The sequence below is a fragment of the Streptosporangium sp. NPDC049248 genome, assembly GCF_040678965.1.
GTDB classification, from domain to species: domain Bacteria; phylum Actinomycetota; class Actinomycetes; order Streptosporangiales; family Streptosporangiaceae; genus Streptosporangium; species Streptosporangium fukuiense.
In genome coordinates this window covers 1-114,144 of record NZ_JBFAQY010000024.1, presented here as the reverse complement: position 1 = coordinate 114,144, position 114,144 = coordinate 1, and the positions used below count along the sequence as shown (strand labels likewise).

Sequence of the window (114,144 nt, the reverse complement as noted above, 5' to 3'; positions counted from 1 at the left end):
CACCCGGGCCGTGGAGCGGTTCAACCAGGCCAACCCCAACGGGCAGATCACCTTCACGACCATGCAGAACGACGCCTACAAAACGAAGATCAAGACGGCGATCGGGGCGGGCCAGGCGCCCACCATCATCTGGGGCTGGGGCGGCGGGACCCTGCGCACGTACGTGCAGGCCGGCCAGGTGGAGGACCTCACCTCGTGGTTCGAGCAGAACCCCGCCGTGAAGGACCGGCTGTTCGCCTCCTCCTTCGGTGCGGCCACGATCGACGGCAAGATCTACGCGATGCCGGCCGAGACCATGCAGCCCATCATCCTGTACTACAACAAGAAGGTCTTCGACCAGGTCGGTGTGAAACCGCCGGAGTCGTGGGGCGACATCATGGCCCTGGTCCCCAAGTTCAACGCCGCCGGCATCGCCCCGTTCTCCCTCGGAGGCCAGTCCCGCTGGACGAACATGATGTGGCTGGAGTTCCTCTTCGACCGCATCGGCGGCCCCGAGGTGTTCCAGGCCGTGTTCGACGGCAAGAAGGACGCCTGGTCCCACCCCGCCGCCCTCGACGCCCTGACCAAGCTGCAGGACCTCGTCAAGGCGGACGGGTTCATCAAGGGCTTCTCCTCGATCACCGCCGACTCCAACGCCGACCAGGCCCTGCTGTACACCGGCAAGGCCGCGATGATGCTGCACGGCGGCTGGACGTACGGCAGCATGTCGGCCGACGGCGGTGACTTCGTCTCCGGCGGCCACCTCGGCTACATGAACTTCCCGCCGGTCGAGGGCGGCAAGGGCGACCCCGGTAACACCGTCGGCAACCCCGGCCAGTACCTGTCGATCTCCTCCAAGGCGACCCCCGAGCAGAAGGAGATCGCCAAGAAGTTCTTCGCCACCGCCGTGCTCAACGACGAGGACGTCAAGGAGTGGGCGGGCACGGGCGCGGTGCCGATCGTCAATGGCGCCGACAGCGCGTTCGCCGGCGCCAAGGACGAGGATTTCCTGAAGTTCGTCTACGGCATCGCCAGCAACGCCAAGTCGTTCGCCCAGTCCTGGGACCAGGCTCTCAGCCCCACCGCGGCCGAGGTGCTGCTGGACAACATCGCCAAGCTGTTCCAGCTGTCGATCACGCCGGAGCAGTTCGCGTCCAACATGAACGCGGTCATCGGCAGTTGAACGCGTTGGCCGCCCCCGCTCGGAGAAGGACGTCGCCGGCCGCCACGCGAAGGAGCCGCGGCGGCGTCCTTCCGTGGCTGGCCGTTCCGGCCCTGCTGTTCTTCGTCGCCTTCGGGGTGATTCCGCTGGTCGGGGTCCTGTTCCTCAGCTTCACGTCCTGGGACGGGCTCGGCGAGATCCAGATGTCCGGGTTCACAAGCTGGCGAGCCGTGCTCGCCGACCCCGGTCTCCTGCACGCGCTGTGGGTGACGTTGCTGGTGATGGCCGTCTCCTGGGCGGTCCAGACCCCGGCCAGCATCCTGCTCGGGGTGTTCCTGGCCGGGCGGCAACGCTACCGCGCGCTGCTGGCCGTGCTGTACTTCATCCCGCTGCTGCTGAGCTCGGCCGCCATCGCGATCGCCTACAAGGCGCTGCTCGACCCGAACTTCGGGCTCGGTGCCGGGCTGAACATCGAGCTGCTCGTACAGGACTGGCTCGGCGAGCCCGTCCTCGCCTTCGGTGTCGTGATCTTCGTGGTGTCGTGGCAGTTCATCCCCTTCCACTCGCTGATCTACCAGGGCGGCGTGCGGCAGATCCCGCGCTCCATGTACGAGGCCGCCGAGATAGACGGCGCGGGCCGCGTCCGCAAGTTCTTCAGCATCACGCTGCCGCAGCTCAAGTACACGATCATCACGTCCTCCACCCTCATGGTCGTCGGGTCCCTGACCTTCTTCGACCTGATCTTCGTACTGACCGCGGGCGGGCCTGGTGACGCCACCCGGGTGCTCGCCCTGGACATGTACAAGCGCGGGTTCCAGGCCAACCTCATGGGACCGGCCAGCGCCATCGCCGTCATCCTCGTCCTGGTGGGCCTCGCCCTGGCGTTGCTCCTGCGCCGGCTCGGCGGCCGCGACGCAGGAGCCAGCCAAATGGAAGGGGCCTGACCATGGGCATGACCCAGACGACGAGGCCCGAGCGGGTCGCGGCGGCCGGAACGAAGACGCACCGGCACCGGCGCCGGGCGGGCGGCGAGCAGCGGTCGCGGGCGCTCGGCGAGCGTCCCAACTGGCTGGGCGGGGTCGCGGGCTGGCTGTGGCTGGCGATCGTGATCGTGCCGATCTACTGGATCCTCATCACCAGCTTCAAGGCACAGAGCAGCTACTACGCCACCAACCCGCTGGCGCCGCCCACCGAGCCGTCCCTCGCCAACTACCGGCTGGTCGTCGAGTCCGACTTCCCGCTGTACTTCCTCAACAGCCTCATCGTGACCGTCGGCGCGGTCGTCCCGGCGGTCACGGTCGCGTTCATGGCGGCGTACGCGATCGTCCGCGGCGGCACCCGCCGCTTCCTGCGCGGAGTGAACTCGCTCTTTCTCATGGGGCTGGCCATCCCGCTGCAGGCGACCGTCATCCCGATCTACCTGATCATCATCCGGCTGCGCCTCTACGACTCGCTGGCGGCGCTGATCCTGCCGTCCATCGCCTTCGCGATCCCGCTCTCGGTGCTGGTCCTGGCCAACTTCATCCGTGACGTGCCCAAAGAGCTGTTCGAGTCGATGCGGCTGGACGGCGCGGGCGAGATGAGGACACTCTGGCGCCTGGCCTTACCGCTCACCCTGCCGGCCGTGGTGACGGTGACGATCTACAACGCACTGACGATCTGGAACGGATTCCTGCTGCCGCTGATCCTCACCCAGAGCCCCGACAAGCGCACGCTGCCGCTCGCGCTGTGGACCTTCCAGGGACAGTACAGCGTGAACGTGCCCGCCGTACTCGCCTCCGTCGTGCTGACCACACTCCCCCTTCTGATCCTGTACGTGGTCGGCCGCCGTCAGCTGCTCAGCGGCCTGACGGCCGGTTTCAGCAAGTGACCGACGCCGCGGGCCGCCGCTCCCGCCTGGCCGCCGGGCTCACGGAGGTCCGCTCCGTCCCCGGCACGGGTCGGCCGACCCGTGCCGGGGACGGAGCGGGTTCGGGCGCCCCCTTCCCTTCCTTCGCCCGACGTCCCGTCCCGAGCCACAGGCCGGTCGCCGTGGCGGGCCGGATCTCGACGCGTCGACGTGCCGGGCAGGGCACGGATCACCGTTTGGCGTTGAAGATGATCTCCACCCGCCGGTTCTTCGCCTGGTTCTCCCGCACCGGCCGCCCCTGGACGGCGTTGGCCACTTTGGGCCGTCTCTCGCCGAAGCCCATGGCCTGGAAGGTCACCTGTGACAGCTGCCGCGCGAGGACCTGCCGCACGGCCTGCGCCCGGCGCAGGGACAGCGCGTCGTTGTAGACCTCGGTCCCCTGGTCGTCGGTGTGCCCCTCGATCCTGACCGTCCCGCCCGCGGAGTCGGTCCGGATCCGCTCGGCGACCCCCCGCAGTCGCTGTCGCGCCCGCGGCGTCAGCACGGCCCTGTCAAGTGCGAACAGCACGTCGCTGGTGAGCGCCACGGTGACCTGATCACCCTGCTTGGACTCGCTCTCGGCGCCGTCGAGCGATTCCACTTCGGCGATGACGTCCTCGACGGGGGTGACGATGTCCTCCACCCCGGCCACGGTGTCCTCCGGATCCGCCCACGCGGCCGCGGCCGGGCCCGTCGCCAGGGTGAGCGCGAGCGCGAGGACCGCGAGACGCTCAGGAGATCGGGACATCGGTGAAAACGCCCAGCACCTTGAGGTCCACATTGATCTTCGTGACGTCCGGCGGCGGGGCGGCGAACGTGGCGTGCAGCGGCAGCACCTCGCCCGGCTCGGTGAACACGTCGTAGTCGGAGCACAGGCACTTGGTCTTGGGGTACTTGCCCGTGCGCGCGACGGTGTAGCGCTTGCCGTTGACCGGGTCGACCAGGCTGATCCCCGCCACGGTCAGGCCGAGGTTGTCCGGGGTGTCCCCCATGTCGCTGTTCATCTGCCAGCGCTCGTCGCCCTTGTTGGTGACCGTCCAGGTCAGCGTGGAGAGCCGGCCCTGCCGCTTGAGGCCGGTGATCTGCACGGTCAGGTCGGCGCCACCGGCCTTGACCTCCCTGCCGGCGATCACCTCGCCCTGCTCGGCGGGCGCGACCTTCTGCTCGGCGGCCCCGGCTGCTTCGGAAGGCTCGGCGGACCCGGCGGATCCGACGGGCTCGGTGGAGCCGGTGGCCTGCTTCTCCTCGCCGCCACCGCCCTGCTGCCCGGGAAGCGTTCCGCAACCGGCCAGCACGATCGCCAGCACGGACGCGGCCACCGCCGGCGTGATTCCTCTTCTCAACGCGTTCCACCTCTAGCCGTCATGGATCGGATCGAACCCGACCTTAGGCAGGCCACCTTCAGAATCCGCATAGTGCGCTATAGGCGCAGGCCGCGGCGGCGCCGTACCTCGCCGGCGAGTTCTTCTGCCCCGGCGAGACCGTGCCGATCGCCGAGAACGTCAAACTCTCCCATAGAGCTTGTTATTGCATCAACTGCACCATCTATCTCATCAAGGTCTAAAAGGGCTGCGGCCAGGGTCAGCAGCGCCTGCGCGGCCCCCCTGCGGTCCGCGTGCTCGCGGAACGTGCCGAGCGCCCCCTCCGCGGCCCCGCGGGCGACGTCGGGCCGGCCCTCCGCCATGGCCACCCTGGCCAGGACCACCAGTCCCGCGGCCTCGGGCAGCCGATCCCCCAGCCGCCTGAGCAGGCCGAGACCGCGTTCGGCCCGCTCACGCGCCTCGGCAGGGCACCGCCGGTCCAGAAGGAGCCCGGCGAGGTCGAGCGAGACGGCCGCCTCGCCGCGCGGATCACCCAGCTCCCGATAGGCCGCGAGGCTCCTGACGAGCAGGTCCTCCGCACGCCGCAACCCGCCCAGAGCGCGCAACGCGTCGGCCCTGCCACGCTGGTCGCCCGCGGCCGAGAACGCGGTCAGGCAGGCCACAAAACACGCCTCCGCCTCCTGCCGCCGCCCCCTGGCGAGGTGGACCAGGCCGAGCCGGTGCCGGGTACGGGCCACCTCTCCGGCCTCCGCCAGCGAAAGCGCCCGCTGGAGGGCCTCGGCCGCCGCCACCAGGTGGCCCCGTGCCCGGTACAGGTCCGCCATGGAGCGCAACAGCAGCGCCTCGCCGTGGCGGTGTCCCATCCGCCTCGCGGCCCGCAGGCCGATCTCCGCGGCCATGCGCCAGTCCTCGTGGTGCGCGCCGAGCTCGAAGAAGGGTGTCAGGTAGAAGGCCAGCCGCCAGGCCGCCTCGTCCAGGCCGGTCCGCTGGAAGTCGACGACCGTCGCGACCAGGAACCCCCGCTCGGCGGCCAGCCAGCGGGCCGACTCCCTGAACTGCGTGGTCGCAAGGGCCATGACCTGCTCCGCCGTATGGACCAGGGTCTGGCCCGAGCCCGGCTCCGCGGGCAGCAGCAGTGCCCTGGCCCGCCGGGTGCGGTCCAGGATCTCCCGCCCGGCCGCGGCGAGGACCTGCCCGGAGGTGCCCTCCTCCCCATACAGGCGCTCGGCGGCATAAAGCCTGGTCAGCTCGTGCCAGCCGTACCTCTCCTGGCCGGCCGCGTCGAGCCCGCGCGCCTGCAGCAGGCCCGCCTCGGCCAGTGCCTCCAGCAGCCGGTCCGCGGGCGCGCCGAGGACCGCGGCGGCCGCCCACGGAGCGAAGTCGGGCGCGGACAGCGCACCGAGGCGGCGCAGCAGCAGGCGTTCCCGATCCGAGAGCGCGTGGTAACCGAGCGCCAGGCTGCTCCGTACGGCCAGATCGCCCGCGCTGAGCTCGTCGAGGCGGCCGCGCTCGTCCTCAAGTCGTCCCGCCAGGTGCCTCAGCGTCCAGTCCGGCCGCCGCGCCAGCCTGGACCCGGCGATCCTGAGCGCCAGCGGCAGCCCTCCGCACAGCACCGCGATCCGCGCCGCCGCCTGTGGCTCGGCCCGCACGCGCTGTTCGCCCACCACCCTGGCCAGCATCGCCACCGACTCGCCGGGATCGAACACGTCAAGCTCGCGGGCACGCGCCGCCTCCAGGCCGAGCAGCGGCGAGCGGCTGGTCACCAGCGTCAGGCAGCCGGGCCCGGTGGGCAGCAGCGGGCGCACCTGTGCCTCGTCGACCGCGTCGTCCAGCACCACCAGCAGCCGCCGCCCGCTCACCATGCTGCGGTAGAGCCGGGCCCGCTCGGCCGGCTCGGTGGGCACGGCCCCCTGCGGGCAGCCGAGCGAGCGCAGCAGGTCCTCCAGCACCGCGCCCGGCGTCCTGGCCCTGAGCGAGGCGTAAAGCCGCCCGTCGGGGAAATCGAGCGCGGCGGCCGCGTGGATCGCCATCGCGGACTTGCCCGCTCCCGCCGGGCCGTGCAGCACCAGGTGGACCGGCGCGCTACCGGCCGTGGGCACCGCCCCGCGGATCCAGTCCAGCACGCGCTCCCGCCCGGTGAAATCGACGACGTCCGGCGGCATCTCGTTCGGCACGGCTCTCGGAGACGCGTCCCTGGCCAGTACCCGCTCGTGCGCCTCCCGCAGCTCGGCACCGGGTTCCAGGCCGAGTTCGTCGATCAGCAGCCGCCGCGCCTCCTGGTAGACGCTCAGCGCCTCCGGCCTGCGTCCCGCCTGGTTGAGCGCCAGCATGAGCTGCCCCCATGCCCGCTCCCGCAGCGGGTACGCGGCCACGAGCGCGCGCAACTCCCCGGTCAGCTCCGCACCGCGGCCGAGCGCCAAATCCAGCTCGACGCGCTCTTCGAGCGCGGTGAGCCGCAACTCCTCCAGCGGCACGGCATAGGCTCGCCGCAGCGGCCCCGAGTCGATGCCGGCCAGCGCGGGTCCCCGCCAGAGCGCCAGGGCGGCACGCAACTCGTCGGCCGCCTCGGCGGTCCTGCCCGCGTCCCTGGCCCGCCTGCCCGCGCTCACCAGGCGCTCGAACCTGTGCGCGTCCACCTGGTCGGGATCGACGTCGAGAAGGTAGCCTCCGGGCACGGTCCGGATCCCGTCCACCACCTTGCGCAGCGCGCTCACGTACACCCGCAGCACCGGCTCGGCCGACGCGGGCGGCTCCTCGCCCCACACCTCGGCGATCAACCGGTCGACGGTCAGCACCTGTCCTCGCCGCAGCAGCAGCGCGGCCAGCAGCGCGCGGTGCTTGGCGGGCCCGGGCGTGAGGTCGCGGTCGCCGTCAAGGACCCGCAGCGGTCCCAGCACGCCGAACCGCATCGCTCAGCCCTTCGCCGGGCGAAGCTCGAACGAGCGGAACCTGACCTGGACGGGCTCGGCCGTGTCCGGCGCCGCGTAGACGCCGGTGTCCCCCGGGCCGTAGGGGCTCCGCGTGTCGGCGGCCTCGCCCACCGGTTCGTCGTTGAGCCACATGCTCAGGGCGACCCGGTCCCCCCGCTGCTCGCACTGGGCGACGATCCGGTCGTCGGCCGACCTCTTCACCCGTATGGGCCCGTATAGGACCGTGCTCTGCCCGCCGTGCCGTTTGGTGATCGAGGCGCTGCCCGAACCGGTGACCGCGAAGTCGTAGCGGTCACCGGTACTCGCGTCGCCGCGGCACCAGACGCCGAACTCCCCCGAGCCCCGCTCCAGCCGGATCCTGGAGCCGACCACGATGCCCTCGGCGGGCTCGCCGGAGAAGGGCGCCGACTTCCACAGTCGCCAGCCGGGGTTCACGGTCAGCAGGTAGGACTCGCCGTCCTGCTCGGCCCTGCCACCGTCGGACACGCCGACGGCCCAGGATTCGGCGAAGTCCGCGTGGTAGGGCAGCGCCGGTGTGCCGAGGCCGGCGTAGACGGCCCATCCGCCTGCCACGAGCGCCGCGAGCACGCCGGCGCCCGCGATCCACGGCCACCGCCGCACGCCCCTTCCGGGCCCTGTCTCCGCTGTGGCCGGTCCCTCGGGTGCGCCCGGCGCACCGGTGACGGCCCAGGTACGCTCGACCACCTGGCTTGCCGTCGCCGGGGTCGGCCGGCCGCCGATCAGCTCGTCCAGCAACTGCTGGGCGCTCGGCCGCCGCGCGGGATCCCTGGCCATGGCCCGCTCGACGACGGCGCGCATGCGTTCGTCGAGGCCGTCGAGATTCGGCCCCTCGTTGAGGATCCGGTAGAGGACCTCCGGTGGCGGACCGCCGCCGAACGGCAACCGTCCCGTGCCGGCGAACGCGATCACCCCGCCCCACGCGTAGACGTCGATCGCGGGCGTCAACGGCTCGCCGCGCACCTGCTCGGGGGCCATGAAGGCGGGCGTACCCATGACCGTCTGGCTGGTCAGGCTCTGGTGGTCGACGAGCTGGGCGATACCGAAGTCGATCACGCGCGGGCCGAGCGGCGACAGCAGCACGTTCGACGGCTTGAGGTCGCGATGGATCACCCCCGCCCCGTGGATGGCGTGCAGCGCCGTGGCGATCCCGACCGCGAGCGCCTCCAGGTTGGCGCCGGTCAGCGGCCCCTGCTCGCGTACCGCTCGCGCCAGATCGGGTCCCCTCACGTACTCCGTGACGAGATAGGCGGCACCTTCCTCGATTCCGGCGTCGAGCACGGGAGCGGTGCAGAACCTGGCCACGCTGCGCGCCGCCGTGACCTCGCGCTCGAAGCGCCGCCGGAAGGCCGGGTCGCCGGCCAGCTCCGGGTGGATCACCTTCACCGCGGCCAGGCCACCGGCCGGGGTGGTGGCCAGATGCACCACGCCCATACCGCCCCGGCCCAGCTCACGCCTGAGCTCGTATCCCCCGATCGCCTTCACCGGAGTCACCCTACGATCAAACGATTACATCCGGGACAAGCCCTCCCTCTCTTCGCGCCTCATCGCCGGCACCTCCGCGGACCCGGCGTACGCCCGGCACGACGGCCACGCCGGCATCGTCCGCGAACGGATCGACAAGGTGGCCGGATCGACGGGGTGGCCGGGGAGTGGGCGGGCCCGGTGGGAAACCGGGCGGGCGGCTCAACCGGGGGCGGGGGTCTCCGCCAGCGTCTCGGCGATCAGCCGGTCGAGGTTGGCCGGGCTCGCCGGACGGGCGATGGCGGCATCGGCGAAACGGGCCAGGAGCCGGGCGAAGATCTCGCGGTCCTGCTCGTCCCAGTCGGCCATCAGGCCGTCCAGGTAGGTGCGCCGGTGGCGGACCACCACCTCCAGCACACGGCGGCCCCGCTCGCTCAGCACGAGCCTGGCCCGCCTGGCGTCCACGGCCGACTCCTCGCGCTCCACGAACCCCGCACCGATCGCGTCGTTGACCAGCCTGCTGGCGGTGGAGGGATCGACGTCCAACTGCTCGGCCACGGCACCCACGGTCACCTCGGGCACGTCCAGGCTCAGCTTGTGCACGGCGTGCACGACCATGACGTTCGACATGTGCACCGGCCGCTGCGGCTCTTCTGCCCTGCGCGCTCGCAGTGGCCGCGACCAGATCCGGCGTAGCCGGAACAGGGCCACATCGATCATCGCTCCGGGCGTCCCCTCGTTCACGGCGCAACCCTAACGCCTGCGGGGGGCGAGGGGCGCCCCCCGCCAGAAGATGGTCAGCCGGCCAGCCGGACCGGGTTGACCAGATCGGCATACATCAGCAGGCCCGCCATGATGACCATCAGGAAGGCGATCGCGTACGTGAGCGGAAGCGCCTTGGCGATGTCGACGTGGCCGGGGGCAGGACGGCGGGCGACGCGAGCGAAGCCGCGCTTGAGGCCCTCCCAGAGGCCACCGGCGATGTGGCCGCCGTCCAGCGGGAGCAGCGGGATCAGGTTGAACAGGCCGATCGCCAGGTTGAAGCCCGCCAGCAGGTTGATGAAGACGACGATCTTGTTCTCCAGCGGGATCGCGGAGGCGGCGATCTCCCCGCCGATGCGGCTGACGCCGATGACGCCGATCGGGCCGTTCTTGTCACGCTCGTCACCGGAGAAGGCGGCGTTCCAGACGCCCACCATCTTCTCGGGGAACCTGAGCAGCGCGGAGGCGGTGGCCGAGGTGAGATCCCACATGTGCTCGGTCACGGCGCCGAAGCTCTGCTGCTCTATGGCGATCTTCGGGCTGACCCCGAGGTACCCGACACCCTTTTCGATCTTGCCGGGCTCGTCGAGCGACTCGCGGTCCTGGGCGATGAGGGTGGCGTTGACGGTCAGCTCCTGCCCCCCGCGCCTGATACCGATCGCGATCGGCCCCGCGCCGTGGTCGCGGATGGCCCGCGTCGCGGCGTCCCAGCTCGCGGCGGGCCTGCCCGCCACGGCCACGATGACGTCCCCCGGCCTCAGCCCCGCCACGCTGGCCGGGCTGGGCTTGTCGGCCGCGGTGCACTCCTGGTTCTTGGCATAGTCGGCCGCGCTCTTCACGCACTGCGGGATCGAGGCGATCTCGGTCTTCTGCACAGGGATGCCGAACCCCATGAGCACGACGCCGAACAGGACGAACGCCAGCACGAAGTTCATCGCCGGACCGCCGGACATGATGATGACCTTCTGCCACCAGGGCTTGCGGTAGAACACCCGGTTCTCGTCGCCCGGCTGCACGTCCTCCAGGGCCACGTCACGCGCGTTCTCGATCAGGCCCTGCCACGGCCCGGTGGAGACCGAGCGCACCTTGCCCGGGGCGTCGGTGGGCCGGGGCGGCAGCATGCCGATCATCCGGATGTAGCCGCCGAGCGGGAGCCACTTGATCCCGTACTCGGTTTCGCCCTTGCGGCGCGACCACATCGTCGGGCCGAAACCGACCATGTACTGGGTGACCTTGACGCCGAACAGCTTGGCCGGCACCAGGTGGCCGATCTCGTGCAGCCCGATCGACACCATCAGTCCCACGAGGAATACAACGACTCCGACCACGGAGAGCCAGCTCACAGGTTCATACTCCCATCGCGGTTTCACCGACAATGCCCCATAAGAGATTAGCCGAAGTATCCGGCCTTCACGGCCCCGTTCCTCGTCGGGTCACCTGCGGACACTTTGCCGATCAGCCACATTTTGTTGACATTCAGCGATCGTCCGATCACTCTTTGATGAGGTCGAGGGTGAGAGATCGGAGCGTTTTGATCGGAATTTTGGTTGCCGAACACCTACCCCTGATACGGCGCGGGCTGGTGGCCTCGCTGGAGTGCGAGAGCGACATGCGGGTGGTGGCCGACGTGGCCGACGGCGAGGACGTCGTGCCCGCCGTTCTGCGGCACGCGCCCGAGACCGCGGTCATCGACCTCGACCTGCCCGGGGCCGACGGTTTCACCACCGCCCTCCGGCTGCACGAGGAGGCTCCCCGCTGCAGTGTCCTGCTGCTCTCCCGCGCCCCGAACCCGGGTCAGGTCCGCCGCGCCTTCGCCGTCCACGCGCTCGGTTTCATGAGCCTGGAGGTCGACCCCGGGCAGCTGGCCGACGGCGTCCGCCAGGTCGCGGCCGGCCGCCGCGCGGTCGACTCCGAACTCGCGGTGGCGGCCCTGAGGTCGGCGGACAACCCCCTGACCCGCCGGGAGCTCGACGTGCTCCGACTGGTCGCGCGGGGCGCCAGGTCCGGCGAGATCGCCGACCAGCTGTTCCTCTCCGTGGGAACGGTCCGCAACCACCTGTCACGGATCATGTGCAAGACCCAGGCCCGCAACCGTCTCGACGCCGTGCGCATCGCCGACGACTCCGGGTGGCTCTGACGCCCTTCACGCCTCAGGGGCGCCAGATGAGGATGAGGGCGCAGTCGTCGTTGTGCCCCGCCGACATGGAGGTGACCAGGTTACGGGCGCCGTCGCGGAACCCGGAGGGCACCAGGCGCTCGGCCTCTCCCAGCAGGCGGTCGAGGCCCGCGTCGATGTCGCGCCCCGGCTGCTCGATCAGGCCGTCGGTGTAGAGCATGAGCGCGTCCCCCTTGCGGAGCATCCCCTGGTCCGCCTCGCAGTGCAGGTCGGGCACGACGCCGAGGACGACGCCCTTGGCCGTGGAGACCCGCCACGTCCCCGCGCCCGACTCGTACTTGACCACCGGCGGGTGACCGGCCGAGGTGATCACGTACTCGCCCGTCGCGAGGTTGAGCCGCAGGTGGACCGCGGTGACGAAGCCCTCGGCCTCACGCTGGCGGTGCAGGTAGGTGTTGCAGGCGGGCAGGAAGTCGTCGACCGAGCCGAGCAGCCCGCCGAAGGTGCCCGACAGCAGCAGTGCCCGGGTGCCCGCGTCGACGCCCTTGCCGGACACGTCGACCAGGGCGAGCTCCATCGTGTCGCCCTCGCGGATGGAGACCAGGAAGTCACCGCCGAAGGAGGATCCTCCGGCCTGCTTGAGCACCACCTTGGAGCCCCACTCCTTGGACAGCGGGGGCAGGTCGCTCTGGCTCTTGAGACGGTCGCGCAGCTCCAGCAGCATCGCGTCGCCGCGCAGGCCCTGCACGCCGAGCTTGCCCCGGGTACGGGCCATCAGCGCGGCCAGCACGGCGGTGAAGCCGAAGGTGACCAGCAGGCCGGGGCCGATGTAGTCCACCCCTCGCACCGCGGCCACGTAGATCAGCGAGGCCGCGACCGCGCACAACAGCTTGACGAGGCTGTTCAGCCGGAGCTGAAGCCCGGCCACCAGGGTGATCGGGATCATGAGCGCCGGGGAGAACCACTCCATGGAGACCCTCGCGGCCAGCACACCGATCGCCAGGGTCAGCAGGATCAGCGTGATGAGCAGGTTACGGTCGCGCGCCAGAGGGCCCCGGCGCAGCAGACGCACGATGGGGACGAGAAGCGGGATGCGGACCAGGAACGCGCGGAGCGCCGGGGGAAGCAGCGGCACCGGACGGGAACTCATGATGCGCCTGACTGTATCTGGCTATCCCCCTTTTGGGCAGCCGACTTGACCAATGCCTTGATCACTAAGCGTGGATATTAGCTGGCCGGAACTGTTTGTCCCATCTACCGTGTGAAAAATGACTCTTAGCCTGCGTCCGATCGCCGAAGCCGAGTGGTCCGGTTGGATGACCGTGGAGGAGGAGGCGTTCGGCGCTCCCATCCTCCCGCACCGAGCGGAGCTGTACCTGGGCGTCACCGAGTTCGACCGCTCGCTCGGCGTGTTCGACGGCGATCTGCTCGTCGGCTGCACGGCGGTGTGCAGTTTCACCATGACCGTACCCGGCGGCCCGATCCCGGTCGGCGGCGTCACCGCGGTCGGCGTGCTGCCCTCCCATCGTCGCCGGGGCGTCCTCTCCTCGCTGATGACCCGCCAGCTCTCCGACCTGCACGAGCGGGGTGAGGCGGTCGCCGCGCTCTACGCCTCCGAGGCCGCGATCTACGGGCGCTACGGCTACGGCAGGGCCGCGGACAGCCTGGTCTTCCGGATCCCCACGGCGAAGGCGGCCTTCACCCGGCACGCCCCCGTCGATCCGGGCCTGCGGCTGCGTATCGTCAGGCCCGCGGAGGCCAGGGCCACCTTCGAGAAGATCCACGATTCGGCGCTCGACGAGCGTCCGGGACTGTACGCCCGCACGTCCGGGCGCTGGGACTCGGTGCTGAGCGACCACGAGGCCGACCAGGGCGGCGCCGGACCGCTGCGCGCCGTGGTCGTCGAGGACGATCACGGCGCGCGGGGCTACGCGCTCTTCAGGATCAGGCCGAGCTGGACCGAGGACGACGTCTTCGACGGTGAGCTGCGGCTCAAGGAGCTGTTCGGTCTCGATCCCGCCGCCTACGCGCTGCTCTGGCGGCACCTGCTGGACCGTGATCTGGTCTCGCACGTCACCGCCCAGAACCGACCCTCGGACGACCCGCTGATCCACCTGCTGGCCGAACCCCGCATGCTCCACGCGCGCTGGCTGGACGAGCTGTGGATCCGCGTCGTGGACGTCGAGCGGGCCCTTCCGGCCCGCCGCTACTCCGCGCCCGTGGACGTGGTGATCGACGTCGAGGACGACGTCTGCCCGTGGAACGCGCGCCGCTGGCGGCTGACCGCCGACACCTCCGCCGCCCGCTGCGTGCCCTGCGACGATCCGGCCGACCTGGCAATGCCGGTCTCCGTACTGGGCGCGGCCTACCTGGGCGGGCGCCCGCTGGCGGCCCTGCTGGCGGCGGGGGTGGTACGCGAGTCGCGCGCGGGGGCCCTGCGGGAGCTGTCCACCGCGATGTCGTGGGATGCCGCCCCCTGGGGCGGGACGATCTTCTGACCAGGGCCACGACCGCCCGGCCTGATCAAGGCCGGGCCCGGACACGGCCTGCCCTGAGGGGCCGGGCGGGTTATGGTTGCGGCATGGCACTGCAGAGCTTGCAGATCAACGCGATCACCGCGATGCGGGCGCGAGACGTCTCGCGCCCGACACAGGAGCAGCAGGAGAGCGCGGACCGCCGCCCGCTGCGCGACGAGACGCCCCGCAAGGAGCCCACGCGCAGGCGGTGAGGACTACGGCAGCGGCGGAAGCTGACCGATGGTCTCGTACGAGGTGATCTGAGCGATCCGGCGGTTGTGGCGCTCGGCCCCGGAGTACGAGGTGTTGAGGAATACCTCGACGAACCGGGTCGCCTCCTCCTCCGGGTGCATCCGCGCGCCGATGCTGACGACGTTGGCGTTGTTGTGCTCGCGGGCGAGCCTGGCGGTCTCCTCGCTCCAGGCCAGCGCGGCGCGGATGCCGCGCACCTTGTTGGCCGCGATCTGCTCGCCGTTGCCCGAACCGCCGATGACGACCCCCAGGCTGCCCTGGTCGTCCACGACGCCCTGGGCCGCGCGCAGCACGAACGGCGGGTAGTCGTCCTCCGCGTCGTAGACGAAGGGACCGCAGTCCACGACATCGTGGCCGTGCTCCTTCAGCCAGGAGACGATGTGGTTTTTGAACTCATAGCCGGCATGGTCGGCACCGATGTAGACGCGCACCCACCCAGTTTCGCAGGTGTGCGCGGGCGGCTTCACCCGGCCCCGGCTAGAGTAATGGCCCCTATGCTCACCCAACCCTTACAAGAGAGAACTCCACATGCGTGACATCCGAGTGGTCGGTGACCCCGTCCTGCGCACGCCCGCCGAGCCGGTCACCGAGTTCGACCGCGACCTGCGGCGCATGATCGACGAGATGTTCGACGTGATGTACGCCGCACAGGGCGTCGGCCTGGCGGGCCCGCAGATCGGCGTGTCGAAAAGGATCTTCGTCTACGACTGCAGCAACCGCAAGGGGCACGTGATCAACCCTGAGCTGACCGTGGACGACGACTCCGAGATCCTCGACGAGGAGGGCTGCCTGTCCGTTCCCAGCCGCGAGACCGGCACCCCGCTCTACGCCAGGACGCCCCGGGCCGCCGGCGTGACGGTAAGCGGCCTGGACCGGCTGGGGCGGCCGATCCGGCTCAGGGCCCGCGGCCTGCTGGCACGCTGCTTCCAGCACGAGACCGACCATCTCGACGGCATGCTCTACGTGGACCGGCTGGCCAAGGACGCGGCCAGGAAGGTCCTGCTCCAGGCGCCCTGATCCGGCGGGCCGGCCGGGCGCGGACAGCCCGCGCCGGCGCCCTCAGAGCTGGATCGCCTTGATCTCCAGATACTCCTCAAGGCCGAACTCGCCCAGCTCGCGGCCGAGGCCCGACTGCTTGTAGCCGCCGAAGGGGGCTCGCGGATTGAACTGGCCGCCGTTGATCGCCACCTGGCCGGTGCGCAGCCGTCGTGCGACCTCGACCGCGCGCTGCTCGCCCCCCGCCCACACCGCGCCCGCCAGGCCGTACGGGGTGCCGTTGGCGATGGCGACGGCCTCGTCCTCACCCCGGGTGTAGGGGATGATCGTGAGGACCGGGCCGAAGATCTCCTCCTGCTCGATCACCATCCCCGGCTCCACCCCGGCGAACACCGTGGGCTCCACGTAGAAACCACGCTCCAGCGGCCGGTCGGTGCCTCCGGCGACCAGCCTGGCGCCCTCCTCCTGGCCCCGGTTGATGTAGCGGATCACCCGGTCACGCTGGGCCGCCGACACGAGCGGGCCGAGCCGGGTCGCCTCGTCGAAGGGATCGCCGACCGTGTACTTCCGGGCGGCCTCGACGACGAGCCGGACCACCTCGTCGTACTGGTCCCGGTGGACGATCATGCGGGTCCAGGCGGAGCAGGTCTGGCCGGAGTTGAGGAAGGCGTTGGCCACCGTCGCCTTGGCCGCCGCCGGAAGGTCCGCGTCCGGCAGGACCAGGCTGGCGGACTTGCCGCCGAGCTCCAGGGCCACCCGCTTGATCGTCTCGGCCGCGAGCGAGGCGACCCGGCGCCCGGCCCCGGTGGAACCGGTGAACGACACCATGTCCACCTCCGGGTGGGTGACCAGGGCCTCGCCCACCACCGGGCCGTGACCGCTGAGCATGTTGAAGACCCCGGCGGGCAACCCGACCTCGTCGAAGATCCCGGCGAGCGCGAAGGCCGCCAGCGGAGCCACCTCGCTGGGCTTCAGCACGACGGTGCAGCCCGCGGCGAGCGCGGCGCCCACCTTGCAGACGACCTGGTGGAGGGGGTAGTTCCAGGGGGTGATGGCGGCGACCACCCCGACCGGCTCCCTGAGGACGCGGGAGTTGCCGACCCGCCCGCCCTCGAAGTCGTAGGTCTCGGCCAGCTGGGCGTAGGAGGCCAGCACCCCGGCCGGCATCAGCGTCTGCACCCTCATCGCCACGCCGTACGGCGCGCCCATGTCCGTGGCGATGATCCTGGCCATCTGGTCGGAGCGTTCTCGGATCAGCCCGGCGGCGGCGGCGAGGATCCGGCCTCGCTCGGCGGGAGCCGTCGCCGACCAGGAGGGGAAGGCCTCGCGGGCGGCGGCCACGGCGACCTCGACGTCGGCGGGCGTCCCGGCGGGCACCCTGTCGATCAGCTCCTCGGTCGCCGGGTTGATCACGTCGATGCTCTCGCCCGACGTGGAGGGCCGCCAGGCTCCGTCCAGATAAAGGTGACGCATACCCCTCATCTTTGCGCGCGTGCCCTTGTTCCGCGAGGGCACGGCGGGTACGGCGGTCACGCGGAGATCATCGTTGTGCGGGAGCACAGTAGTGGTCCCGCCGGACGCGCCCCGCCTCCCCACCCGCCCGGCCATGCGCGGCGGGCCGGGAGGAGAGGGCCGGGCGGCGGATCAGTCGAAGATCGGACGCCTGTCCCTGGACCGCTTGAGCTCGAAGAAGCCGTCGGTGGCCGCGACCAGCCGTACCCCGTCCCAGAGCTTGCCCGCGTCCTCGCCCTTGGGCGCGGGCGAGATGACCGGGCCGAAGAAGGCGACGCCCTCGACCGAGATCACCGGGGTGCCGACCTCCTGGCCGACCCGCTCGATGCCGTCGTTGTGCGAGGCGCGGAGTGCCTCGTCGAACTCCGTCGAGTCCATCGCGTCGGCGAACGTGCGGTCGAGCCCGGCGGCCTCCAGTGCCTCCTCGACGGTCTCGCGGAGCGTGTCGAGCTCCTTGACCCTGCCCTGGTTGTGAAAGCGGGTGCCAAGCTCGGTGTAGAGGCGGCCCACCGTCTCGGAGTCGTACTTCTCCTGCACGGCGGTGACCACCCGGACCGGGCCGATGGCCTTGGCGATCATCTCGCGGTAGCTGTCGGGGACCTCCTTGTCCTCGTTCAGCACGTTGAGGCTCATGATGTGCCAGCGCGGCTCGATCGGCCGCACCTTCTCCACTTCCAGCAGCCAGCGAGAGGTCATCCACGCGAACGGGCAGAAAGGGTCAAACCAGAGGTCGACGGGGGTTCGCTCAGTCATCTTCTCGGCTTCCTGGTCGTAAGGCTTCGTCGACAGCGACAACCCGGACACCCGAGTTCCCTATTCCATGGGTGGATTAATCCCTTTACATGTGACTTTATTCTCAAATTTAATGATCAGCTCATAGGTTGTGCCGACGCCGCGCGTCGCGGACTTACGTGGCAGGATTCAGTCACCCCCTAGCAACGGAGCGGGGGAAGTTGTTAAGAGGGAGCGGTAGTGGCAGGCAATCTGACCCGTGACGAGGCGCGCGAGCGCGCACGGCTGCTCAGCGTGCAGTCCTATACGGTGGAGCTCGACCTGACCGAGGGTGAGGAGCGCTTCGAGAGCGTCACCACGGTCCGCTTCACCAGCACCCGCCCGGGTGCCGAGACGTTCGTCGACCTGGCCGGCGCGAAGGTGCGCAAGGCGGTCCTGAACGGCGTCGAGCTGGACGTGAGCGGCTATGACCCGGAGACCGGACGGCTGCCGCTGCCGGATCTGGCCGGGACCAACGAACTGCGCGTGGACGCCGACTGTTCCTACACCCGCACCGGTGAGGGCCTGCACCGCTTCGTCGACCCGGTCGACAAGAGCGTCTATCTGTACAGCCAGTTCGAGACGGCCGACGCGCACCGGATGTACGCGTGCTTCGACCAGCCCGACCTGAAGGCCACCTTCGAGCTGACCGTGCTCGCGCCGTCCCACTGGGAGGTCATCTCCAACGCGGCGCCCGACTCGGCCGAGGAACTGGCGGAACACCATGGCAGGCACGGCGCGCTCCAGGCGGCCAAGCGCTGGCACTTCCCGCCCACCCCGGTGATGTCGACCTACATCACCGCGCTGTGCGCCGGGCCCTACCACAAGGTGACCTCCGAGCACGACGGCATCCCGCTGGGCCTGTACTGCCGGGCCTCGCTCGCCGAGCACCTCGACCCGGAGAACCTCTTCGAGGTGACCAGGCAGGGCTTCGACTTCTTCCACGAGATCTTCGGCGTCCGCTACCCGTTCGGGAAGTACGACCAGCTCTTCGTCCCCGAGTTCAACGCCGGGGCGATGGAGAACGCGGGCTGCGTGACCTTCCTGGAGGACTACGTCTTCCGCTCGCGCGTCACCGACGCGATGATCGAGCGCCGCGCCGAGACGATCCTGCACGAGATGGCGCACATGTGGTTCGGTGACCTGGTCACCATGCGCTGGTGGGACGACCTGTGGCTGAACGAGTCGTTCGCCACCTACGCCTCGGTGCTCTGCCAGGCCGAGGCCACCCGCTGGGGCCAGGGCGCCTGGACCACCTTCGCCAACGTCGAGAAGTCCTGGGCCTACCGCCAGGACCAGCTGCCCTCGACCCACCCGATCGCCGCCGACATCGTCGACATGCACGCGGTCGAGGTCAACTTCGACGGGATCACGTACGCCAAGGGCGCCTCGGTCCTCAAGCAGCTCGTCGCCTACGTGGGGCTGGACAACTTCCTGGCCGGGGTACGCGACTACTTCCGCGAGCACGCCTGGGGCAACACCACGCTCGCGGACCTGCTCGGCGCGCTGGAGCGCACCTCGGGGCGCGACCTGTCCTCCTGGTCCAAGGAGTGGCTGGAGACCTCCTGGGTCAACACGCTGCGCCCGTCGTTCACCACCGACCCCGAGGGCCGCTTCATCGAGTTCGACGTGCTCCAGGAGGCCCCCGCCGACTACCCGACGCTGCGCTCGCACCGCGTGGCCATCGGCCTGTACTCCCTGCGGGACGACAGGCTGGTCCGGGTGCGGCGAGTCGAGCTGGACGTGGTCGGCGCGCGCACCGCGGTGGCCGAACTGGTCGGCGAGGTACAGCCGGACCTGATCCTGATCAACGACGACGACCTGACCTACGCCAAGGTCAGGCTCGACGAGCGGTCACTGCAGACCGTGGTGAACGGCGGCATCGGCAAGTTCACCGAGTCCCTGCCCCGTGCGCTGTGCTGGTCGGCCGCCTGGGACATGACCCGGGACGCCGAGATGTCCGCCCGCGACTACCTCGCCCTGGCCCTCTCCGGGATCCAGTCGATCACCGACATCACGGTCGCCCAGACCGTGCTCCGCCAGACCCGCCTGGCCCTCCAGCAGTACGCCGACCCCGCCTGGCGCGCCCAGGGCCTGGCCCGGCTGAACGCCGCGCTGCGCGACCTGGTCACCGGTGCCGCGCCCGGCTCCGACTACCAGCTCGCCTACCTGAACGCGCTGGCGTCCACCGCCACCTCAGCCGAGGACCTGGCGTTCCTGAAGGGGCTGCTGGACGGTGAGACCGTACTCGACGGCCTCACCGTCGACACCGACCTGCGCTGGACGCTGACCAGCGCCCTGGTCTCCGGCGGCCTGTTCGGCGAGGAGGACATCGCTCAGGAGCTGCTGCGCGACGCCACCGCGACGGGCGAGCGTTCCGCCGCGCTCTCCCGCGCCTTGATCCCGACGGCCCAGGGCAAGGCGAACGCCTGGACCGCGATCATCGAGGGCAAGCTGAGCGGCGCGCTGCTCCGCTCGACGATCGTCGGCTTCATGGACGCGCGCCATCCGGAGCTGCTGGAGCCGTACGCGGCGAAGTACTTCGAGGAGATCGGCAGGATCTGGAAGTCCTGGACCTCCGACAGCGCTCAGAACTTCGCCAACGGCTGCTACCCGGCTCTGGTCATCTCCCCCGAGACGGTCGCCAGGACCCAGGACTTCATCTCGGCCGACCAGCCGCCGCACGCCCTGCGGCGCCTGCTGCTCGAGGGCGCCGACGGTATCGGCCGCGCCCTGCGCGCCCAGGCCAAGGACGCGTCCACGGACTGACCTCGCCGCGGAGCCGGACGGACACCCCTCGCCAGGACGGGCGGGGGGTGTCCGTCCGGTGCGTCGTCACCGGCCGCTGAGGCCAAGCGGTCCTGAGCACCTTGGGGCGAACACTGGTAGAGATAGGTGTCAACCGCAAGGAACACCCCATGTCCGGCTCCGCCCGGTCATCGAGATCTCGCCGGGGGGTGCGGACCCCGGGCTCCGGCCCCGGAAAGCGAAGTCAAGAGAGGGCCCCCGTGGAATCGGCACGTGATCTGCTCATCTCCCTGGCCAGGAGGTACGCCTTTGGTGATGTCGGAGCCCTCGCCTCCGGTGTCGTGGAGAAAGCGGGTGACATCGAGGCGGCGTGCGAGTTCGGCCAGCGACTGCTCTCGCTCGACGCGGAGGACTTCGCCGCCGAGGCGCGGGCCGTACCGAGTGACCTGCGGCGGCGTGCTCGGGCCTGCACGATGCCGCAGACGCCCCGCGAGCAGCCACGCGGCGCGCTGGAGTCGCTGCGGCCCGCGTACGGGCTGCTGCTGGAGGTCATCGCGGTCAGGTGGCACCGCCGGGAACTGAGTCCCATGGTCGCCGCCATCCACATCGCCAGCGAGTATCTCCCGCTGCTCGCGTTCGAGCCGGTACTCGGCAACGCCGGTGATCCCGCGCGCTGGCCGGAGGGCCTGACCGCGCCGGACAGCAGGTTCGGGGTGATCGGCGACCGCGAGTGCGACCACACGAAGGCCGAGCAGTCGGCGGTCAACCGGACACTGCGCGTGGCGGGAGAGCCCGCCGAGGGATGGCGCGCCTACTTCGACCGCCAGCACAGCCAGGTCGCCGGGGCGCTGGCCACCTGCGTGGCCGACTGCCGCAGCCCCTGCACCGCGATGGACTGGGTGCGCGCGGACCGCCGCGACGACCTCGCCCTGCGTGCCGGTGTGGCGCTGGCCTTCGCCGAGACCCCGCTGGTGCGGCTGCGCCACGCCGCTCCGGTGGGCCACGGGTTCGGCGTGCCCTCTCCCGAGGAGGTCACCGAGGCCTGGGAGCGCAGCCGGACCATCCTGGCCAAGAACGAGGTGGGCGCCGAGGCGTCCGGTGACGACGGCTTCCCCCTGCCGGGGCTGCCGGCCCTGTTCTCCGCCGTCGCGGGCGCCCCGGTGACGCCCTCGACGCTGCTGACGGACATCAGCCGCCATCTGGTGCGGCTTCTCCAGTCCTGAGCCGGCCCTGATACGGCCCTGAGCCGACGCTGCCGGCGGGGCCGATCAGAGCAGCCGGCTGACGCACGCCGACAGCGCGCAGCAGATGACGGAGAGCAGCATCAGCCAGACGCCCCGGCGGATGTAGCGCCGCTTGGCGTCTCCGACGGCGCTGAGCCTTCTGATCTCCAGGACGAGCAGGTCGACCCTGTCGCCAGGCCTCGATCCCGGCCGTACCTCGCCGCCGAACCCTCCGGGATAGAACCGGCGTCTCTCCAGCGTCCTGCCCGCCAGCCCCGCGGTACGGCGGTAGAGGGCTCCGACGAGCATGAGGATCCCCATCAGCCAGAAGAACATGCCGGCCCACCAGAGCCATTCGATCTTGCTGGACAACTCGCCGGGCCTCCAGTACCCGTTCAACAGCCCGACGACGACGGCACCGGCTGCCGCGCCCGTCGTGACCAGCAGGATGACCGCCGTCTCGTCCTCCTCGCGGACCCTCGCCCGGACCTCGGCGAATGCCTCCTGCACGTAGCCGATGATCATGTCGGGCTCCCGCGCCGCCGGGAACCCCCTGGAAGAGCGACCCAGCAGCGCGTTCCACCTGATCCTCAGCACAAGCCGATTATCCGGGAAAATCATCTTCGCTCAGCGCGAACGGATCAGCCGCGCCGCGATGCCCGGTCGGCCAGCAGCAGGACTCCGGTGACCACCCCGCCCACCAGGTCGCCCAGGCCGAGGATCGCGGCCATCGACATCGCGGCCGCGCGGCATTCGGCGTCGGGCAGCCACGCCCTGGCCCGCGGACCCGTGACGATCTCCAGTGCCCTCCCGCCATGGTCCACGAAGACGAGCACCGCCCTGTCGGCCTCCTCTCCCAGCGCGGCGTGCAGCCGCTCCGAGAAGTGACGGCGCGGGCCGATCGCCGGCCCGAGATAGGCGGCGAAGCGCAGCCCGGTGAGCCGCTCCGCGGTGCGCAGGGCCCCGCGGACGTCGTCCCCCTCCGTCGAGGTCAGGGTCAGCATCTCGGTACCTCGCCTCCGTCGGCCCTCGCCGGGCCTCACCAGGCCGCCGACGCTCCACCGGTGTGCCGTCCCGGCTCGGCGGTCTCCGCGAGCGAGACCCAGTCTGCCTCAGGCGCCGGAGACGGGCTCGGACGCCGCTCCGTCAGCACCAGAACCGCATCGCTGACCCCGCGCTCGCTGCCGAACGGTCCCCCCAGCCAGACCGCACCCGCCGACGTGCTCCTCGCGGCCCTGTCGCGCATCCTGCCGGGCATCGTCACAAGCAGGACGATGAGCAGGAACAGGCCACCGGAGACCCCGATGAGAAAGCCCAGGACCTCGATCGCGCTGTCCATCTCTCAAAAGTAACCCCAGGTCGGCGGCCCGTCGAGGACTACCAGGTGGTGGGCCTGCGCTCACCCCAGAAACCCCCGCGAGCAGCCTCGATCTGCGACGACACGGAGATCAGGGTGCCCTCGTCGCCGAACCTGCCGGCCAGCATCACGCCGATCGGGAGGCCGTCCGCGCTCCAGTGCAGCGGCAGGTTGACCGCGGGCTGGCCGCTGACGTTGTAGATGGCGGGGAAGGCGGCGAACCGCTTCATCCGCTCGAAGGTCTCCTCGGGGCCCTCGACGTCCTCGAACCAGCCCACGGGCCTGGGCGGTTGCGTCACGGTCGGGGTGAGCACCGCGTCGTAGGGGTCGGTCGCCAGCAGGCCGAACCGGGTGGCGAGCTGCAGCGCCGACTGGGCCTGCAGGAAGTCGGGGGCCGGGGTGGCGAAGCCGCGCTCGCGCAGCCAGGCGGTCAGCGGCCGGAGCCTGTCCTGCCTGGTCAGATCGACCGGGTGCATGCACGAGAACGCGTACCAGAGCGTCACGAACTGCGGCACCGTGTCCGGCCCGAACGGCGGGGCGATGTCGACCACCTCGTGTCCGAGCGCCGCCAGCTCCGCCGAGGCGTGCTCGTAGGCGGCGAGCACCTCGGGGTCCACGACGACGCCGGGGACCAGCGGCTCGGCGTAGCGGGCGATCCGCAGGCGACCGGGGTCGCGGCCCACGTACGCGTGGAAGGAGCCGAGTTCCGGCGGCGGCGCGTGATAGAGATCGCCGGGGTTGTGGTGGGCCATCACGTCGAGCAGCGCGGCGGCGTCGGCGACGGTTCTGGTGATCGGGCCGTTGGTCGACAGGCCGGCCAGGTCGGGAACTATCGGTGCGAAGCTGATCCTGCCCCGGGAGGGCTTGATACCGAACAGCCCGCAGACCGAGGCGGGGATGCGGATCGACCCGGCGCCGTCGCTGCCCTGCGCGGCGGGGGCCAGGCCCGCGGCGACCGCCGCCGCCGCGCCGCCGCTGGACCCGCCGGCCGACCGGGAGAGATCCCACGGGGTGCGGCTGGGCGCCGAGACGGAGGTCTCGGTGTAGCACGGCAGCCCGAACTCGGGCGTCGCGGTCTTGCCGAGCATGATCGTCCCAGCGTCCCTGAGCCGCTCGACCACGCTGTCGTCCACCGGCGCGACGAAGTCCTCATAGGTGGCCGAGCCGAAGTGGATCGGCACGCCCTTGACGAGGTTGAGGTCCTTGATCGGGATCGGCACCCCGGCCAGGGGCGAGGGATCGTCTCCGGCGAGCACCCTCGCCTCGACCTTGTGCGCCTGTTCCAGGGCGAGTTCGGGGGTCACGGTTACGTACGCGCCGATCTGGGGGTCCAGGCGGGCGATCCGGTCGAGGTAGTGCTCGGTGATCTCGACGGGCGAGACCTCCCTGCGCCGCACGGCTGCCGCCTGCTGCAGAGCGTTAAGATCGTGAATGTGAGCCACGCCCCGCACAGTAGGCGCAGAACGCGCGGTTATCCAGAGTGGAAGCCCATAGATACCCGGTTCATAGCAGCGCCAAGCGGGTGACGGCGGTCACAAAAGTATGAGATACGCAATACTAGGCACCCCCCGAGGATGTCAGCTACCGTGAGTTACGTGGATTCCGGTCAGGTACCAGAAGACGGTAACACTACGTCACCGATTTGGGTCAGTGACCGACAGGCCGAGGACCGGCCGACGTCTCGACCCGCCGCACCAGCGTCTACGTACGCACCCGTCGAGCGCGCGGCGCTGCGCAGCCTGCTCGATCACCCCAAGTACCGCCACCTGCGCCGACGCGTTCTCGTCGCGGTCGGCGTGGGCGTGCTCGCAGCCATCCTGCTGGCCAGCTGGCAGCTGGGCTTCACCGCCGCCGTGGTGGCCGCGATCGTCGACACCGTGCTTCACGCCCGTTCCAACTCGTCGGTGCCCGCCTGGCGGCGCTCCTCGGTCGCGGAACGGCGGACGGAGATGCAGTTGAAACGGCTGGAGCGCGGGGGCTACCGCACCCTGCACGCCCGTGCGATCCCCGGCAGCGAGGCCCAGATCGACCACCTGGTCGTGGGTCCCACCGGCGTCTACGCGGTCGACTCCGAGAAGTGGGACAAGCGCCTGCCCGTCCGCGTCCAGTCGCACCGCAAGCTGTTCCACGGCCCGTTCAACCAGAAGCCACGTCTCGACGAGGCGCGCTGGGAGGCGTCCCAGGCCGCCGAACTGATCGGCGCGGAGCTCGGCCGTGAGGTCACGATCGTGCCGTCTCTGGCGATCTACGGCCCGGCCATCCCCTGGAAGGTCCTCAACGTCCGCGAGGTGGACGTATTCGACGGCAGTCGTGTCCGTAAATGGATCACCAAGCGGGAGCGCTCACTCACCGACGCCGAGATCGACAGGATCTACGAGGTCGCCGAGCAGGTCCTGCCCGCGCGCTACCCGGAGAACTGACCTCGCCGGCTCTCCCGCACGGTGTTCGCGAAGCGACGGTGTTCGCGGAACCTGTGGTCACGGACCCGATGTCTCATGGCATGGGCGGTCGTCTCACGCGCTGAGCGGTGGCCGTACCATTCATAGACCACGGTTTCGATGATGGGAGAAGCCTCATGCCCGCCCTCAGGTCTCGTACGGTCACTCACGGCAGGAACATGGCCGGGGCCCGGGCCCTACTCCGGGCGACGGGCGTAGCCGGCGAGGACTTCGGGAAACCGATCATCGCCGTGGCCAACAGCTTCACCCAGTTCGTCCCCGGGCACGTCCACCTGCGCGAGGTCGGCGACGTGGTGGCCGGCGCGATCCGCGAGGCGGGGGCGATCCCCCGCGAGTTCAACACGATCGCGGTCGACGACGGCATCGCGATGGGGCACGGCGGCATGCTGTACTCGCTGCCCAGCCGCGAACTGATCGCGGACGCGGTCGAGTACATGGTCAACGCGCACTGTGCCGACGCGCTGATCTGCGTCTCCAACTGCGACAAGATCACTCCGGGCATGCTGCTCGCCGCCTTCCGGCTGAACATCCCCACGGTCTTCGTCTCCGGCGGTCCGATGGAGGCGGGCAAGACCCCCAACGGGAAACTCGACCTGATCGACCCGATGATCGCCGCGGCCAACGACGCCGTCTCCGACGCGGAGCTGCTGGAGATGGAGGAGAACGCCTGCCCGACCTGCGGTTCGTGCAGTGGCATGTTCACCGCCAACTCGATGAACTGCCTCGCCGAGGCCATCGGCCTCGCGCTTCCGGGCAACGGCACGATCCTGGCCACGCACAAGGCGCGCAGGAAGCTGTTCGAGGACGCCGGACGCCGGCTCGTGGAGATCACCCGCCGCTACTACGAGCAGGACGACGAGACGGTCCTGCCACGCGCCATCGCGACCAAGGACGCGTTCGAGAACGCCATGGCGCTGGACGTGGCGATGGGCGGCTCGACCAACACGATCCTGCACATCCTCGCCGCGGCCCGCGAGGCCCAGGTCGACTTCGGGCTGAAGGAGATCAACGAGATCTCGCTGCGGGTGCCCTGCCTGTGCAAGGTCGCCCCCGCCACCGCGAAGTACCACGTCGAGGACGTCCACCGCGCCGGCGGCATCCCGGCGATCCTGGGCGAGCTCGACCGGGGCGGCCTGCTCCACCGCGACGCCTACACGGTCAACGGCGGCACCCTGGGCGACTACCTCGACTCCTGGGACCCGCAGTCGCCGCGCGCGCTGCCCGAGGCCCTTGAGCTGTGGCACGCGGGTCCCGGCAACGCCCGCACCGTGAAGCCCTTCTCCCAGGGAGCCCGCTGGGAGGAACTGGACCTCGACCGGTCCGAGGGCTGCGTGCGCGACATCGAGCACGCCTACACCCGCGACGGCGGCCTGGCCGTCCTCTACGGCAACATCGCCACCGAGGGCTGCATCGTCAAGACCGCCGGGGTCGACGAGTCGATCTGGAGGTTCGAGGGCCCCGCGGTGGTCTTCGAGTCGCAGGACGACGCGGTCGAGGGCATCCTCAACAACAAGGTCAAGGCCGGCGACGTCGTGGTGATCCGCTACGAGGGGCCGAAGGGCGGGCCCGGCATGCAGGAGATGCTCTACCCCACCTCGTTCCTCAAGGGCAAGGGGCTGGGCAAGGAGTGCGCGCTGATCACCGACGGCCGCTTCTCCGGCGGAACGAGCGGCCTGTCCATCGGTCACGCCTCCCCCGAGGCGGCCGAGGGCGGCACCATCGCGCTCGTCGAGGACGGCGACCTCGTCACGATCGACATCCCCGGCCGCTCGATCGAGCTGAAGGTCTCCGAGGAGGAACTGGCCGCCCGCCGGGAGAAGCTCCTGGCCGATCTGGGCGGCTACCGGCCGCGGACGCGCCAGCGCCCGGTGAGCGCCGCGCTGCAGGCATACGCCGCGCTCACCACCTCCGCCTCCACAGGTGCCTCGCGCGACCTGTCACAGCTGTCGCGCTGACCTGGGCTTCCTATCGGACAGAGATGCCTTACCCGATAGGAAGTTCGAAAAAATGTCAGTGCTCGGACGTATCATCTGGGTATGACTAGCGTCATGAAGCTCACCACCCCGCTGACGGCCGCCGAGATCGCCGCCCTCGCCCTGTCGATGGCACATCTGGGGTCGGGCCCGCAGGCCAACGCCGCCCGCAGCGGCCTGCGTCATGCGTTCGAGCAGATGGAGATCGACGACGACGTCGTCGCCACCACCCTGATGACCCTCACCGAGCCGATGCCCGCCCCGATCGCCGACCGCGCCCGGACGATCGCCAACGCCATCACCTCAGGCCTCGTCATCCGCCTCCACTACCGCGACGTCTCCGGGCGGATCACAGTCCGTGACGTCGACCCGGTGACCTGCATGGTCCACCGCGAATACTGGTATCTCGTCGGCATGTGCCGCATGCGTCACGGGATCCGGGCGTTCCGGTTCGACCGGATCGTCGCCACCGAACCCACCTTCGTACCGGCCCGCCCGCACCGAGCCGAGGGATTCCTGCCCTTCCAGGGCAAGCGCGCCGCGTAGCCGGTCGCGGTCAGGTCGGCTCGAGCCGCCACCCCGGCCGGTCCGGGCCGGGGTGGCGGACTCCCGATGTGGTCAGCCGCAGCAGCCGCCGCCGCAACACCCGCCGCCACCACCGGAAGGCCGGGGCGCGGCCGGGGAACTCGCGGAGCCGCCGGTCACCGCGACGGTGGACAACAGCTTGACCGTGTCGTCGTGGCCGTCGGGGCAGAGCGCCGGCTCACCGGAGCGTGCCATCGGACGGGAGATCTCAAAGGTGGACCCGCAGGCGCGGCAGCGGAAGTCGTATCGGGGCATGACCCCAAGGTTACCCGGCTCGCTCGCCGATCACCCGTGCCGCCGGTGTCCTGTCTCCTCTCGTGAGGCTTCCCCGGGCAGGCGGGAAAGGCGCGCCGAGAAAGGTCAGGCGAAGGTGATGGAGGCGTAGTCGGCCACCGGCCGGTAGCCGATCGCCCGGTAGATCGAGTTGGACGTGGGGTTGGACAGGTCCGTGAAGAGCAGCACGTCCTCGGCGCCCTCGGTGAGCACCTTGGCGCTCACGGCATGCGAGAGCGCGGTGCCGTAGCCCTTCCGCCGAAACTCCGCGGGCGTGTAGACGGGGCCGACCCGAGACATCCCGCCGATGGGCGAGGAGGCCCCGGCGAACGCGACGGGCCGCCCGCCCGCCTCCCACACGACCAGTTCCCGTCTGGCGATCCGGCTGGCCACCAGCGGGGTCAGGTCGACGGGGCCGACCGCCTCGGCCTCGGCCTGGAACTCCTCACCCCACCGGACCAGGAGATCGAGGTCGTCGGCGACGGCCACCCGCGAGGCCCCTCGCGGAGCGGGGTCCGGGCCGACCAGCGCGTCGAGCCGGTAGAGGCGTTCCGCACGACGTTTGGCCTCGGGCCGCCACCAGGAGGCGGCGAACGCCTCGGCCAGCGGGAGCGGCCCGGCCACGCCGGGGACCGCCCGTTCCTTCTCGATCAGGTCGGTGGCGAGGTCGAGCACGGTGTCGGCGGGGATGTCGGGGAGCAGAAGGGCGTGCGGAGGCGTCTGGATCGCGGTCGCCACGATCCGGCCGCCGCGCTCCAGCCTGCCCAGCAGCACGTCATCGCCCCACAGACCGCTCCGTACGGCGCGCAGGACCGTGAGAGGGACGGTGTTGCGGACCGGATCCCGCAGCAGCCACGGCTCCGCCATCCCCGCGTACACCTCGATGTCGGAGGTGAAGGTCCATGTCATGACCATGATTGTGCCCATCGGGGGTCGTCGGCGCCAACGGGCCTGCCGCCGTGATCAACGCCGTGCGGCGCGATCACAGCGGCGCCGTTCTCAGGCCGCGCTCTCCGCGAGGTAGGGCGCCCACTGGGGGTCGCCGACGATGTGCGCGCCGATCAACCGCCAGTGGACGCCGCGTGGCACCACCGGGGCGACGCTGAGCGTCCACCCCAGTTCCTCCAGCATGCGATCGGCCTTGCGGTGGTTGCACGTCGTGCACGACGCGACGCAGTTCTCCCAGGTGTGGGGGCCGCCCCGCGAGCGCGGGATGACATGGTCGATGGTCTCGGCCCGCTGGCCGCAGTAGGCGCACCGGTAGTCGTCCCGGCGCATCAACGCGGTTCGGGTCAGCGGAATCCGCGACCGGTAGGGAATCCGGACATATCTTCGAAGCCTGATCACCGAAGGAACGTCGAGCGTGCGGCTCGCCGAGCGGAACACGGCGCCCCGCCCGTCGCGGTGCACGACGTCCGCCTTCTCCCTGAGCACGAGCACGACGGCCCGGTGCAGGGACAGGGTGGTCAGGGGTTCGTAGGTGGCGTTCAAGAGCAGGACCTGGCGCATCAGCGGGCCTCTCCCGCCGCAGGACGTGTCAGTTGAGGGGGCACGCCACCGCGTGCCCCGGCTGGCGGCCCCTCCTGGGGCCCGGGCGCTTCCGTCACGAGGACCTCCGCCGGACGGCCCAGCGGATGCTCACCACGGCACCGTCCTTCACCAAGTTTGGCTTCTGCGTCGCGGTTCCCGCCACCCATAAATGACTGGAGAGAAACCTGATACGTTTTATGCCCGCATTACCAGTTCTTAACTCCTCCTGCCGCAGATCAGATACGCCCGTCGCGCAATGCCCGCGTTCTGCCCTGCCGAGGTCGTAGGGTTCCTGCCATGACGCGACAGCCATATCCTCCAGCCAGCCGTGTTGAGCTCGTCGAGGAGCTCCACGGGGTGCCTGTTTCCGACCCCTACCGCTGGCTGGAGGATTCGGATGATCCGGCGACGAAGGACTGGCTGGTGGGGCAGGAGAGGCTGCTGGAGACCGAGCTGGACATCCTCCCCGGACGCGAGGGTTTCAAGGCGCGGATCACGGAGCTGCTCAGGTCCGGTTCGGTCAGCGCGCCGACGTGGCGCGGGGAGCGGCAGTTCTTCATGAGGCGCACCCCGGGACAGGAGCACGCCGTGCTCTACACCGTCGACCCCGGCGGCACCGAGCGGGCGCTGCTCGACCCGATGGCGCTCGACTCGACCGGGCTGACCACCCTCGACTCCTGGCAGCCCGACAAGGAGGGCCGTCTGCTCGCCTACCAGGTCTCGGTGGGCGGCGACGAGGAGTCGAGCCTCTACCTGATGGACGTCGCGTTCGGCGACCGCATCGAGGGACCGATCGACCGCTGCCGCTACTCCCCCGTGGCGTGGCTGCCCGGCGGCGAGGCTTTCTACTACGTGCGCAGACTGCCCGCCACCGAGGTGCCCGAGGGGGAGGAGCAGTTCCACCGCCGGGTCTACCTGCACAGGGTCGGCACCTCCACCGAGGAGGATGTCCTGATCTTCGGTGATGGCCTGGAGAAGACCAACTACTACGGCGTGGCGGTCTCCCGCGACGGCCGGTGGCTGCAGATCTCCGCCTCCCGCGGCACCGCACCGCGCAACGACCTGTGGGTGGCCGACCTGGAGGCCTCTTCTCCCTCCTCCCCCGACCTGGTCGTCGTCCAGCAGGACGTCGACGCCCAGACGGCCCTGCACTTCGGCCGCGACGGCCGCCTGTACGTCTTCACGGACCGCGACGCCCCGCGCGCCCGTGTCTGCGTGACCGACCCGTCCGATCCTCGGTTCGAGAACTGGCGTGACCTCATCCCGCAGGACCCCGAGGCCGTGCTGACGGACTTCGCGATCCTCGACGACCTCGACCGGCCGGTCATGCTCGCCGGCTGGACCCGCCACGCGATCAGCGAGATCTCGGTGCACGACCTGGCCACCGGTGAGCGCGTCGGAGATGTGCCGACGCCCGGCCTGGGCACCATCGGCGGCATCAGCGAGCGCCCGGAGGGCGGCCACGAGGCGTGGTTCGGCTACACCGACAACACCACGCCGCCGAGCATCCAGCGCTACGACGCCCGCACCGGCGAGACGACGCTCTGGGCGGCCTCCCCCGGCGCCGTCGAGGTGCCCGCCGTCGACACCGAGCAGGTGACCTACCGCTCCGCCGACGGCAGCGAGGTCCACATGCTGGTGATCTCCCGTCCCGGCGCCGAGGGCCCGCGCCCCACGATCCTGTACGGCTACGGCGGTTTCGGGCTCTCGATGACCCCCGGCTACTCGGCGTCCATCCTGAGCTGGGTCGAGGCGGGCGGCACGTACGCCATCGCCCAGCTGCGCGGCGGCGGCGAGCAGGGCGAGGAGTGGCACCGGGCCGGGATGCTCTCCCACAAGCAGAACGTCTTCGACGACCTGCACGCGGCGGCCGAGCACCTGATCGCCACCGGCGTGACCACGTCCTCGCAACTGGCCATCTCCGGCGGCTCGAACGGCGGCCTGCTGGTAGGCGCGGCCCTGACCCAGCGCCCGGAGCTGTACGCCGCGGTGGTCTGCTCGGCTCCGCTGCTCGACATGATCCGCTACGAGCTGTTCGGCCTGGGCGCGACGTGGAACGTCGAGTACGGCTCCGCCGAGAAGCCCGACGAGTTCGCCTGGCTGCACTCCTACTCCCCCTACCACCATGTACGCGAGGGGGAGTGCTACCCGGCGACGTTGTTCACGGTCTTCCAGTCCGACACCCGGGTCCATCCGCTGCACGCCTGGAAGATGTGCGCGGCCCTGCAGCACGCCCAGGCCTGTGACCGGCCGATCCTGCTCCGCAACGAGATCGAGGCCGGCCACGGAGCCCGTTCGGTGAGCAAGACCATCGAGCTCGCCGCCGACCAGCTGACCTTCCTCGCCTACCACACCGGGCTGACCTCCTGAGCGGCGGGGAGGGCACCTCCTGGGGCACCCTCTCCCGGTACGGCCGCGACGCCGGACTGTCGTGGGCGGCGGTTATGGTCGGGGGGTGGACGACGCAGCGGTGGCCGAGGGTCTGACCTTCGTCGAAGGCGAGCCCGGCGCCTTCCTTCGGCCGTACGTCACGCATCTGTCGGCCTACACCGAGCGTCACGCCGAGCCCGTGCCCCGGCGGCAGCCGCCGTTCGCCGGCATCGTGATGATCTTCGGTTTCGGTGCGCCGCTCGCGCTGAGCGGGCCGCGGGGAGGGCGGCGGCTGGCGTCGTTCGCGGGCGGCCTGCACGACACCTACGTCGACACCACCACGGCCGGAACCGCCGAGGGGGTGCAGGTCAACCTCACACCGCTCGGGGCCAGACGGCTACTCGGCGTGCCCATGCGGGAGCTGACCAACCGGGTGGTGTCGCTGGAGGAGGTGCTCGGACCGTGGGCCACGACCACGGTCGAGCGGTTGGCACAGGCTTCCGGCCGGACCGCCCGGCTCGCGCTGCTGGACGAGGCGCTCAGTGAGCGGATCAACGAGGCGCCGGTCACCGACCGCCGCGTCGGCTGGGCGTGGGACCGCCTGGTCGCCACCCGTGGCGCGGTGTCCGTGGCCTCGATGGCCGCCGAGCTGGGGTGGAGCCACCGGCATCTGGTCTCCCGCTTCCACGACCAGGTCGGGCTGGCGCCGAAGGCCGCGGCCAGGGTGCTGCGTTTCGAGCACGCCACCGGCCGGCTGAGGTCCGGCATGTCCCTGGCCGACACCGCGGCCGCCTGCGGCTACTACGACCAGGCCCATATGAACCGCGACTTCAAAGCCATGGCCGGAGTCACCCCCCGCGAGCTGGCGGCGCCGCGCGCCCCCGGATGATCAGGTCAGATTTTTCCAAGCCCGGCCCCTCCCGCCGGTGACATCGTGGTGATCACCGAACAGGAGGAGGAAGCATGCGAACCGTTTATCCGCTGGTCCGCTACCACGACCCCGCCAAGGCCGTCGACTGGCTGGTCCGGGCATTCGGATTCGAGGTCCACGAGCTGGTCACGTCCGACGACGGAGGCGTCGGCCATGGCGAACTGCTCGTCGGCACCGGGATGGTCATGACCGGTAGGGGCGAGCCCGGCGGCCCGGGGATCTACATCGCCGTGGACGACCCCGACGCCCACCACGACAGGGCCGTCGCGGCCGGAGCCGAGGTCACCAGCGAGCCGGCCGACCAGGACTACGGCTCGCGCGACTACGCCTGCAAGGACCCGGAGGGCAACCTCTGGTATTTCGGGACGTACCGGCCCTGACTCCCGCGGCGTCCCTTCTCAGGATCCGGGGCGGGGGTGGCCGAGGACGTCGCGCGCCGCCGCCACGGCGGCCTGGCCGAAGCTGATGCCGCCGTCGTTGGGGGGTACTGCGCGGTGGGTCAGGATCCGGAAGCCTCCGAGCCCGAGGGCGCCCGCGAGACCATCAAGCAACAGGCGGTTCTGGAAGACCCCGCCGGACAGCGCGACCGTGCCGATCCCGGTGCTCTCCCGGATCCTGGCGCACGCCGCGGCGGTGACGGCGGCGAGCCCGTTGTGGAAGCGGGCGGAGACGAGCGCCGGGACCACCCCGGCGCGGGTCTCCTCGGTGACCGCACGGATGAGGTCCGCGACCTGGATCGTCACGAGCGACCCCTCGTCGAGGATCCGCGCCGGGTAGGCGCCACCCTCGGCGGGGTCGGCCCGCTGCTCCAGGGCGATCGCGGCCTGTCCCTCGTATCCGGCGGTGTCCCGGAGCCCGAGGATCGCCGCCACCGCGTCGAACAGACGGCCCGCGCTGGAGGTGAGCGGGGAGTTCGTCCCCGCTCCGGCCACGGCGAGCACCTCGTCCCAGCGTGTGCCGTGGCGGGCCCTGACCCGCAGGTCCTCGGGGAGCGCGGCACCGTACGCCGCGTCCAGGTGGGCGGCCGCCATCCGCCAGGGCTGCCTGATGGCCGCGGTGCCGCCGGGCATCGGCACCGGCGCCAGGCGGCCGGCACGGGTGAAGCCGACGAGGTCGGCCACCAGGAGCTCGCCACCCCAGATCGTGCCGTCGGTGCCGTACCCGAGACCGTCGAAGGCCACCCCGATGACCGGGCCGCTCTCGGCGTTGTCGGCCAGGCAGGAGGCGATGTGCGCGTGGTGGTGCTGCACCCCGGTCAGGTCCACCGACTCCAGATCGAGGGCGTACTTGGTGGACAGGTACTCGGGGTGGAGATCGTGTGCGACGAGGCCGGGGGTGATGCCGAGCAGGCGCCCGAGGTGTTCGATCCCCTCTGCGAAGGAGCGCAGCGTCTCGTAGTTCTCCAGGTCGCCTATGTGATGGGAGACGAAGGCGTACCCTCGCCTCGCGAGGCAGAACGTGCTCTTCAGCTCGGCACCGCAGGCGAGCACGGGCCGCCGGGCGGGCGGTGAGAGCCGCAGTGGCTCCGGGGCGTATCCCCGGGACCTGCGCAGCGGTAGCGCCCGCCCCCGCGCGACGAGGACCACGGAGTCGTCGGCCCGGATGTGGATCGGCCGGTCGTGGGTCAGGAAGGCGTCCGCGATCCCGGCCAGCCTGACGAGCGCGTCGTCGTCGCGGTGGGCGATGGGCTCGTCGGAGAGGTTCCCGCTGGTGAGCACGTACGGCCGGGTGAACTCGGCGGCGAGCAGGTGGTGGACCGGCGTGTACGGCAGCATGAGGCCGAGGGTGCGGTCGCCCGGCGCCACGGCTCCGGCCGGCGCGGCCCCCGAGCGGCGGGGCAGCAGCACGATCGGGCGCCGCGGGCCGGTGAGCAGCCGCTCGCTCTCGTCGTCCAGTTCGCAGAGCGCGTGGGCGGCGCGCAGGTCGGGAACCATGATCGCGAACGGCCTGTCCTCGCGGCGTTTGCGAGCGCGGAGGGTCCTGGCGGCCTCCTCGTCCGCCGCGTCGACCGCCAGGTGGTACCCGCCGAGCCCCTTGACCGCCAGGACGCCGCCCGCCCGCAGCACCTCCGCCGCCGCCACGATCGGATCGCCACCGCCACCGTGGGGGACGCCGTGGGGGGCGCCGCCGTCCAGCAGGCGCAGGACCGGGCCGCAGGCCGGGCAGCAGATCGGCTGGGCGTGGAACCTGCGGTCCGACGGGTCGAGGTACTCCCTCTCGCACTCCCCGCACATGGCGAATCCGGCCATCGTGGTGGCGGGCCGGTCGTAGGGGAGGTCCCGGATGATGGTGAACCTCGGCCCGCAGTTGGTGCAGTTGACGAAGGGGTGGCGGTATCGCCGGTCGGCGGGGTCGAACAGCTCGCCCAGGCAGTCATCACATGTCGCGACATCAGGTGAGATAAGAGTGACCCGCCGGTCTCCGTCCCGGCTGGCCGCGATGCGGAATCCGCGCTCTCCGCGCGCCGGTATCGAGGTGGCCGTCATGCGGTGGATCACCGCCAGCGGCGGGGCCTGACTTCGCAGGTCCTCCTGGAAGCGCGCGACGTCGCCGGGCACCCCCTCGGCCTCGATGAGAACACCGTGGCCGTCGTTGCCCACCCATCCCGACAGCTCCAGCCGCCGGGCCAGGGAGTGGACATGGGGGCGGAAGCCCACCCCCTGCACGATCCCCTCGACCCTGATCCTGACGCGGACCCGCGCCCGCCCCGTGCCCATCCCGCCATCCTTCCCGCGTCCGGCGGGAAGGCCTCGGGGCTCGCATGATCTGGACGGGAAGGTTACGTCGATGATCAGAGCTTTGCCGTTGGTTGTCGAGCCAAGGGTGTCGGCCCTGAAACGGCCAATCGTAACGTAGCGACTACCGTGAAAAATACGGAGCGTTGACATGCCTGTCACACCGAGTACCCAACCACCGCCCGCCGTCGCCCCGGTCACGGAGGCGGAGGTCATCGCGGCCTTCGCGCGACGGGAGCACGCCGGGCGCGCCCTGGCGGGAGACGTGGAGCGCATCGCGCGTGCCGCCCAGGCCATGGCCGCCAGGTTCCACCTCGGCGGCAAGCTGATCGTTTTCGGCGACGGCGGCTCGGACGCGGCACACGTCGCGGTCGAGTTCATGCACCCGGTCATCGTGGGCAAGAGGGCGCTCGCGGCGGTGGCACTGGGCAACGACGCGACAACGATCGGCCGGGACGGTGAGAACGGCGGGGGCGGCGGGGGCGGTGGGGGCGCTGCCGAGGTCTTCGCCCACCAGGTGCGCCACTGGGCGGACGCCTCCGACATGGCCCTGGGGATCTCACGTGACGACCGGTGCCCGAGCGTTCCGCGAGGCTTGCGGACCGCCGGGGAACTGGGCCTGCTGACCATCGCCCTGACCTGTGGCGAGGCCCATGGGGACGGGCACGGAGACGAGGTGGCCGACCACGTCCTGGTCGCCGCGTCCGATGACCCTGCCGTGGTCAAGGAGGTCCATGTCACCGCTTACCACCTGCTGTGGGAGCTGGTCCACGTGTTCTTCGACCGGCTCGGCCCACCCGCGCGAGGGGCGTCCCGGTGAACGGGCCGGAGGACTGCACCGCCGGTGTCTGCATCACCTGCTCCGACCAGGCGCTGCCGGTGAGGGTGGTCAGGCTGCTGGAGGGGGAGCTGGCGATCGTCGACGCCGGCGGGGTCCTCGAAGAGGTGAGCGTGGCCCTGATCGACCCGGTGGTGGGCGACACCGTCCTCGTACACGCCAGGGAGGCCATCGCCGTGATCGCGCACGGGAGCGAAGGACGGGGGGACGACGATGAGCACGCTTGACGGAACGCCCGCGGAGGGCACCCGAGGGCTGTACCCCTTCCTCGACGAGTACGAGCAACGGACACCGGACATCGCGGAGGCGGAGACCGAGGCCAGACGGTCGGCGGTGGAGAAGACCGGCGAGATCGTGCGGCTGCGCCGGCGGATGGGCGAGGAGTCGGCGGCGGAGCTGGCCGCGTGCGCCGGGCGGATGGCGGCGAGGTTCGCCTCCGGCGGCCGGCTGTTCAGCTTCGGCAACGGCGGGAGCAGCACCGACGCCCAGGAGGTCGCCACCGCCTTCCTGCACCCCCACCGCGGCCCGGCCCTGCCCGCGCTCTCCCTGACCGATGACGTCGCCGTGGTCACCGCGCTCTCCAACGACGTCGGGTTCGAGGTGGTCTTCTCCAGGCAGCTCGCGGCGCTCGGCCGGCCGGGGGACATCGCCGTCGGCCTGTCCACGAGCGGCGGCTCGGCCAACGTCGTCCGGGCGTTCGAGGAGGCGGCCCGCCGGGGCATGCTCACCGTCGGGCTGGCCGGCGGAGGGGGCGGCAGGCTGACCGAACTGTTCGAGCTGGGCGTGCTGGCCCACCTGTTCGTCGTGCCCTCCTCCTCGGTGCACCGGATCCAGGAGGCCCAGACCACCCTCTATCACGTCCTGTGGGAGCTCACCCGGCACGCGCTCGGACCGGCACCGATCCCGCGGATGCACGACCCCGGCTGAGAGCCGGCGTTCCTCTCCCCCTTCACGGTCCACGAAGACATCCACCAGGAGTGGGGAGACGTCATGGCAGCGCCGACAGACGCGGCAAGCAGCAGCTCTCCGGAGCAGCAGGAACCGACCGTCCACATACTGTGGATCAACGCCGGGCTGAGTTGCGACGGCGACTCCGTCGCGCTCACCGCGGCGACGCAGCCGAGCATCGAGGAGATCGTGCTCGGCGCGCTTCCCGGGCTTCCCAAGGTGGCCGTGCACTGGCCTCTGATCGACTTCGAGTCCGGGCCGATGCAGGGCGCGGACGTCTTCATCGAGTGGTTCTTCAAGGCCGATCGCGGCGAGCTGGATCCGTTCGTACTGGTCGTCGAGGGCTCGATCCCGAACGAGTCGATCAAGCAGGAGGGGTACTGGTGCGGTTTCGGCAACAACCCCGACACCGGCCAGCCCATGACGACCAGCGAGTGGCTGGACCGGCTCGCGCCCAAGGCGACCGCGATCGTGTGCGCGGGCACCTGCTCGGCGTACGGCGGCATCCACGCGATGGCCGGGAATCCCACCGGGGCCATGGGCGTCGCCGACTACCTGGGCTGGAACTGGAGGTCCAAGGCGGGCCTGCCTATCGTCAACGTGCCCGGCTGCCCGATCCAGCCGGACAACCTCTCCGAGACGCTCCTCTACCTGCTCTACCAGGTCGCCGGGCAGGCGCCGATGATCCCGCTGGACGAGGCGCTGCGACCGACGTGGCTGTTCGGCCAGACCGTCCACGAGGGCTGTGACCGCGGCGGCTACTACGAGCAGGGCCAGTTCGCCGTCGAGTACGGCTCGCCGAAGTGCCTGGTGAAGATCGGCTGCTGGGGGCCGGTCGTCCGGTGCAACGTCCCCAAACGCGGCTGGATGAACGGGATCGGCGGCTGCCCGAACGTGGGAGGCATCTGCATCGCCTGCACGATGCCGGGCTTCCCCGACAAGTTCATGCCGTTCATGGACGAGCCTCCCGGCGCCCTCATCTCCTCGACGGTGAGCGGCGCGTACGGGACGGTCATCCGCACCCTGCGCGGCATCACCTCCAAGACCGTCGAGAAGGAACCGAAATGGCGCCACAAGGGGCGCGAGCTGCTGACCGGCTACAAGGCGCCCTGGAGCTGACATGACGACATCGGAGCAGAACCCGGAACTCGTGGAGATGGCCTGGGACCCCATCACCAGGATCGTCGGGAGCCTCGGCATCTACTGCAAGATCGATTTCAAGAACCGGCAGGTCGCCGAGTGCTACAGCACCTCGTCGATCTTCCGCGGCTACAGCATCTTCATGAAGGGCAAGGACCCGCGCGACGCCCACTTCATCACCAGCCGCATCTGCGGGATCTGCGGCGACAACCACGCGACCTGCTCGGTCTACGCGCAGAACATGGCCTACGGGGTGCGGCCCCCGTCCCTGGGCGAGTGGATCGTCAACCTCGGCGAGGCCGCCGAGTACATGTTCGACCACAACATCTACCAGGAGAACCTGGTGGGGGTCGACTACTGCGAGAAGATGGTCCGCGAGACCAACCCCGGCGTGCTGGCGATGGCCGAGCGCACCGAGGCGCCGCACGCGGGCGACCACGGCTACCGGACGATCGCCGACATCATGCGCTCGCTGAACCCGCTGGAGGGCGAGTTCTACCGCGAGGCGCTGGCGGTGAGCCGCACCACCCGGGAGATGTTCTGCCTCATGGAGGGCAGGCACGTGCACCCCTCCACGCTCTACCCCGGCGGAGTCGGCACGGTCGCGACGGTGCAGTTGTTCACCGACTACCTGACCCGGCTGATGCGCTACGTGGAGTTCATGAAGCGGGTCGTGCCCATGCACGACGACCTGTTCGACTTCTTCTACCAGGCGCTGCCCGGCTACGAGGAGGTCGGCCGCAGGCGCGTGCTGCTGGGATGCTGGGGAAGCTTCCAGAACCCCGAGCACTGCGACTTCACCTACCGCAACATGAGCGACTGGGGTCGCGAGATGTTCGTCACGCCGGGGGTGATCGTCGACGGCAGGCTGGTCACCAACGACCTGGTCGACATCAACCTCGGCATCCGGATCCTGCTGGGCAGCTCCTACTACGACGACTGGCAGGGACAGGAGCCGTTCGTCACCCACGACCCGCTGGGCAACCCGGTCGACATCCGGCACCCGTGGAACCAGCACACCATTCCGCACCCGCAGAAACGCGACTTCAGCGACAAGTACAGCTGGGTCATGTCGCCCCGCTGGTTCGACGGGGAGAACACGCTCGCGCTCGACACCGGCGGCGGGCCCATCGCCAGGCTCTGGTCGACGGCGCTGTCCGGGAAGGTCGACATCGGCTACGTCAGGTCCACCGGCCACAGCGTGCAGATCAACCTGCCGCGGACCGCGCTGAAACCGGAGAAGACGTTCGAGTGGAAGATCCCCGAGTACAAAGGCCAGCCGCTGTCCAACGCTCTGGAGCGCAACCGGGCCCGCACCTACTTCCAGGCCTACGCGGCGGCGTGCGCGCTGCACTTCGTCGAGCAGGGCCTGGCCGAGGTCCGCGCGGGCCACACCCAGACCTGGGCGCCGTTCACCGTCCCCGAGGAGACGATCAGCTGCGGGTTCACCGAGGCCGTACGGGGGGTGCTCTCCCACCACATGGTGATCAGGGACGGGAAGATCGCCAACTACCATCCGTATCCGCCGACCCCCTGGAACGCCAGCGTCCGCGACGTGCACGGCACACCGGGCCCCTACGAGGACGCGGTGCAGAACACACCGATCTTCGAGGAGAACCCGCCCGCGGACTTCAAGGGCATCGACATCATGCGCGCCGTGCGGAGCTTCGACCCGTGCCTGCCGTGCGGGGTGCACATGTACCTCGGCGGCGGCGAGGAGCTCCGCAGGCTGCACACCCCGCACGCCTTCGACGCCAGGTGACCCAGCGGCCGCCGGGGAGCCGACCGCTTCCCGGCACCGGAAAGGAGGCTTGGCGGATGCCGCAGGCCCATGACATCCGGGTGACCGGCGATCGCGTCGAGGCGCTGATCGCCGACCTCGGCACGCTGAGCGACGCCGTGACCCGCGCCAAGGCCGAGGACCTGGTACGGGCCCTCGTCGAGCTGTACGGCGCCGGTCTGGAGCGCGTCGTCGAGATCGTCACCGAGACCGAGGCGGCCGAGGTGCTGCGCCGCCTGGTCGGCGACCCGCTCGTGTCCGGCCTGCTGGTGCTGCACGACCTGCACCCGCTGAGCACGGTCGAGCGCGTTCGCGAGGCGCTGGACGGCGTACGGCCCTATCTGGGGTCGCACGAGGGCGGCGTGGAGCTGCTCGGCGTGGGCGAGGACGGGATCGTGCGACTCCGTCTGGAGGGCACCTGCCACGGCTGCCCGTCCTCGCGGCTCACCGTGACCGACGCCATCGAGCGGGCCATCGGCCAGGCCGCTCCCGAGGTGTCCGGGGTGGAGGTCGAGGGGGTGACCGACGACCGCTCGGAGCTGTTGCAGATCCAGCGCCGAGCGCCCGGCCCGTGCCCGGTGCCGGAGCGGACGCCCGCGCCGGAACCGGTGTCGGGACCGGTGCCGTGACGGCCACCGGGCTGCGCAGGTTCCGCGAGCCGCCCGGAAGGGGCGGTCCGCCGGTGACGCTCTGCGAGCTGTGCGCGGAGCCTGCCAGCGAGGACCACGGCCACGTCGTGAACGTCGAGACCCGGGGACTGCTGTGCGCCTGCCGGGCCTGCCACCTGCTGTTCACTCGTGGCACGGGGGGCCGGGCACGCTACCGGGCCGTGCCTCGACGCTACCTTCACGACCCGCGGTTCCCGCTGAGCCCGGCCGACTGGGACGAGATGCAGATCCCGGTCCGCACGGCGTTCTTCTTCCACAACTCCGTGCTGGGCAGGACGGTCGCCTTCTACCCGAGCCCGGCGGGCGCCACCGAGTCGCTGCTGCCGCTGGAGACGTGGGAGCGCGTTCTGACGGCCAACCCGGCGATGGCCGACGTCCAGCCCGACGTGGAGGCGCTCCTGGTGGACCGCCGCCCCGACGGCGGCTTCGCCTGCCACCTGGTGCCGATCGACACCTGCTACGAGCTGGTCGGCCTGGTGCGGCTGCACTGGAAGGGCTTCGACGGCGGCCAGGAGGCACGGGAGGCCATGGAGGGCTTCTTCGCCGACCTGCGCGGCCGCGGTCGCACCGTGCCGGGCGCCTCTCGGACAAGGGGCTGTGACGGCCGTGGCTGAGCGCGCGTTCGACTGCGTGGGCGTCCGGGCGGAGGCGTACGCCGCCTTCCCGACGCTCGTCTTCCGGCTGCGCGTCACCGACCCCTCCCCCGACGGGGTGCACAGCATCGCGCTCCGCTGCCAGATCCGGGTGGAACCGCAGCTGAGACGGTACGGCGACACCGAGGCGGAGCTGCTCGGCGACCTGTTCGGCGACCCGTCCCGGTGGGGCGACACGCTGAAGCCCCTGCAGTTCGCCAACGTCTCGGTCATGGTCCCGGCGTTCACCGGAAGTACCGAGGTCGACCTGCCGGTGCCCTGCGGCTACGACCTGGAGGTGGCCGCGGGCAGGTACTTCGCCGCGCTGGACGAGGGCGAGATCCCGATGCTCATGCTCTTCAGCGGGACGGTGTTCGCCAGGGTGCCGGGCGGCTTCTCGGTGAGCCAGGTGCCCTGGCACCACGAGGCCCGCTGCCGGCTGCCGGTGGCGGTGTGGCGGGAGCTCATGGACCGCTACTTCCCGGATTCCGGGTGGCTGCGGCTGCGGCGCGACACGCTTCGGGAACTCGGCCGCTTCAAGTCCGCCCGCGCCCTGACCAGCTGGGACGAGACCCTGGAACTACTGCTCAAGGAGGCGCGGCGATGAGCGTACCGATGGACATCGCCCGGCGGGTGGCGGACGCGGTGCTGTACGAGGGCTACCTGCTCTATCCCTACCGTGCCTCGGCGGCCAAGAACCAGGTGCGCTGGCAGTTCGGGGTGCTCGTCCCGCCGGGATTCACCGCGACCGCCGAGCACCCGGCCAGCGTGACCGAATGCCTCCTGGAGGGGGCCACGTACGCCGTGGCGCACCTGAGCCTGCGTTTCCTGCACCTCAGGACGCGCGACGTCGAGCGCGCCGAGGACGACGGCTACTGGCCGGTCCAGCAGCTGCGGAACGGCCAGCGGACCTACCTCAGCTTCGACGAGGCGACCGAGCGGGAGGTGGAGACGGTACTCCCCGTCGCGGGCCTGCTCGACGCCCCCGAGCGGGTGATCGAGGTACGGATTCCCGGGGACCGCGTGATCGAGCCGATCGTGGCGCCGTCCGGGGAGGTCGTGGGACGCGTCGTCTCCGAACACCTGCCGCTCCACGCCGAGCTCAGGGTCTCCGCCGAACTGGTGCCCGGCCCCTACGAACTGGTCAAGCTGCGCGCCCGGGTGGCGAACACCGACGACTGGAAACCGCTGGGCGCGCCGCGCGAGCAGGCGCTGCGGCATTCGCTGATCTCGGCGCACCTGCTCATCGCGGTGACCGCCGGGGCCTTCGTCTCCCTGCTCGACCCGCCGGAATGGGCGCGGCCGGCCGTGGAGACCTGCCGCAACGAGCACACCTGGCCCGTACTCGTGGGCGAGCCCGGCCACCGGGACGTGATGCTCTCCTCGCCGATCATCCTCTACGACCACCCGGACATCGCTCCGGAGAGCCCCGGCACCCTGTTCGACTCCACGGAGATCGACGAGATGCTCCACCTCCGCACGCTCACCCTCACCGACGAGGAGACGCGGGAGGCCCGGGCGACCGATCCCCGGGTGGCCGAGCTCATCGACATGGTCAGCGGCATGCCGCCCGAGCTGGTGGAGCGGCTGCACGGCGCGATCCGCTCGGTGGACGCGACCACGGACCAGCGGTCCTCCGAACCTCCGTGGCAGGAGGGGGACCCCCGGAGTCGGCCGGAGGTTCTCACCCCCTGGTGGGACCCCGCGGGCGATGCCACGGTCTCGCCGGAGACCGACAGCGTGACGGTCTGCGGGGTGGCCGTCTCCAGGGGCAGCAGGGTCCGGCTGGTTCCCGGCAGGCGGCGCGCCGACGCCCACGACATGTTCCTGGCCGGCAGGACCGCACGCGTCGAGGCGGTGCTCCTCGATCTCGACGGCGCTCACCACCTGGCCGTCACCCTCGACGAGGACCCGGGCGCCGACCTGCACCGATCGCACGGCCGGTTCCTCTACTTCGCCCCCGACGAGGTCGAGCCGCTCCCGGACGACTCACCCACCGGCGGACCGGCCCCGGGCGGCTCCGCCTCGGAGGGATCGCTCGGCGAGGAGGCCGGCGCATGAGGATCCTGGTGGCCGGTGTGGGGAACGTCTTCCTCGGCGACGACGGTTTCGGGGTCGCGGTGGCCAGGCGCCTGGCAGACACCGACCTGCCGGAAGAGGTCGAGCTGCGGGACTTCGGCATCCGGGGCATCCACCTGGCCTACGAGCTGACCGGCGGTGGGTACGACAGCACGATCCTCATCGACGCGGTATCCCGCGACGGCCCGCCCGGCACCCTGTACGTCCTCGAACCGACGGCGGGCGAGACGCCGGGCTCCTTCGCCGACGCGCACTCGATGACACCCGAGACCGTGCTGTCGCTGGTGAACACGCTCGGTGGCGGGGCAGGCCGCGTCCTGCTCGTCGGCTGCCAGCCCGCCGACACCTCACCGGGCATGGAGCTCAGCGCGCCGGTCGCGGACGCCGTCGGCAGAGCGGCGGACCTGGTCGTCGAACTGGCCGGGCAACAGATCGCGATGGCACTCGCCGCCGCGGGACACGAGGAGGAACGAACATGCTGAGACGCCTTCTGGCCGGGTCGGCGCTGGCGGGAGCGGCCGTACTGCTCTACCTGGCATTTCCCGATATCAAGCGCTATCTGAGGATGCGCAACATGTGACACATCCAGCCCCTGGGACATCGAGCTCGAACGAGAGGAAACAGCCGTGCACGAATTCGGAATCGCCGAGGCGATCCTCGCCGCCGTGGAGAAACGGGCGGACGGCAGGAGGGTGCGGCGGGCGCGAGTGCACGCGGGCGCCCTGCTCCGGGTCACCGAACCGGTGATCAACCAGGCGTTCTCCGCGGTCGCCGACGGGTCCGTGGCCGAGGGCGCCAGAGTGGACCTGGTCATCGTCCCGGTGCGGATGACCTGCCGCTCCTGCGGGAGCACGTCCACCTCCGTCGACCCCTTCGCCGTCTGCGCGGGGTGCGGCGGCACCGATATCGACACCGAGGGCGGCGACGACCTCGTCCTCGAATCCATCCAGATGGCGGAGGCCGCTCATGTGCCTGGGAATTCCCGGGGAGATCGTGGAGATCCTGTCCGACCGTCCTGACCTGGCCATGGTCGACGTCGGCGGCGTCAAGCGCGCCATCAACATCGGCCTGCTGGAGGGCGAGTTCGTGGCACCCGGCGACTGGATCCTCATCCACGTCGGGTTCGCGCTGTCGAAGATCGACGAGGTGGAGGCCAGGGCCGCGCTCGACTTCCTGGAGAGCATCGGCCAGGCGTACGAGGACGAGATCGAGGCCCTCCGAGAATCCATGATCGAAGAGGAGTGAGAGTCGATGCGTTTCGTCGACGAGTACCGCGACGCGGAGAAGGCCCGGATGCTCGCCGCGCGGATCGCCGCACTCTGCGAGCCGGGCCGCGACTACAAGTTCATGGAGGTGTGCGGCGGGCACACCCACACGATCTACAAGCACGGCCTGGAGGACTACCTGCCCGAGGCCGTCACACTGGTGCACGGCCCAGGCTGCCCGGTCTGCGTCATCCCGATGGGACGGATGGACGACGCCATCCACATCGCCGGGCAGCCAGATGTGATCATGACGTCGTTCGGCGACATGATGCGGGTACCCGGCGGGAACGGCTCCTTCCTCGACGCCAAGGCGCGGGGTGCCGACATCCGGCTGGTCTATTCCCCGCTGGACGCGCTGAAGATCGCCCGGCAGAACCCCGCCAAGCGGGTGGTCTTCATGGCCATCGGGTTCGAGACCACGGCGCCCTCGACGGCGATGACCGTCCTGCGCGCCGAGGCCGAGGGGGTCGAGAACTTCTCGATCTTCTGCAACCACGTGACGATCATCCCCGCGATCAAGGCGATCCTGGACTCCCCCGACCTGCGTCTGGACGGGTTCATCGGCCCCGGCCACGTCTCCACCGTGATCGGCTGCCGGCCGTACGAGTTCATCTCGCGTGGCTACGGCAAGCCCCTGGTGGTGGCCGGTTTCGAGCCGCTGGACCTGTTGCACACGGTCTACCGCCTCCTCGCGCAACTGGCCGAGGGGCGCTCCGAGGTGGAGAACCAGTACGCCCGGGTGGTCCCGTGGGACGGGAACCCCAAGGCTCTGCACGTCATCAACCAGGTGATGGAGCTGCGACCGTACTTTGAGTGGCGCGGGCTGGGGTTCATCTCCCACTCGGCCCTCAGGGTCGCCGAACGGTACGCCGCCTTCGACGCCGAGCGGATCTTCCAGATCCCCGGCGGGCGGGTGGCCGACCCGAAGGCGTGCCAGTGCGGCGAGGTGCTCAAGGGAGTGCTCAAACCCTGGGAGTGCAAGGTGTTCGGCACCGCGTGCACACCGGAGACACCGATCGGCACCTGCATGGTCTCGTCCGAGGGCGCCTGCGCGGCGTACTACAACTTCGGCCGGTTCTCGCGCGAGCGCGTCAGGGAGGCGACCCGGAGGTGAACGAAGGGGAGGGTTACGCCGTGCCGGGCGAGGGGCCCGGTGGGAAGCAACAGGTCCTGGACCGGACGACCGGGGCGGACGGCCCGGACACGGCTGACCGGGAGCGGCAGGTCCTGGACCGGATCGAGCGGGTGCGGCGCCGCAAGGCGCGCGTACGCGAGGAGCGCATCACCCTGGCGCACGGCGCCGGTGGCAAGGCCACACACACCCTGATCGAGGCGGTGTTCCTGGAATCGTTCCGCAACCCGATGCTGGAGCCCCTGGAGGACGGCGCGGTCGCCGACGGGCTCGCCTTCACCACCGACTCGTTCGTGGTGACACCGCTGTTCTTCCCCGGGGGCGACATCGGCGACCTCGCGGTGAACGGCACGGTCAACGACCTGGCCATGTGCGGGGCCCGCCCCCGCTACCTGTCGGCCGGATTCATCCTGGAAGAAGGCTTCCCCGTCGCCGACCTGCGGCGCATCGCCGCCTCGATGGCCCAGGCGGCGCGGACGGCGGGCGTGTGGATCGTCACCGGCGACACCAAGGTCGTGCAGCGGGGCAAGGCCGACGGCTGCTACGTGACCACCTCCGGCGTCGGGACGCTGGAGCGGCCCGTCCGGCTGAGCGCCGCCGCCGCGCGGCCGGGTGACGCGGTCCTCGTGTCCGGGCCGATCGGCGAGCACGGGATCACCGTCATGCTGGCCCGGGGAGAGCTCGACATCGAAGCCGACCTGCGCTCCGACACCGCACCGCTCAACGCCCTCACCGACCTGTTGCTGGACGCCTGCGAGGACGGCGCGGTGCGCTGCCTGCGCGACGCGACCCGCGGCGGGGTGGCGACGATCGTCAACGAGATAGCCGGTGCCTCACAGGTCGCCGTCGTGCTCGACGAGGACGCCGTGCCGGTCCGCCCGGCGGTGCGGGGGGCGTGCGAGTTGCTGGGGATCGACCCGCTCTATGTCGCCTGCGAGGGCCGGATGGTCGCGGTGGTGGCCGGGGAGTTCGCCGACGCGGCACTGGCCGCCCTCCGCTCCCACCCGCTCGGCTCCGAGGCGGCGATCATCGGGCGGATCAACGACGACCCGCCGGGGCTGGTCCTGCTGAGGACCTCCTTCGGGGGGACTCGCATCGTCGACCTGCTGGTCGGCGACCCGCTACCGAGAATCTGCTGAGAACAAGCGAATCCATGAGGTTTCACGACATGAGCAAGAAACACAAATCCGAACACCCGGGCAGGCCCGGCAAGGACGCCCCGAGCGAGCGGGATCGCTCCTCCGGCGTGAGCCACGCGAGCGAGGAGGTGGTGCGGTCCGGCAACCTGGCCTTCGGACACCCGCCGGACGACAAGGGCCCCGCGCGTGTGATCTCCGACGTGGAGCGCAAGGGCGTCCCCGCCACCGACACCAAGGCCCGATCCGCCCGCGGGGTCGGCATCAGTGAGCACCGCGGTGCCGAGAAGATCGCCCACAAAGGCGAAAAAGGCCGCAAGAAGCTCGAAACCGACGATAAGGGACGCCCCTACGGTGTCTCCCGTCCCGAGGACATCACCGGGGTCAACCCCCAGAAAACCATAACCAGGGACAATCCCTGAGCCGTGACCGCTCCGCTCCCGAGGTGACCGTTTCACCCCCGGAACCACCCGCCGGGCAGGCCCGGCACTCCCCTCGCCCAGGTGGGTGACGTGCGTGCTCTGGCCGGGCCGGCCGTTCCGGCCCCGGTCAGGGCTCGCGGTCATCGCGCCGGTGGTACCTCGTCAGCTTGGTCTGCTCTTGGGTGTCAGGTTCGGCACGCCGTCGTGGACTTGGGGAGACCGAGCGACTCCGGACGAGCCGGCCGCAGGGGCCTGTTCCGCGAACTCCGTGTCAACCTGCCTGCCAGGCGGGCTACCCGTCGGGTTTGCGGCGGCGCCACCGCGCGCACGCCTCCGCCCAGGAGGCGTCCCACGCCGCGTACCGCCCTCTGTCGAGCAACCATCTGAACACCCGAAAGGCCGACGTCAGCGTGACCGCCGACCCCGCGACGACCAGGAAGGCCGCGGTCGCGCTGCCCGCCAGCGTCCCCGTATGGCTCGCCGGTGGCCTGGTCAGCTCGCCGCGGCCGTCGATCCACACCCGCACGGCCGTACCCGCCCTGGTGCCCGCGGGCACGGCCACCTGGCCCGTCTTCTGCTCCCCGGACGGAGCCCTCCACCGCGCCGGAGCGTGCGATTCCGGCTTTACGCCGTTCTGCCCGCCCCCGGCGGGAACGGTGTCCGGCGCGTCCCGTACCAGGGTCGCCGTCACCGGCCGGCAGCTGCCAGGAGCGGCTCGCTCGGCCCGCAGGCCCCTCTCGTAGACCAGCCGCCCCACGACGACGGCAGGCCAGACGCTGAGCAGCAACAGAACCAGTGTGACGAGCACACCTGCCGCCTCCAGCCGATCGGAGCGACGACGCAGCGGATTCCGCCCCAGCCAGTATCGGCGCACGCGAAGGATCACCCACTGACTCGTGAGCCTCATCATGCACCTCCCCCTCCCCATCACCCTGCGGCGGCGGTGACGGTTCACAACAGGGGCGTATGACCCAGCCTCAGTGGGGCCTTGGACCCCTTTCCCATGGGGCGCGACGCGACCCACGGCCTCTCGCTCGACCGGCTCCCCCGTGAACTGCCCGTATTCGGGATCGAGGGCACCGGCCTCGCTTTCGAGGCCCCTGTCACACCACCGGTCCAGGCCGCGATCCCCGAGCCTCCACGCGCCGGAATCACCGGTTGAATCGGTGGTCGCGGTCCAGCCGGTCCGGGAGCCCCTGTTCGGAGCCGATGACGCGGCGCGCGCGGTCGGCATCGGCTCGCTCCGTCTCGTCCAGCGACAGTTCGACGGCGGCCAGCGCCTCCTCCAGCAGCGGGAGGAGGCGATCTTTGAGGGCGCGGATCCTGCGGTTCGTCGAGGCTGTTTCGGCCGCCACGATCCGTGCGGCCTCCGCGGCGATCGCGTGTTCCAGCCCGGCGCGCAAGGCGGTGCGGTAGGCGTGCCTGGCGGGAACGAGAGCCGTGGTGATCGGGAGGGGCGCCGCGGCGTCGAATCCGGGGATCGCGCAGGAGACCCGGGCCGGATAGCTCGTCCCCACGGCGTCGGCCCAGTAGACGTGCACGTCGGTGAGGCGGTCGTCGGCCGACAGGCGCACGGCCCGTTGGCCGCCGAGCCGGGTCACGCGGAGGAGCCATTCGTCGGCGGCCCGGCAGGCGACGTACCACTCGGCCTGGGTCCGTGCCGCGTTCCGGGAGAGCCGGTCCTGTTCCCGGCGCAGTATCCGCAGTTTCCTGTCGAGTACGTCGAGTCCGTGCCGGACCGCGGTCAGGCGGCGGCGGAGCCACATCCGCCCCGCACGGCCAGGTGGGATCCGTAGCCTCATGGCTCTCCCCGGTATCCGGCTTCCAGTGCTTCCTCGCCGAGCATCGGCAGTTCGCTCCGCGGCAGCGTGGAGACCACGTCCCAGGCCCGGTCGAAGGTCTCCTCCAGAGTGCGGGCCTCGTCGGGCCTCTGGGCCAGCAGGCGTGTTCGGAAGGCCTCCGCCATGGCCAGGTAACGGCGGTCGATCGGGCTCAGCGCGCTCTCCCCCACCAGGTCGGCGAGTTCGCCGGCCTGACGGGCGCGGGACAGTCCTGCCTGGATCTGCGCGGCCAGGTCCAGATGCTCGGGCCTGGTCCGCCCCGCGCCGACTCCCGCGCGCATCATGCGGGAGAGGGACGACAGCGGGTCGATGTGCGGGTACGAGGTGACCTCGCGGGCCAGCAGGATCTGGCCTTCGGTGATGTATCCGGTGAGATCGGGCACGGGATGGGTGATGTCCCCGGCGGGCATGCTCAGCACGGGCAGCACGGTGATGGAGCCGGATCGTCCCCGGATGCGGCCGCACCGTTCGTAGATGGAGGCCAGGTCGCTGTAGAGGTAACCGGGGTAGGCCCGGCGGGCCGGAATCTCGCCACGGGCCGCGGAGACCTCGCGCAGCGCCTCGCAGTAGTTCGTCATGTCGGCCAGTACGACGAGAACGTGACGCCGCAGGACGAACGCCAGATGCTCGGCGACGGTCAGCGCTATTCGCGGCGTGAGCAGCCGCTCGATCACGGGGTCGTCGGCGAGGTTGAGCAGTAGCGTCAGTTCCGCGGCCGACGAACGTCTCTCCAGGATGTCGCGCACAGTCGCCGCGTCACCGTGGGTCAGTCCCATGGCGGCGAAGACGACGTTGAACGGCGCGCCACCGGTGTGGGCCTGGGCGGCCACCTGAGCGGCGAGTTCCAGGTGGGGCAGGCCGCTTTCGGCGAAGATGGCGATCTTCTGGCCGCGGACCAGGGTGGTCAGTGCGTCAATGGCGGAGACTCCGGTGATCACGGGTTCGGCGGGAGGTTCTCGCACGGTGGGATTCATCGGGAAGCCGGCCACCGGGGCGCTGTCGTCACCGAAGATCGGCGGGCCGCCGTCCAGCGGCCGGCCGCGCCCGTTGCAGACGCGTCCCTGCCATCCGGCCCCCACCGGGACGCGCAGCGGGCTTCCGGTGAAGGTGACCCGTGTCGCCTCGGTCCTGAGTCCTCCGGTGCCCTCCAGGACCTGGACGACGGCGATGTCCCGGTCGACGTCCAGGACGAGGCCGTGCCTGCGCTCGCCGGACTCCAGCACGATCGTGGCGTACTCGTCCCAGCCGACGTTCCGGGTGCCCTGAACGACGATGAGCGGTCCGCGCAGCTCTGCCACGCCGGTGTATTCGACGGGAGCCCAAACCGTCACCGCAGCGTCTCCAGATCGTCCAGCACGGTGTCGCGCCGTGCCGGGACTTCTTCCCGCGGTGCCTCCTTCGCCCGCAGGATGGGAGAGAAGTCGCGATCCTCGACCGAGGCGACGGGCACTCCGTGCTCGACCAGGTCCTGGCAGCGCGCCAGGATCGTCAGGAGCGCGTCGGCGATGAGGGCGGTCCGTTCGGGCGGGCAGTACGCGTCCAGCGCGCTCAGCGAGCTCTGCCGCAGGAAGCCCTCCCGCAGCAGGCGCCCGGCCAGCAGGCCGATGCGCTCCCGGGCGGGCAGAGCGCCTGCCCCGACCAACTCGGCCAGCGCGGTCAGCCGGTCGGCCTCGGCCAGCAGGCCGCCCACGCGCGCGCGGCGGGCCGCGTTCTCGGGATCGCCACGGGTCAGGGCATCGGCGTCGCGAGAGAAGGAGTCGCGCCAGGAGATCGCCGGGTAGTGTCGCGCGTAGGCGAGGTCGCGGTCCAGGGCCCACAACGTTCGCACGAACCGCTCCGTCTGTGTTGTGACGGGTTCGGTCAGATCTCCGCCCGGGGGCGAGACGGCTCCGACGATCGTCACCGATCCGGTGGCCCCGCCCAGCGTGATGACCCGTCCGGCTCGCTCGTAGAACGCGGCGAGAGCGGAGGCGAGATCCGCCGGGTACCCCTCCTCGGCCGGAAGGATTCCGCTGCGGGAGGCGAATTCCCGGCGTGCCTCGGCCCAGCGCGAGGTCGAGTCGGCGATGACCACCGCCGCGTAACCCATGTCGCGGAAATGCTCGGCGACCGTGACTCCCGTGTAGATGCTGGCCTCGCGCGCCATCATCGGCATGTTGGAGGTGTTGGCGATCACGACGGTCCGGTCGGAGAGCCGCCCGCCGGTACGTGGGTCCGGCAGCTCGGCCAGCTCGACGACGACATCCGCCATCTCGTTGCCGCGCTCCCCGCAGCCGATGTAGATCACCACGTCGGCGTCACACCACTTGGCGATCTGCTGAAGGAGCACGGTCTTGCCCGTGCCGAACCCGCCGGGCACGGCCGCGGTGCCCCCGAGGCACACGGGCAGAAGCAGGTCGATGACCCGCTGCCCGGTAGTGAGCGGCACCGTCCCCTCCAGCCGCGACAGGTACGGCAGGGCGCGGCGCACCGGCCGGCGGCGGGTCAGCCGGACCTCGGTTCCGCCGACGACCGCGATCACGGCGTCGGCAGGATGGTGGCCGGCCTGCCGGATGGCGGAGACCTCGCCTCCCGGCGACAGGACCAGATAGGCCGGCGAGCCCGCGTCTTCGACGCGCCCGATGGCCGTGCCCGGCGCCGCTGTTCGCCCCTGCTCGACCAGCGGCGTGAACCGCCACGAGCGGGTGGCGGACGCGGGCCCCTGGCTGAACCCGGCCGCGGCCGGGTTCAGCCAGGGGCCCGCGTCGGTGAGAGGCCGGAGCAGACCGTCGTACACCCCGCCCAGCAGGTGAGGCCCCAGCAGAGCCGAGAGGGGAGATCCGCCGCGGTCGGCGGGATCGCCTGGGGCCAGCCCACCGGTGTACTCGTACGCCTGCACTGTGGCGCGGCCGTCCCTCAGCGTGACGATCTCGCCCGGCAGCCTGTGCGGTCCGAGCAGGACCAGCTCGAACATGGCCGCGCCGGTGAGGTCCTCGACTTCGACCAAGGGGCCGTTGACCCGGCTCACGGTGCCCACAGCCGCTCCACCTCCGCTCCGAGTGCGTCAACGGCTCGTGCGGCCAGCGCGCTGAGCGTGCAGTCGACGCGTCGGCCGCGTCCCTCTGCCAGCACGCCGCCGTCAGGCTGCTCTTTCACCACCATGTCCGGCCCTCCGGCGCTGCGGGTCAGCGCGCTCAGCCGGTCGAGCAGCCCGGGGTAACAGGGGTCGTCGCGCAGTGCCCTGACCGCGGCGGCCGACCGTGCGCACAGTTCGTCCAGGGCCTCCCGCTGAGCGGCGAGTTCCGTGTTGCGGGCTCGGCGCTCGGCGTGCACCCGTTCGGTGACCGCATCCGCCCTGGCCTTGGCGGCTCCGTCGGCGCGGGCGTCGGCGAGGATGCTCCGGGCCTCCCGGCGGGCGGCCGCGACCAGTTCGGCGGCCTCCTCCTCGGCCCCGGCCGTGATCTCCGCGGTGTCGATCTCGACCTGCCTGGACAGGGCTTCGGCCAGCGGTGCCAGGGCGTCCCGCATGGTCGTCACGGCGGCATCACCACCGTCAACCTCGCTGTGGCCTGCTCGCCGACGGCCTCGGCCGCCTTCGGGGTGAGGATCACCACGGCGACGTCGTCGCCGAGACAGGTCCATGCCGCACGGGCGGCATCGGGTGTGTCGGCCGGCAGGACGACCACTCCGGCAAGCCGGAAACCCGTCACGCGGACGGTCTCACCGATGACGGCGACGGTCGCCATGGCCGGTCAAGCCCGTCCGATGAGGATGATGCCGATGACGAGCCCGTATATGGCGATCCCTTCGGCCAGGCCGACGATGACGATGGCACGCCCGAACAGTTCGGGCCGCTCGCTCATCGCGGCGAGCGCCGCGGCTCCGGTGTAGGCGACGGCTATGCCCGCGCCGATCGCCGAACCGGCGACCGCGATGGCCGCGCCGAGCAGGGCCGCCCAGTTGCCGCCGGCGGCGGCGTTGACCGTCGCCGTCCCTTGGGCGGAGCCCGCGGTCGCCGCGCAGACAAGCAGGATGACCGAGGCGAGCGCGATGGCCGCGTTGAACGTGTGCAGCCCTCGCCTCAGCCAGACGGACATGGCGTGACCTCCTTGGACGTCGGCGGCAGGTGCCAGGGGCGGAAGGGCCGTCCCTCGGTTTGGAAGACCTTGGAGAACAGTTCGTAGTATTCGAGCCGCAGCGCCTGGACTCCGGCCACGAGCCCTTCGATCGTCAGCGCCAGCGCGTTGCCGAGCAGGAAAAGCGCCGCCGCGGCGGCGGGGGCGGCCGCCCACAGCCCGGTGGTGGCGCCCCAGACGATCGATCCGATGGCGGTGTGGGTGAGGCCGAAGGCGGCGAGCCGGGCGAAGGAGGCGACATTCGCGCACAACCGGACGACCGCGTCGAAGAGCTGGATCGTCGCCTGGGCGGTTCCGCTCGCACCGCCTCCCGCCTCGGCGTAGAACCCGGTGAAAGCCAGGGCCAGTCCCACTGCGGCGATCACGCCACCGGTGACGGTCAGCCAGCCGAGCTTCGCGTACCACCCGAGCAAGGCGAGCCCCAGCCCGAAGAACAGCGCCGAACCTGCGACCCCGGCCGGGGAGTACAGGGTGGCCGGCCAGCCGCCCTCCCGCCACCGGTTCACGACGCCCAGCAGGTAGGCGGCCGCGAGCAGCAACGCGCCACCACCGAGAGCCGCGGCGAGGAGGGTGAGCGGGTCGGCCAGCGGCCGCACCCAGAGCACGGGGACGACGCCCGTGGGGCCGAAGAACTCGCCGTAGAGCAGGCCGAAGAGCATGCTCGCCAGCCCGGCGCCGACGAAGAACGGCCACGCCCGATGAAAACGGGACAGCCATCGCGGACGTTTGCCATAAAGCCCGATCGCCGCGACGAGCAGCAACAGCCCGTGCCCGACGTCGCCGAACATCATGCCGAACATCAGTACGTACGCGCCGACGGCCAGGGGTGTCGGGTCGACGTCGGCGTACGGCGTCGACCCGTAGGTGGTGACGAGCGGGGCCAGGTTGCCGCGCAGTCCCTCGGAACGCAGCAGGGACGGGGCCTCCCTGCCCCGGGGACGGGCGAGCGGCACCACGGCCCCGCCCTCGGGCGCCACCCGGCCCGACAGTTCGGAGACGACTTTGGCGGGCGCCCAGCCCACGAGCGCCGCCACCTCACCGCGGACGACAGCGGTCTTCGAGACCGTCGGCAGCGGCGCGTCAGGCGGCGTGGACAGCTCCACGACCCCCGCCTGCCCCACGATCCTCAGCACGTCGTCCAGCGAACGGGCGGGGGCGACGATCGCCACCCGCTCCATCCGGACGGGCCGCAGCGCCTCTCGCCAGTTCATGGCCCCGGTTCCCGGCGGGTCCGGTCGCGTGAGCGCATCACCGTCACGACCGCGCGGCCAGTTCCAGGGCGGCGCGCATCCGCCGGGCGTCCGCCGCCAGGACGGCGACCGAGCCGAGGACCGGGCCCGCCGTGAAGCCCGCCCCGGTCAGGAGGTCGCGCCCTTCGTCTTCCACCCGCTGCCACCAGCGCTCCTCGCCTCGCGACAGCTCACGCGGATCCTCGATCTCCTGCAGCACCCAGCGCGCCGCCCTGGGAAGCCGCTCGGCCATCTCGCGTATCGAGGGCGCGTCCAGCGCGCCGTCCCCGACGAGTACCCGGCAGCGCCCCCGCGCTCGTTCGGCCAGCCTGGCGCCTTCCGCCAGGTGCGTACGGGCGAGCAGCAGGGCCGTCGCCCCCAAAGCCCACGACCTGGCCCGCGGAACGGTCTCGACCACCCCTTGGGCCCAGGCCAGGCGCATGTCCAGTTGGATCTCGCGGGGGTCGGCACCGCCCGGATCTCCCCACGGGGAGGTGGCCAGCGCCGCCCGTACCTCGGCAAGGGATCCGCACAGCCGCAGCCTCTGCCACTCGGTGCCCAGCGAGCCCAGGACGAACTCGGGTTCTGCCTCACCTCCCGCGAACCGGCAGATCAGCTCGTCCACGTTGGCGAGCTCGAACCAGCGGGCCAGCACGCGGATCATCTGCCCTCCCTCCCGAGGCAGCCAGCCGGCCAGCACGCGCAGATGCCACAGCAGGGTGGCCAGGACCGCCCACTGGGCCTCCGCCAGAGTCTGCCCACGCCGCACGTCATGCCCGTACGGCGTGTCACCCAGCAGAGCCACCGCCTCGTGTACGGACCCGCATGTCGCGATGCGCCGCGCACCCGCGCTTCCCGCCCTCCGCCGGACGAGAGCTCTGGCGCGTGTCGCCCCAGCGGCCCACGAAGCGGTCATGACCGCTCATCGGCCAGGGACCTGACCATGTCGGTCACCCGGGCCACCATCTCCGGCATCCGAGCGGCCGAGCGCCTGCGGACCCCCTCGGCGGCGGCCACGGCCTCACGCAGGAGCTCCTCAGTCGCCTGATCGCGGTCCTGACGGGCAAGGGCCGACAGCCGTGCACGCTCCGCGTCCGCCTCCGCGTGGGCCGAGGCGACGATGGCCGCGGCCTGATCGTGGGCGTGCGCCCGCATGTGGTCGGCACGGCGTTGGGCGTGCTCCCGCTCGTTCGCGCACGCGGCCTGGATGTCGGCGAGTGCCGAAAAGATCGGCGCCAGTTCGTCGGCCTGGTCGGCCACCTGGTCGGCGGGGACGCCCGCCGGGGCCGCCGCCCCGGGCACGCCGGAGGGGCGGAACCGTGCCAGGAAATCGCCCAGCCGGACCATCGCTCACCTCCCCGCGCCCCGTCACCTTGGGTAATGCCCGCGACGGAACCAAAAGTCGGTCAACGGACGGCCGAATGTCTGCCAGGCTGTGGAGCCGGCGAAGGGTCGCCGGCGGAGCCCGAACCGGCGGTTCAACGCCGCGGCGGCCCGTTTATCCTCATTCGGCTGTGCCGGCCCGCTGGTCGACATGGCCCAGCGGACGGCCTGACCACCGGTCAGCCGGTCAGCGCAGCCGCCGCAGTAGCGGCGAGGGCGGCTTCTCGGCGGGCGCCAACCGGATTCGGGCGTCCACGGTGGCTGTGCCTCCTGATGTGACCACGACCGGATTGAGGTCCAGTTCGGCCACCTGCGGCAGATCCTCGAGCAGCCTGCCGATCCGTACGACTTGATCGGCCAGTGCGGGGACATCGACGGGTGGCGAACCGCGGTAGCCGTACAGCACCGGAGCGCAGCGCAGCTCGTTGATCATGTCGATGGCATCGATGACGGGCGGTACCCGGAAGACGCGGTCGGCCAGCAGATCGGCCATCACCCCGCCCATGCCGACCATGACCAGCGGCCCGAACATCGAGTAGTTCACGCCGCCCACAATGATCTCCACGCCTCCGGACAGCATTCGCTGGACGATCGCACCGGTCATCTCCGCGCCTATCTGTGCTGACATATCGTGATATGCCCGCCGTACCTCGTCTGGGGTCCGGAGGTTGAGCCGGACCCCGCCGACCTCGCTCTTGTGCACGGGACCTGTGGCCTTGAGCACGACGGGCAGCCCGATGCGGGAGGCCGCCGCGACGGCGGTCTCAGGACCGTCCACGTCAACGGACTTCACCGGCGTCGCGCCGTAGCAGCCGAGCAGCCGGGCGGCATCGGCGGGTGCCAGCCAGCCACCATCCGGGCGCGCCTCCAACTCCGCGTGAACGATCTCCCGGGCGGTCTTCTCGTCAGCCGGAGGAGGTACCGGAACAAGTTCGACGGGGCGGCTGCGCCATTCGGCGTAGCGCACCACGTGGGCCAGAGCCTGGACGGCCTGCTCGGGGAAGGCGTAGCCGGGCACGCGGCCGTCGATCAGGTCGTCGTGGCCGACGACGCAGGCCAGCATGGTCTTGGTCGCTGTCTTGGCCGCTGTCTTGGCCGCGTCGGCGATGGCCCGGCAGGTCGCGTCCAGGCCATCGCCGAATGGCGGGGTATAGACGACGAGGACCACGTCGACGTCGGGTGAGGCGGCCAGGGCCTCGATCGCGGCGCCGATCTCGGCGGCTGTGGCATCGGCGGTCAGGTCGACCGGGTTGCCCAGCGCGGCGGCGGCACGGGCGTCCAGCAGCCCGGGTGGCAGTTCGGGAACGACGAGGCCGTGGACTTCGCAGGCGTCGGCGGCCATCGCCTGCGGCCCGCCCGAGTTGCCCACGATGGCCACCCGGCGACCGCGCGGCAGCGGCTGGGCGGCCAGCAGCTTGGCGGTGTCGATAAGCTCGGGGACGCTGTCGAGCCGGATCACGCCGGCGGCCCGAGTGAGCGCGTCCACCGCCACGTCCGGGGTGGCCGCGGCGGCGGTGTGCGAGCGCACCGCCCGGCCTCCGGCCTTGCCGCGGCCGCTCTTGACCAGCAGCACCGGCTTGCGCTTGCCGACCCGGCGGGTGATGCGCGCGAACCTGCGCGGGTTGCCGAACGACTCCAGATACAGCGCGATCACACCGGTGTCGTCGTCGTCCTCCCAGTACTCCAGCAGGTCGTTGCCGCTGACGTCGGCCTTGTTGCCGACCGACACGAACGACGACACGTCCAGCCGATCCAGCAACGCCGCGCCCACGGCACCGGACTGCGACATCAACGCCACACGGCCCCGGACGGGCCGGTGCGGCAGGAAACTGGCGTTCAGCCGGGCTCCGGTGTTCACCACGCCCAGGCAGTTCGGGCCGATGAGCCGCATCCCAGCCGTACGGCACACCCGCAGTAGTTCCGACTCTGCCGCACGCTGTCCGGCCTCGGCGAACCCCGACGTCAGCACCACCAGCCCGGCCACCCCCGCCGCCGCGCAGTCGCGCGCCACCTGGAGCACATGTCGGGCAGGCACCGCCACCACCGCCAGATCCACGCCGCCGGGCACCTTGGGGTGGCAGGTCAGCCCGGCGATCTCGCTCGCGTTGGGGTTGACGGGATAGATCGGCCCGCGGAAACCGCCGTCGATGAGGTTGCGCAGCACCTTGTGCCCGACAGCGTGTTCGTCGCGGCCCGCGCCGATCACCGCCACCGCGCGGGGCGCCAGCACTCGTGCGAGGGACGCCCGCCCCGCCTCGTGGTCACGAACCTCGATGGCCGCCATCAGCCTGGGAGTGGACTCGGCGGCGATGCTGACGTGCACCGTGTCGCCATCAAAGCGCTGCTCCACCTTCAGGCCCAGGTCGCGCAGCACCCGGATCATCGGCCGATTCTCGGCCAGCACGTCGGCCACCAGTTCGCGTACGCCGTGCTCGGCGGCGTCCACGGCGATGTGCTCCAGCAGCAGCGTGCCCAGGCCATGCCCGTGCACGGCGTCGTCCAGAAGGATGCCCAGGTCGGCGCGGCCGTCCTCGATGGGGATGTACTCGGCTACCGCGACCAGCCGGCCGTGCAGGCCCGCCACCAGCGCGCGTCCGTCGTACCTGTCACCGGTGATGCGTTCGATGTAGGTGTGCGCGGTGTTGCGGCCGCTGGTGAAGAAACGCAGGTATGCCGAGCGCTCCGACGAGCGGTTCACCAGCTCGTGCAGTTCCTCGCGATCGGCGGGACGGAGCGGGCGCACGTGGGCGATGCCGCCGTCGCGCAGCAGCACGTCGTATCCGTCAGGCATGCCGGTCTTCCGTTCAGATGCAGGGCAGCCGCGTGGACCGAGTTCGGTCCTCCGGACCCTACGTTTCCGCACCGCCGGGCGCGCCCGGCAGTGCCGGACGGCCCTTCGGCCAAGGCCGAAGGTCCCTGACGCCGCGTGCTTCGGAGGGTCATCGTGAGCGAGCCGGAGATCAGGGCCCCGGCGGGCTCCCCGTCCTGTTCTTCGGCGGGTGTCCCGGGCCGGCAGTTCGTCGGCGCGACCTTGGCCGGTCTCCGGCTCGAAACGGCTGGCCGAGGGCACTGCCGAACCGCATCGGACGTACGGGCGGATTCCCGGCGCAGGACACTAGCGGGGGAAGACGATCGTCTTGTGACCGTCGAGCAGGACACGCTGCTCGGTGTGCCAGCGGACGGCGCGGGCCAGGGCCTGGCACTCGACGTCACGGCCGATGGCGGCGAGGTCGTCCGCGGAGTGGGTGTGGTTGACCCGGGCGACCTCCTGCTCGATGATCGGCCCCTCGTCGAGGTCGGCGGTCACGTAGTGCGCGGTCGCGCCGATCAGCTTCACGCCGCGGGAGTGCGCCTGGTGGTAGGGCTTGGCGCCCTTGAACGACGGCAGGAACGAGTGGTGGATATTGATCACGTTGCCCGCGAGCTTGACACAGAGATCCTCGGAGAGCACCTGCATGTAGCGGGCGAGCACCACCAGGTCGGCCCGGTAGTGGTCGACGAGGGTCAGCACCTCCGCCTCCTGCCTGGCCTTGGTCTCGGGAGTGACCGGCAGGTGGTGGTAGTCGATGCCGTACGACTGGGTCAGCGGCCGCAGGTCCGGATGGTTGGAGACGACCGCGACGATCTCGATGTCGAGCAGGCCCGAGCGCGTCCGGTAGAGCAGGTCGTTCAGGCAGTGGCCGAACTTGCTGACCATCACCAGCACCCGCGGCTTGACGGACGCCTCCCGCAGCTTGAAATCCATGCCGAACTCGGGGGCGAGCGCCGCGAAGGCCTCGCGCAGTTCCCCGTCGGGCAGCGGAGAGGCGAACTGCACCCGCATGAAGAACCGCTCGGTCACGGCGTCACCGAACTGCTGGCTCTCGATGATGTTGCAGCCCCGTCCGGCCAGGAGACCGGAGACCGCCGCCACCACGCCAGGACGGTCCGGGCAGGACAGCGTCAACACAAACTCGGCCCTGGAACTCATGCCTTCACCCTTGAGCTGGAGAGGTCGGATCGTAAGGTGCTTCCACCTGACCTGGGCAGACTACAGCGGATCCGGCGCCACACCCAGTCGGTCGGCATCCGGCGGAGAGCCGTCCGGGCCCTGATCCGGCGGTGATAGCGTCCCTGAGCCATGAACACCCCTCAGCCGAACGACCGGCCCGCCGCCCGGGTGATCTGTGTGGACTCCTTCGGCCGGGTGCTTCTCATGCACTGGCGTGACACCGTCAGCGGCCGGAGCGTGTGGGAGCCACCGGGCGGCGGCATAGACCCTGGCGAGACCCCCCTTGACGCGGCACGGCGGGAGCTGACGGAGGAGACGGGCCTGCCCGGCGCGGCGGTCATGGACCGCTGGGTGCCGGTACGCCGTGACTTCCACTGGCTCGGCGTCCACTACGTCAAGACCGAACGGTTCTACCTGGCCAGGTTCGAGGACACTCCCACGGTGGGCCCGGGGTCGTTCAGCGTCGAAGAGCACACCACCCACCTGGGCTCCGGCTGGTTCTCGACGGAGGAGATGGCCGACCTCCCCGACCACCTGGAGCCCCCGGACCTGCCGGAGGTCGTCTCCCGCGTCACCCGGCTGGGGTGAGCCGGTCATCGAGCACGGCCCTCGATCTCGAAGATCGAGGGCCGCGGTCGTCAGGGAACGATTCTTCCGGCCGGTGAGAATCTCAGCCCTTGTGGATGGCGCCGGCAATGCCACCGAGCCTGGACACGCCAAATTTGTGAACAATGATCTTTTTCATCGCACTCACCCGAGGACGGCGATAGCCACGAAGAACAAGTATTCGGATATTTTCGAAATTGGCAATGCCAAATAGCAAAGTGGTCTAAATTCGAGTTACTGCATTAGAGGGGACATAGCGACCATTAGCTCTTTTTCTCCATAAACCACCACAGATCCCCCTCGTTCTTCCCTGCGGATCTCGCGCCACCCGAACTTGCGATAGAGCTCCATCGCCGCCGGCTGGCTCAGGGTGGTATCCCCACGGAGTCTTACGTAGCCGAGTTCAATCGCCCGCGCCTCCAGCGCGACGACCATCTGGGCACCGAATCCACGACGCTGGAACTCCGGATGAACCCGCATGCGGCACATCTCGGCGGTCTGATCGTCCACGCGACGGAGCCCGCCCATCGTGACAATACGTCCGTCGGGCGTCTCACCCACGAGGAACTCTCCCCGGTCGGCGAGATAGATCTCGTGGATCCTGGGGAAGTCGTCCTCGTAGTAGACGCCGTCCCCCGGCGCGAGACCGACCTGGGCCAGGCATATCTGGTGGAGCGCCCAGACGGATTCGATGTCGGACCAGCGATAACGCCGAAGCGTCGGCCTCAACTGCCACCCCCGTCGGCCACCGCGTCATCCGTCCACGCGCTGCGGCCGCGCAGCGATTCCAGGTAGACCTTGAGCTTGGGATGCCCCGGAGCCTTCACCTCGGCCTGCCTGCCCACCTCGTGGGCACGCTGCATGAGGATGTCGGGCCGGCACGCCTCGTCGAGACCCGAGATCGTACTCTGGGCGATCTCCAGCGCCTCGTCCACATCGCCCTCAAGGATCTTGCACTGGGCACGGTCGAACTTGATGAAGGTCGGGTCGAGCCAGTCGGTCGGGCCGTACTTGGTGAGCGCCTGTTCCAGGATGAGGTCGGCCTCCATCGCCTGCCCGAGCTTGACCAGCGCGTCTCCCTGGTGAAAGTAGAGCTGGCGCTCGGTGTAGCCGAAGGTCGCGTCATCCTGGTCCGCGGCGGTCATCTGGGAGAAGGCCGCCCTGGCCCGGGACAGCGCCCGCTTCGCCTGGTCGACCACGTCCTTCTTGCCCGCGCCCGACATCATCGCCAGCGCACGGGCCTCGACCACCGGGGCCATGGCCTGGGCCGCACAGGGCGTCTGCCCGGCCAGGTCCCGGCTCTTCTTCGCGAGGTTGAGCGCCTCACGCGGGTCACCGTAGTAGAGCGGGACCAGCGCCTCCCTGGCCGTGACCCACGCCCGCAACGCGCGGTCGCCGGTCTCGTCCGCGGCGGTCCTGCCGGTCCTGAAGAAGGATCGGGCGAGCCTGTGGTCGCCGAGATTGACCATGATCATGCCGCTCAGGCCGGCCAGCTGGGCCGCCATGCGGCACAACCGTTCCTGCAGGTCGACCGGCTGGCGCCGTTCCATGGCCTTGCGCACCGCGCTGAACTCCAGCATCACGTCGCACAGCAGCCTGAGCGGGGGGGTGTTCATGTACTGGCGGCCGAAGCCGATGGTGGATTCCTCCCACTGGTCGAGCATCGCGGGCGAGACGGTGGCCGAGACCAGTGTGTCGTCCATCCTCCTGCGGATGCTCTCCACCGATCCAAGCACCTGTCCGTCCAGCACGATGCCGCTACCTGCCAGGAGCTGTAAGAGTGTCCTCCGTAACACGTTCTCGTCCTCCTCGCCCCCGTCCGCGGAAGGGTCCAAGCCGATCGGCTGGATCAGCATCTCGCGCGGATCAGGGGATGTGTCGGGTCTTCCGTCCTGGAGATCACCTCGGACGACACCGGGCATCCTGTGGCCGTGGCCGCAGATGCACGGGCCGTCGTACCCGAGGGAGGCCGGCTCGACTCGGTAGGCGGAGCACAGGTAGTGCAGGTACTCGGGACCGGGCCGCTTCAGCCCGCTCTCGTACGCGGACAGGAGCGTCTCACCGATGCCGGGGGCCGACTTGCCATCGCGTTCGAACAGCGCCCGTATCTGTTCGATGACGTCCGCGAGGGCGACGCCGTGCGCCAGCCTGTGACCTTTGACCCGTGTAGTCCCGAATTGCGAATTGCATTTCTCGTAGATTTCCTCGGCTATCTGCGCCGAGGACTTCCCGGCGGCCAGGCCACGGGCCCGGACCTGCCGTGCTAGTTCTGTCTCCCTGTGCTGTCTGCCGGACATACCGGCCCCTCTCTCGTGGCCAGCTGGGCTGGCTGGCACACTTAGTCCCGACCGGTCCTCTCTCCCTTGACACACTGTGATCTTTTCGTCGCACTGTGCCTACCGAGAATGATGGACCACGTTTGACTCATCCGGAACGCGCTAATAAAGCCACCGGCTAAGAATCGTCCTCCGGCGGACTGTTTCTTTCAACCTACTTGGCACAACGCCCACCCTGAACTGGGTTTTCCCTGAATTGACCCACGGGGCCGCGGTGAGTCATCTTTGGCGGGCAGCACCGAAGGCGTGATCGAGCGAACACGATTCGGTGCCGGCGAACCGAAACCACGAGGAGGGGCGAGGTGGGTGAAGACGATTTCCGACACCTGGAACGACTGGTGACGGAGCTTGACTGCCGCGGGCTGCACGCCCGTGTGGTGCGGACCCACTCGGGCCGTGCGTTCGTGCGTGTGATCAACCCGAAGGCGACCAGCCTCGCGGAGAACGTCACCTGCCGAGCACAGGCCACCCCCAACCACCGGGATTGGTACTACTGGTGGTCCTGGGGTGAACGGATGCACACGGTGGAAGACCCAGCCGGTGCCGCGACCAAGGTCGCACGCGTACTCGCCGCGGTAGGGGAATGAGGTGAGCGGTGCGGAGGGCTTCACCCGCCCGACGCGCCGTACCTACCACGGCCCGGCGGAGCCGACGGGATGACCGGTGCGGAGCGTCCTCGGACGCTGGTCACCCCGTCGGCTCCGGATCCCCGGACCGGCCCGCTTTCCATCAGGGATCGCCGACCGGACCGGCGCGAACTCCCGCGGAGGCTCTCCCGAGCCGAAGCCCACGAACTGCCGTAAGGCAAAGGCCGCCGCCTGGTCTCTCGTCCGGGCGGTGAGTAGGAGGGATCCCCCTCGGAAACGGCACGGGACACGCTTCCGGGTGCGTGTCCCGTCCGGGCCGCCCGTCACCGGGGCATCCGGGTCCGCCTCCGCGGCCCCAGATCCGGATGTCCCCGTCTTCCCCGGCGTGATGTGACGGAGGCCGGTTCGATCGGCAATATGGGTAGGTCGCATGACTCGCCCATCTGACTCGTCGATCCGATCCGAGAGGGATCCACTCCGTGTTCCTGCTTTCCCCCACGCCCGTCCCCAGCCCCACCCCCAGCTTGACTCCCAGCGTGACCCCGAGCGTCACCTCGACCCCCGACCCTGGAGTCGTGGTCGAGGAGCTGCTCGACATGAGCGCGGGTCTGACAAAGGGCTGCGGGGACGGTGGCGGGATGATCTGCGACTTCGTGCAGATGATCGTCCCGGTGAGCTGGGCGGCTCCCGCCATCGCGGGCATGATCGCCATCGCGCTGGTCGTGGTCATCGCGCTGGCTCTGCGCAACGTGGCGCACCGGCTGATCAGCCGGGTGGTGCGGAAGGCCTCCTCCGAGCGCACGTCCCTGGCGGGGCGGCTACGCGGCAGGGAGGCGGTGACCCCGGAGGGCCTCGACGCGATCGTGGCCGAGCGGCGCAGGCAGCGGGCCGAGACCATCGGTTCCGTGCTCAAGCCGGTCGCCTCGATCATCATCCTGGGCACCGCCGCGCTGACCGTCCTGGAGCGGCTCTCCGTCCCCATCGCCCCCCTGCTGACCAGCGTGGGCATTCTGGGCGTGGCGGTCGGCTTCGGCGCCCAGGAACTCGTCAAGGACTTCATCGCGGGCATGTTCATGCTCCTGGAGGACCAGTACGGCGTGGGCGACGTGATCGACACGGGCACCGCGATCGGCACCGTGGAGGCCGTCACCCTGCGCATCACCCGCCTGCGCGACAGCGACGGCCGGGTCTGGTACATCCGTAACGGCACCATCACCCGCGTCGGCAACGAGTCCCAGGGCTGGTCTCGCGCCACCGTCGACGTGCCCGTGGCCTACGCCTCCGACATCCCCGCGGTCCGCGACCTGCTCAAGCAGGTCGCGGACGAGATATGGAACGACCTCGCCTTCCGCGACTCCATCATCGTCGAGGAGCCGCAGGTCTGGGGCATCGAGCAGATCTCCGACACCGCCGTCATCTTCAGGATCAGCGTCAAGACCATCCCCTCCCGGCAGGCCGAGGTCGCCCGCGAGCTCCGCGTCCGGGTCAAGTCCGCCCTCGACCGAGCCGAAATCCCGATCGCCGGCTGACGTCAATTAGGCTGGAGGCGTGTCCGTTACCCCCGGGGAATCCCAGTCCTTCTACGACGCCGTCGGCGGCGAAGAGACCTTCAGGCGTCTCGTGCACCACTTCTACCAAGGAGTGGCGGCCGATCCGGTGCTACGGCCGCTTTATCCCGAAGATGATCTCGACGGGGCCGAAGAGCGGCTGCGTCTGTTCCTCATCCAGTACTGGGGCGGCCCCAGCACCTACAGCGCGCAGCGGGGCCACCCGCGCCTGCGGATGCGGCACAACCCGTTCGTCATCCGCTCGGTCGAGCACGACGCCTGGCTCAGGCACATGCATGACGCGGTGCTCTCCCTGAAGCTCCCCGAGGACCTGGAGAAACGTCTCTGGGACTATCTCGTGTACGCGGCGAGCAGCATGATCAACGCCCCTGACGCATAAACTTCGTCAAGCGGGGGCAGTCCAAAGCACATGGAATCCCCCTGGTGGCGTGATGCCGTCGTCTACGAGATCTACGTTCGCAGCTTCGCCGACGCCTCCGGAGACGGCGTCGGCGATCTGCCCGGCATCCGGCAGCGCCTGCCGTACCTTGCGGAACTCGGTGTGGACGCGATATGGCTGACTCCCTTCTACCGCTCCCCCATGGCCGACGGTGGCTACGATGTGGCCGACTATCGTGACGTCGACCCCCTTTTCGGCACGCTCGCCGATTTCGACGAGCTCGTCGCCGAGGCGCATCGGCTCGGTCTCCGGGTGATCGTGGACATCGTCCCGAACCACAGCTCCTCGGCTCACGAGTGGTTCCAGGCCGCGCTGCGCGGTGAGGGACGCGATCGCTACATCTTCCGTGACGGCGGTGATCTGCCTCCCAACAACTGGCAGTCGACCTTCAGCGGCCCGGCCTGGACCAGGACCCCCGACGGGCAGTGGTATCTGCATCTCTTCGCTGCGGAACAACCTGACTTCAACTGGCGCAACCCCGAGGTGCACACCGAGTTCCTCGACGTGCTGCGGTTCTGGCTCGACCGAGGGGTGGACGGGTTCAGGATCGACGTGGCGATGGGCCTGTACAAGGCCGAGGACCTGCCGGACACCCCGCCGCAGGATCAGGCGTTCAAGGCCGAGTCGCCGATCTGGGGACGGCCCGAGGTACACGAGGTCTACCGCGCCTGGCGCAAGGTGCTCGACTCCTACGACGGCGAGCGGGTGGCGGTCGGCGAGGTCTGGACCGACTCCGTCGAGGATCTCGCGCTCTACCTCCGCCCCGACGAGCTCCACCAGAGCTTCAATTTCGCCTGGCTGGAGGCCCCCTGGTCCGGACCCGCGTTCAAGAAGATCATCGATGACACACTGGCCGCGGTGACCGCTCCCACCTGGGTGCTCTCCAACCACGACGTGATCCGCCATGTGACCCGGTACGGCGACGGCCTGACCAACTCCACCATGGGCCTGGCCCGCGCCCGTGCGGCGCTGCTCGCCATGCTCGCCCTACCGGGCTCCGCATATCTCTACCAGGGGGAGGAGCTGGGCCTCCCCGAGGTGAGGAATCTTCCCCCGGAGGCCCGTCAGGACCCCATCTTCGCCCGTTCCAAGGGAGAGCTGCCCGGCCGTGACGGCTGCCGGGTCCCCATCCCCTGGTCCGGCATGGCCGAACCGTACGGCTTCTCGCCCGATGGAGCGCGGCCCTGGCTGCCCCAACCCGTCGAGTGGGCCGCGCTCTCCGCCGAGCGCCAGTCGAGCGATCCCGGCTCGACGCTGAACTTCTACCAGGAGGTCCTGCGGGTCCGCCGCGACCTCCGCGGCACGCTGCCCGAAGAGATCACCTGGCAGGAGAGCCCCGAGGACGCCCTCATCTTCAGCCGGGGTTCCCTGATCTGCGTCATCAACTGTGGTTCCCAGCCGGTGCGACTGCCGCCGCACGACCGCGTCCTGATCGGCAGCGCCCCGGTGGAGGGCCACCTGCTCCTGCCGGACAGCGCGGTCTGGCTGTACGCCCCCGAGGTCTGACGGCTCACGGCAGGCGGCGGACGTCCGCGGGTACGGCCCGTCCGCCACCTGCCGAGTCGAGGCCGGGGAAGGCCTCAGTCCATCGCGAACCTGCGCAGGTAGGCGATCTCGTCCTGGCTCAGCCGCCGCGGGGAGGCACTCCCCACGTCGTAGGCCACGATCACCGAGCGGGCCTTGACGAACACTTCGTCATCGTCGCGGATCTCGTACGCGAGGGTGAACCGTACCGGACGGATCTCCGTCACCCATGACTCCACCCGGACCGGGTCGGGTCTGAAGGTGAGGGGACGCCGGTAGTCGATCTCATGCCGGGCGATCACCAGTCCGGCGAAAGGGGCGTTTCCCTCGCGTTGGGGATCGACGTGGAACATCCCCAGCCGCGCGTCCTCCAGATAGTCGAGGAACCGCACGTTGTTGACGTGACCCAGCGAGTCGATGTCGGCGAACCTGACAGCCCTGGGGAACACATGTCGGTGGCCATGGCCGACCTCGTCCGCGACGCTCTGTCCAAACACACCCAGAACCGTAGCGAGCCCCCGCTGCCCGTCGTACGGCGGGGCACCGGAGGCTCGCGCGGTCGCGACCGGGAGAGCACCTGGCACGACCCGTGCCAGGTGCTCCTGCCCGCGGGCGGAGAGCGGGGTCAGTCGCGGGTGAGCTTGCGGTAGGTGACGCGATGCGGCCGGGCCGCGTCGGCCCCCAGACGCTCGATCTTGTTCTTCTCGTAGTCGGCGAAGTTGCCCTCGAACCAGAACCAGTTCGAACCCTCTTCCCAGGCCAGGATGTGGGTCGCGATGCGGTCCAGGAACCACCGGTCGTGCGAGGTGATGACCGCGCAGCCGGGGAACTCCAGCAGCGCGTTCTCCAGGCTGGAGAGCGTCTCGGTGTCGAGGTCGTTGGTGGGCTCGTCGAGCAGGAGCACGTTGCCGCCCTGCTTGAGGGTGAGCGCCAGGTTGAGCCGGTTGCGCTCGCCACCGGACAGGATGCCCGCCTTCTTCTGCTGGTCCGGCCCCTTGAACCCGAACGCGGCGATGTAGGCGCGCGACGGCATCTCGACCTGGCCGACCTTGATGTAGTCGAGCCCGTCGGAGACGACCTCCCAGACGTTCTTCGCCGGGTCGATCCCGCCCCGGCTCTGGTCGGCGTAGGAGATCTTGACGGTGTCACCGACGACGATCTCGCCACTGTCCGGCGTCTCGCCGCCGGTGATCATCCGGAACAGGGTGGTCTTGCCGACACCGTTCGGACCGATGACGCCGACGATGCCGTTGCGCGGCAGGTCGAAGGAGAGGCTCTCCATCAGGACGCGCTCCTCGAAGCCCTTGGTGAGCTTCTCGGCCCGGATGACCGTGGTGCCCAGACGCGGGCCCGGCGGGATCTGGATCTCCTCGAAGTCGAGCTTGCGGTGCTTGTCGGCCTCGGCGGCCATCTCCTCGTAGCGCTGCAGGCGCGCCCGGCTCTTGGTCTGGCGGGCCCTGGCGTTGGAGCGGACCCACTCCAGCTCCTCCTCCAGGCGCTTCTTGCGCTTGGCGTCCTTCTGGCCTTCGAGCTTGAGCCGCGCGGCCTTGGCCTCCAGGTAGGTGGAGTAGTTGCCCTCATAGGGGTGGCAACGGCCGCGGTCGAGCTCCAGGATCCAGTTGGCCACGTTGTCCAGGAAGTAGCGGTCGTGGGTGACGGCCAGCACGGTGCCCGGGTACTTCTCCAGGTGGGACTCCAGCCACTGGACGCTCTCCGCGTCGAGGTGGTTGGTGGGCTCGTCGAGCAGGAGCAGATCGGGCTGCTCCAGGAGCAGCTTGCAGAGGGCGACCCGGCGGCGCTCTCCACCGGAGAGCTGGGTCACCTCTGCGTCCGGCGGGGGGCAGCGGAGGGCGTCCATCGCCTGCTCCAGCTGGCTGTCGAGATCCCAGCCGTTGCGGTGGTCCAGGGCGTCCTGGAGCTTGCCCATCTCGTCGAGCAGCTCGTCGCTGTAGTCGGTGGCCATCAGCTCGGCGATCTCGTTGAAGCGGTCGAGCATCGCCTTGGTCTCGGCGACGCCCTCTTCGACGTTGCCGAGAACGGTCTTGGATTCGTTGAGGGGGGGCTCCTGCTGGAGCATGCCGACGGTGAAGCCGGGCATGAGCCGGGCGTCGCCGTTGGACGGCTGCTCCAGGCCCGCCATCATCTTCAGCAGCGTCGACTTTCCGGTGCCGTTGGGACCCAGGACACCGATCTTGGCTCCCGGCAGGAACGACAACGTCACGTCGTCGAGGACGACCTTGTCGCCGTGCGCCTTGCGCACGCGCTGCAGTGTGTAGATGTACTCCGGCATGCCATTAGTTTAGGGCCTGGAAAGTTCAGCAGTGCTTGCGAGGAACCTCGGGCCCTCAGGCCAAGCAGACCAAGTCCGCCAAGCGCCTGCCGAAGGGCCGCAGGCGCAAGGAGTCCCGGTTCGCCCGGGACGTCGACCGCGGCTCGGGACATCGCCTCACCCGGTGTCACAGGCTGGGCGGTGAGTCACACTGCCTGACGCGGACCAAGCCGTCGAAGCCACCGACGGCGAGGAGCTGCGAGCTCAGTCCTCAGGGCTGAGAAGCCGACCTGGGGGCGGCCTCGGATCCGGGCCTGCGGGCCGGAGGCACGATGGTGGCCGACAGGCAGATCTGGTCGCGGCCGAGTTCCTTGGCGCGGTAGAGGGCGAGGTCGGCCGCGGCGAGCAGTTCGATCAGGTCGTCCCCGTGCACGCTCATGATCGCGACACCGACCGAGATGGTCACGGTGATCATGTTGTCGTCGGCCGGGAGCGCCATCCGTCCCACCCGGGAGCGCAGCCGCTCGGCGACCCTGCGGGCCTCTGTCACGTCGGCCCTGGGCAGCAGGACGACGAACTCCTCACCGCCGAACCGGCCCACCACGTCGTAGTCGCGAAGCTGGCTGCGGATGGTGTCGGCCACCCCGATGAGGACCTGGTCTCCGATCAGGTGACCGTAGGTGTCGTTGACCCTCTTGAAATGGTCGATGTCGACGATCAGCAGCGCGAGCGTCTCCCCGGTGCGACGCGCCCTGACGATCTCGGTGTCGGCCTCCCGCTGCCAGGCCGCGGCGTTCAGCAGGCCGGTCTTGAGGTCGGTGCGGGCCGCGGCCTGAAGCTGGGCGTGCAGCAGGCTGCGCTGGAGCAGCACCACCGGGGGCAGCGCCAGGACCAGCAGAGCCGGATTGAGCCCGCAGGTGATGGAGATGATGACGCCGAGGCAGAGTTCGACGACGTCGAGGAGCAGGTTCTCCCGGTTCCACAGGACCTCCCGCCAGCGGCTGTCGGGATCGGCGGTGTGCGCCGCGATGGCGATCAGCGCGGTGTTGATCACCGTGAACAGGACCGCGCAGCCGACGGCCACCAGGATCGGCCCTCCGTCGCCCCTGGTCAGCGCGTTCAGGTCACCGACCGCGGCATGGAAGAGCAGGGAGGCCGCACATCCGGCCAGGCCGATCGCCGCCGAGCTGAAGACCCGCCGGTAGACGACCGTCGCGCGCACCCGTCTCTGCAGCAGGAACTGGAGCGGAATGGGCGCCAGGAGCGCGTAGAGCGGCGGGAGCAGCAGCGCGGCGGGCAGCCACCAGGCGGAGAGCAGGTCCCGGTGCACGCCGGCCGGCATGCCCAGCCTCCGGGTCGCCTCGATGCACACGGCTCCACACGCCATCAGCGCGGTGAAGGTCAGCGCATCGGACCAGCGGAAGACCCCGGATGCCAGGAAGAACACGATCGCGGCGAGATCCAGCGCTACTATCCCGCAGAGGTAGCCGACCAGCGGGCGGCGCTGTCCAAGCAGGGGCCAGCGATCGGCCAAGGGTGTCATGCCGTCGCGCGGTTTGACCGAGGTGTGGCTAGGAGCCGCCATGTCGTCCCCCTCTCCGACTAACGATGTGTAACACAATAGTTGCGGAGTGTGCGACGCGCGATGGGAACCGCTACCTTTGACGGAGTGGGCCAGCCCACCGGTTGACCTACGTTTTGGAAACCGCTCCCTCGCGAGCGGGCCGTGCGGGAAAGGAGCAAGCCATGCTGCGGGGCGTGACCTGGACCTGAATCAGGTGTCCTGGGCATCTGACACGGGCAAGACCATCGGCTGGTTATCTCGGCGTCGCCGCGCTTCCGTGGTGAGACACCGACCGCGTCCGGCCGGTGCCTCCTCACTCCGCCCGAACCAGACCCTCCTACCGTGTGAGGTCCTGCACTTCCGTCAGGCATCCTGTTCCCGCGAAGTCCGCGCTTCACCGGACGCCTGCCCCTCATCTCCCGTCCGAAATCCTCTCTGCCGATCTTCTGTTCCAAGTCTTCTGCTCGAATCCGCCCCATCCCGCCGTCCGCGTTCTTCCCCTGCGCGGATCAGCGCCCATTCCCCTGTCCGAATTCGACTCCCCGTCCACCTCGAACGATTCCTTCGCCCCTCCGGTTCCGGCCGGCCGATCGGGTTGGGAGGCCCGCGGCCCGGGCCTCCCAACGGGAGGCGGCTCAGGCCGCCACACGCTCCCGCGTCGGCCAGGGTGCCTCATCGCTCACATCTGGGTGGATCTTCACCGTGCCCGGCACGGCCCCGGCCGTCTCCTCCCCGGTGACCCCCGCGGCCGGGTCGTCGGCCCCCACCACCCCCACCCGCCTCGTCGTGCCCTTCGCCGCCTTCCTTCTCCTGGTCACGGCCTCTCCCGCCGCCGGCTCCTCCCCGGCGGAGCCGTGATCCACCGCATGCGAGGCGGCCTCTCCGCGGGTCGCACCTCCCTCGGCAGGCCCGCCCGGCGTGGCCCGCTCGTCGTCGAGCCCGGCCCGCGGCGGGGGCAGGGCGCCGGGTGCCTCCGCCTCGACGGGAACGCCGCCGCTCATCGCCCAGTCGGACGTCTCGCGATCGAGCTCGATCCGCTCCGCGCTGCCCAGGGCCGCGACCGGACCGCCGCGCTGTGGCTTGCTGAAGCTGCCGAGCCCCCAGCGCAGGTCGTGCCCGAGCGAGTTGGCCTCCACCTCGGGCATGAACCGGCGCTCACCCTCGTGGGTGAACTCGCGGATCCGCAGCCGTCCCTGAACGACGACGGGCTGGCCCAGCTGAACCGACTGGGCGACGTTGTCGGCGAGCCCGCGGAAGCAGCGGACGCCGAAGTAGGTCGTCTCACCGTTGCGCCACTGCTGGTTCTCCCGATCGAAGTAACGACTGGTCGAGGCGATCTTGAGCGAGGTGACCCGGGAGCCGTCGGGGAAGGTGTGCTGGCGTGGCGTGGCCGCGACGTTACCGGTCAACGTGACGTAGATGTCGTTCATCGTGCCTCCCATGAGCGCCGGCTGAGTGCCGGCGGCGTGAAAGACACGATGGTCCGAGCCATACCCCTCGCGAGTTGCCGAATCGCGTTCTGGGGACAACCGCCGGACACTCGACCGGGTTGTGGACAACCCTGGGAATCAGTCCCGCAGGCTCCGCATGGCCGAGTAGAACTCGTTGTAGCGGGTCAGCTCGCGCTCCACCGGCTCGATCACCATGCTCTCCGCGAGCCCGGCGACCCTGCGGCGCATCTCGCGTTCCAGCGCGTCACGCTCGTTGCCCGCGCCGAGCACGATGAAGTTACGGCTGGCCACCGCGGTGAGCAACCCGAGCCCTAGCACCGAGAGCATCATCAGCCCCACCCACGGCAGCGAGGCGGCGTCGCCGAACACCTCCAGCCCCACCGGCGGCTTCCCCGTGCCGAACACTCCGTAGACCAGGGCCGTACCGACCCAGGCGAGGCCCGCGACGAAGAGCAGGACCAGCAGGTACTGCCAGGCGAGAAGCAGCCGCCACCAGCCGGGGACCCGGTCCAGGCGCGGTGCGACCTCCGAGAGCTCCTCCGACAGCACCTGGGGCAGCTGCGCCGAGCGGGAGCGCGCGGCATCCCTGATCCCGCTCTGCCACGCCTCGTGCATGCCGGAGGTCAGGCCGTCGGCCAGGGCGTGCACGGCGGTGTCCACCTCGGCCGGCTGCGCGCTGACCGAGCCACCGGTCAGGCTGCGGATCTCGTCTCGCAGGTCGCCCAGGCGCAGGCTGTTCAACGGATCAGGGCGGAGCTTGGCCGCCCAGCGGGTGTAGGGCCAGCCGACCCACTCACCGGACCTGGCGGCGTAGACGTTCTCCATCGCCTCGCCGACGGCGGGAACTCCGGCCGCGTCGCAGAGGGCGTCGGTGAGGCCGATCCGGCGGGCGTCGTCAATGGAGGAGGGCGGCGCCGGGGTGCCGTCGGCGGGCATGACCTTCGCCAGGCGGAGCGTCAGCCGGTCGAGGTCGGCCTCCAGGCGCTGGGTGGCGGCCCTGCGCCTGGACACGGTCTCGGCGAGGACCGCCTTGAGGTCGTCCACGCCCGTACCCGTGATCGCCGAGGTGGTGACGACCACGGGGTGCTCGACCCCCTCGCGGTGGAGAAGGTCCTCCAGGTCCGCGACGCACTCGGCCAGTTCCTCCTCGTCGAGCCGGTCGGACTGGTTGAGCACGAAGACCGTCACCGCCTCGTGCCCGGCCAGGTCGGTCACGTAACGCCGGTGCGTGGAGGCGTCGGCGTACTTCTGCGGGTCGAGCACCCACACGACGAGGTCCGCGACCTGGATCAGCCGGTCGGCCTCACTGTCGGTCAGCGCCCGGATGGAGTCGTGGTCGGGCAGGTCGAGCAGGATCAGCCCGTGCAGCCGGCTCTCCCCGCGGTCCAGGGCACTGGCCCGCGCGAAGCGGTGACGCCACTGGATCTGCAGCCAGTCGAGCAGCGGGCCTGCGCCGTCCAGGCCCCAGACGCAGGCGTGGGTACGGGCGGTGGTCGGGCGGCGCACTCCCGTCGGCGACAGCTCCAGGCCGGAGATCGAGTTGAACAGCGTCGACTTGCCGCTGCCCGTGCCTCCCGCGAGCGCGACCACCGTGTGGTCGGAGGAGAGCTTGAGCCTGTCACCGGCACGCAGCAGCAGCTGCCCCGACTCGGTGAGGAGCTTGGGCTCGACCCTGCCCGGCCCCAGCTCCACGATCCGAGCCAGCGCGGCGAGCCGGCTGCCGAGACCTTGGCGTGACTGGGTGGTGCCAACACTCATCGGGCGACCTCAAGGTTGTACGTTGCCTGGTAAAGGCGGGTGGCGGCGGATTCATCCGGTATGCCGGCGCCATCGAGGGCCTGGATGTAACGCGCCGTCTCGTCGTCGAAGAGCATGCCGATCCGGGCGCGGAGATCGCTCCGGGCCTTCACCCCGATGTTGCGCAGCGACTCCGCGCCGAGCAGCGCGTGTACCAGCCGTTGCGGCAGCGCACCGGTGCCGTTCCGCGCCTCCGAGGCGCCGTAACCGAGCAGCCCGATGGTCAGGATCAGCGACAGGGACTCGACGTCGAACGAGATCACCCTGGCCACCGATCGCTTGGTCACCCCCTCGGTGCGGATCAGCTCGGTGATGTGCTCCTGCCAGGCCGCGATGGTCCGGCCGGCCCTGCGCGGGAGGTCGTCGGACGCCTGGCCGAGCTCGGCGGCCGCCAGGATCTCCTGCGCGCCCGGACGGTTCAACCAACGCGAGGCGGCCTCCTCCGCGGCCCGTTGCGCCGCCGAGACGACCACCGACTCCAACCCCGTCCGCAGCGCGGATCTCAGCGCGCTGAGCCGCTCGGGTGCCTGATGGCTCGCCTTGCCCGCGAGGCGGCCGGGCTTGCGCAACTGAAGGGTACGCATGAGATCACCGGAACCGGCGAAGTCCTGCCAGCGGGCGAGGACCTCACCTCGGAGCAGCGAACCGTCGCCGGTGCTCTCGTCGACCTCGACCAGTGCCTGGGCGTAGGCGCTCTCCACGTCGGCGCGGAGATCTCTGCGGAAGGCGACCTGGATCTCCAGCTGCTTGGCCAGGGCGGGCACCCGGGTGCGGAAGCTGTTCAGCACCCCGTCCAGGGTGGCCCGCACGGCCTGCTCACGACGCCGCTCGTCGACCGACAGCTCGGTCAGCCACAAACGCAGCTCGCTCACCTCGTGGTCGGGGAGCATGCCGTCGGTGACCTTGCCCTCGTTGACGACGAACCGGTCGACCTCGCCGAGACCGTACTCGGTGAGCATCCTGACGAAGTGCTTGGTGATCACTTCTCTGGACTTGGCCGGCACCCTGGAGAGCACGATGGCCAGCTTGGCTCCACGCTCCTTGGCCAGGCGGAGCAGCCGCCAGGCCGGGGCGTCGGCGTAGCGGGCGGCGGTGGTGACGAAGATCCACAGATCGGCCGCGTCGAGCATGCGGTGCGCGATCTCGTGGTGCTCCTCGACCACCGAGTCGATGTCGGGGGTGTCGAGCAGTGCCACACCGGGAGGTAGGCGCTCGGTGGAGACGAGCACGAGGCCGCCGGAGGCCGCCCCGGGGTCGGGCTCGCTGAGCCGCCGGAGGCTACCGAGCAGGTCGCCCTCGGCGAACCACTCGTGATCGTCGGGGTGGCAGGCCAGGACAGGCGTCCCGGTCGTCGGACGGCGCACACCGGTCGCGCTGACCTTGGCGTTGGCCAGCGTGTTGAGGAGCGTGGACTTGCCCGCGCCGGTGGAGCCCGCGACCACGACGAGGGCGGGCGCGGTGCTCGTGTGGACCCGGGGGATCACGTAGTCGTCGAGCTGGGCCAGGATCTCGCTCTGGACCCGCCTGGCCTCCTCGGCCCCGGGGATGTCCAGGCCGAAACCGAGGTCGGTGACGCCGGCGCGTACGGCGGTGAGCGCGCTGCTCAGGGCCTTGGAGACGGCCTCGGGAAGCGGCGTCTCCCGCACCCGGCCGCCCGGCGACCCCGCGTCCTCCTTGCCTCCGGCCTTCTCGTCCCCGTCGTTCCCGTCGGCCTCGCCATCGCCCTGGGCCTCCGCACCGCTCTCACCCTCCTGCGGAGCCTGCTCATCGATCTCGGCGGGCTCGGCGTCGCGCTGACCCCCGTCGCCGGCCAGGACCCGCGCTCCGGCATCGCCACCGTCTTCGGCCCCGTCCTCGGCCCCGTCGGCGTCAGGCGTCCCGGCGTCGTTCTCCGCTTCGTTTTCCGGCTCCTCGTCATCCGCGAGGAGGACGACGACCTCGTCCGGCTCCTCCTGCTTCTCCTGGGGTCTGTTCCCCCGAAGGGGCGGAGCGGCGGCCTCGGCCCGGGGGGAAGAGCCGTCGCTCGCCGTACGGGAGGGGGCCGCGGCACCTTCCCCGGGACCGTCGGTGCGGGGAGCGCTCGGGGGAACGGGGGCGCCCGGGCGGAAGAGCGCACCGGGAGCGGCCTGGGGAGCAGGTGCGCCGGGAGGAGAAGGTGTGACGGGGCCGCCGCCGGCACGGGGAGCGCTCGGGAAAGCGGGCCCCGGACGGAAGGTCGCACCGCGAGAAGCTCCCGCGACTTCCCCCTGGGAGGCGGGGGCGCCCGGTCTCGGGGGGACAGCGGGAGGAGCGGTGGCAGGGCCGCCACCGCGCGAAGCTCCGGGGGAAGGAGGGGCCCCCTGCCCCGGGTCCGCCCCCGGCGGGGCGGGAGCGCCTCCACGGGGAGCACCCGGCGAGGCTGGAGCACCACCACGAGGGGCCTTCTGAAGGGCGGGGGCACCGCCGCGGGAAGCGGCCGGCGGGGCGCCCGCACCGGGGGAGGCCGGCGCGGGACCGCCGCGAGAGGCACCCGGGGGGCGGCTGCCCGGGGCGCCGGCGGCGGGCCTGCCCACCTCCCGGGAAGTGGTGATGGCGGCGATCGTGGCCTGCGCGGCGGCCGCGGCGGCGTGGAAGGCCGCCATCGCCTCCTCCGAGGCGGGGGGTGCGGCTGGACCCGCCGCCCCGCCCGGTGCGGCCGGACCGGCTCTCCTGCCCGGAGGCGCGGCGGGACCGGCCGCACCGGCGGCGGGCTGGGCGCGAGCGCGGACGGAGGCGGCGTCATCGTCTGGGCGGATGGCGCCGAAAGTCACCGTCTGCTCGCCGGGAGATTCCTGGTCATCCGACGGGGGGCCGTCGGGTGGCTCCTGGGGGATGCCGACGAGGCGAGGGTTACGGCCACCACCCGATTGGGGGGGCCTGTTGGAAGCCGATTTCACGGTACTCGCTCCGCTCGAACCATCTCGACCTCCTGGCCGACCTTCACGACATCACCGACGATCACGATCGCAGGGGGCCGAATCTCAGCCGCGCTTACGCGCTCCGCCACAGTGGAGAGCGTGGCGTAAAGAGCGCGCTGGGTCGGAAGGGTACCGTCCTGTACCACCATTACGGGAGTTTCCGGCGAACGTCCGTTATAGAGCAATGTTTCGGCGATCACTCCGATCCGTTCGACCGCCATCATAAGCACCAGCGTGCCGCCGGATCTGGCCAGATTGGGCCAGTCGACCGTGGATCTCTCGTCGCCCGGCGGGACGTGTACGGAGACCACGTGAAATTCCTGGCTGACGCCGCGATGCGTCACGGGCACGTTGGCGGCGGCCGGCGCCGCGACCGGGCTGGTGATGCCGGGGACCACGACCACCGGGATGCCCTCGCGGGCGCAGGCGAGCAACTCCTCGCCGCCGCGGCCGAAGACGAACGGGTCGCCTCCCTTGAGCCGGACCACGAACTTGCCCTGTCTGGCGTGCTCGATCAGCAGCTCGTTGATCCTCTCCTGGGCCATGTAACGACCGTAGGGGATCTTCGCGGCGTCGATCAGCTCGACGTCCGGGGAGAGCTCGTCGAGCAGGGCCTGCGGGGCGAGCCGGTCGGCGACGACCACGTCGGCCTGGGCCAGCAACTGCCGTCCACGGACCGTGATCAGGCCGGGGTCGCCGGGGCCACCGCCGACCAGGGCGACGCCCACGGGCTTGGTGCGGTTACGCCGGGCGTCGACCGTACCGTCCCTGAGGGCTCCCACGACGGCGTCCCTGATCCCGGCGGCACGCCGGGGATCGCCTCCGGCGGTGATCGCCACACTGATCTCGTCCACCTTGCCGCTGGCGGGGGTCCAGGCCGCGGAGGCGTCCTTGTCGTCGGCGCGCACGCACCAGATCCGCTTCGCCTCGGCCTCCTCGGCCACGGCGGCGTTCACCTCGGGGTTGTCCGTGCAGGCCTGCACCAGCCAGGCCCCGTCGACGTCGCCGGCCTGGTAGCGCCTGGCCTCCCAGGTCACCCGGCCTGTCGCGATGAAATCGTCGAGGGCGTGCGTGACGCTCGTCGAGACGATGGTGACCAGTGCGCCCGCGTCGAGCAGCGCCGGCACACGCCGCTGGGCGACGCGCCCGCCGCCCACGACGAGCACCCGCCGCCCGGAGAGGCGCAAGCCGAGCAGGTAGGGCGACATGGTGACCGATCTCCCGTTCACGAGGAATTGCGAATCATGACGTGCTTAGGAGGTAAACCTACCGGCTAACGGGGCTCTCTTTGCTGCACCTGTGTTAACAGATGTCAAGAAAGGGCTGACTGTTGTCAACCGGCCGGCTTAAGACTTCCGCAGGTCAGGCTTCCTTGTCCGTCACACCGGCGGAATCGAAGGTCGCGACTTCGTGCATCACCCTGGCCGCGGCGCAGACGAGCGGGTGGGCGAGCAGGCCACCGGTGCCCTCGCCGAGCCGGAGTTCCAGCTCCACCAGGGGACGCAGGCCCAGGTGATCCAGGGCCGCGGCGTGACCGGGTTCGGCCGAGCGGTGCCCGGCCACGCAGTGGTCGACGACGTCGGGCGCCAGTGCCGCCGCCGCCAGTGCCGCCGCTCCCGCGATGACACCATCCAGGATGACCGGCACCCGCAGAGCGGCCCCGGCGAGGACGAATCCGGCGATCGCCGCGTGTTCCAGGCCGCCGACCGCGGCCAGCGTCTCCAGGGCGGACACCGGGGAGGCGGCGCCCGGCCCCCGCTCCAGACCGTTCACCCGGAGTGCCTCGCGGACCACCTCGATCTTGCGTTCCAGGGTCTCGCCGTCGATGCCGGTTCCCCTGCCGGTCACGGCCGCCGCTTCGTGTCCGGTGAACGCGCAGATCAACGCGGCCGAGGCGGTGGTGTTGGCGATGCCCATGTCCCCGGTGATCAGGCAGCGGGCGCCTCCGTCGACGAGACCGCGGGCATGGGCGATCCCGGCCTCCAGGGCCGCGACCGCCTGCTCGGGGGTCATCGCCGGTCCGCGGGACAGGTCGGCCGTACCGTACGCGATCTTACTGATCGTCAGTCCCGGCGCCGGGTCGAGGTCGGCGGCCACGCCGACGTCGACGACCGTCACCGAGGCTCCCACCTGGGCGGCGAAGGCGTTGGCCACGGCACCGCCCGCGAGGAAGTTGCCGACCATCTGCAGGGTGACCTCCTGCGGCCACGGGGTCACGCCCCTGGCGTGGACACCGTGGTCGGCGGCGAAGATCGCCAGAGCCGCGGGAACCGGGAGTGGCGGCGGGCTGACCGCCGCGGCCCCGGCCAGCCGTATCGCCACCTCCTCCAGCGCGCCGAGCGCGCCCCTGGGCTTGGTCAGGCGGTCCTGGTGGGCTCGGGCCTCGGCGACGGCCGCCGGATCGGCGGGACGGATCGCCGCGATGGTCTCCTGGAGGATGGTCATGCGCTCCAGTCTCCTCCAGAAACCAGCATTCGAAAAAACGCCGGAAACCGCATCGCCGGATCACCAGGCGATGCCGCTGAGCGCCTCCTCGTAGCGCTCGATGACCACGTCGGCCAGACCCTCGCAGTCGCCGATGACGTCGGCGCAGCGAACGTCCAGGTTGGAGTGGCCGGCGGCGTAGGCCATGGCCTGAGCCCAGACGCGGTCGAGCAGGCCGCCGGCGAAGAGCAGGTAGGGCACGACGATCACACGCTTGGCGCCGAGGCGGCGGCAGCGCTCGATGCCGCCGGGGACGCCGGGCGGGGTGAGGGAGACGAACGCCGTCTCCACGGTCATGTACTCATGGGCGTGGGTCTCCCAGAAGAGCCGGGAGACCCGGTGCACGTCGGCGTTGGACTCGGGACTGGTGGAGCCGTCGCCGACCAGGACGACGGCGGTCTCGCCGATCTCGATGTGCTCGGGTTCGTCGTCGAGCGGCCCGGCGGCGGCGGGGACCAGCCGGAGGCTGGCGACCTCGGCGGCGGCGTCGGCCAGACGCTCGGCGAGCAGCGCGAGGACGCGGGGGTCGGAGCCCAGGGGACGGCCGTAGTCGCAGGTGAGCATGGGATGTCTCTCCCGCTCGCGGGCCATCGCGGAGGGGATGTCCGTGCCGAGCCAGGTACCGCCGGTGAGGCTCATGGGCTGGGCCACCATCCGGTGATGCCCGCGCGCGACCAGCGACGCGACGGAGTCGCTGAGGCGCGGCCTGGCCTTGGCGATGTAGCCGCCGGAGACGTCCGCCGCCGTCTGGTCCAGTCGGCAGCGGAGCCGATGGATGAACCTGCCGAACTCAACGGATCCGTTGTCGTCGTGCGAGCCCTGCCCGATGAGCAGCAGCGGCGGTTTCATGGAAACAGGACTCCAATGACCTTGACCTGGGGTTACGCAGTAACGACTCGCGACAATATCCGATAATGACACCACGTGGGCAGGTAACGGATCGGTAAATTCCGCCTTTTCTTCTGCGAACGTGATGGACGGTGGAGATCGGATCGGTTCCGGCGGGCGACAGCCGTCCGCCGGCCGAGCCTGTGGATCACACGCCCTGGCACGCTAGCCGGGCATGCCGGAGACGTCCAGCACGGCCACATCCGTGTTTCGCGCCCGACGCGCCTTCCCCGCCGGGTCAGCGGACGACGACGACCTCCAGCGTGCGCGGGCCGTGCACGCCCTCCACCCGGTTCAGCTCGATGTCGCTGGTCGCGGAGGGACCGCTGATCCAGGTCAGCGGCCTGGAGGGGTCGAGCCTGCCGACCGCCTCGGGAACGCCGGCCACGATCTGCCCGGCGCGCACGACGCACAGGTGATAGTCCGGTACCAGGGTCAACGCCCGGCGCCCCTGCCCGGGGCCGGCGTCCAGCACGATCGTGCCGGTCTCCGCGATCGCCACGGCGCACCCGGTGACGACACCGTCCACCCCGTCCAGCTCGGCCGCGCTCAGCGGCGGATCATCGGTGACCGGTTCTCCGGGAACCCACTCGGATGGCAGCCCTTCGGGGACGACCAACCGGGTGGCGCTCCGGCGGGCCAGCGCCGCCGCGATCGTCGCGGCCGCCTCTCCCTCGTCCACCACGTGCACGACCGCCCGGTAGTCGGCCACCCGCTCGGCGAGCAGTTCCACCAGGCCCGTCGCGCGGGCCGGGTCCGGTGAGGTGCGGTAGGCGCGGGTTATCTCGACCTCGCCGGCCCCGGCCACCGCGGAGCGGATCCGCGACAGGATCAGCTCCCTGCTGCCCGCAGCGGTCATTGAACGCCTCCGTCCGTACGGTCCCACCAGTCACGGAATGACTCGGGAGGAATATCGGGAATGTCACGCGTGTCGGTCCAGGCCGACAGCGGGCCCGGCAGGCGTCCGGGGACGAACCTGCGCAGGCGGCCGCCGAGCCGCTGAGCACGTGCCAGCCGCGCGGGGCGGTCGAACACCCACCCGGCGGCACGCATGCCCAGGCGCTCGACGCGCGCGTGGCGGACCTTGCCGCGCAGGTGGACCAGGACCTCGGGAATGTCGATCGCGACCGGGCAGGCGTCGAAGCAGGCGCCGCAGAGGGTCGAGGCGTACGGCAGCGACGCGTCCAGCTTCGAGGCGGTGCCGCGTAGCTGCGGGGTGAGGATCGCACCGATCGGTCCCGGATAGACCGAGCCGTACGCGTGGCCTCCGGCCCGCTCGTAGACCGGGCAGACGTTCAGGCAGGCCGAGCAGCGGATGCAGCGCAGCGCCTGACGGCCGATCTCGTCCGCCAGCACGTTCGTCCGGCCGTTGTCGAGCAGTACCAGGTGGAACTCCTGTCCCTCGACCGCACCGGTCCAGGTGGAGGTGTAGGGGTTCATCCGCTCGCCGGTGGAGCTCCTGGGCAGCAGCTGGAGGAAGACCTCCAGGTCCTGCCAGCCGGGCAGCAGCTTCTCGATGCCGACCACGCTGATCAGCGTCTCGGGCAGGGTGAGGCACATCCGCCCGTTGCCCTCGGACTCCAGCACCACCAGCGTGCCGGTCTCGGCGATCATGAAGTTGGCGCCGGAGATCGCGACCCTGGTGGAAAGGAAGCGCTCGCGCAGGTGGAGCCGGGCGGCCTCGGCGAGGGCCCGGGGGTCGTCCGTCAGGTCCTCCGGCGCGGCGCGCCCCCAGTCGGCCATCCTCTCCCGGAAGATCTCGCGGATCTCCGCGCGGTTGCGGTGGATCGCCGGGACCAGGATGTGCGAGGGCCAGTCGTCGCCGAGCTGGACGATCAGCTCGGCCAGGTCGGTCTCGTAGGCGGTGATGCCCTCCAGTTCGAGTGCCTCGTTGAGGCCGATCTCCTGGGTCGCCATCGACTTGACCTTGACCACACTGGTCTCGCCGGTGGCCTTGACCAGGTCGGCGACGATCCGGTTGGCCTCCTTGGCGTCGGCCGCCCAGTGAACGTGGCCGCCCGCCGCGGTGACCGCCTCCTCCATGCGCACCAGGTAGTGCTCCAGATTGCGCAGGGTGTGGTCCTTGATCTCCTTGCCCGCCCGGCGGAGCTCGGCCCAGTCGGGCAGCTCACCGACCATGGCGGCCCGCTTGCCGCGGATCGTGTGGGTGGCCTTGCGGAGGTTGTACCTGAGCTGCGAGTCCCGCACGGCGACCGCGGCGTTCGCGGGGAAGGCCGGCATGCCGAGGAACGTGGCGCTCCCGCTCATCCGCGCACCGCCCTGTCGTCGCCGCTCTCCGTGGCGGCGAGGATCTCGGCGAGGTGCATGATCCGTACACCGGCGCGCTGGCGTGCCAGGGCACCACCGATGTGCATCAGGCAGGAGTTGTCGGCCGCGCACAGCACCTCGGCACCGGTGGTCACGACATTGTGCACCTTGTCCGCGCACATGGCGGCGGAGATCGCCGGGTTCTTCAGCGCGAAGGTGCCGCCGAAGCCGCAGCACTCGTCCGCTCCGCGGAGCGGGACCAGCTCCAGGCCCCTGACCTGCTCGAGCAGGCGGGTGGGCCGGTCCTGCAGGCGGAGGCCGCGCAGCGAGTGGCAGGTCGGGTGGTAGGTCACCCGGTGCGGGAAGTAGGCGCCGACGTCGGTGACGCCGAGGACGTCGACGAGGAACTCCGAGAGCTCGTAGACCTTCGGCACCGTCTCGGCCACCTCCGCGGCGAACGGGCCGGGCGGGGGCCTCTCCCCCGCGGGGGCTCCGGCGGGGGTGCGGGCCAGACGCGGATACTGCTCGCGGACCATCGCGGCGCACGACCCGGACGGCGCGACGACCGCGTCGTACTCGGCGAAGACGTCCACGAAGTGCCGCGCGAGCCGCCTGCCCTCCTCGGGGTACCCCGTGTTGACGTGCATCTGGCCACAGCAGGTCTGCGCCCGCGGGAACTCGACGTCACATCCGAGGCGGCGCAGCAGCGTGACGACCGCCCGCCCGGTGCCGGGAAAGAGCGTGTCGTTCACGCAGGTGATGAACAGGGCGACGCGCACGGTACTCCTTACGCTTTATGGTCAGACCATAGTATGGTCTGACCATATTCCCTCACAAGAGGAGGCCCCCTTGGGCGGTTGGCAACCGGTCCGGCGCACCCGGGCGTTCGAGGACGTGATCGCCCAGATCGAGCGGCGCATCGCGGACGACGGGCTCACGGTCGGCGACCGCCTGCCCGGCGAGCGGCAACTGGCCGAGCAACTGCGGGTGAGCCGGTCGTCCGTACGCGAGGCGATGCGGGTTCTGGAGACGCTGGGCGTGGTGTCGTCGCAGGTCGGGCGGGGACCGGACGCGGGGGCCTGCCTCATCTCCAGACCCGCGGACGCCCTGAGCGACCTGCTCAGACTCCATCTCGGGCTGTCGAACCTGTCGCTGGCGGAGGTCGTCGACGCCCGGCTGATGATCGAACAGTGGTCCGCCGCGCATGCCGCGGCACAGGGGGCGGACCTGTCGGCCATGACCGCCGCGCTGGAGAGGATGGACGCCTCGACGACCGCGGAGGAGTTCGTCGAGCACGACACGGCCTTCCACGTGGCCATCGCCGAGGCGTCGGGCAACAGGCTGACCACCGCCATGATGCTCTCGCTGCGTGACTCGCTCCGCCGCTACGCGGTCGGCGCGGTCGAGCGTCTGGGCGACACGTCAGGGCTGATGGCCGATCATCATCGGATCCACCGGGCCATCGTCGCCGGGGACGCGGCGGGGGCCGCCGCCGCCGTCGAGGCCCACCTGCTGCGGGCCTACCCCGGCATCTCACGGTCCCCACGGGCCGAGGAAGAGGGGCCGGACGGGCAGCACGGGCGGCTTGACCGAGTCGGCTGACCTGCAGGTGGCGCCCGAGCAGGAGACCAGTGCGTCGAGCTGCTGGTTGAACCGGGCGATCACAGAGAGCGGGGTCTCGGCCGCGATGTTGCGGAGTTGGTAGGGATCCGCGACGAGGTCGTAGAGCTGGTACTCGCCGGTCGAGTAGCGGACGAAGGTGTGCCAGGCGGTCCGCATGCCCTGGTAGGCCGGGACCGGGGTCTGGCGGGCCGAGCCCGGATCCGTCGGGCGGTTGAACTCCAGCAGCACGTTCTGGCGCCACGAGGGCGGCGTGCGGCCCCGCAGGAGCGGCAGCAGGGAGCGGCCCTCGACGAAGTCGGGGAGCGTGACACCGGCCAGCTGGGCGAACGTCGGGGCCAGGTCGACCGTGGAGGCCATGTCGCCGACGACGTGGCCCGCCGGTACACCGGGGCCGCGGACCAGGAGCGGCACCTTGATGGACTCGTCGAAGGGGGTGGTCTTGCCCTGGGCGAGCCGGTGCTGGCCCTGGTGGAACCCGTTATCGGAGGCGAAAAAGATATACGTTCCATCCAGCTTGCCGGAGACCCTGAGGGACTCGATCAGGGCGCCCACCATGTCGTCCACGCCGAGCATGGCCCGGAGCCGGTCGCGGTAGTGCCGGTCGATCTTCTGGACCTTCCTGGCGTCGAACTGCGGGAGCGACCTGAGCCAGAGCGGCTCGGCGCTGACATCCGGCTGGTTGAAGGACGGGGTGCGCGGAGCCACCGCCCCGGCGAAGGCGGCCTCGTGCCGGGGGGCGTAGTTGGCGGGATTGTGCGGGGCGATCGGGGCGAGGTAGAGGAAGAACGGGTCGTCGCCCGGCTGGGAGACGAACGCCCCCGCCTTCGCACTGAGCACGTCGGCCAGGTAGTCCTCCGGCGCGAAGCCGTAGGCCCGCAACGCGCCGTTCTCGTTGAGCGTGTAGCCGTACTCCTCGTAGAGCCTGCGCACCGGCACGTCCCACTCGTCCCAGCCGGGTGGCACGTAGGTGGCGGCGGTGGCGCCGCCGGGGTAGTGGTTGAGGTACTTGCCCATCAGGCCGGTGCGGTAGCCGGCCGACTTCATCCAGGTCCCGAGCGTGGAACGTTCCAGACCGGTCGTGTGGTACTTGGTGAAACCGCCCTCGGGGGCGGTGTTGGTCAGCACTCCGTGGCTGTGCACGTACTGGGAGCGCATGATCGACGCGCGTGACGGGCAGCACCAGGAGTTCGGCACGAAGAACCTGTCAAAGCTGGTGCCGCTCCTGGCAAGGAGGTTTGAGATGTTGGGAAATTTCTGGAGATCCCCCGCATCCAGGTCGTCAACGAGGACCAGCACGATGTTGGGCCGCTCCGCCGCGTGCGCCACGGCCGGGATCGCTCCCGTGACGGCGAGGGCAAGCAGGAAGATCAGGGAGAGGAGCTTGCGAGCTGCATAGAGCACAGATGGACGCTTCCCGGGAGACCGAATTTCGACACCTCACACTCGACCGACCAATGTAGAACGTGTTCTAATTGCGGAGCGTGTCCGGCCTTACGTTGCGAGGAGACCCGGTGAGTACCGATCTGAAACTCGGCCTGAACCTCGGCTACTGGCAGCGCGACGCCGACGACGCCACCGAACTCGTCCAGGCCGCGGAACGGCTGGGGTACGAGTCCGTCTGGACCGCGGAAGCCTACGGTAGCGACGCCTTCACCCCGCTGGCCTGGTACGGCGCGCGGACGTCCCGCATCAAACTGGGCACATCGGTGGTGCAGATCTCCGCCAGGACCCCGGCGGCGACCGCGATGACCGCGATGACCCTCGATCACCTCACCGGCGGGCGGCTGCTGCTCGGCATCGGCGCGTCCGGCCCCCAGGTGGTCGAGGGCTGGTACGGCCGGCCGTTCCCCAAGCCGCTGGCCCGCACCCGCGAGTACGTCGAGATCATGCGCAAGGTCTGGCGCCGTGAGGAGCCGGTGACCAGCGACGGCGAGCACTATCCCCTGCCCTACCCTGGCGGCGCGAACCTCGGCAAGCCGCTGAAGCTGATCACCCACCCGCTCCGCGGTGAGATCCCCCTCTATCTCGGCGCGGAGGGCCCGAAGAACGTCGCGCTCGCCGCCGAGATCGCCGACGGCTGGCTGCCGCTCTTCGTGTTCCCCGAGAAGATCGAGCGGATGTACGGCCCCTCGCTCGCCGGCGCCGGGCCTGACTTCGACATCGCCGCCATGGTCATGACACTGATCACCGACGATGTCAGGGCGGCGCTGGACGGGGTGAAGATGATGCTGACCCTCTACATCGGCGGCATGGGCGCCAAGAGCCGCAACTTCCACGCCGACATCATCGGCAGGATGGGCTACGCCGAGGCCGCCGAGGAGATCCAGGCGCTCTACCTGGCCGGACGCAGGGACGAGGCGTTCAACGCGATCCCCGACGAACTGGCCGACGGCATCTCCCTGGTCGGCCCGGTGGGCCGCATCCGCGAACGCCTGGAGCTGTGGCGCAAGAGCCCGGTGAGCAACCTCCTGGTGATGGGCCCCCGCGACGAGGCCTCCCTGCGGACGATCAGGGACCTGGTCCTGGGCTGACGTACTGGGCCGGGTCCGCCCCGCCCCCGCGGGAGTGACGGACGCGCCGGATCCGGCGGGTGCCCCGCCGCCCCCTCCCGGACGACGGGGCGAAAGATCACTTCCTGGCGCCGAGTTCCCCGACCCAGCCGGAGCTCTCGTAGGCGACCTTGAAGCCCTTGCGGGCGGGGACGAACACGGAGTTGGCGGTGCCCGCCTGGGGCTTCTCGTCCGGGCCGTCGTAGCGGAAGGCCAGCAGGCGCGCCCCCGACTCGTCGATGACCAGGGTGTGGTGGCCGTTGGCGGTGGTGACCGCGGTGCCCTTGCGACCGAGCGGGTCAAGGACGTCCTGCTTCAGCACGAGTCCTGGCTGGTCGGCCAGGATGCGCAGCATCGAGGCACGGGTGGCCGCGCTCGTCGGCATGGAGAGCAGGTGGCGCGCGCCCTCGAAGACGAAGTCCGCGAACGGCCCCTCGCGATGCGCCGAGCGGAGCCAGCGCTCAAGTCCCTCGACGTCGCCGGGCAGCTTCTGCTCCTCCCCCACGGTCAGTGTCTTGGCGCCGAGCCCTATTTGCAGGATCATGGCGAAGTCACTGGTCTCAGGGGAGGACCACAGGGACGGAGATCCCTTGGCCTTCCACGCCGCCTCGTCGGAGGGGGTCTCGAAGGTGATCTTGACGTCTTGACTGGACGAGCTCCGCCCCTTCCGGCCGTCGGACCAGATCTCGTCGGTGTGGGCGACGACCGCGCCGGCCCCGACCGGCTCGAAGGTCCTGGTGCGCTCGAACCAGTACCGGCCCTTCGGGGCGACCTCGCGCGCCGCCGTCTCCGCGCCGGCCAGCAGGAACGACCGGGCGTCAAGCGTGACCACCGGTGCGCCGGGCGTGGAGGCGGAGCTGGAGAGCGGGGGGACGAGCTCGGCGGTCCGGCCGCCGCCCGGTCCCCGCAACCCGATCGTCCCCGTCACGACGGCCGGCGCCGTCACCGCCGCGGCCAGCCCGACGAGGGCGCCGACCAGTGCGACCTTCGGGGTGAGACGGAACCCCGGACGGAAGGTGGGACGGAACAGGGAGCGGGGCCGGGGCCTGGCCTCCGCGAAGGCGCGGGCGAGGTCCGCCTCGCGGCGGCGCCGGTGGGCGTCCTCGGTGAGGGCGTCCGGGCGTAGCGCGCGGACCCGCTCGTCAACGTCGTTCATCTGATACCTCCAGTTGGGAGACCCCGGGCCTGGAACCCAAGGTGGGGCGCGGCGCGGTGCCGCAGGGGATCGGTGAGGTTAGATCGAGCGCCTGGGACAGGCGGCGGCGGGCGCGGTACAGGCGGACCGTGAACGCGCGGGCCGAGCATCCGGCGAGCCTGGCGGCATCGGCCGGGGCGAGGCCGTACCAGCTGGCCAGGACCACGGCCTCGACGTCCTGCTCGGACAGGCCGGCCAGCGCCGCCAGCGCGACCTCGCGCTCGGCGACCTGGTCGGCCACGTCGCCCGCCGGGGCCAGTTCGGCCAGCCTTTCGGCCAGCGCCCGCTTCCGCAGCCCGGAACGCCGCTGCGCGCGCAGCAGGTTGCGGGCGGTGCCGAGCAACCATGGCAGCGGAGACTCGGGCAGGCGTTCCAGCTGCCGCCAGGCGATCAGGAACGTCTCGCTCGCGACGTCCTCGGCCTCCTGCCGTTCGGCACGGAGCAGCGCGTAGCCGAGCACGCTGCGGTAGTGCCGGTCGTACAGCGCGGTGAATCGCGCTTCTGGATCATCCACACCCAGTAGTGCCTTTCCGTGCGCCCCGATCACCGGCGGGGCGAAAAAACATCCGGCTCGTCCGCCGAACATCCTGCGCCGGAAGCCGGGCCCGCCCGCCACCGGCCAGGTTTGTCAGTGAATGCCGGACCGTTGCCCGGCACCGGGCTGGCAGAATCCATCGGGTGACGATTCGGGTGCTCATCGCTGACGACCAGGAACTGGTGCGGACCGGGTTCCAGATGATTCTGGACGCCCAGCAGGACATGGAGGTCCTGGCGACGGCCGCCAACGGAGCCGAGGCCGTCGAGCTGGCCCGGAGGCTGCGGCCCGACGTCTGCCTGCTGGACATCCGGATGCCCAAGCTGGACGGCCTGGAGGCCACCCGTCTCCTGGCCGGGCCGGGGGTGCCCGAACCGATGAAGGTGGTCATCGTCACGACCTTCGACCTGGACGAGTACGTCTATGGAGCGCTGCGCGCCGGGGCGACCGGTTTCCTGCTCAAGGACAGCGGGCCGACCCTGCTCATCGAGGCGATCCGGGCCGCGGCGGCGGGGGACGCGCTGGTGTCGCCCTCGGTGACCGTACGCCTGCTCGAACACCTGGCCCACCCGCGGGCCGGTGCCCTCCGGCCGCCCCGCGAGCCGCTCACCGAGCGCGAGCTGGACGTCGTACGCCTGGTGGCCAGGGGACGGACCAACCAGGAGGTCGCCGCCGAGCTGTTCGTCTCGCTGTCGACGGTGAAGACGCACCTGGGAAGCATCCAGGCGAAGCTCGGCGCCAGGAACCGGGTGGAGATCGCCGCGTGGGCCTGGGAATCGGGCACCGTGAGCTGAGCGAGCCGAGTTGGCCGAGTGGACAGCCGAGTGGACAGAGTGGTCCGAGTGGGCTGATTAGCGAAAGGGCTGACGGGATAGAAAAAGGGCAGGTCCTCAGCGCATGGCGGGGGGAGATATACATGCGCTCTATCCCATCTCTACAGAAAAGGTCGGCTTCGGCCGTCTACTTCACCCTCACCGCCCTGGTGATCGCGACCGCCGCCCTGGCGGTGTTCGAACAGGCCCGCGGCCGACGCCTCGTCCTGGAGATCTCGAAACTCGGCGGCGACCCCCACGCCCCCGGTGCCGACGCGATCTTCGGCGCGGTGACGGTCTTCGCCATCCTGATCATTTTCTTCGCCGCGGCCACGATCGCCGCCGTCGTCGCGTACCTGAACTGGCTGCTCCGTGCCCAGCAGTGCGCCGACCGGCCCGCGGTGGTCACCGTCCTGGCGAGCTGGTTCGTGCCGGTGGTCAACCTCGTCGCGCCCGCCGTGCTGGTCGACCGGCTGTGGCGGGCCTCCCGTCCGCCGGCCGACCGCCGCCCGCGCTGGCGGGCGCTGCTCGCCGCCTGGTGGCTGAGCTGGCTGGTCGCGCTCACAGTGATGCTGGTACGGCTCTGGCCGGGCGTGTCCCATCCGAGCACCGGCCTGACCGGTTTCGGCCCGCCCGAGCTGACCGCCGTCACGGTCGCCGCGCTGCTCTGCGCGGCGACGGTCCGGCAGATCACCGGGATCCAGACCGCGGGTGCCAGGCACCGGCGCCGGATCCCGGCGAACCGTCCGGAGCGTGCCGGACGCCGGGGCGGGGTGGGATCCTGGGGCGTGGCCGCGCCCTGGGGCGTGGAGTCAGTCCCAGGCCCTGATCAGCAGCCAGCCCTCGCCCGCGGTGTCGAACCGGAGCTCGTAGGTGCCGAGCCGGCCATCGGTGGCGGCCTCGGCCCGCCAGAACCGGCGCTCGCCCGGATCGCTGTCGGAGACCTTCCACCACTCGCGCGCGACAACCCAGTGGTCGAGGATCCGGTGAACCGTGTAAAGCTGGTCGCGCCAGGCGAACCGGACGGGCCGTCCCTCGCGGGTCCACACCTCGACAGGGTCACCGTAGAGTCGGTTCAAGACGCCTCTTCTCCCCGGGGCTTCGGATGAGTGCCCGGGGGAAGGCGGGCCTGTAGTATCGAACATACGTTCTCATCGAGCCGGGCGCAAGTCGCCCATCTGCCGTACCAGCGGGTTGGCGTCCACCGAGTTGCGGATGCTGAAGGTCACGCTGCCCGCGCGGTAGCGGTCGTCGGACCACTCGACGGGCCGGCCCTCGTGGGTGGTGGTGACCCGGCGCTGACGCAGCAGCGGGCTGCCCCTGCGCACGGCCAGCAGCCTGGAGTCCTGCACGCCGGCCGCCACCGCGTCGATGAGGTGCTCGCCGTAGGCGAAGACGAGGCCGACGCTGTCGTAGAGGGCCTGGGTGATCGACTCGCAACCGGGTTCGATGCGCTCGACGGCCGGGGCGATCCACCCGGCGTAGGTGGTGCGCTCCAGCATCACCGGCTCGCCCTCCAGGGAACGCAGCCGCAGCACCGACAGCACCGGTTCGCCCGGTTGGATCGCCAGCCGTGCCGCCTCGGTGGCGCCGGCGCCCCTGCGACACTGGCGCAGCACCTGCCCGCTGACCCGGTAGCCCATCGCCCGCGCCCACTGGGCGAAACTGTGCAGCTCGGCGAAGCTCTGGCTGCGCTCGCGGCCGAGCACGATACGCCTGGCCCCCTGCCGGGAACCGACCAGCCCCTCGGTGGCGAGCACCGCGACGGCCTGGCGGATCGTACCCCGGGAGGCCGCGAAGCCGGTGGCCAACTCGGCCTCCGAGGGCAGCTGGGCCCCCACGGCGTACTCGCCTCGCATGATCGCATCGCGCAGCCTCTCCGCGATGCCCAGGTAACGGGGGGTCACGCCCGGCTCCTTTCTCCCGCGCCCCCGAACGACGGGATTCCTTCTCGCGTCCCCTTCAGGACACCCGCGAACGCCCGGTGACCGCCCAACCTCTCCTCGCCTCCCAGAACCGTCCTCGCGTCCGGCCCCGCTCCCACCACTGTTCCCACCACTGTTCCCACCACGGTTCCCACCCCTGTTCCCGACGACGGGCGCGAGGGCGCGCTCCTTCGCTGCGCGCACCGACCGGCGAGACCGACCTCCACCCTAAACACCCCTGAATCACCCACATAGCTGCGATTTTCGCATTTCACCCACGTACTCCATGCGTTCATCAAACAGCAACGTAGTCACGGCATACGAGGTCTAGCTTGTTTGTACAAGTTCGTCTACTTTCGTGAAATATTGCGCGACACCCCCTTGGGAGACACAGTGATCGCATCCCGAGTTCGCCTTGCCGGTCTGGCCGCTTTCCTCCTGGTGGGAGCCACCGCGTGCGGGGCCGCCCCCGGCACGTCGACCCCGTCGGGAGCCGCCTCCGACGGAGGCTCCGCGGCCGGTGTGGACGCCAGAACCGCCACCTCCGCGGCCGACTTCGGCGGGCTGGACAAGCTCGTCGAGGCCGCCAAGAAGGAAGGCAAACTCCACGTCATCGCCCTGCCGCCGGACTGGGCCAACTACGGAAAGATCATCGAGGCGTTCAAGGCGAAGTACGGCATCGAGATCGAGAGCGAGACGCCCGACGCGGCCAGCGCCGACGAGATCAACGCGGTGAAGACCCGCAAGGGCCAGGACCGCGCCCCCGACGTTCTCGACATCGGCCAGTCCTTCGCGATCAGCGGCGCCGCCGAAGGCCTGTTCGCGCCGTACAAGGTCCAGACCTGGGACAAGATCCCCGAGAACCAGAAGGAGCCCTCCGGCCTCTGGTTCAACGACTACGGCGGCTACATCTCCATCGGCTGCGACGCCAAGAAGATCGACAAGTGCCCGGAGACCTACGCCGACCTGCTCAAGCCCGAGTACAAGGGCAAGGTCGCCCTGAACGGCAACCCCACCAAGTCCGGCTCGGCGTTCGCGGGCGTGTACGCGGCGGCCCTCGCGAACGGCGGCTCCTTCGACGACATCCAGCCCGGCCTGGACTTCTTCAAGAAGCTCAAGGAGAGCGGGAACTTCAACCCGGTGGAGACCACCCCGGCCACCATCGAGAAGGGCGAGACCCAGATCAGCATCGACTGGGACTACAACAACGCCGCCTACGCCCCCAAGATGGCCGAGAAGGGCATCGACTGGAAGACCGTCATCCCCGGCGACGGCAAGTACTTCCAGCTGTACGCCCAGGCCATCAACAAGGACGCCCCGCACCCGGCCGCCGCGCGCCTGTGGCAGGAGTTCCTCTACAGCACCGAGGGTCAGAACCTCTACCTCGGGGGCTTCGCCCGCCCGGTCCTGCTGCCCGCCATGCAGGCCGACGGTTCGGTCGACAAGGCCGCCGAGGCCAACCTCCCGCCGGTCGACGGTGAGCCCACCTTCCCGACGGAGGCGCAGGTCAACAAGGCCAAGGAGGTCCTGGCGAACGGCTGGGGCGCCGCGGTCTCGGGATGACGGCCCCCGCGGTCACGGCCGCCGCCCCGCGCGGCGGCCACGGCCGATCCAAGAACTGGCTGGGCGCCCTGCCGCTGCTGGTCGTGGTGACCGTGGCGTTCGGCATCCCGGCGGTCACCCTGCTCGTCGGGGCGTTCACCGTCAGGGACCCGGCGACCAGGGTGTCGTCCATCGGCACCGCCAACCTGTCCAGGAGCCTGCAGGGCGCCTACCTCAACGCCCTGCTCAGTAGCGTGCGGCTGTCGGCGGTGGTGGCGGTGGCCGCCGCGATCCTCGGGACGTTCCTGGCCCAGGCCGTGATCACCTCTCGCTTCACGGCGCTGCGCGAGGCGGTGCTGACCTTCTCCGGCGTGCTGGCCAACTTCGGCGGCGTGCCGCTGGCCTTCATCTGGATCGCCACCCTGGGCAACTCGGGGGTGCTCACCACCGCGCTGGGCCTCGGCCCCGGCACGCTGTACAACTTCTGGGGCCTGGCCCTGGTCTACCTGTACTTCTCGGTGCCGCTGATGGTACTCGTGGTGACCCCGGCGCTGGACGGCCTGCGCCCGCAGTGGCGGGAGGCGGCGCAGAACAGCGGCGCCACCACCTGGCAGTTCTGGCGCCACGTCGGCATCCCGGTGCTGACCCCCGCGCTGCTCGGCGGCGTCGTCCTGCTGTTCGGCGGCGCGTTCGCCGCCTACGCCACCGCCGCCGCCATGGTCGGCAGCACGGTCCCGCTGGTCACCCTGCAGATCGCCGACGCGCTCACCGGTGACGTCCTCATCGGCTACGAGAACATCGCGCTCGCCCTGAGCCTCGACATGATCGTCATCGCGCTGCTGGTGATGGCGGTCTACCTGCCGCTGCAGAGGAGGAGTTCCCGATGGTTGCGGTAGCCGCCCTGCCCGACGTCACTCCCGGCGGTCCGGCCCCCGCCGCCCGCCCCGGGCAGCGACGGGCCTGGCGGGGGATCGTGCTGGTCGTCGCGGCGCTCTACTTCGTCGTGCCGATGGCCGTGTCGTTCTGGTTCACCGTCTACTCCGAGGGACAGGGCTTCTCGCTCGCCGCCTACGGGCGGATCCTGTCGGCGCCCGGCTTCCTGTCCAGCCTGCTGCTCTCCCTCGGGCTGGCCGCCGCCACCATCGTCGTGGTGCTGCTGCTGACCCTTCCGGCGATGCTGGCCGTACGGCTCGGCGCGTCGAGGCTGGGACCGGTGCTGGAGCTGATCGCCACCCTCCCGCTGGTCGTGCCGCCGATCACCTACGTGGTCGGCATCAGCACCGCGCTGCGCGGCGGCATCGACGCGCTGGCCGCCACGCCGCTCTGGGCGACGCTGATCGCCGTCCAGGACGAGCGGTTCCCGATCGTCCTGGTGCTGGCGTACGTGGTGCTGACGCTGCCGTTCGCCTACCGGTCGCTGGACGCCGGGCTGCGCGCGATCGACGTGCGGACCCTGGTGGAGGCGGCCCGCAACCTGGGCGCCTCGTGGCCGTACGTGCTGTTCCGGGTGATCATCCCCAACATCCGCTCCGCCATCGCCAGCGCCTCGTTCCTCACCCTCGCGCTGGTGCTCGGCGAGTACACGGTCGCCGCCCTGCTCGGTTACCAGACCTTCCCGGTCTGGATCGTCACCATCTCCGGGAACGACGGGCAGCTCTCCGTGGCACTGTCGATCATCAGCCTGCTCCTCATCTGGCTACTGCTGCTCACCCTCTCGGGTGCGGGAAGGAAACGTTCGTGACCGTCGAGTTCCGAGGACTGCGCCGCGCGTTCGGCCGTACGGTCGCGCTGGACGGCCTGGACCTCACCGTGCAGCAGGGCGAGCTGATGGCCCTGCTCGGCCCGTCGGGCTGCGGGAAGACCACGGCGCTGCGCTGCGTCGCCGGGTTCGAGCACCCCGACGCCGGGGCGGTGCTGGTGGACGGCAAGGACATCACCCGGGTCCCCGCCAACCGGCGGGACGCGGGCATGGTCTTCCAGTCCTACAGCCTGTTCCCCAACCTCAACGCCAGGGACAACGTGGCCTTCGGGCTCCAGGTCCGCAAGGTGCCCACCGCCAGGCGGCACGCGCGGGCGGCCGAGTTGCTGGAGCTGGTCGGCCTGCCGGCGCACGCCCAGCGCTACCCGCACGAGCTCTCCGGCGGCCAGCAGCAGCGCGTCGCCCTGGCCAGGGCGCTGGCGCTGGAGCCGCGCGTGCTGCTGCTCGACGAGCCGCTGTCCGCGCTGGACGCCAAGGTCCGGATCACGCTCCGCGAGGAGATCCGCCGACTCCAGCTCGAACTGGGCATCACCACCATCTTCGTCACCCACGACCAGGAGGAGGCCCTGTCGGTCGCCGACCGGGTCGCGGTGCTGCGCGCCGGGCGGCTGGAGCAGTGCGGTCCCCCGGCCGAGGTCTACGACCGGCCCGCCACCCCGTTCGTCGCGGAGTTCGTCGGCACGATGAACCACGTCCCCGGCCACCTGTCCGGCCAGGAGGTCACGGTCCTGGGCCGGCTCATGCCGGTGGACGGCCCGCTGCCCTCCGCCTCCGACGTCGACGTGCTGGTCCGCCCCGAGGCGGTGCTGGTCACGCCCTCCTCCGAGGGGGACGCCACGATCGTGGCCTCGTCCTTCCGCGGCTCGGTCGCGCGGCTGCGGGTGCGGCTGGGCGAGCTGGAGATCCTCAGCGACGTACCGGGACACGACGCGGTGCGGCTGGCGCCGGGCACCCGGGTGGACGTCGCCCTCGTGCAGCGGCCCGTCCTCGTCGCGGCGCGCACCGCCCCCGCCCCCACTCTCCCGGAGTCGTCCGAGGCGTCGGAGGATCCCGCGGGTGTCGGGTGAGCTCCGCGCCGTCCTGTTCGACATGGACGGCACGCTCGTGGACACCGAGGGAATGTGGTGGCAGGCGTGCGCGGCGGTCGCCGCGGAGTCGGGTCTGGAACTGACCGAGGCCGACGTCGGCCACGTGCTCGGCCGCCCGGTCGAGTACGTGGCCGCCCACCTGGTACGGCGCGCGTCGTCCGCCGCTCCCGACGTATCCGCGCTTCTCGGTGGAGCCGACGCCGTCGAACGGGTGGGGGCGCGGCTCACCGACGCCTTCGCCGAGCGGATCGCGGGCGGGGTGACACCGCTGCCCGGCGCGATCCGGCTGCTGGACGACCTGGGCGCGGGCGGCGTGCCCGCGGCGCTGGTCAGCGCCTCCCCCCGGCGCATCGTGGACATGGTGCTCCAGACCGTCGGAGCCGAGCGGTTCACCCTGGTCGTGGCCGCCGAGGACACCGCGCGCGGCAAACCGCTGCCGGACCCCTACCTGCGGGCGGCCGCCGAACTGGGCGTCGATCCCGGCGAGTGCGTGGCGGTGGAGGACAGCCCGACCGGGCTCGCGGCGGCCCGCGCGGCCGGATGCCGGGTGGTGTCGGTCGCGGGCGGCATGGCGCGGGAGGGCGTGCTGGCCGTGGACGGCCTGGAAAAAGTGGACCTTCCGCTGTTGCGACAGCTGGCGAGCGGCCAGAGATCGATAGGCTGAACCACTCATGTGATGGCGTATGCGGTTAGGTACAAAGGTGAACAACCTCAGTCCCGACGAACCACTACAGATAGGCCGATACCGCTTGCTCAGCAGGCTGGGCCGAGGCGGGATGGGCACGGTCTATCTCGGCGAGGCCGCCGACGGGCAACAGGTCGCCATCAAGGTCATCAACTCGGAGTACAGCCAGCACGAGCGGTTTCGGATGCGCTTCCGCAGGGAGGCCGACGCCGCACAGCGGGTCCGCAGGTTCTGCACGGCCGCGGTCATCGAGGCGGCGCTCGACGGCGACCAGCTCTACGTCGTCACCGAGTACGTCACCGGCCCCAACCTGGAGGAGGCGGTGGAGTCCGGCGGGCCGCTGCACGGCTCCAGCCTGGACGCGCTGGCCGTCGGGGTGGCGACCGCGCTGACCGCCATCCACGCCGCCGGGGTGGTGCACCGCGACCTCAAGCCCTCCAACGTGCTGCTCTCCCCGGTCGGTCCCCGCGTGATCGACTTCGGCATCGCCCGCGCGCTGGACACGCTCAGCGGGATGACCGGGACCGGTGAGATCCTCGGCACCCCCCGCTACATGGCGCCCGAGGTGCTCCGCGGCGAGCCGGTCTCGCCCGCCTGCGACGTGTTCTCGTGGGGCTGCCTGATGGCCTTCGCCGCGAGCGGGCGAGCTCCGTTCGGCGGCGAGGCACTGCCCGCGGTGCTGTACCAGGTGCTCAACACCGAACCCACCCTGGAGGGCATGGAGCCCGCGCTGCGCGAGCTGGTCGGCTACGCCCTGGCCAAGGACCCTCGGCACCGGCCCACCTCCCAGCAGCTCCTCGACCACCTGGTGGGCCGCTCCGCCGCGCCCGAGCAGACCGCCCACTCGGTTCAGGCCTCCTGGCAGGGGCAGCCGACAGTGCCCGCGAACGCCCCGGGGAGCGACGACCTCCGGTGGACTCCCACCTCGATGTCCTCCCAGCCCGGCTGGGCGATCTCCGGCAACCCGCAGACGGGCCCCGGTCACACCCTCCTGAGCCCGCAGGGCGATCCCGGGGTCTCCACGCGCGAGCAGTCGACCAGGCGCCGCAGGCTGGTCATCGGAGCGGCCGCGGCGGCCCTGGTGGTGGCCGGCGCGTTCGGCCTGAGCCTGGCCCTCTCCCCCGGCGGCCCCCCGGAGAACCTCGCCCTGCTCTACCAGGACGACTTCACCCAGAGCGGCACCGGCTGGAGCGGCGGCAACTACGACCCGCTCACCAGCAGCTACGGCTACGCCCCTGACGGCTACTACGCAATCGACGTCAGTGGCTACTCCCCCATCAAGCGGGAACAGGCCCCGATCCCCTTCGTGCCCGCGCCTCCCGCCACTCCCAACCCCACGGCCAGCCCCACGCCGGTCACGCCGAGCCGGATCCTGCTCGGCACCGACATCACGATCCGCTCCGGCAGCATCGGCACGGGCGAGTACGGGCTGTTCTGCCGGGGCGAGGACGACAACAAGGCGACCCGGTACGAGTTCCTGCTCGACACCGCCGGGAACGCCCGCATCCGCAAGACCGTCAAGAGCGCCGGGGGCGAGCTCACCAAACCCGTCAAGGTCGACCTGCCCAAGGGAAAGGCCACCCGCCTTCAAGCCGAGTGCACCGGGGTCGACGGGGGCGTGCAGCTCAACATGTGGGTCAACGGCGATCGGACGCAGTCCTTCCTCGACACCAACCCGCTGCCCAACGGCCTGGTGGGGGTGATCGCCCGGGTCGGCGAGAACAGCGACGCCGTGCTCAAGACCGCGTTCGACAACTTCACACTGCACGGCCCCGCCGCGACCGGGCAGCCCTGAGTGATCCGCCCGGTGCCGGGGACGATCGGGACACCGATCGAGACACCGGTCGGGAAACTGACAGATCGAAGGAGTTCAGCACGATGCGCGCCATAGTCGTCTCCGCCACCGGCGGCCCCGAGGTTCTCGACTACGTCGACGACCATCCGGATCCCGAGGTGAACCCCGGGGAGGTACTGGTCGACGTCGCCGCCTCCGGCGTGAACTTCATCGACATCTACCACCGGATGGGGCGTTACCCGCTCTCCCTGCCCTTCATCCCCGGCGAGGAGGGCGCGGGCACCGTCGTCGCGGTCGGCGAGGACGTCCACGACGTCGCCGTCGGCGACACCGTCGCCTGGGCGTCCGTGCCGCGCAGCTACGCCTCCAGGGTCGCGGTACCCGCTTCCAAGCTGCTCCCGGTTCCCGAGGGGGTCGCCCCGGAGGCCGCGGCGGCCATCACGCTCCAGGGGCTGACCGCGCACTACCTGACCCACTCCACCTACGAGGTGAAGGCCGGTGACGACGTGCTGGTGCACGCCGCCGCCGGTGGCATGGGCCTATTGCTCACCCAGATCGCCAAGCTGCGCGGCGCCCGGGTGATCGGCACGGTCTCCACCGAGGAGAAGGAGACCTTGGCCCGCCAGGCGGGCGCCGACGAGGTGCTCCGCTACCGGAACTTCGCCGACGCGGTCCGCAAGCTGACCGGATCCGGCGTGCACGTCGTCTACGACGGCGTGGGCGCGGCCACCTTCGACGAGAGCATCGCCTCGCTGCGCCCGCGCGGCATGATGGCACTGTACGGCCAGGCCAGCGGCCCGGTCCCGCCCGTCGACCCGCAGATCCTCGCCAGGAACGGCTCCCTGTTCCTGACCCGCCCCAGCCTGAACGCCTACATCGCCACCCGCGACGAGCTCGTCTGGCGGGCCTCCGAGATCTACGGCTGGGTGGCCGACGGGCGGATCCGGGTGCACATCTCCAACCGCTACCCGCTGGCGGAGGCCGCCCGCGCCCACTCGGACCTCGAATCCCGCCGTACGACCGGCAAGGTGCTGCTGATCCCCTGAGCGCCCTCCGCCCGATGCCGGGCGTGCGGGAGCGCCGCGCGGCACCGACCGGGGATGCGACTCCTGGGCCCGTCACCCCGCCCTTCGGTGACGGGCCACCGGGGCTCCGCGTACGGCGGAGTGGTCAGCTCAGCGGCTGGGCGGGCCAGTCCAGCAGCCGGGCGCCCAGGACCGCCGTCTCCAGGGTGAAACGCTGGGTGGGGTCGTCCGGCGAGAACCCGGTGAGGCGGCGGATCCGCTCCAGCCGGTAGGTCACCGCCCGGGTGCTGACGCCGAGCCTGCGCGCGGCGGCGGTCTGGTTGCCCTGGGAGGCGAAGACCGCCTCCAGCGTGGCGAGCAGCGGCTCGGGACCGCCCCGCGCCTCGAGCAGCGGGCTGAGCACCGTCGTCACCAGGTCCTCGATGGCCGCCCGGTCCCGCAGCAGCACCGGGAAGACCAGCAGGTCGGCGGCTTTCAGCACGGGGGCGCGCAACCCCAGCCGGTCGCCGAGCTCGATGGCGTTGGCGCCCTCGCGATAGGAGGCGACCACCCCGCCGGGACCCCGGTGTGCCCTGCCCAGCCCGACCCGCCAGCCGGGCGCGAACAGCCGGCGGACGTGGTGGGTGAACTCGCCGGTCGCGGCGGCGAGTCCGCCCGGCGCCACACAGACGAGCGTCCCGTCCCGGACCGCGACCAGCACGTTTTGCGAGCCGAACCGGGCGATCAGCGCGTCCTCGATCCGCCGGGCCGTCCCCTCGGCGATCCCGCCGCCCGCATCGGCGGCGGCGCGGGCGACGGCGACCGCGTAGGTCTCGGCCAGGCGGAGGCCGAAGTGCTCGGCCCGCTCGGCGAGCCGGTGGACGCGCCCCTGGAGCAGGTCGTCGACGAACTCCCTGCGCGCTGCCTCCTCCTGACGCAACGCGGAGCGCTGGGCGTCCTCGTACCCCTCCATCAGCGCGGAGACCGTACGCCGCAGGGCCGAAAGCGGGGCGGGGGTCACGGACTCGGCCATGGCCAGCGCCGCCTCGACCAGGGCCCGGACGGGCACACCCCGCTCCGCGGCCAGCACACCGGCGGCGCGGCAGTCGTCTAGCTCGGCTCTGCCCGGCGGCCTGCCGGTGGCGGCCGCCTCCCTCAACGTCCGGAGATGGCCGCCGAGCAGCTCGTCCATCAGACTCCCACGTCACGCCTGTCGAAGGCCGGTATCGCGGTCAGGACCAGCGCGACGATCGCCCCTGCCAGCACGAGATACTCCCACGCGGGAAACCCCTGCTGGATCGGCCGTCCGTCGAGGTAGTAGTGGAACGGCGAGATCCAGCGCAGCCAGGACACCCCGTCCACGTCCCTGCCCATCGTCTCGACCACGTAGCCGGCCACCGCGACCACCCCGACCACCGCCAGGGCGACCCCCCTGCGTCCCGTCACCGCGCCGACGGTCAGGCAGAGCGTGCCGAAGAAGAGGGCGAGCAGGAAGACGCCGGTGTGACCGGCCAGGATCCTGTCGGCCGGAACGTCCATGCCGACGGCCGAGGCCAGGCCGAGCACGACGAGGAAGGTGACCGCCGCCATGCCGAACAGGGCAAGGGCGAGGGCGGCGAAGCGCTCCAGGACCAGCCGCCCGCGGGTGATCGGGAGGGTGAGGACCAGCTCCAGGGTGCCCGTCTCCTCGGGCTGGGCGATCGCCCGGTTGCCGATCACCGCGGCGCACATGATGAACAGCATCGGCCCGAACAGCTGGTAGACCAGTGTCTGCAGGTAGCCGGGACCGCTGGTGAAGCCGTCCTCCAGACCACCCATGAGGTCGCGCATCGCCCCCGGGAACTTGGTCAGCGCCACCTGCCCGTAGAGTTCGGGGTTGCTCACGATGGTCGGGTAGTACGCCAGGTAGAGCCCGAAGAACGCGCTGATCCCGATCGTCCAGCCGAGCAGCGCCCGCCGGTAGTCACGCAGGCTCTTCGACACCAGCGCGGGCATGACGCGCCTCCTCTTCGCTGTAGTAGGTCAGGAAGATCTCTTCGAGGTCGGGCTCGGCGCTGACCATGTGCACCACGGTGAACCTCGCCGCCGCCTTGACCAGCGCGTCCGGGCGGCCGTCGACGGTGCAGCGCACCCCGGCGCCCTCCACCCGCAGGTCCCGCACGCCCGGCAGGTTCTCGAACGCCTCCCGGGGCACCGGCGCGTCGAAGTGGAACTCCACCCGGCGCACCGCCTTCCCACGGAGCGCGGAGACGTCCTCCACCGCGACCAGCCTGCCGGCCCGTACGATGCCGACCCGGTCGGAGACGTGCTCGACCTCGGCCAGCACGTGCGAGGACATCAGCACGGTACGGCCGGAGGCGCGGACCTCGCGGATCATCGCCAGGAACTCCTGCTGCACCAGCGGGTCCAGGCCGCTGGTCGGCTCGTCGAGGATCAGGAACTCCGGCTCGTGCATGAACGCCTGGATGAGCCCGACCTTCTGCTTGTTGCCCTTGGAGAGCCTGCCCATCGGCACCGCCAGGTCGGCCTCCAGCCGCTCGGCCAGTTCCGTGATCCGCCCCCTGGGCACGCCGCCGCGTACCTTGCCGAGAAAGGCGAGGTAGTCTCCCGCCCGTTCCCTGCCCTCCAGGGCCAGTTCGCCGGGCAGGTAACCGATCCGGCTCCGCACGCCCGCCTCGCGGGGATCGCCGCCGAGGACCGTCATCCGGCCCCTGGTGGGGCGGATCACGTCCAGGAGCAGCCGGATCGTGGTCGTCTTTCCCGCGCCGTTCGGGCCGAGGTACCCGAACACCTCTCCGGGCCGGATCTCCAGGTCGAGATCCTCAAGTCCCCGGCGCCCGCCGTAGAACTTGGTGAGCCCCTCGGTCTCCACCACCGCTGTCATGCACCCGATCGTGCCCGCCCGCCGGCGCGGGGGCCATGGCCGGATCCCGACAGTTGGCCGCCTTTTCCTTGCCCGAATCCGGACCCCGCCCCGCCCGGCCCCTCCGTCGTGCCACCGGGCCGCACCCCGCGAGGGCCGTACCGATCCCCGGCGCGGTCTATCGTGAGGTCGTTGACGAATCGCGCGGCGTCGGGCCGCCTGGCAACCTACGGAGGACCGATGAGCGTGGACACCGCCTTCGTCCTCGGTGGCGGGGGTGTCCTCGGCGCGCACGAGGTGGGCATGCTGCGGGCGCTCGACGAGGCGGGTATCAAGCCAGATGTGATCGTCGGCACGTCCGTGGGCGCGCTGAACGGCGTCGTGCTCGCCGCCTCCCCCGGTGACGCGGTCGCGCGCCTGACCACACTGTGGGGCTCGAACGTGGTCCGTACCGCGTTCGCGGGGTCGTGGGTGACCCGGCTGTCCACCCTCGCCAGGACCGGCACCCACCTGCACTCCGGCCAGCCGCTGCGCGACCTGCTGACCCGGACGCTCTCCGTCTCGCGGATCGAGGACCTGACGGTGCCGTTCCAGTGCGTTGCCGCCTCGGTCGAGCGCGCCACCGCGCACTGGTTCACCGAGGGGCCCCTGGTCGAGGCGGTGCTGGCCTCCTGCGCCGTCCCCGGGCTGCTGCCCCCGGTCCCCATCGGCGGCGAGCACTTCCTCGACGGCGGGCTGGTGCACAGCATCCCGGTCGGCCGCGCGGTCACGCTGGGCGCCCGCCGGGTGTACGTGCTGCACGTGGGCAGGATCGAGCGTCCCCTGCTGGTGCCGAGGCGCCCGTGGGAGGTCGGGATGACCGCCTTCGAGATCGCCAGGCGGCACCGCTTCGCCGAGGAGATGGCCACCCTGCCGGGCGACATCGAGGTCCATGTCATGCCGTCGGGTGGCGAGGCACGCCCGGGAATGGATCTGGCCCAGCTGCGTTATCGGGATATATCGCATATATCTGGATACATAGAACGGGCGTACCAGGCATCGTCCAGCTACCTGGCCCGTAACCCGTCCACCTGAGAGTTCCCCACTCCGAGGCCCCAGGCGGCCGCGCACACCGGCGCCCTCGGGGTACCCCCGGAGGTCGTCAACCCGTCAGAGCCATACACCCGCACCGCACATCACCCCCAGGCAGGAGCCGCTCATGCTGCCTCCTCGCATCATCCGCCGTCTGATCCTGGCCCCGCTCGTCATCGTGCTCACCGTGGTCGCGGTGATCACGCTCCCGCTCTGGCTGCTGGTGGTGGCCGCGGCCTCGCTGCACCTGCCGCCCCCGCAGCGGCGTGGCACCCGGCTGGTCTGGTTCGCGGTGGCGTGGCTGGCACTGGAGTCGATGGCGCTATTCGCCTGCCTGGGCCTCTGGGTGGCGAGCGGGTTCGGCGGATGGCTCCACCGCGACGAGCACCAGGAGCGGCACTACGCGCTGATCCGGTGGTTCCTGTCCAAGGTGTACGGGGTGGCCGTGCGGATCTTCCGGCTGAGCGTCGAGATCGACGAGCCGACACCCACCTCCGACGAACTCTCCCGGCGCCTCACCCGCCCCGTCATCGTGCTGTCCCGCCACGCAGGCCCCGGCGACTCGTTCCTGCTCGTCCACCACCTTCTCGCCCGGTACGGCAGGCGCCCGAGGATCGTGATGAAGGCCGCCCTGCAGCTCGACCCCTCACTGGACGTGGTGATCAACCGCCTTCCCAACGCCTTCGTCCCGCGCAAGACCTCCGAGAGCGGCGTTCTCGGCGAGATCCGCCGCCTGGCCTCGGGCATGGACGCCGACGACGCCCTGGTGATCTTCCCGGAGGGCGGCAACTTCACTCCCAGGCGTCGTTGGCGGGCCATCCTCCGGCTGGAGCGCAAGGGCCTGTCCGAGGAGGCCGCGCGGGCCCGCGGGCTGGAGCACCTGATGGCGCCCCGCCCCAACGGGGCCATCGCCGCCATCGAGGCCTGCCCCGAGGCGGACGTGATCTTCGTCGCGCATACCGGCCTCGACGATCTGGTCACCCTCGGAGACGTCTGGCACCGCCTCCCGATGAGTGCCGAGATCAAGGCCAAGTGGTGGCGGGTCCAGGCCGCCGAGGTGCCGCGCGACCGGGAGAGCCAGATCCGGTGGCTCTTCGACCAGTGGGAGGAGATCGACGCCTGGATCACCGCCAACCAGCCCACTTCCATCCCCGCGTCCTGACTACAGGCGCCTGAGCTTCGCCGTCGGATCGAGCAGGTCCGCGTTGCGGAGCTCCTGCCGCTCATCGATCATGACGATCAGGCCGGGCTTCCCCGCCAGCGGCGCGACATCGATCGCATCGGGCAACCCTCTCAGGTTGACCTGCCTCAGCTTCTCCAGCGGCTCCAGTGGGGAGAGATCACGAATCTTCTCGCATCCCCTGATGCTGATCTTCCAGAGTTCCCGCAGTCCGGACAGCGGTGCGAGATCGGCAAGGTTGACGCACTCGGTGAGCGAGACGCTTTCGAGAGCGAGCGACGCGAGCGGGGTTATGTCGTCGAGCCACGGAACGTGGCGGAGCGCGATCCTCCTGACGTTCGGGCAGTTGCCGACGAGTCCGGCGATCCCGTCGAGTGACGGCTCGGTGAGTCCGAGTGTCACCAGGTTGGGAAGCGTGCCGAACACGGCCGGTTCCGAAAGTTTGCGGCAGTTGAGGAGATGCAGCGTCCCCAGCCCGGACAGCTGCGCCAGCGGCGTGAAGTCGGTGACATCGTCGAGCCGGTCGAGACTGAGTTCTTCGACCATGTGGAAACGATCGACGAACCCGATACCGGGCACTGGGTCGTGGTGGAGCACGGAGGCACTCCGCAGGGCGGGCGGCATGGGGGGCCATGGGGAGTCGACCGGATTCCTCTTCAACCGCACCCAGAGTCTCTTCAGATCCGGGTGGCGGTCCAGCACGTCCAGCGCCCCTGGCCCGGCCAGCCGGAACACGCTCAGGCTTTGCAACGGACGGATGTCCCTGAGAAATTCGAGATCCTCACCGTCGTGGTCGACCCGCAGGCTGTTCACATTGCACAGATGCCGCAGGTGGGGAAATATCCTCGGATTCTCCGCGCTCATATATCCGGCGCCGTACGCACCGACCGCGAGTGGAGAGTCGGCCATCACCCGCCGGGCGTATTCCTCCGGGTCGAAATAGTCCCATGCCGTGGTCAGCTCGTACTGCACGTCCAGGCGGGAATCACCGGAGTATCGGGAAAGCCGTTCCAGCGCCTCCGGGCCGTTGATCAACCAGCAGACTCGCACCGTCGCCGCCGCCTGCGACACGGAAAGCCCGGTGATGTCCTCGGGAAGGCGTCGAAGTACCTCATCACCCGCCGAGGCGAGAGTTCCGGCCTCACCCGCGTTCCGCGGGGGGATCACCGCCGCGAAGCAGTCCTCGACCTCCTCCGCCAGGCCCCGGGGCAGCTCCTGGATCGTCTCCAGGCAGCCGACCACGAGCAGGCGTAGCCGCCGCGCATACCTCCCGCCCTCGGCGACCCGGCTGAGCAGCCCTCGCAGAAGTTCCTGACGCAGTGGCGCATTGGCATGTCCGGCGGCCATGACCACGGTCTCGCGCCACTGGTCGAGGTGCGCCCGCTCGATCAGCGGCTCCACGTCGGCACCATCGGCCGCCTGCTTGGCAGCGAGATACTCCTGTACGGTGCGGTGTACGAAATCGATCCGGCCGGGGACCGGCTCCCTGAGGACACCGCTGCGCTGAAGCAGATGCTCCAGCACGGCCTCGGCGGTGCAGTTCACCCGGGGCATGGTCAGGATCTTCTCCTCGACCCGCTTCAGAGCCGTCGCCCTGGACAGCTCGGAGCGGCCCCACACCTCGAGTTGCCATGCCAGGTCCTGCAGAATCCGCACCTTCTGCTCCGGCTCCAGAACGACCTCGGGAACGATCCCCCGCTCGGCGTCCCGGCGCTGGAGCAGCAGTTCCAGCGCCGCGGCGTACAGTCCCATCCGGTTGCGCGGCAACTGCTTGCCTCGGTCCAGGTTCAGAGCGCACAGCATCGCGGCGAGCAGGGGCGTGGAGGCGAGCGTCTGGAGATGCGGACTGCTCTCGAACCTGGCCAGCAGCGCGCCCTCGTACTCGTCCAGCTTCTCGACCCCGAACGGCAGGTTCCTGGAACCCCGCATGGCGGAATGCCACTGCCGTACGAGCTCGCGCAGGTGGGCCGGGGTCATCGGCTCCAACGTCACCGAGGAGAAGCCCTCCTCGTTCAGCCATCGCGCGTCGGCCGCCGCCGGGCGGGAGGTCACGATGACCCGGATCCGCGGGTAGGCCGTGAGGAGACCTTTCAGCCACTGCCGGACAGCCGGGCGGTGCCGCGGGCTCAACTCGTCCACACCGTCCACCATCAGCAGTGCCCGTCCCGAGCCGAGGACCCGGTGCGCCCAGCCCTCGGGCATCAACCCGGCGACCGGCCTCGCCACATCGGCGACGAAATCCTCGGGGGCGGGAAGACCGCCGGTTCCATGGCTGCGGAGCTTGATCACGAATGGGACGGAGCCGTTCCACCCGGCCAGGTCCCCGGTGAAACCGCCACGGGCCGCGGTCACCGCGAGCCAGCGAAGCAGCGTGCTCTTGCCCGACCCCGCGCCCCCTCTGAGCAGGACACGCTGAAGGTGGCCGAGTGCGCTCTCCACCCGCGAGGCGACAGGCTGGTGGTGAGCCGCCCCCTCTGTCAGTTCGGCGAAACGGATGCGTTTGGGGCCTTCGCTCCGGTCGAGATCGTCAGGGCAGGCGTTGAGGCTGATGTACGCGACACTCAGCGTGGCACGGGGGCGGTAGCTCTCCACCCGGACGCCGAACAACTCGACCTCGTCGAGGGTCGTGCTGATGTGCTCCAGATAGCGGCGCAGGAACTCCGCGTCATCCTGGGTGCCGGAGGGCTCATCGAGGGAACGGGCCGGCAGACGGGCCAGCACCGAGGAAACCTGCTGACCGAGGGTGGCAAGACGGTCCTCGACGGACGAAACACGGCCGAGAAGCTCGGTTCCGGCCCGGGGTAGATACTGCGGCAACTGCTGGACGATCCGGACCAGGCAGTCGAGACACTCGTCCAGCAGCACATCGAACAGGCGTGCACCCGCCTCGCCCAACTGCGGTGCCGGGTCCGGCAACCCGGCCCGAACGGACTTGGCGAGTTTGACCGGATCCATGTCCACCGACAGAAGCGCCCGGTCGGAGAGATCGGCGGCCTGGACCGCCGCGATCACCTCGTACAGGACAGCCGCCCGATCGTTCTCGGCGAGCCCCGCGTACTCCAGTTCCAGGAGCACCGTCAGCCGTCTCTCCACCCCGTCGGCGACCGCCTCCAACTGCCGTTCGAGACTGCGCCGCAGAAACCGGTCCGGGAACCCACTTCGAATAAGCGCGGTCAGATCCGCGTTCCGTTCGACCTTGGCTGTCCTGGCGGCGAACCCCTCGCGCATGGCACGCCCCACCACGGCCTTTCCCGCGGCGGCAGCGACGGCTTCGAGTCCTGACATCCTGCTCCTCGGTACGAGGTGGGGTTGTCCTCCAAGGATCACCGAAAAGCGGCGAGACGTTGACAAGAACCATCGAAAATGACGGAAAGCCCCGGACAGGCCGACCGATTCACCACTCCTGGGAGAGACCCGACATCCGGCGGAGGTACTCGTCCTCGTCGATCTCACCGGCCGCGTAACGACGCCTGAGGATCTCGCGGGGGCTGTCGACGACGGGTTCGGGAGCCGAGAAGGAGCGGATCATCCGGGCCACGCCGAGAACCACCATGGCGATCACGACGATGACAACGAACAACACGATGATGCGGACCATCACCGACCTCCCAGACTTCCCCCATCGGATCTGGCAGGGGAAATACCGATTTTACTAGGCCATGGCCCCCTTCTCCCCTGCCGCGCCGGAAAAGAATGCGGACGCCCCCTCGCCGGTCCGCCCCGCCACCGGTCAGCCGGCGGAGGAGCCGCCCCGGGAGAGGTAGGGGGCCTCGTGCCGGGTGGCGCCGGGCGGAAGCGACGGCAGGCCCGAAGGCGCCCCGCCCTCCATCAGCCTGAGCAGTGCCCCGGTGTCGACGTTCCGCTCGACCAGGTCGCCGAGCGCGTCCAGTCGCTCCTCACGCAGGGCGGCGAACGACACGTCGGGGGCCGGGGTGAAGTCGCGGCCGGAGACGGCGGCCACCTCGGCCAGGAAGGCCCGGCGGAAGTCGTCGTTCTCCAGGGCGCCGTGCCAGGTGGTGCCCCACACCGAGCCGTACCGGCAGCCGTCCAGGAAGGGCTCGCCGCCGTCGACCGTCACGACGCCGTGGTGGATCTCATACGCCTCGACCCGGCAGCCGTAGGCGGCGCCCACCGGGCGGCCCAGTGTCTTGTCCTCGGCGAACTCCACCGAGGCGGGCAGCAGCCCCAGCCCCTCGACGAGGCCGGCCCCCGACTCGACGTCGTCACGGATGGTCCTGGCGAGCATCTGGTAGCCGCCGCAGATGCCCAGCACGGCCCGTCCCCGCAGGGCCTCGGCCAGGCCGGTGGCGCGGAGCCAGGCCAGGTCGGAGACCGTGGCCCGGGAGCCGGGCAGCACCACCAGATCGGCGTCGTCCAGCTCGCCCGGCGAGGTCACGTAGCGGACCGTCACCCCGGGCTCGGAGGCCAGCGCGTCCACGTCCGTGAAGTTGGAGATCCTCGGCAGCCGTACCACCGCCACCCGCAGACTCTGCCCGCCGTACGGGGCGCGCGTCCCGGGCGCGGGCCGGTTGTCCAGGGCCAGGGAGTCCTCGACGTCCATCCAGAGGCCGTCCAGCCAGGGCAGCACCCCGTACACCTCGCGGCCGGTCAGCTCCCTGATCATGTCCAGGCCCGGTTCGAGGAGCTCGGGCGCCCCCCGGAACTTGTTGATCATGAACCCGGCGATCAGCGCCTGGTCGGCGGGCTCCAGCAGCGCCACGGTCCCGTACAGCGAGGCGAAGACCCCGCCCCTGTCGATGTCACCGACCACGACGACCGGCAGGTTAGCGGCACGGGCCAGCCCCATGTTGGCGATGTCGCCCGCCCGCAGATTGATCTCCGCCGGGCTGCCCGCCCCCTCGCAGACCACCACGTCGTAGCAGGCCCGCAGCCGCTCCAGCGCGTCCACCGCGACCTGACGGAGCCGCTCCTTGACGTCCCAGTACTCCATCGCGTCGACCTCGGCCATCGGCCTGCCCATCACCACGACCTGGCTGCGCCGGTCGCTGCCCGGCTTGAGCAGGATCGGGTTCATGTCCGCGCTGGGCTCCAGCCCGCACGCGGCTGCCTGCACCGCCTGGGCCCGGCCGATCTCGGCGCCGTCGGCGGTGACGAAGGAGTTCAACGACATGTTCTGCGCCTTGTACGGTGCGACCCGCACCCCCTGGCGGGCCAGCCAGCGGCAGATCCCGGCGGTGACGACGCTCTTGCCCGCGTCGGAGGTGGTCCCGGCGACCAGCAGCGCCCCCTTCACCCCTTCCTCCCGCGCGATCCGCGCACGGCGGCCAGGACGGCGAGCCCCGCCGCGGCCAGCCCGACCGCCCGCGCCAGCCGTACGGACCGGCGGATGTCGGCGACCGAGGGCTCGGGTCCCTCGCCCATCTTCGGCCGGTGCTCCACCCGGGTGCCGTACACGTTCACCCCGCCGAGCGTGCGGTCCAGCGCGCCCGCGAACGCCGCCTCGCAGCGGCCCGCGTTGGGGCTGGGGTGACGGTGGCCGTCCCCGCGCAGCACCGCCGCCGCCCGCCGCGTCGAACCGCCCACCAGGGGGGCGCCGAGCGCGGCGAGCAGCCCGGTGATCCTGGCGGGTACGAAGTTGGCCACGTCGTCGAGGCGGGCCGCGGCCCAGCCGAAGCGCTCGTAGCGCTCGTTGCGGTGGCCGACCATCGCGTCCAGCGTGTTGACCGCCCGGTAGGTGAGCAGGCCGGGCACCCCGGCGACCGCCCCCCAGAACAGCGGCGCCACCACCGCGTCGGAGGTGTTCTCCGCGATCGACTCCACGGTGGCCCTCGCCAGCTCCGGCACCGCCAACCCGGAAGGATCCCGCCCGCACAGATGAGGCAGCCTCTCCCGGGCCCCGGCCAGGTCACCGCCCTCCAGGAGTTCGGCCATCGCGGCCCCCTCGCGGCCCAGCGTGGTACCGCCGAGGACGGCCCAGGTCGCCGCCGCGCTCAGCGCGGCCCGCACCATGGGATCACCCGGCCGGGTCGCGGCGTGGCCGAGCAACGCCACCGGAACCACGCACAGTGCGACGTGCAGCACGCCCCTTGCCCGGCCGTCCCCGTACACCCGCTTCTCCACCTCGGCGGCGGCGGTGCCGAACAGCGCGACCGGGTGCCCGCGCCGGGGATCGGCGAGCACGGCGTCGATCACGACCCCGGCGAGCATCCCCACCCCTTCGGCCACTCCAGGTCTCTTTAGTCCCACTTTGGCGATTAGTCGACTAAATGAGATGTTCATGGAGTTCATCTTGGTGGGTCTCCAGCCACACCCGGGCCCGCCGGATGCGCACCCCCGCCCCACCGGCCCACATCCGGGCCCATCCACCGCTCCCGGCCTCGGCCCTGGCACGCATCACCTGGTACGAGCGGTCGAAGCGGAGCCGGGCCAGATCCAGCAGGCGTCTGCGGTCGCGAGGCGCCAGGCCGTACGCGTCGCAGAACAGGCGGAGCCGGGGCCCGACCTCAAGGCGGCGCTGGAGCGGCTCCAGATCGACGGGGTCGGCGATCGGCGCCCAGTGCCGCAGCGTGGTCACCACATCGAAGAGCCGGGTCGTCGGCCGGGCCATGTCGAAGTCGATCAACGCGACCGGCAGCCCGTCGCGGAAGATCACGTTGTCCAGATTGACGTCACAGTGCCCGATCAGCTTCGGGGCCGCGTCGTCGTTGGACCCGCCCTCCCAGACGGCCCCCGGCGGCGGGACGAACCCCTCGGCCGCGTCGTGGAAGCCACGCAGCAGCCGCGCCAGCGCGGCCAGCGACTCCGCACCGAGCGCGTACCCGGGCAACGGCCTGGCCGCGGAGCCGCCCTCGACGTAGCTCAGCACCTCCCGGCCCCGCTCGTCCACACCCAACGCCCGGGGCGCCCCCTCGAACCCGGAACGCTCCAGGTGCCGCAGGAGCGCGTGCACCGAAGCGGTGGAGGCCCGGCTGGGCCGGCGGACGGTGTCCCCGACCCGCACCACCCCGTCGGTGACATCACCGCCCAGAAGGGGAATCTCCTGTTGGGTCGTGACGGCGAACATGCCACCCGAGCGTAGACCGCTCCGCCTCCCCGCGGGGACGATTCGGGCAGACATCTCCCTGCCGGATGGAACATCCGGAAGTCATCCGCCCATCGGACATCCGCCGCCGCGCCCGGCAGGAGAGTGGCAGGTCACCGGGGAGGTTCCCGGCCCGTCCAGCCCGGTTCCCCCGCCCCGAACAGCCGGAATCCGGCCACCGTCCACCCGGGTCGGGGCGCCCGGACGGCGGTTCCCCCCGAGGGCGCGGGGCGCCGCGGAGTGATCCTCGCGACACAGCCCCAAAACCGATACATGAGCACTCCCCGGATCATGCACAATTGAGCGGGAGCACCCTTAGCTCAGCTGGATAGAGCACCGGACTTCTAATCCGACGGTCGCAGGTTCGAATCCTGCAGGGTGCGCTGCCGAGACCAGGTCATCTAGCCGTTGACCTGGTCTTTTGCTTGCCGGAGGTACGCGCCCCTCAGGCAGCCGGAAGCAGCCGTATGCCGCTGAGTGGATCATACGCGGAATGCCCGAGGCCCCGTTTTCCCAGGTGGGACCGGTGGCTCCGGAGACTCGCGGAAGGATTCCGAGCCCTCCGGGGCACGTCGCGGGGTGGTTCGTGATGTCGAGGTGTGGCACGATGCGCTTCATGACGACCCGAAAGGCCGATGCCGCGTAGACGGCCGCGCATCCTCCGCGCGCAAGTGTGGGCGAATCGCCGACGCCATCACCCAGCTCCCCAGATTCCCGGCGTCTCCAGCCGGACCCGTGCGGCCATCGCACGAATCGAATTCCACCCCCTATGGCCCGGATCCGTCGCTGAGGCCTTCGCCGAATACGAGCGGTTCCTCCGGCAGCCCGGCCGCCACCTCTACCTGCCCGAAGCGAACTGTCCTTGCTGCGACCCGGCAGAGGCCCGGAACACGCTGGAATACACCTTGCGACGCCTTCGATCTTCAGCCAAGGCAGAGCTTTCACAACTCGTGACGCGGCTGGACGAGGAGTTCTACCGCCGGACCATCCCAGACCCTTGGGCGCGTTACTACCCATGGCGCTTCGGCGGATGGTGGCATCACCGCATTCACGAATAATGATCACCTTCCGACATAGCGAAGGGCCCCGGTGTGAGCCGGGACCCTTCGTCGTCATGGTGTTCTTACGATGCCTCACACAGTGAGCGCAGCCAGGATGCGCTGGTTGGCCACCTCGCGCTGGCCGTCGATGCACTTGGCGTAGACCTTGAGCAACACGTCCACCCCGTGCTCCGCTCTCTCCGCCGCCTCCGGTGCGTGCACCCCGGTATTCAGCCAGAGGGAGACCGCCCCGCCGCCTACAGGTTCATCCGGCCAGTGGCCCAACGTTTCGCGGCTCTTCCGGCACCTGCGACCTGGCGTCGGCCGCTCGCTCCCTACGTGCTCGACCTCATCGAGGCCCACAGCACAGTGACCACAGAGATCCCCGTTGCGGAGAAAAACAGGATCACAGGGAGAAACCCGAGGACATCCACGCCCCAGCCGAACGACCCGATAACCGACCTGAGAGTCCCGGAAATCGCGAACAGCCCCATCAGGGCAACAAAAAGCCGGAGTGCCGAGGAGATCATCAGACGTTTACGCGCTCCATCGGCTGCTTCCCCGGCAAGGGCTTGGGATAGTCCTGCCTGCGTGCTTTGACCAGCCCCCGCACACCGACTCCCAGGTAGGGCGCCACGGCAAGAACACCGATGACGATGAACACCCAGTCAAGTAGTTCGCGTACGGTGCCACCCGCCCAGAAGGTCAACGTGAGGACCTTGACCACCAATGCCGGCACCATCAGGACGAGTGCCAACTTAGACCACACCGGCATCTTGGACACGCAGTGATTATGGAGCCGGCAAGCCCTCAGGAGAAGTCCAATGGCCCCACCTCTCCAGCTCGGTTCCGCCTATGTCCGGTGGCGAGTCGCCTCGCCGGACACCTTAGATCAGATCGCTCGCAACGCCCTGGCCCTTCAGCTTGGCGACCGGCCACTGGCCGAGGATATTTACGCCGATATCAAAGAGCAGATCATTCGCTCTGGCGAGCGCTGACATGACCTGGACGTCTCCGTGTCTCTATCTCCCCGGGAAAGCGGCTTGCCGTCTGGTCCCGATGCGATGTTCGCGGTCACCGTCCGCCGGGAGTACCGCGTCACGAGTCCAAGCCCGGCCATGCGCTTCGCCTGCGTCTCCAGCCGTGAGAACTACTGACGAAGAAAGTTGGGCGTCACGGGTTGCTCGGGGGTGCTTGTCCGCACTGTTTGCCCAGGTGACAGCCTGGAGGTATGAGGTACTCAGACAG

107 protein-coding genes, 1 tRNA gene and 1 pseudogene (1 of these 109 only partly in view) are annotated in these 114,144 nt (G+C 70.5%); 50 read left to right on the top strand and 59 right to left on the bottom strand.

Translation table 11 applies throughout. The features are described 5' to 3' along the window. The 3 genes in view from AB0K21_RS33165 to AB0K21_RS33155 are tightly spaced (at most 8 nt apart) and all read left to right on the top strand, a layout consistent with a single transcriptional unit that may run on beyond the window. Window positions 1-1,162, top strand: partial view of an extracellular solute-binding protein gene (locus AB0K21_RS33165; RefSeq protein WP_364155582.1) — the 3' portion only. 194 nt of this gene lie to the left of the window's left edge; the window shows 1,162 of its 1,356 coding nt (coding positions 195-1,356); the start codon falls outside the window, past its left edge; its stop codon occupies window positions 1,160-1,162. Continuing rightward, window positions 1,159-2,085 (top strand): sugar ABC transporter permease, encoded by a 927-nt coding sequence (locus tag AB0K21_RS33160; protein WP_343983344.1) that lies wholly within the window; start codon window positions 1,159-1,161, stop codon window positions 2,083-2,085. The genes AB0K21_RS33165 and AB0K21_RS33160 overlap by 4 nt, the downstream gene beginning before the upstream one ends. Before the next feature lie 8 nt (window positions 2,086-2,093). Beyond that, entirely contained in the window at window positions 2,094-3,011 is a 918-nt protein-coding gene (locus AB0K21_RS33155) for a carbohydrate ABC transporter permease (RefSeq protein ID WP_364155580.1), read from the top strand. 208 nt (window positions 3,012-3,219) lie between these two features. Here AB0K21_RS33155 and AB0K21_RS33150 read toward each other — a convergent pair whose 3' ends face one another. From AB0K21_RS33150 to AB0K21_RS33125, 6 genes are all read right to left on the bottom strand, one after another. Continuing rightward, window positions 3,220-3,777 carry an OmpA family protein gene (locus AB0K21_RS33150; protein ID WP_364155578.1) on the bottom strand — a complete coding sequence of 186 codons (558 nt, stop codon included), beginning with the start codon at window positions 3,775-3,777 and terminating at the stop codon, window positions 3,220-3,222. Continuing rightward, window positions 3,761-4,372 carry a hypothetical protein gene (locus AB0K21_RS33145; protein ID WP_364155576.1) on the bottom strand — a complete coding sequence of 204 codons (612 nt, stop codon included), beginning with the start codon at window positions 4,370-4,372 and terminating at the stop codon, window positions 3,761-3,763. The genes AB0K21_RS33150 and AB0K21_RS33145 overlap by 17 nt, the downstream gene beginning before the upstream one ends. A gap of 77 nt (window positions 4,373-4,449) precedes the next feature. After that, on the bottom strand, window positions 4,450-7,260 hold the full coding sequence (locus AB0K21_RS33140; protein WP_364155574.1) for a BTAD domain-containing putative transcriptional regulator: 2,811 nt from the start codon (window positions 7,258-7,260) through the stop codon (window positions 4,450-4,452). Between the two features lie 3 nt (window positions 7,261-7,263). Beyond that, window positions 7,264-8,784 (bottom strand): serine/threonine-protein kinase, encoded by a 1,521-nt coding sequence (locus tag AB0K21_RS33135; RefSeq protein WP_343983360.1) that lies wholly within the window; start codon window positions 8,782-8,784, stop codon window positions 7,264-7,266. A gap of 201 nt (window positions 8,785-8,985) precedes the next feature. Then, window positions 8,986-9,507: a MarR family winged helix-turn-helix transcriptional regulator gene (locus AB0K21_RS33130; protein WP_343983363.1), complete on the bottom strand. Its 522-nt coding sequence runs from the start codon at window positions 9,505-9,507 to the stop codon at window positions 8,986-8,988. A 53-nt stretch (window positions 9,508-9,560) separates the two neighbouring features. Beyond that, window positions 9,561-10,868: a M50 family metallopeptidase gene (locus tag AB0K21_RS33125; protein WP_364155571.1), complete on the bottom strand. Its 1,308-nt coding sequence runs from the start codon at window positions 10,866-10,868 to the stop codon at window positions 9,561-9,563. Window positions 10,869-11,068: 200 nt separating this feature from the next. On the opposite strand from AB0K21_RS33125, the gene AB0K21_RS33120 reads away from it, so the two are divergent. Beyond that, the gene (locus tag AB0K21_RS33120; RefSeq protein WP_364155569.1) at window positions 11,069-11,662 is read left to right on the top strand and encodes a response regulator transcription factor; all 594 of its coding nucleotides are present in this window, start codon (window positions 11,069-11,071) and stop codon (window positions 11,660-11,662) included. Window positions 11,663-11,675: 13 nt separating this feature from the next. On the opposite strand, the gene AB0K21_RS33115 is transcribed toward AB0K21_RS33120, so the two are convergent. Further along, window positions 11,676-12,791 carry a PP2C family protein-serine/threonine phosphatase gene (locus tag AB0K21_RS33115; RefSeq protein WP_343983372.1) on the bottom strand — a complete coding sequence of 372 codons (1,116 nt, stop codon included), beginning with the start codon at window positions 12,789-12,791 and terminating at the stop codon, window positions 11,676-11,678. Window positions 12,792-12,909: 118 nt separating this feature from the next. Between AB0K21_RS33115 and AB0K21_RS33110 the strand changes: the two genes are divergently transcribed. Continuing rightward, window positions 12,910-14,139, top strand: coding sequence for a GNAT family N-acetyltransferase (locus AB0K21_RS33110; RefSeq protein WP_343983375.1), 1,230 nt, complete (start codon window positions 12,910-12,912; stop codon window positions 14,137-14,139). A gap of 83 nt (window positions 14,140-14,222) precedes the next feature. Beyond that, window positions 14,223-14,369 carry a hypothetical protein gene (locus AB0K21_RS33105; RefSeq protein ID WP_343983377.1) on the top strand — a complete coding sequence of 49 codons (147 nt, stop codon included), beginning with the start codon at window positions 14,223-14,225 and terminating at the stop codon, window positions 14,367-14,369. Window positions 14,370-14,372: 3 nt separating this feature from the next. On the opposite strand, the gene AB0K21_RS33100 is transcribed toward AB0K21_RS33105, so the two are convergent. Continuing rightward, entirely contained in the window at window positions 14,373-14,840 is a 468-nt protein-coding gene (locus AB0K21_RS33100) for a ribose-5-phosphate isomerase (protein ID WP_343983380.1), read from the bottom strand. Window positions 14,841-14,937: 97 nt separating this feature from the next. On the opposite strand from AB0K21_RS33100, the gene def reads away from it, so the two are divergent. Beyond that, window positions 14,938-15,426 carry a peptide deformylase gene (gene def, locus AB0K21_RS33095; protein ID WP_364155566.1) on the top strand — a complete coding sequence of 163 codons (489 nt, stop codon included), beginning with the start codon at window positions 14,938-14,940 and terminating at the stop codon, window positions 15,424-15,426. A 42-nt stretch (window positions 15,427-15,468) separates the two neighbouring features. Here def and AB0K21_RS33090 read toward each other — a convergent pair whose 3' ends face one another. Further along, window positions 15,469-16,878 (bottom strand): aldehyde dehydrogenase family protein, encoded by a 1,410-nt coding sequence (locus AB0K21_RS33090; protein ID WP_343983386.1) that lies wholly within the window; start codon window positions 16,876-16,878, stop codon window positions 15,469-15,471. A gap of 171 nt (window positions 16,879-17,049) precedes the next feature. Beyond that, window positions 17,050-17,670, bottom strand: a complete 621-nt coding sequence (locus AB0K21_RS33085) for a disulfide bond formation protein DsbA (RefSeq protein ID WP_343983389.1) — start codon at window positions 17,668-17,670, stop codon at window positions 17,050-17,052. A gap of 219 nt (window positions 17,671-17,889) precedes the next feature. Between AB0K21_RS33085 and pepN the strand changes: the two genes are divergently transcribed. Further along, entirely contained in the window at window positions 17,890-20,457 is a 2,568-nt protein-coding gene (pepN, locus tag AB0K21_RS33080) for an aminopeptidase N (protein ID WP_343983392.1), read from the top strand. Between the two features lie 239 nt (window positions 20,458-20,696). Beyond that, window positions 20,697-21,659 carry a hypothetical protein gene (locus tag AB0K21_RS33075; RefSeq protein WP_343983395.1) on the top strand — a complete coding sequence of 321 codons (963 nt, stop codon included), beginning with the start codon at window positions 20,697-20,699 and terminating at the stop codon, window positions 21,657-21,659. 45 nt (window positions 21,660-21,704) lie between these two features. On the opposite strand, the gene AB0K21_RS33070 is transcribed toward AB0K21_RS33075, so the two are convergent. The 4 genes from AB0K21_RS33070 to AB0K21_RS33055 are packed head-to-tail and all read right to left on the bottom strand — an operon-like array spanning window position 21,705 to window position 24,458. After that, a complete protein-coding gene (locus tag AB0K21_RS33070) occupies window positions 21,705-22,256 on the bottom strand; it encodes a hypothetical protein (RefSeq protein ID WP_343983398.1) in 552 nt (183 codons plus the stop codon). 44 nt (window positions 22,257-22,300) lie between these two features. Beyond that, window positions 22,301-22,663 (bottom strand): DUF5130 family protein, encoded by a 363-nt coding sequence (locus AB0K21_RS33065; RefSeq protein ID WP_343983401.1) that lies wholly within the window; start codon window positions 22,661-22,663, stop codon window positions 22,301-22,303. A 35-nt stretch (window positions 22,664-22,698) separates the two neighbouring features. Continuing rightward, window positions 22,699-22,998 carry a hypothetical protein gene (locus AB0K21_RS33060; protein ID WP_343983404.1) on the bottom strand — a complete coding sequence of 100 codons (300 nt, stop codon included), beginning with the start codon at window positions 22,996-22,998 and terminating at the stop codon, window positions 22,699-22,701. Window positions 22,999-23,036: 38 nt separating this feature from the next. Beyond that, window positions 23,037-24,458 (bottom strand): amidase, encoded by a 1,422-nt coding sequence (locus tag AB0K21_RS33055; protein WP_364155562.1) that lies wholly within the window; start codon window positions 24,456-24,458, stop codon window positions 23,037-23,039. Between the two features lie 354 nt (window positions 24,459-24,812). Here AB0K21_RS33055 and AB0K21_RS33050 point away from each other — a divergent pair, with 354 nt between their 5' ends. From AB0K21_RS33050 to AB0K21_RS33040, 3 genes are all read left to right on the top strand, one after another. After that, complete coding sequence (locus AB0K21_RS33050; protein ID WP_343983410.1) at window positions 24,813-25,436, top strand: nuclease-related domain-containing protein; 624 nt, start codon at window positions 24,813-24,815, stop codon at window positions 25,434-25,436. A 155-nt stretch (window positions 25,437-25,591) separates the two neighbouring features. Then, window positions 25,592-27,430 carry a dihydroxy-acid dehydratase gene (ilvD, locus tag AB0K21_RS33045; RefSeq protein ID WP_343983413.1) on the top strand — a complete coding sequence of 613 codons (1,839 nt, stop codon included), beginning with the start codon at window positions 25,592-25,594 and terminating at the stop codon, window positions 27,428-27,430. A gap of 81 nt (window positions 27,431-27,511) precedes the next feature. Then, window positions 27,512-27,994 carry a WYL domain-containing protein gene (locus AB0K21_RS33040; protein ID WP_343983416.1) on the top strand — a complete coding sequence of 161 codons (483 nt, stop codon included), beginning with the start codon at window positions 27,512-27,514 and terminating at the stop codon, window positions 27,992-27,994. Between the two features lie 72 nt (window positions 27,995-28,066). On the opposite strand, the gene AB0K21_RS33035 is transcribed toward AB0K21_RS33040, so the two are convergent. From AB0K21_RS33035 to AB0K21_RS33025, 3 genes are all read right to left on the bottom strand, one after another. After that, window positions 28,067-28,288, bottom strand: coding sequence for a zinc ribbon domain-containing protein (locus AB0K21_RS33035; RefSeq protein WP_343983419.1), 222 nt, complete (start codon window positions 28,286-28,288; stop codon window positions 28,067-28,069). A 105-nt stretch (window positions 28,289-28,393) separates the two neighbouring features. Beyond that, complete coding sequence (locus AB0K21_RS33030; RefSeq protein WP_364155559.1) at window positions 28,394-29,215, bottom strand: GNAT family N-acetyltransferase; 822 nt, start codon at window positions 29,213-29,215, stop codon at window positions 28,394-28,396. 90 nt (window positions 29,216-29,305) lie between these two features. Continuing rightward, window positions 29,306-29,815 (bottom strand): HNH endonuclease, encoded by a 510-nt coding sequence (locus AB0K21_RS33025; RefSeq protein WP_030917850.1) that lies wholly within the window; start codon window positions 29,813-29,815, stop codon window positions 29,306-29,308. Window positions 29,816-30,133: 318 nt separating this feature from the next. Between AB0K21_RS33025 and AB0K21_RS33020 the strand changes: the two genes are divergently transcribed. From AB0K21_RS33020 to AB0K21_RS33010, 3 genes are all read left to right on the top strand, one after another. Further along, on the top strand, window positions 30,134-32,206 hold the full coding sequence (locus AB0K21_RS33020; protein ID WP_343983426.1) for a prolyl oligopeptidase family serine peptidase: 2,073 nt from the start codon (window positions 30,134-30,136) through the stop codon (window positions 32,204-32,206). 85 nt (window positions 32,207-32,291) lie between these two features. Further along, window positions 32,292-33,095, top strand: a complete 804-nt coding sequence (locus AB0K21_RS33015; protein ID WP_343983429.1) for a helix-turn-helix domain-containing protein — start codon at window positions 32,292-32,294, stop codon at window positions 33,093-33,095. Between the two features lie 74 nt (window positions 33,096-33,169). Then, window positions 33,170-33,517, top strand: a complete 348-nt coding sequence (locus AB0K21_RS33010) for a VOC family protein (protein ID WP_343983433.1) — start codon at window positions 33,170-33,172, stop codon at window positions 33,515-33,517. 18 nt (window positions 33,518-33,535) lie between these two features. On the opposite strand, the gene hypF is transcribed toward AB0K21_RS33010, so the two are convergent. Next, window positions 33,536-35,854, bottom strand: coding sequence for a carbamoyltransferase HypF (gene hypF / locus AB0K21_RS33005; protein WP_343983436.1), 2,319 nt, complete (start codon window positions 35,852-35,854; stop codon window positions 33,536-33,538). Between the two features lie 169 nt (window positions 35,855-36,023). On the opposite strand from hypF, the gene AB0K21_RS33000 reads away from it, so the two are divergent. From AB0K21_RS33000 to AB0K21_RS32930, 15 genes are all read left to right on the top strand, one after another. After that, a complete protein-coding gene (locus AB0K21_RS33000; RefSeq protein ID WP_364155556.1) occupies window positions 36,024-36,692 on the top strand; it encodes a phosphoheptose isomerase in 669 nt (222 codons plus the stop codon). Next, window positions 36,689-36,937 (top strand): HypC/HybG/HupF family hydrogenase formation chaperone, encoded by a 249-nt coding sequence (locus tag AB0K21_RS32995; protein WP_343983442.1) that lies wholly within the window; start codon window positions 36,689-36,691, stop codon window positions 36,935-36,937. The genes AB0K21_RS33000 and AB0K21_RS32995 overlap by 4 nt, the downstream gene beginning before the upstream one ends. Beyond that, window positions 36,924-37,637 (top strand): SIS domain-containing protein, encoded by a 714-nt coding sequence (locus AB0K21_RS32990; RefSeq protein WP_364155554.1) that lies wholly within the window; start codon window positions 36,924-36,926, stop codon window positions 37,635-37,637. The genes AB0K21_RS32995 and AB0K21_RS32990 overlap by 14 nt, the downstream gene beginning before the upstream one ends. A gap of 63 nt (window positions 37,638-37,700) precedes the next feature. Beyond that, window positions 37,701-38,777, top strand: coding sequence for a hydrogenase expression protein HypE (locus AB0K21_RS32985; RefSeq protein WP_343983449.1), 1,077 nt, complete (start codon window positions 37,701-37,703; stop codon window positions 38,775-38,777). 1 nt (window position 38,778) lies between these two features. Next, entirely contained in the window at window positions 38,779-40,560 is a 1,782-nt protein-coding gene (locus AB0K21_RS32980) for a nickel-dependent hydrogenase large subunit (RefSeq protein WP_343983453.1), read from the top strand. Between the two features lie 56 nt (window positions 40,561-40,616). Then, on the top strand, window positions 40,617-41,207 hold the full coding sequence (locus tag AB0K21_RS32975; protein WP_364155552.1) for a NifU family protein: 591 nt from the start codon (window positions 40,617-40,619) through the stop codon (window positions 41,205-41,207). Beyond that, window positions 41,204-41,860 carry a DUF5947 family protein gene (locus AB0K21_RS32970; protein ID WP_364155550.1) on the top strand — a complete coding sequence of 219 codons (657 nt, stop codon included), beginning with the start codon at window positions 41,204-41,206 and terminating at the stop codon, window positions 41,858-41,860. Before AB0K21_RS32975 ends, AB0K21_RS32970 begins: the two co-directional genes overlap by 4 nt. Further along, a complete protein-coding gene (locus AB0K21_RS32965) occupies window positions 41,853-42,485 on the top strand; it encodes a DUF6084 family protein (protein ID WP_343983462.1) in 633 nt (210 codons plus the stop codon). Before AB0K21_RS32970 ends, AB0K21_RS32965 begins: the two co-directional genes overlap by 8 nt. Continuing rightward, a complete protein-coding gene (locus AB0K21_RS32960) occupies window positions 42,482-43,939 on the top strand; it encodes a hypothetical protein (protein WP_343983465.1) in 1,458 nt (485 codons plus the stop codon). The genes AB0K21_RS32965 and AB0K21_RS32960 overlap by 4 nt, the downstream gene beginning before the upstream one ends. Beyond that, window positions 43,936-44,439 carry a hydrogenase maturation protease gene (locus AB0K21_RS32955; RefSeq protein WP_343983467.1) on the top strand — a complete coding sequence of 168 codons (504 nt, stop codon included), beginning with the start codon at window positions 43,936-43,938 and terminating at the stop codon, window positions 44,437-44,439. Before AB0K21_RS32960 ends, AB0K21_RS32955 begins: the two co-directional genes overlap by 4 nt. A gap of 144 nt (window positions 44,440-44,583) precedes the next feature. Then, the gene (locus tag AB0K21_RS32950; protein ID WP_343983469.1) at window positions 44,584-44,976 is read left to right on the top strand and encodes a hydrogenase maturation nickel metallochaperone HypA; all 393 of its coding nucleotides are present in this window, start codon (window positions 44,584-44,586) and stop codon (window positions 44,974-44,976) included. Next, window positions 44,951-45,202 carry a HypC/HybG/HupF family hydrogenase formation chaperone gene (locus AB0K21_RS32945; RefSeq protein ID WP_343983472.1) on the top strand — a complete coding sequence of 84 codons (252 nt, stop codon included), beginning with the start codon at window positions 44,951-44,953 and terminating at the stop codon, window positions 45,200-45,202. Before AB0K21_RS32950 ends, AB0K21_RS32945 begins: the two co-directional genes overlap by 26 nt. Window positions 45,203-45,208: 6 nt before the next feature. Continuing rightward, on the top strand, window positions 45,209-46,336 hold the full coding sequence (hypD, locus tag AB0K21_RS32940) for a hydrogenase formation protein HypD (protein ID WP_343983475.1): 1,128 nt from the start codon (window positions 45,209-45,211) through the stop codon (window positions 46,334-46,336). Next, window positions 46,333-47,493, top strand: a complete 1,161-nt coding sequence (gene hypE, locus AB0K21_RS32935; RefSeq protein ID WP_364155546.1) for a hydrogenase expression/formation protein HypE — start codon at window positions 46,333-46,335, stop codon at window positions 47,491-47,493. Before hypD ends, hypE begins: the two co-directional genes overlap by 4 nt. A 29-nt stretch (window positions 47,494-47,522) precedes the next feature. Further along, on the top strand, window positions 47,523-47,912 hold the full coding sequence (locus AB0K21_RS32930; protein ID WP_343983481.1) for a hypothetical protein: 390 nt from the start codon (window positions 47,523-47,525) through the stop codon (window positions 47,910-47,912). 292 nt (window positions 47,913-48,204) lie between these two features. Here the strand turns inward: AB0K21_RS32930 and AB0K21_RS32925 are convergent, their stop codons facing one another. The 12 genes from AB0K21_RS32925 to purU all read right to left on the bottom strand — a co-directional run bounded on the left by AB0K21_RS32925 (window position 48,205) and on the right by purU (window position 60,450). Then, window positions 48,205-48,819: a hypothetical protein gene (locus AB0K21_RS32925; RefSeq protein ID WP_343983485.1), complete on the bottom strand. Its 615-nt coding sequence runs from the start codon at window positions 48,817-48,819 to the stop codon at window positions 48,205-48,207. A gap of 244 nt (window positions 48,820-49,063) precedes the next feature. Continuing rightward, the gene (locus AB0K21_RS32920; RefSeq protein ID WP_364155544.1) at window positions 49,064-49,714 is read right to left on the bottom strand and encodes a V-type ATP synthase subunit D; all 651 of its coding nucleotides are present in this window, start codon (window positions 49,712-49,714) and stop codon (window positions 49,064-49,066) included. Continuing rightward, entirely contained in the window at window positions 49,711-51,084 is a 1,374-nt protein-coding gene (locus AB0K21_RS32915; RefSeq protein WP_343983491.1) for a V-type ATP synthase subunit B, read from the bottom strand. The genes AB0K21_RS32920 and AB0K21_RS32915 overlap by 4 nt, the downstream gene beginning before the upstream one ends. Beyond that, window positions 51,081-52,769 carry a V-type ATP synthase subunit A gene (locus AB0K21_RS32910; protein ID WP_364155541.1) on the bottom strand — a complete coding sequence of 563 codons (1,689 nt, stop codon included), beginning with the start codon at window positions 52,767-52,769 and terminating at the stop codon, window positions 51,081-51,083. The genes AB0K21_RS32915 and AB0K21_RS32910 overlap by 4 nt, the downstream gene beginning before the upstream one ends. Continuing rightward, the gene (locus tag AB0K21_RS32905; protein ID WP_364155604.1) at window positions 52,757-53,260 is read right to left on the bottom strand and encodes a V-type ATP synthase subunit E family protein; all 504 of its coding nucleotides are present in this window, start codon (window positions 53,258-53,260) and stop codon (window positions 52,757-52,759) included. Before AB0K21_RS32905 ends, AB0K21_RS32910 begins: the two co-directional genes overlap by 13 nt. 5 nt (window positions 53,261-53,265) lie before the next feature. After that, entirely contained in the window at window positions 53,266-53,478 is a 213-nt protein-coding gene (locus AB0K21_RS32900) for a V-type ATP synthase subunit F (RefSeq protein WP_364155539.1), read from the bottom strand. A gap of 6 nt (window positions 53,479-53,484) precedes the next feature. Next, a complete protein-coding gene (locus AB0K21_RS32895) occupies window positions 53,485-53,829 on the bottom strand; it encodes an ATP synthase subunit C (protein ID WP_364155537.1) in 345 nt (114 codons plus the stop codon). Further along, window positions 53,814-55,079, bottom strand: coding sequence for a V-type ATPase 116kDa subunit family protein (locus tag AB0K21_RS32890; protein WP_364155535.1), 1,266 nt, complete (start codon window positions 55,077-55,079; stop codon window positions 53,814-53,816). The genes AB0K21_RS32895 and AB0K21_RS32890 overlap by 16 nt, the downstream gene beginning before the upstream one ends. A 43-nt stretch (window positions 55,080-55,122) precedes the next feature. Continuing rightward, on the bottom strand, window positions 55,123-56,013 hold the full coding sequence (locus tag AB0K21_RS32885; RefSeq protein ID WP_364155533.1) for a hypothetical protein: 891 nt from the start codon (window positions 56,011-56,013) through the stop codon (window positions 55,123-55,125). After that, entirely contained in the window at window positions 56,010-56,444 is a 435-nt protein-coding gene (locus AB0K21_RS32880) for a hypothetical protein (RefSeq protein WP_343983510.1), read from the bottom strand. The genes AB0K21_RS32885 and AB0K21_RS32880 overlap by 4 nt, the downstream gene beginning before the upstream one ends. 223 nt (window positions 56,445-56,667) lie before the next feature. Next, complete coding sequence (locus AB0K21_RS32875) at window positions 56,668-59,271, bottom strand: GNAT family N-acetyltransferase (RefSeq protein WP_364155531.1); 2,604 nt, start codon at window positions 59,269-59,271, stop codon at window positions 56,668-56,670. 324 nt (window positions 59,272-59,595) lie between these two features. Next, on the bottom strand, window positions 59,596-60,450 hold the full coding sequence (gene purU, locus AB0K21_RS32870) for a formyltetrahydrofolate deformylase (protein ID WP_343983517.1): 855 nt from the start codon (window positions 60,448-60,450) through the stop codon (window positions 59,596-59,598). A gap of 150 nt (window positions 60,451-60,600) precedes the next feature. Here purU and AB0K21_RS32865 point away from each other — a divergent pair, with 150 nt between their 5' ends. Beyond that, window positions 60,601-61,059: an NUDIX domain-containing protein gene (locus tag AB0K21_RS32865; RefSeq protein ID WP_364155529.1), complete on the top strand. Its 459-nt coding sequence runs from the start codon at window positions 60,601-60,603 to the stop codon at window positions 61,057-61,059. Between the two features lie 252 nt (window positions 61,060-61,311). Here the strand turns inward: AB0K21_RS32865 and AB0K21_RS32860 are convergent, their stop codons facing one another. Beyond that, window positions 61,312-61,806, bottom strand: coding sequence for a GNAT family N-acetyltransferase (locus AB0K21_RS32860; protein ID WP_343983524.1), 495 nt, complete (start codon window positions 61,804-61,806; stop codon window positions 61,312-61,314). Beyond that, window positions 61,803-63,374: an XRE family transcriptional regulator gene (locus AB0K21_RS32855; protein WP_343983527.1), complete on the bottom strand. Its 1,572-nt coding sequence runs from the start codon at window positions 63,372-63,374 to the stop codon at window positions 61,803-61,805. The genes AB0K21_RS32860 and AB0K21_RS32855 overlap by 4 nt, the downstream gene beginning before the upstream one ends. Before the next feature lie 341 nt (window positions 63,375-63,715). Between AB0K21_RS32855 and AB0K21_RS32850 the strand changes: the two genes are divergently transcribed. The 4 genes from AB0K21_RS32850 (at window position 63,716) to AB0K21_RS32835 (ending at window position 67,513) form a co-directional block, all read left to right on the top strand. Continuing rightward, window positions 63,716-64,000, top strand: coding sequence for a hypothetical protein (locus tag AB0K21_RS32850; protein ID WP_343983530.1), 285 nt, complete (start codon window positions 63,716-63,718; stop codon window positions 63,998-64,000). A gap of 479 nt (window positions 64,001-64,479) precedes the next feature. Then, the gene (locus tag AB0K21_RS32845) at window positions 64,480-65,529 is read left to right on the top strand and encodes a mechanosensitive ion channel family protein (protein ID WP_364155526.1); all 1,050 of its coding nucleotides are present in this window, start codon (window positions 64,480-64,482) and stop codon (window positions 65,527-65,529) included. A gap of 19 nt (window positions 65,530-65,548) precedes the next feature. Continuing rightward, the gene (locus AB0K21_RS32840; RefSeq protein ID WP_030917961.1) at window positions 65,549-65,947 is read left to right on the top strand and encodes a globin; all 399 of its coding nucleotides are present in this window, start codon (window positions 65,549-65,551) and stop codon (window positions 65,945-65,947) included. 30 nt (window positions 65,948-65,977) lie between these two features. Beyond that, entirely contained in the window at window positions 65,978-67,513 is a 1,536-nt protein-coding gene (locus AB0K21_RS32835; RefSeq protein ID WP_364155524.1) for a glycoside hydrolase family 13 protein, read from the top strand. A gap of 74 nt (window positions 67,514-67,587) precedes the next feature. Here the strand turns inward: AB0K21_RS32835 and AB0K21_RS32830 are convergent, their stop codons facing one another. From AB0K21_RS32830 to AB0K21_RS32775, 12 genes are all read right to left on the bottom strand, one after another. Beyond that, complete coding sequence (locus tag AB0K21_RS32830) at window positions 67,588-68,028, bottom strand: thioesterase family protein (RefSeq protein WP_343983542.1); 441 nt, start codon at window positions 68,026-68,028, stop codon at window positions 67,588-67,590. Window positions 68,029-68,156: 128 nt separating this feature from the next. Further along, complete coding sequence (gene ettA / locus AB0K21_RS32825; protein ID WP_343983545.1) at window positions 68,157-69,821, bottom strand: energy-dependent translational throttle protein EttA; 1,665 nt, start codon at window positions 69,819-69,821, stop codon at window positions 68,157-68,159. 250 nt (window positions 69,822-70,071) lie between these two features. Continuing rightward, window positions 70,072-71,385, bottom strand: coding sequence for a GGDEF domain-containing protein (locus tag AB0K21_RS32820; protein ID WP_364155521.1), 1,314 nt, complete (start codon window positions 71,383-71,385; stop codon window positions 70,072-70,074). 614 nt (window positions 71,386-71,999) lie between these two features. Beyond that, a complete protein-coding gene (ssb, locus tag AB0K21_RS32815) occupies window positions 72,000-72,794 on the bottom strand; it encodes a single-stranded DNA-binding protein (RefSeq protein ID WP_343983551.1) in 795 nt (264 codons plus the stop codon). Window positions 72,795-72,932: 138 nt separating this feature from the next. Further along, complete coding sequence (locus tag AB0K21_RS32810) at window positions 72,933-74,573, bottom strand: GTP-binding protein (protein ID WP_364155519.1); 1,641 nt, start codon at window positions 74,571-74,573, stop codon at window positions 72,933-72,935. Further along, window positions 74,570-77,233 (bottom strand): GTPase, encoded by a 2,664-nt coding sequence (locus AB0K21_RS32805; RefSeq protein WP_364155517.1) that lies wholly within the window; start codon window positions 77,231-77,233, stop codon window positions 74,570-74,572. The genes AB0K21_RS32810 and AB0K21_RS32805 overlap by 4 nt, the downstream gene beginning before the upstream one ends. Before the next feature lie 290 nt (window positions 77,234-77,523). Continuing rightward, window positions 77,524-78,756 carry a uroporphyrinogen-III C-methyltransferase gene (gene cobA / locus AB0K21_RS32800; RefSeq protein ID WP_343966931.1) on the bottom strand — a complete coding sequence of 411 codons (1,233 nt, stop codon included), beginning with the start codon at window positions 78,754-78,756 and terminating at the stop codon, window positions 77,524-77,526. 154 nt (window positions 78,757-78,910) lie between these two features. After that, the gene (cobT, locus tag AB0K21_RS32795) at window positions 78,911-79,993 is read right to left on the bottom strand and encodes a nicotinate-nucleotide--dimethylbenzimidazole phosphoribosyltransferase (RefSeq protein WP_343966767.1); all 1,083 of its coding nucleotides are present in this window, start codon (window positions 79,991-79,993) and stop codon (window positions 78,911-78,913) included. Between the two features lie 60 nt (window positions 79,994-80,053). Continuing rightward, entirely contained in the window at window positions 80,054-80,881 is an 828-nt protein-coding gene (locus tag AB0K21_RS32790; RefSeq protein ID WP_343966769.1) for a sirohydrochlorin chelatase, read from the bottom strand. Window positions 80,882-81,158: 277 nt separating this feature from the next. Further along, window positions 81,159-81,779 carry an LUD domain-containing protein gene (locus AB0K21_RS32785; RefSeq protein WP_343966771.1) on the bottom strand — a complete coding sequence of 207 codons (621 nt, stop codon included), beginning with the start codon at window positions 81,777-81,779 and terminating at the stop codon, window positions 81,159-81,161. After that, on the bottom strand, window positions 81,776-83,188 hold the full coding sequence (locus AB0K21_RS32780) for a lactate utilization protein B (RefSeq protein WP_343966774.1): 1,413 nt from the start codon (window positions 83,186-83,188) through the stop codon (window positions 81,776-81,778). The genes AB0K21_RS32785 and AB0K21_RS32780 overlap by 4 nt, the downstream gene beginning before the upstream one ends. Beyond that, on the bottom strand, window positions 83,185-83,967 hold the full coding sequence (locus tag AB0K21_RS32775; RefSeq protein WP_343966776.1) for a (Fe-S)-binding protein: 783 nt from the start codon (window positions 83,965-83,967) through the stop codon (window positions 83,185-83,187). The genes AB0K21_RS32780 and AB0K21_RS32775 overlap by 4 nt, the downstream gene beginning before the upstream one ends. 70 nt (window positions 83,968-84,037) lie before the next feature. On the opposite strand from AB0K21_RS32775, the gene AB0K21_RS32770 reads away from it, so the two are divergent. Next, a complete protein-coding gene (locus AB0K21_RS32770; protein WP_343966778.1) occupies window positions 84,038-84,790 on the top strand; it encodes an FCD domain-containing protein in 753 nt (250 codons plus the stop codon). On the opposite strand, the gene AB0K21_RS32765 is transcribed toward AB0K21_RS32770, so the two are convergent. Next, window positions 84,722-86,212 carry a sulfatase gene (locus AB0K21_RS32765; RefSeq protein WP_343966780.1) on the bottom strand — a complete coding sequence of 497 codons (1,491 nt, stop codon included), beginning with the start codon at window positions 86,210-86,212 and terminating at the stop codon, window positions 84,722-84,724. The two genes, AB0K21_RS32770 and AB0K21_RS32765, sit on opposite strands and share 69 nt — an antisense overlap. Window positions 86,213-86,322: 110 nt before the next feature. Here AB0K21_RS32765 and AB0K21_RS32760 point away from each other — a divergent pair, with 110 nt between their 5' ends. Then, the gene (locus tag AB0K21_RS32760; RefSeq protein WP_343966782.1) at window positions 86,323-87,342 is read left to right on the top strand and encodes an LLM class F420-dependent oxidoreductase; all 1,020 of its coding nucleotides are present in this window, start codon (window positions 86,323-86,325) and stop codon (window positions 87,340-87,342) included. A gap of 97 nt (window positions 87,343-87,439) precedes the next feature. Here AB0K21_RS32760 and AB0K21_RS32755 read toward each other — a convergent pair whose 3' ends face one another. Beyond that, complete coding sequence (locus AB0K21_RS32755; protein WP_343966784.1) at window positions 87,440-88,516, bottom strand: hypothetical protein; 1,077 nt, start codon at window positions 88,514-88,516, stop codon at window positions 87,440-87,442. Then, window positions 88,503-89,069, bottom strand: a complete 567-nt coding sequence (locus AB0K21_RS32750; RefSeq protein ID WP_364155512.1) for a sigma-70 family RNA polymerase sigma factor — start codon at window positions 89,067-89,069, stop codon at window positions 88,503-88,505. Before AB0K21_RS32750 ends, AB0K21_RS32755 begins: the two co-directional genes overlap by 14 nt. A 164-nt stretch (window positions 89,070-89,233) precedes the next feature. On the opposite strand from AB0K21_RS32750, the gene AB0K21_RS32745 reads away from it, so the two are divergent. Further along, window positions 89,234-89,884, top strand: coding sequence for a response regulator transcription factor (locus AB0K21_RS32745; RefSeq protein WP_343966788.1), 651 nt, complete (start codon window positions 89,234-89,236; stop codon window positions 89,882-89,884). A 122-nt stretch (window positions 89,885-90,006) separates the two neighbouring features. Beyond that, window positions 90,007-90,477: pseudogene (locus tag AB0K21_RS32740) on the top strand (DUF4328 domain-containing protein); the annotation flags it as partial. Window positions 90,478-90,714: 237 nt separating this feature from the next. On the opposite strand, the gene AB0K21_RS32735 reads toward AB0K21_RS32740, so the two are convergent. Together AB0K21_RS32735 and AB0K21_RS32730 are read right to left on the bottom strand one after the other, a co-directional pair. Continuing rightward, entirely contained in the window at window positions 90,715-91,047 is a 333-nt protein-coding gene (locus tag AB0K21_RS32735) for a DUF6504 family protein (protein ID WP_343966933.1), read from the bottom strand. 6 nt (window positions 91,048-91,053) lie between these two features. Next, window positions 91,054-91,809 (bottom strand): GntR family transcriptional regulator, encoded by a 756-nt coding sequence (locus AB0K21_RS32730; RefSeq protein ID WP_364155510.1) that lies wholly within the window; start codon window positions 91,807-91,809, stop codon window positions 91,054-91,056. A 411-nt stretch (window positions 91,810-92,220) separates the two neighbouring features. On the opposite strand from AB0K21_RS32730, the gene AB0K21_RS32725 reads away from it, so the two are divergent. From AB0K21_RS32725 to AB0K21_RS32695, 7 genes are all read left to right on the top strand, one after another. Further along, window positions 92,221-93,390, top strand: a complete 1,170-nt coding sequence (locus AB0K21_RS32725; protein WP_343966792.1) for an extracellular solute-binding protein — start codon at window positions 92,221-92,223, stop codon at window positions 93,388-93,390. Beyond that, the gene (locus tag AB0K21_RS32720) at window positions 93,387-94,265 is read left to right on the top strand and encodes an ABC transporter permease subunit (RefSeq protein WP_343966794.1); all 879 of its coding nucleotides are present in this window, start codon (window positions 93,387-93,389) and stop codon (window positions 94,263-94,265) included. Before AB0K21_RS32725 ends, AB0K21_RS32720 begins: the two co-directional genes overlap by 4 nt. Beyond that, window positions 94,253-95,110, top strand: a complete 858-nt coding sequence (locus tag AB0K21_RS32715; RefSeq protein ID WP_364155507.1) for an ABC transporter permease subunit — start codon at window positions 94,253-94,255, stop codon at window positions 95,108-95,110. The genes AB0K21_RS32720 and AB0K21_RS32715 overlap by 13 nt, the downstream gene beginning before the upstream one ends. Further along, window positions 95,107-96,195 (top strand): ABC transporter ATP-binding protein, encoded by a 1,089-nt coding sequence (locus tag AB0K21_RS32710; RefSeq protein WP_343966798.1) that lies wholly within the window; start codon window positions 95,107-95,109, stop codon window positions 96,193-96,195. The genes AB0K21_RS32715 and AB0K21_RS32710 overlap by 4 nt, the downstream gene beginning before the upstream one ends. Further along, on the top strand, window positions 96,185-96,880 hold the full coding sequence (locus AB0K21_RS32705) for an HAD family phosphatase (protein WP_364155505.1): 696 nt from the start codon (window positions 96,185-96,187) through the stop codon (window positions 96,878-96,880). Before AB0K21_RS32710 ends, AB0K21_RS32705 begins: the two co-directional genes overlap by 11 nt. A gap of 37 nt (window positions 96,881-96,917) precedes the next feature. Next, window positions 96,918-98,696, top strand: coding sequence for a serine/threonine-protein kinase (locus AB0K21_RS32700; protein ID WP_343966802.1), 1,779 nt, complete (start codon window positions 96,918-96,920; stop codon window positions 98,694-98,696). Window positions 98,697-98,779: 83 nt separating this feature from the next. Continuing rightward, window positions 98,780-99,742, top strand: coding sequence for a quinone oxidoreductase (locus AB0K21_RS32695; RefSeq protein ID WP_343966804.1), 963 nt, complete (start codon window positions 98,780-98,782; stop codon window positions 99,740-99,742). A gap of 124 nt (window positions 99,743-99,866) precedes the next feature. Here AB0K21_RS32695 and AB0K21_RS32690 read toward each other — a convergent pair whose 3' ends face one another. Genes AB0K21_RS32690 through AB0K21_RS32680 form a run of 3 tightly spaced genes read right to left on the bottom strand, consistent with a single transcriptional unit; the run spans window position 99,867 to window position 102,584 of the window. After that, a complete protein-coding gene (locus AB0K21_RS32690; RefSeq protein WP_364155502.1) occupies window positions 99,867-100,892 on the bottom strand; it encodes a helix-turn-helix domain-containing protein in 1,026 nt (341 codons plus the stop codon). Then, entirely contained in the window at window positions 100,892-101,695 is an 804-nt protein-coding gene (locus tag AB0K21_RS32685) for an ABC transporter permease subunit (RefSeq protein ID WP_343966808.1), read from the bottom strand. Before AB0K21_RS32685 ends, AB0K21_RS32690 begins: the two co-directional genes overlap by 1 nt. Continuing rightward, entirely contained in the window at window positions 101,664-102,584 is a 921-nt protein-coding gene (locus tag AB0K21_RS32680; RefSeq protein ID WP_343966809.1) for an ABC transporter ATP-binding protein, read from the bottom strand. Before AB0K21_RS32680 ends, AB0K21_RS32685 begins: the two co-directional genes overlap by 32 nt. Window positions 102,585-102,803: 219 nt before the next feature. Here AB0K21_RS32680 and AB0K21_RS32675 point away from each other — a divergent pair, with 219 nt between their 5' ends. Together AB0K21_RS32675 and AB0K21_RS32670 are read left to right on the top strand one after the other, a co-directional pair. After that, window positions 102,804-103,637 carry a patatin-like phospholipase family protein gene (locus tag AB0K21_RS32675; protein WP_343966812.1) on the top strand — a complete coding sequence of 278 codons (834 nt, stop codon included), beginning with the start codon at window positions 102,804-102,806 and terminating at the stop codon, window positions 103,635-103,637. A gap of 124 nt (window positions 103,638-103,761) precedes the next feature. Further along, window positions 103,762-104,796 (top strand): 1-acyl-sn-glycerol-3-phosphate acyltransferase, encoded by a 1,035-nt coding sequence (locus AB0K21_RS32670; protein ID WP_343966814.1) that lies wholly within the window; start codon window positions 103,762-103,764, stop codon window positions 104,794-104,796. Here the strand turns inward: AB0K21_RS32670 and AB0K21_RS32665 are convergent, their stop codons facing one another. The 5 genes from AB0K21_RS32665 to AB0K21_RS32645 form a co-directional block, all read right to left on the bottom strand. Further along, entirely contained in the window at window positions 104,797-108,099 is a 3,303-nt protein-coding gene (locus tag AB0K21_RS32665; RefSeq protein WP_343966816.1) for an NACHT domain-containing protein, read from the bottom strand. 109 nt (window positions 108,100-108,208) lie between these two features. Further along, complete coding sequence (locus AB0K21_RS32660; protein ID WP_343966820.1) at window positions 108,209-108,412, bottom strand: SHOCT domain-containing protein; 204 nt, start codon at window positions 108,410-108,412, stop codon at window positions 108,209-108,211. A 132-nt stretch (window positions 108,413-108,544) separates the two neighbouring features. Further along, window positions 108,545-110,068, bottom strand: coding sequence for a cobyric acid synthase (locus AB0K21_RS32655; RefSeq protein ID WP_343966822.1), 1,524 nt, complete (start codon window positions 110,066-110,068; stop codon window positions 108,545-108,547). After that, window positions 110,065-110,988: a cobalamin biosynthesis protein gene (locus AB0K21_RS32650; protein WP_343966935.1), complete on the bottom strand. Its 924-nt coding sequence runs from the start codon at window positions 110,986-110,988 to the stop codon at window positions 110,065-110,067. The genes AB0K21_RS32655 and AB0K21_RS32650 overlap by 4 nt, the downstream gene beginning before the upstream one ends. Before the next feature lie 49 nt (window positions 110,989-111,037). Further along, window positions 111,038-111,838 (bottom strand): aminoglycoside phosphotransferase family protein, encoded by an 801-nt coding sequence (locus tag AB0K21_RS32645; protein ID WP_343966824.1) that lies wholly within the window; start codon window positions 111,836-111,838, stop codon window positions 111,038-111,040. A 327-nt stretch (window positions 111,839-112,165) separates the two neighbouring features. On the opposite strand from AB0K21_RS32645, the gene AB0K21_RS32640 reads away from it, so the two are divergent. Then, window positions 112,166-112,239: transfer RNA gene (locus AB0K21_RS32640), tRNA-Arg, on the top strand. Between the two features lie 750 nt (window positions 112,240-112,989). Here the strand turns inward: AB0K21_RS32640 and AB0K21_RS32635 are convergent. After that, on the bottom strand, window positions 112,990-113,118 hold the full coding sequence (locus AB0K21_RS32635; RefSeq protein ID WP_343966826.1) for a hypothetical protein: 129 nt from the start codon (window positions 113,116-113,118) through the stop codon (window positions 112,990-112,992). 307 nt (window positions 113,119-113,425) lie between these two features. Then, the gene (locus tag AB0K21_RS32630; RefSeq protein ID WP_343966828.1) at window positions 113,426-113,680 is read right to left on the bottom strand and encodes a hypothetical protein; all 255 of its coding nucleotides are present in this window, start codon (window positions 113,678-113,680) and stop codon (window positions 113,426-113,428) included. A gap of 40 nt (window positions 113,681-113,720) precedes the next feature. On the opposite strand from AB0K21_RS32630, the gene AB0K21_RS32625 reads away from it, so the two are divergent. Next, window positions 113,721-113,894, top strand: a complete 174-nt coding sequence (locus AB0K21_RS32625; RefSeq protein ID WP_343966830.1) for a hypothetical protein — start codon at window positions 113,721-113,723, stop codon at window positions 113,892-113,894. Window positions 113,895-114,144 lie beyond the last annotated feature (250 nt).

Coding starts and splice junctions, on each gene's coding strand:
- AB0K21_RS32885 (WP_364155533.1), bottom strand. CDS start 56,013: ATGACCGCTTCGTGGGCCGCTGGGGCGACACGCGCCAGAGCTCTCGTC.
- AB0K21_RS32985 (WP_343983449.1), top strand. CDS start 37,701: ATGGCAGCGCCGACAGACGCGGCAAGCAGCAGCTCTCCGGAGCAGCAG.
- AB0K21_RS33110 (WP_343983375.1), top strand. CDS start 12,910: ATGACTCTTAGCCTGCGTCCGATCGCCGAAGCCGAGTGGTCCGGTTGG.
- AB0K21_RS32715 (WP_364155507.1), top strand. CDS start 94,253: ATGGTTGCGGTAGCCGCCCTGCCCGACGTCACTCCCGGCGGTCCGGCC.
- AB0K21_RS33000 (WP_364155556.1), top strand. CDS start 36,024: ATGCCTGTCACACCGAGTACCCAACCACCGCCCGCCGTCGCCCCGGTC.
- AB0K21_RS32805 (WP_364155517.1), bottom strand. CDS start 77,233: ATGGCGGCCTTCCACGCCGCCGCGGCCGCCGCGCAGGCCACGATCGCC.
- AB0K21_RS33020 (WP_343983426.1), top strand. CDS start 30,134: ATGACGCGACAGCCATATCCTCCAGCCAGCCGTGTTGAGCTCGTCGAG.
- AB0K21_RS32665 (WP_343966816.1), bottom strand. CDS start 108,099: ATGTCAGGACTCGAAGCCGTCGCTGCCGCCGCGGGAAAGGCCGTGGTG.
- AB0K21_RS32835 (WP_364155524.1), top strand. CDS start 65,978: ATGGAATCCCCCTGGTGGCGTGATGCCGTCGTCTACGAGATCTACGTT.
- AB0K21_RS33115 (WP_343983372.1), bottom strand. CDS start 12,791: ATGAGTTCCCGTCCGGTGCCGCTGCTTCCCCCGGCGCTCCGCGCGTTC.
- AB0K21_RS32855 (WP_343983527.1), bottom strand. CDS start 63,374: ATGTCCGGCAGACAGCACAGGGAGACAGAACTAGCACGGCAGGTCCGG.
- AB0K21_RS32980 (WP_343983453.1), top strand. CDS start 38,779: ATGACGACATCGGAGCAGAACCCGGAACTCGTGGAGATGGCCTGGGAC.
- AB0K21_RS33150 (WP_364155578.1), bottom strand. CDS start 3,777: ATGTCCCGATCTCCTGAGCGTCTCGCGGTCCTCGCGCTCGCGCTCACC.
- AB0K21_RS33090 (WP_343983386.1), bottom strand. CDS start 16,878: ATGCGTCACCTTTATCTGGACGGAGCCTGGCGGCCCTCCACGTCGGGC.
- AB0K21_RS32695 (WP_343966804.1), top strand. CDS start 98,780: ATGCGCGCCATAGTCGTCTCCGCCACCGGCGGCCCCGAGGTTCTCGAC.
- AB0K21_RS32955 (WP_343983467.1), top strand. CDS start 43,936: ATGAGGATCCTGGTGGCCGGTGTGGGGAACGTCTTCCTCGGCGACGAC.
- AB0K21_RS33085 (WP_343983389.1), bottom strand. CDS start 17,670: ATGACTGAGCGAACCCCCGTCGACCTCTGGTTTGACCCTTTCTGCCCG.
- cobA (WP_343966931.1), bottom strand. CDS start 78,756: ATGTCGCCCTACCTGCTCGGCTTGCGCCTCTCCGGGCGGCGGGTGCTC.
- AB0K21_RS33035 (WP_343983419.1), bottom strand. CDS start 28,288: ATGCCCCGATACGACTTCCGCTGCCGCGCCTGCGGGTCCACCTTTGAG.
- AB0K21_RS32625 (WP_343966830.1), top strand. CDS start 113,721: ATGGCCCCACCTCTCCAGCTCGGTTCCGCCTATGTCCGGTGGCGAGTC.
- AB0K21_RS32890 (WP_364155535.1), bottom strand. CDS start 55,079: ATGAACTGGCGAGAGGCGCTGCGGCCCGTCCGGATGGAGCGGGTGGCG.
- AB0K21_RS32990 (WP_364155554.1), top strand. CDS start 36,924: ATGAGCACGCTTGACGGAACGCCCGCGGAGGGCACCCGAGGGCTGTAC.
- hypF (WP_343983436.1), bottom strand. CDS start 35,854: ATGGGCACGGGGCGGGCGCGGGTCCGCGTCAGGATCAGGGTCGAGGGG.
- ssb (WP_343983551.1), bottom strand. CDS start 72,794: ATGAACGACATCTACGTCACGTTGACCGGTAACGTCGCGGCCACGCCA.
- AB0K21_RS32780 (WP_343966774.1), bottom strand. CDS start 83,188: ATGAGCGGGAGCGCCACGTTCCTCGGCATGCCGGCCTTCCCCGCGAAC.
- AB0K21_RS32790 (WP_343966769.1), bottom strand. CDS start 80,881: ATGAAACCGCCGCTGCTGCTCATCGGGCAGGGCTCGCACGACGACAAC.
- AB0K21_RS32960 (WP_343983465.1), top strand. CDS start 42,482: ATGAGCGTACCGATGGACATCGCCCGGCGGGTGGCGGACGCGGTGCTG.
- ettA (WP_343983545.1), bottom strand. CDS start 69,821: ATGCCGGAGTACATCTACACACTGCAGCGCGTGCGCAAGGCGCACGGC.
- AB0K21_RS32920 (WP_364155544.1), bottom strand. CDS start 49,714: ATGAGGCTACGGATCCCACCTGGCCGTGCGGGGCGGATGTGGCTCCGC.
- AB0K21_RS32925 (WP_343983485.1), bottom strand. CDS start 48,819: ATGAGGCTCACGAGTCAGTGGGTGATCCTTCGCGTGCGCCGATACTGG.
- AB0K21_RS32660 (WP_343966820.1), bottom strand. CDS start 108,412: ATGGTCCGCATCATCGTGTTGTTCGTTGTCATCGTCGTGATCGCCATG.
- AB0K21_RS32645 (WP_343966824.1), bottom strand. CDS start 111,838: ATGTTCGCCGTCACGACCCAACAGGAGATTCCCCTTCTGGGCGGTGAT.
- AB0K21_RS33105 (WP_343983377.1), top strand. CDS start 14,223: ATGGCACTGCAGAGCTTGCAGATCAACGCGATCACCGCGATGCGGGCG.
- AB0K21_RS33060 (WP_343983404.1), bottom strand. CDS start 22,998: ATGGACAGCGCGATCGAGGTCCTGGGCTTTCTCATCGGGGTCTCCGGT.
- AB0K21_RS32900 (WP_364155539.1), bottom strand. CDS start 53,478: ATGGCGACCGTCGCCGTCATCGGTGAGACCGTCCGCGTGACGGGTTTC.
- AB0K21_RS32880 (WP_343983510.1), bottom strand. CDS start 56,444: ATGGTCCGGCTGGGCGATTTCCTGGCACGGTTCCGCCCCTCCGGCGTG.
- AB0K21_RS33040 (WP_343983416.1), top strand. CDS start 27,512: ATGACTAGCGTCATGAAGCTCACCACCCCGCTGACGGCCGCCGAGATC.
- AB0K21_RS32675 (WP_343966812.1), top strand. CDS start 102,804: ATGAGCGTGGACACCGCCTTCGTCCTCGGTGGCGGGGGTGTCCTCGGC.
- AB0K21_RS32810 (WP_364155519.1), bottom strand. CDS start 74,573: ATGAGTGTTGGCACCACCCAGTCACGCCAAGGTCTCGGCAGCCGGCTC.
- AB0K21_RS33065 (WP_343983401.1), bottom strand. CDS start 22,663: ATGCTGACCCTGACCTCGACGGAGGGGGACGACGTCCGCGGGGCCCTG.
- AB0K21_RS32735 (WP_343966933.1), bottom strand. CDS start 91,047: ATGTTCGATACTACAGGCCCGCCTTCCCCCGGGCACTCATCCGAAGCC.
- AB0K21_RS32670 (WP_343966814.1), top strand. CDS start 103,762: ATGCTGCCTCCTCGCATCATCCGCCGTCTGATCCTGGCCCCGCTCGTC.
- AB0K21_RS32930 (WP_343983481.1), top strand. CDS start 47,523: ATGAGCAAGAAACACAAATCCGAACACCCGGGCAGGCCCGGCAAGGAC.
- hypD (WP_343983475.1), top strand. CDS start 45,209: ATGCGTTTCGTCGACGAGTACCGCGACGCGGAGAAGGCCCGGATGCTC.
- AB0K21_RS32895 (WP_364155537.1), bottom strand. CDS start 53,829: ATGTCCGTCTGGCTGAGGCGAGGGCTGCACACGTTCAACGCGGCCATC.
- def (WP_364155566.1), top strand. CDS start 14,938: ATGCGTGACATCCGAGTGGTCGGTGACCCCGTCCTGCGCACGCCCGCC.
- AB0K21_RS32820 (WP_364155521.1), bottom strand. CDS start 71,385: ATGGCGGCTCCTAGCCACACCTCGGTCAAACCGCGCGACGGCATGACA.
- AB0K21_RS32685 (WP_343966808.1), bottom strand. CDS start 101,695: ATGCCCGCGCTGGTGTCGAAGAGCCTGCGTGACTACCGGCGGGCGCTG.
- AB0K21_RS32865 (WP_364155529.1), top strand. CDS start 60,601: ATGAACACCCCTCAGCCGAACGACCGGCCCGCCGCCCGGGTGATCTGT.
- AB0K21_RS32680 (WP_343966809.1), bottom strand. CDS start 102,584: ATGACAGCGGTGGTGGAGACCGAGGGGCTCACCAAGTTCTACGGCGGG.
- AB0K21_RS32875 (WP_364155531.1), bottom strand. CDS start 59,271: ATGCCTGACGGATACGACGTGCTGCTGCGCGACGGCGGCATCGCCCAC.
- AB0K21_RS33025 (WP_030917850.1), bottom strand. CDS start 29,815: ATGCGCCAGGTCCTGCTCTTGAACGCCACCTACGAACCCCTGACCACC.
- purU (WP_343983517.1), bottom strand. CDS start 60,450: ATGAGTTCCAGGGCCGAGTTTGTGTTGACGCTGTCCTGCCCGGACCGT.
- AB0K21_RS33030 (WP_364155559.1), bottom strand. CDS start 29,215: ATGACATGGACCTTCACCTCCGACATCGAGGTGTACGCGGGGATGGCG.
- AB0K21_RS32690 (WP_364155502.1), bottom strand. CDS start 100,892: ATGGACGAGCTGCTCGGCGGCCATCTCCGGACGTTGAGGGAGGCGGCC.
- AB0K21_RS33010 (WP_343983433.1), top strand. CDS start 33,170: ATGCGAACCGTTTATCCGCTGGTCCGCTACCACGACCCCGCCAAGGCC.
- cobT (WP_343966767.1), bottom strand. CDS start 79,993: ATGACCATCCTCCAGGAGACCATCGCGGCGATCCGTCCCGCCGATCCG.
- AB0K21_RS33155 (WP_364155580.1), top strand. CDS start 2,094: ATGACCCAGACGACGAGGCCCGAGCGGGTCGCGGCGGCCGGAACGAAG.
- AB0K21_RS33140 (WP_364155574.1), bottom strand. CDS start 7,260: ATGCGGTTCGGCGTGCTGGGACCGCTGCGGGTCCTTGACGGCGACCGC.
- AB0K21_RS32905 (WP_364155604.1), bottom strand. CDS start 53,260: ATGCGGGACGCCCTGGCACCGCTGGCCGAAGCCCTGTCCAGGCAGGTC.
- AB0K21_RS32755 (WP_343966784.1), bottom strand. CDS start 88,516: ATGAACGACGTTGACGAGCGGGTCCGCGCGCTACGCCCGGACGCCCTC.
- AB0K21_RS32975 (WP_364155552.1), top strand. CDS start 40,617: ATGCCGCAGGCCCATGACATCCGGGTGACCGGCGATCGCGTCGAGGCG.
- AB0K21_RS32785 (WP_343966771.1), bottom strand. CDS start 81,779: ATGACCGCTGCGGGCAGCAGGGAGCTGATCCTGTCGCGGATCCGCTCC.
- ilvD (WP_343983413.1), top strand. CDS start 25,592: ATGCCCGCCCTCAGGTCTCGTACGGTCACTCACGGCAGGAACATGGCC.
- AB0K21_RS32720 (WP_343966794.1), top strand. CDS start 93,387: ATGACGGCCCCCGCGGTCACGGCCGCCGCCCCGCGCGGCGGCCACGGC.